Source organism: Streptomyces sp. NPDC059897 (genome assembly GCF_042730865.1).
Classification (GTDB): domain Bacteria; phylum Actinomycetota; class Actinomycetes; order Streptomycetales; family Streptomycetaceae; genus Streptomyces.
In genome coordinates this window covers 211,124-322,224 of the sequence record NZ_JBHWKQ010000003.1, presented here as the reverse complement: position 1 = coordinate 322,224, position 111,101 = coordinate 211,124, and the positions used below count along the sequence as shown (strand labels likewise).

General features: G+C 70.0%; 111 protein-coding genes, 1 tRNA gene and 1 riboswitch (1 of these 113 cut by a window edge). Of the genes, 26 read left to right on the top strand and 86 right to left on the bottom strand.

Annotation, left to right across the window (positions count from 1 at the left end):
• Positions 1-1,782: the 5' portion of a DNA helicase PcrA gene (gene pcrA / locus ACFV9W_RS06000; protein ID WP_385756006.1), read on the bottom strand. It extends 699 nt beyond the left edge of the window; 1,782 of the gene's 2,481 nt are visible here — the first part of the coding sequence; its start codon is at positions 1,780-1,782; its stop codon lies beyond the left edge, outside the window.
• A 186-nt stretch (positions 1,783-1,968) separates the two neighbouring features.
• A riboswitch (cyclic di-AMP (ydaO/yuaA leader) is annotated at positions 1,969-2,120 on the top strand.
• Positions 2,121-2,127: 7 nt separating this feature from the next.
• Here pcrA and ACFV9W_RS05995 point away from each other — a divergent pair.
• The gene (locus tag ACFV9W_RS05995) at positions 2,128-3,315 is read left to right on the top strand and encodes an NlpC/P60 family protein (RefSeq protein ID WP_385756004.1); all 1,188 of its coding nucleotides are present in this window, start codon (positions 2,128-2,130) and stop codon (positions 3,313-3,315) included.
• A 71-nt stretch (positions 3,316-3,386) separates the two neighbouring features.
• On the opposite strand, the gene ACFV9W_RS05990 is transcribed toward ACFV9W_RS05995, so the two are convergent.
• Positions 3,387-3,740 (bottom strand): hypothetical protein, encoded by a 354-nt coding sequence (locus tag ACFV9W_RS05990; protein WP_385756002.1) that lies wholly within the window; start codon positions 3,738-3,740, stop codon positions 3,387-3,389.
• 306 nt (positions 3,741-4,046) lie between these two features.
• Between ACFV9W_RS05990 and ACFV9W_RS05985 the strand changes: the two genes are divergently transcribed.
• Positions 4,047-5,087: an NlpC/P60 family protein gene (locus tag ACFV9W_RS05985; protein ID WP_385756001.1), complete on the top strand. Its 1,041-nt coding sequence runs from the start codon at positions 4,047-4,049 to the stop codon at positions 5,085-5,087.
• A gap of 13 nt (positions 5,088-5,100) precedes the next feature.
• Here ACFV9W_RS05985 and ACFV9W_RS05980 read toward each other — a convergent pair whose 3' ends face one another.
• The 4 genes from ACFV9W_RS05980 to ACFV9W_RS05965 all read right to left on the bottom strand — a co-directional run bounded on the left by ACFV9W_RS05980 (position 5,101) and on the right by ACFV9W_RS05965 (position 8,699).
• Entirely contained in the window at positions 5,101-6,000 is a 900-nt protein-coding gene (locus ACFV9W_RS05980; RefSeq protein ID WP_385755999.1) for an alpha/beta fold hydrolase, read from the bottom strand.
• Complete coding sequence (locus ACFV9W_RS05975; protein WP_385756053.1) at positions 6,000-6,647, bottom strand: LysE family translocator; 648 nt, start codon at positions 6,645-6,647, stop codon at positions 6,000-6,002. The genes ACFV9W_RS05980 and ACFV9W_RS05975 overlap by 1 nt, the downstream gene beginning before the upstream one ends.
• A gap of 64 nt (positions 6,648-6,711) precedes the next feature.
• Positions 6,712-7,395: a LuxR C-terminal-related transcriptional regulator gene (locus tag ACFV9W_RS05970; RefSeq protein ID WP_385755997.1), complete on the bottom strand. Its 684-nt coding sequence runs from the start codon at positions 7,393-7,395 to the stop codon at positions 6,712-6,714.
• Positions 7,392-8,699, bottom strand: a complete 1,308-nt coding sequence (locus ACFV9W_RS05965; RefSeq protein ID WP_385755995.1) for a PspC domain-containing protein — start codon at positions 8,697-8,699, stop codon at positions 7,392-7,394. The genes ACFV9W_RS05970 and ACFV9W_RS05965 overlap by 4 nt, the downstream gene beginning before the upstream one ends.
• 178 nt (positions 8,700-8,877) lie before the next feature.
• Between ACFV9W_RS05965 and ACFV9W_RS05960 the strand changes: the two genes are divergently transcribed.
• Positions 8,878-10,182, top strand: a complete 1,305-nt coding sequence (locus ACFV9W_RS05960; protein WP_385755993.1) for a PspC domain-containing protein — start codon at positions 8,878-8,880, stop codon at positions 10,180-10,182.
• On the top strand, positions 10,172-10,414 hold the full coding sequence (locus ACFV9W_RS05955) for a hypothetical protein (RefSeq protein WP_385755991.1): 243 nt from the start codon (positions 10,172-10,174) through the stop codon (positions 10,412-10,414). Before ACFV9W_RS05960 ends, ACFV9W_RS05955 begins: the two co-directional genes overlap by 11 nt.
• 103 nt (positions 10,415-10,517) lie before the next feature.
• On the opposite strand, the gene ACFV9W_RS05950 is transcribed toward ACFV9W_RS05955, so the two are convergent.
• Both ACFV9W_RS05950 and ACFV9W_RS05945 read right to left on the bottom strand, forming a co-directional pair.
• Positions 10,518-11,042: a DoxX family protein gene (locus tag ACFV9W_RS05950; RefSeq protein WP_385755989.1), complete on the bottom strand. Its 525-nt coding sequence runs from the start codon at positions 11,040-11,042 to the stop codon at positions 10,518-10,520.
• 91 nt (positions 11,043-11,133) lie between these two features.
• Positions 11,134-12,405, bottom strand: a complete 1,272-nt coding sequence (locus ACFV9W_RS05945) for a hypothetical protein (RefSeq protein ID WP_385755987.1) — start codon at positions 12,403-12,405, stop codon at positions 11,134-11,136.
• Positions 12,406-12,555: 150 nt separating this feature from the next.
• On the opposite strand from ACFV9W_RS05945, the gene ACFV9W_RS05940 reads away from it, so the two are divergent.
• Entirely contained in the window at positions 12,556-13,416 is an 861-nt protein-coding gene (locus ACFV9W_RS05940) for a DUF4429 domain-containing protein (protein ID WP_385755986.1), read from the top strand.
• A 63-nt stretch (positions 13,417-13,479) separates the two neighbouring features.
• Here ACFV9W_RS05940 and ACFV9W_RS05935 read toward each other — a convergent pair whose 3' ends face one another.
• Positions 13,480-14,271: a class II aldolase/adducin family protein gene (locus ACFV9W_RS05935; protein ID WP_385755984.1), complete on the bottom strand. Its 792-nt coding sequence runs from the start codon at positions 14,269-14,271 to the stop codon at positions 13,480-13,482.
• Between the two features lie 118 nt (positions 14,272-14,389).
• Between ACFV9W_RS05935 and ACFV9W_RS05930 the strand changes: the two genes are divergently transcribed.
• Positions 14,390-14,878 carry a pyridoxamine 5'-phosphate oxidase family protein gene (locus ACFV9W_RS05930; protein ID WP_385755983.1) on the top strand — a complete coding sequence of 163 codons (489 nt, stop codon included), beginning with the start codon at positions 14,390-14,392 and terminating at the stop codon, positions 14,876-14,878.
• Between the two features lie 58 nt (positions 14,879-14,936).
• On the opposite strand, the gene guaA is transcribed toward ACFV9W_RS05930, so the two are convergent.
• Positions 14,937-16,517, bottom strand: coding sequence for a glutamine-hydrolyzing GMP synthase (gene guaA, locus ACFV9W_RS05925; protein WP_385755982.1), 1,581 nt, complete (start codon positions 16,515-16,517; stop codon positions 14,937-14,939).
• Positions 16,518-16,829: 312 nt separating this feature from the next.
• Between guaA and ACFV9W_RS05920 the strand changes: the two genes are divergently transcribed.
• Both ACFV9W_RS05920 and ACFV9W_RS05915 read left to right on the top strand, forming a co-directional pair.
• Complete coding sequence (locus tag ACFV9W_RS05920) at positions 16,830-17,087, top strand: chorismate mutase (protein ID WP_385755980.1); 258 nt, start codon at positions 16,830-16,832, stop codon at positions 17,085-17,087.
• Positions 17,088-17,413: 326 nt separating this feature from the next.
• Positions 17,414-18,415, top strand: coding sequence for a peptidase (locus ACFV9W_RS05915; RefSeq protein WP_385755979.1), 1,002 nt, complete (start codon positions 17,414-17,416; stop codon positions 18,413-18,415).
• 79 nt (positions 18,416-18,494) lie between these two features.
• Here the strand turns inward: ACFV9W_RS05915 and ACFV9W_RS05910 are convergent, their stop codons facing one another.
• From ACFV9W_RS05910 to ACFV9W_RS05880, 7 genes are all read right to left on the bottom strand, one after another.
• Positions 18,495-20,288 (bottom strand): GMC family oxidoreductase N-terminal domain-containing protein, encoded by a 1,794-nt coding sequence (locus ACFV9W_RS05910; protein ID WP_385755977.1) that lies wholly within the window; start codon positions 20,286-20,288, stop codon positions 18,495-18,497.
• 44 nt (positions 20,289-20,332) lie between these two features.
• Entirely contained in the window at positions 20,333-21,961 is a 1,629-nt protein-coding gene (locus tag ACFV9W_RS05905; protein ID WP_385755975.1) for a succinic semialdehyde dehydrogenase, read from the bottom strand.
• 132 nt (positions 21,962-22,093) lie between these two features.
• Positions 22,094-23,752, bottom strand: coding sequence for a protein kinase (locus ACFV9W_RS05900; protein WP_385755973.1), 1,659 nt, complete (start codon positions 23,750-23,752; stop codon positions 22,094-22,096).
• Positions 23,753-23,830: 78 nt separating this feature from the next.
• Positions 23,831-25,420: a serine/threonine-protein kinase gene (locus ACFV9W_RS05895; RefSeq protein WP_385755971.1), complete on the bottom strand. Its 1,590-nt coding sequence runs from the start codon at positions 25,418-25,420 to the stop codon at positions 23,831-23,833.
• 66 nt (positions 25,421-25,486) lie between these two features.
• The gene (locus tag ACFV9W_RS05890) at positions 25,487-27,097 is read right to left on the bottom strand and encodes a serine/threonine-protein kinase (RefSeq protein ID WP_385756051.1); all 1,611 of its coding nucleotides are present in this window, start codon (positions 27,095-27,097) and stop codon (positions 25,487-25,489) included.
• A gap of 113 nt (positions 27,098-27,210) precedes the next feature.
• Positions 27,211-29,331: a protein kinase gene (locus ACFV9W_RS05885; protein ID WP_385755970.1), complete on the bottom strand. Its 2,121-nt coding sequence runs from the start codon at positions 29,329-29,331 to the stop codon at positions 27,211-27,213.
• An 86-nt stretch (positions 29,332-29,417) separates the two neighbouring features.
• Complete coding sequence (locus tag ACFV9W_RS05880; protein WP_385755968.1) at positions 29,418-31,421, bottom strand: serine/threonine-protein kinase; 2,004 nt, start codon at positions 31,419-31,421, stop codon at positions 29,418-29,420.
• A 140-nt stretch (positions 31,422-31,561) separates the two neighbouring features.
• Here ACFV9W_RS05880 and ACFV9W_RS05875 point away from each other — a divergent pair, with 140 nt between their 5' ends.
• The gene (locus tag ACFV9W_RS05875; RefSeq protein ID WP_385755966.1) at positions 31,562-32,581 is read left to right on the top strand and encodes a serine hydrolase domain-containing protein; all 1,020 of its coding nucleotides are present in this window, start codon (positions 31,562-31,564) and stop codon (positions 32,579-32,581) included.
• A gap of 59 nt (positions 32,582-32,640) precedes the next feature.
• Here ACFV9W_RS05875 and ACFV9W_RS05870 read toward each other — a convergent pair whose 3' ends face one another.
• On the bottom strand, positions 32,641-34,347 hold the full coding sequence (locus tag ACFV9W_RS05870) for a glycerol-3-phosphate dehydrogenase/oxidase (RefSeq protein WP_385755964.1): 1,707 nt from the start codon (positions 34,345-34,347) through the stop codon (positions 32,641-32,643).
• Positions 34,348-34,786: 439 nt separating this feature from the next.
• Here ACFV9W_RS05870 and ACFV9W_RS05865 point away from each other — a divergent pair, with 439 nt between their 5' ends.
• Both ACFV9W_RS05865 and ACFV9W_RS05860 read left to right on the top strand, forming a co-directional pair.
• A complete protein-coding gene (locus tag ACFV9W_RS05865; protein ID WP_385755963.1) occupies positions 34,787-36,040 on the top strand; it encodes a nucleotide sugar dehydrogenase in 1,254 nt (417 codons plus the stop codon).
• A 61-nt stretch (positions 36,041-36,101) separates the two neighbouring features.
• A complete protein-coding gene (locus ACFV9W_RS05860; protein WP_385755961.1) occupies positions 36,102-36,677 on the top strand; it encodes a hypothetical protein in 576 nt (191 codons plus the stop codon).
• Positions 36,678-36,747: 70 nt separating this feature from the next.
• Here ACFV9W_RS05860 and ACFV9W_RS05855 read toward each other — a convergent pair whose 3' ends face one another.
• From ACFV9W_RS05855 to ACFV9W_RS05840, 4 genes are all read right to left on the bottom strand, one after another.
• On the bottom strand, positions 36,748-37,872 hold the full coding sequence (locus ACFV9W_RS05855) for a GuaB3 family IMP dehydrogenase-related protein (protein ID WP_385755959.1): 1,125 nt from the start codon (positions 37,870-37,872) through the stop codon (positions 36,748-36,750).
• A gap of 128 nt (positions 37,873-38,000) precedes the next feature.
• Complete coding sequence (gene guaB / locus ACFV9W_RS05850) at positions 38,001-39,512, bottom strand: IMP dehydrogenase (RefSeq protein ID WP_385755958.1); 1,512 nt, start codon at positions 39,510-39,512, stop codon at positions 38,001-38,003.
• 128 nt (positions 39,513-39,640) lie between these two features.
• A complete protein-coding gene (locus ACFV9W_RS05845; protein WP_266713169.1) occupies positions 39,641-40,228 on the bottom strand; it encodes a sigma-70 family RNA polymerase sigma factor in 588 nt (195 codons plus the stop codon).
• Between the two features lie 275 nt (positions 40,229-40,503).
• On the bottom strand, positions 40,504-41,115 hold the full coding sequence (locus ACFV9W_RS05840; RefSeq protein ID WP_003948568.1) for a response regulator transcription factor: 612 nt from the start codon (positions 41,113-41,115) through the stop codon (positions 40,504-40,506).
• A gap of 392 nt (positions 41,116-41,507) precedes the next feature.
• Here ACFV9W_RS05840 and ACFV9W_RS05835 point away from each other — a divergent pair, with 392 nt between their 5' ends.
• Positions 41,508-41,849 (top strand): WhiB family transcriptional regulator, encoded by a 342-nt coding sequence (locus ACFV9W_RS05835; RefSeq protein ID WP_385755956.1) that lies wholly within the window; start codon positions 41,508-41,510, stop codon positions 41,847-41,849.
• A gap of 59 nt (positions 41,850-41,908) precedes the next feature.
• Here ACFV9W_RS05835 and ACFV9W_RS05830 read toward each other — a convergent pair whose 3' ends face one another.
• Positions 41,909-42,805, bottom strand: a complete 897-nt coding sequence (locus ACFV9W_RS05830) for a LysR family transcriptional regulator (RefSeq protein ID WP_385755954.1) — start codon at positions 42,803-42,805, stop codon at positions 41,909-41,911.
• Between the two features lie 81 nt (positions 42,806-42,886).
• Between ACFV9W_RS05830 and ACFV9W_RS05825 the strand changes: the two genes are divergently transcribed.
• Entirely contained in the window at positions 42,887-43,555 is a 669-nt protein-coding gene (locus ACFV9W_RS05825; protein ID WP_385755952.1) for an MOSC domain-containing protein, read from the top strand.
• Between the two features lie 1,429 nt (positions 43,556-44,984).
• Positions 44,985-45,758: an SDR family NAD(P)-dependent oxidoreductase gene (locus tag ACFV9W_RS05820; RefSeq protein WP_385755950.1), complete on the top strand. Its 774-nt coding sequence runs from the start codon at positions 44,985-44,987 to the stop codon at positions 45,756-45,758.
• A 125-nt stretch (positions 45,759-45,883) separates the two neighbouring features.
• On the opposite strand, the gene groL is transcribed toward ACFV9W_RS05820, so the two are convergent.
• From groL to ACFV9W_RS05800, 4 genes are all read right to left on the bottom strand, one after another.
• Entirely contained in the window at positions 45,884-47,509 is a 1,626-nt protein-coding gene (gene groL, locus ACFV9W_RS05815; protein WP_385755948.1) for a chaperonin GroEL, read from the bottom strand.
• Between the two features lie 122 nt (positions 47,510-47,631).
• Positions 47,632-47,940 carry a co-chaperone GroES gene (gene groES, locus ACFV9W_RS05810; RefSeq protein ID WP_306321012.1) on the bottom strand — a complete coding sequence of 103 codons (309 nt, stop codon included), beginning with the start codon at positions 47,938-47,940 and terminating at the stop codon, positions 47,632-47,634.
• Positions 47,941-48,151: 211 nt separating this feature from the next.
• A complete protein-coding gene (locus tag ACFV9W_RS05805; RefSeq protein ID WP_385755946.1) occupies positions 48,152-48,784 on the bottom strand; it encodes a polysaccharide deacetylase family protein in 633 nt (210 codons plus the stop codon).
• Positions 48,781-49,776, bottom strand: a complete 996-nt coding sequence (locus tag ACFV9W_RS05800) for a polysaccharide deacetylase family protein (RefSeq protein ID WP_385755944.1) — start codon at positions 49,774-49,776, stop codon at positions 48,781-48,783. The genes ACFV9W_RS05805 and ACFV9W_RS05800 overlap by 4 nt, the downstream gene beginning before the upstream one ends.
• An 82-nt stretch (positions 49,777-49,858) precedes the next feature.
• Between ACFV9W_RS05800 and ACFV9W_RS05795 the strand changes: the two genes are divergently transcribed.
• Positions 49,859-51,058 (top strand): methyltransferase domain-containing protein, encoded by a 1,200-nt coding sequence (locus tag ACFV9W_RS05795; protein WP_385756049.1) that lies wholly within the window; start codon positions 49,859-49,861, stop codon positions 51,056-51,058.
• 406 nt (positions 51,059-51,464) lie between these two features.
• Here ACFV9W_RS05795 and ACFV9W_RS05790 read toward each other — a convergent pair whose 3' ends face one another.
• The 4 genes from ACFV9W_RS05790 to tsaB all read right to left on the bottom strand — a co-directional run bounded on the left by ACFV9W_RS05790 (position 51,465) and on the right by tsaB (position 54,031).
• Positions 51,465-51,713, bottom strand: a complete 249-nt coding sequence (locus tag ACFV9W_RS05790; protein ID WP_385755942.1) for a hypothetical protein — start codon at positions 51,711-51,713, stop codon at positions 51,465-51,467.
• Positions 51,710-52,810: a tRNA (adenosine(37)-N6)-threonylcarbamoyltransferase complex transferase subunit TsaD gene (gene tsaD / locus ACFV9W_RS05785; RefSeq protein ID WP_385755940.1), complete on the bottom strand. Its 1,101-nt coding sequence runs from the start codon at positions 52,808-52,810 to the stop codon at positions 51,710-51,712. Before tsaD ends, ACFV9W_RS05790 begins: the two co-directional genes overlap by 4 nt.
• Positions 52,803-53,294 (bottom strand): ribosomal protein S18-alanine N-acetyltransferase, encoded by a 492-nt coding sequence (gene rimI / locus ACFV9W_RS05780; RefSeq protein ID WP_385756047.1) that lies wholly within the window; start codon positions 53,292-53,294, stop codon positions 52,803-52,805. The genes tsaD and rimI overlap by 8 nt, the downstream gene beginning before the upstream one ends.
• 80 nt (positions 53,295-53,374) lie before the next feature.
• A complete protein-coding gene (gene tsaB / locus ACFV9W_RS05775; protein WP_385755938.1) occupies positions 53,375-54,031 on the bottom strand; it encodes a tRNA (adenosine(37)-N6)-threonylcarbamoyltransferase complex dimerization subunit type 1 TsaB in 657 nt (218 codons plus the stop codon).
• A 116-nt stretch (positions 54,032-54,147) separates the two neighbouring features.
• Between tsaB and ACFV9W_RS05770 the strand changes: the two genes are divergently transcribed.
• Positions 54,148-54,702, top strand: a complete 555-nt coding sequence (locus tag ACFV9W_RS05770) for a hypothetical protein (protein ID WP_385755936.1) — start codon at positions 54,148-54,150, stop codon at positions 54,700-54,702.
• A 328-nt stretch (positions 54,703-55,030) separates the two neighbouring features.
• On the opposite strand, the gene tsaE is transcribed toward ACFV9W_RS05770, so the two are convergent.
• The 3 genes from tsaE to alr all read right to left on the bottom strand — a co-directional run bounded on the left by tsaE (position 55,031) and on the right by alr (position 58,059).
• Positions 55,031-55,567: a tRNA (adenosine(37)-N6)-threonylcarbamoyltransferase complex ATPase subunit type 1 TsaE gene (tsaE, locus tag ACFV9W_RS05765; RefSeq protein ID WP_385755934.1), complete on the bottom strand. Its 537-nt coding sequence runs from the start codon at positions 55,565-55,567 to the stop codon at positions 55,031-55,033.
• Positions 55,530-56,774, bottom strand: coding sequence for an alpha/beta fold hydrolase (locus tag ACFV9W_RS05760; protein WP_385755932.1), 1,245 nt, complete (start codon positions 56,772-56,774; stop codon positions 55,530-55,532). The genes tsaE and ACFV9W_RS05760 overlap by 38 nt, the downstream gene beginning before the upstream one ends.
• Positions 56,775-56,895: 121 nt before the next feature.
• Positions 56,896-58,059: an alanine racemase gene (alr, locus tag ACFV9W_RS05755; RefSeq protein WP_385755930.1), complete on the bottom strand. Its 1,164-nt coding sequence runs from the start codon at positions 58,057-58,059 to the stop codon at positions 56,896-56,898.
• 123 nt (positions 58,060-58,182) lie between these two features.
• Here alr and ACFV9W_RS05750 point away from each other — a divergent pair, with 123 nt between their 5' ends.
• From ACFV9W_RS05750 to infA (ACFV9W_RS05740), 3 genes are all read left to right on the top strand, one after another.
• Positions 58,183-59,628 carry an NAD(P)H-hydrate dehydratase gene (locus tag ACFV9W_RS05750; protein ID WP_385755928.1) on the top strand — a complete coding sequence of 482 codons (1,446 nt, stop codon included), beginning with the start codon at positions 58,183-58,185 and terminating at the stop codon, positions 59,626-59,628.
• A 183-nt stretch (positions 59,629-59,811) separates the two neighbouring features.
• Positions 59,812-60,606: a GNAT family N-acetyltransferase gene (locus tag ACFV9W_RS05745; protein WP_385755926.1), complete on the top strand. Its 795-nt coding sequence runs from the start codon at positions 59,812-59,814 to the stop codon at positions 60,604-60,606.
• A 17-nt stretch (positions 60,607-60,623) separates the two neighbouring features.
• Positions 60,624-60,851 (top strand): translation initiation factor IF-1, encoded by a 228-nt coding sequence (infA, locus tag ACFV9W_RS05740; RefSeq protein ID WP_385755924.1) that lies wholly within the window; start codon positions 60,624-60,626, stop codon positions 60,849-60,851.
• Between the two features lie 56 nt (positions 60,852-60,907).
• Here the strand turns inward: infA (ACFV9W_RS05740) and ACFV9W_RS05735 are convergent, their stop codons facing one another.
• Both ACFV9W_RS05735 and ACFV9W_RS05730 read right to left on the bottom strand, forming a co-directional pair.
• Positions 60,908-61,279, bottom strand: a complete 372-nt coding sequence (locus tag ACFV9W_RS05735; protein ID WP_385755922.1) for a holo-ACP synthase — start codon at positions 61,277-61,279, stop codon at positions 60,908-60,910.
• A gap of 45 nt (positions 61,280-61,324) precedes the next feature.
• On the bottom strand, positions 61,325-61,585 hold the full coding sequence (locus ACFV9W_RS05730) for a hypothetical protein (protein WP_385755920.1): 261 nt from the start codon (positions 61,583-61,585) through the stop codon (positions 61,325-61,327).
• A gap of 186 nt (positions 61,586-61,771) precedes the next feature.
• Here ACFV9W_RS05730 and coaA point away from each other — a divergent pair, with 186 nt between their 5' ends.
• Positions 61,772-62,785, top strand: coding sequence for a type I pantothenate kinase (gene coaA, locus ACFV9W_RS05725; protein ID WP_385755918.1), 1,014 nt, complete (start codon positions 61,772-61,774; stop codon positions 62,783-62,785).
• Positions 62,786-62,801: 16 nt separating this feature from the next.
• A complete protein-coding gene (locus tag ACFV9W_RS05720; protein ID WP_385755916.1) occupies positions 62,802-63,752 on the top strand; it encodes a DUF389 domain-containing protein in 951 nt (316 codons plus the stop codon).
• On the opposite strand, the gene glmM is transcribed toward ACFV9W_RS05720, so the two are convergent.
• The 3 genes from glmM to rplM form a co-directional block, all read right to left on the bottom strand.
• Positions 63,749-65,107 carry a phosphoglucosamine mutase gene (glmM, locus tag ACFV9W_RS05715; protein WP_385755914.1) on the bottom strand — a complete coding sequence of 453 codons (1,359 nt, stop codon included), beginning with the start codon at positions 65,105-65,107 and terminating at the stop codon, positions 63,749-63,751. The genes ACFV9W_RS05720 and glmM overlap by 4 nt on opposite strands.
• A 99-nt stretch (positions 65,108-65,206) precedes the next feature.
• The gene (gene rpsI / locus ACFV9W_RS05710; RefSeq protein ID WP_327661994.1) at positions 65,207-65,722 is read right to left on the bottom strand and encodes a 30S ribosomal protein S9; all 516 of its coding nucleotides are present in this window, start codon (positions 65,720-65,722) and stop codon (positions 65,207-65,209) included.
• 44 nt (positions 65,723-65,766) lie between these two features.
• Positions 65,767-66,210 carry a 50S ribosomal protein L13 gene (gene rplM / locus ACFV9W_RS05705; protein ID WP_385755911.1) on the bottom strand — a complete coding sequence of 148 codons (444 nt, stop codon included), beginning with the start codon at positions 66,208-66,210 and terminating at the stop codon, positions 65,767-65,769.
• A 358-nt stretch (positions 66,211-66,568) separates the two neighbouring features.
• Here rplM and ACFV9W_RS05700 point away from each other — a divergent pair, with 358 nt between their 5' ends.
• On the top strand, positions 66,569-67,417 hold the full coding sequence (locus ACFV9W_RS05700; protein ID WP_385755909.1) for a hypothetical protein: 849 nt from the start codon (positions 66,569-66,571) through the stop codon (positions 67,415-67,417).
• Positions 67,418-67,438: 21 nt separating this feature from the next.
• Here the strand turns inward: ACFV9W_RS05700 and truA are convergent, their stop codons facing one another.
• From truA to rpsJ, 31 genes are all read right to left on the bottom strand, one after another.
• Entirely contained in the window at positions 67,439-68,293 is an 855-nt protein-coding gene (gene truA / locus ACFV9W_RS05695; RefSeq protein WP_385755907.1) for a tRNA pseudouridine(38-40) synthase TruA, read from the bottom strand.
• A gap of 94 nt (positions 68,294-68,387) precedes the next feature.
• Positions 68,388-68,873 carry a 50S ribosomal protein L17 gene (gene rplQ / locus ACFV9W_RS05690; protein ID WP_385755905.1) on the bottom strand — a complete coding sequence of 162 codons (486 nt, stop codon included), beginning with the start codon at positions 68,871-68,873 and terminating at the stop codon, positions 68,388-68,390.
• A gap of 168 nt (positions 68,874-69,041) precedes the next feature.
• Positions 69,042-70,064 (bottom strand): DNA-directed RNA polymerase subunit alpha, encoded by a 1,023-nt coding sequence (locus ACFV9W_RS05685; RefSeq protein WP_003966937.1) that lies wholly within the window; start codon positions 70,062-70,064, stop codon positions 69,042-69,044.
• 143 nt (positions 70,065-70,207) lie between these two features.
• Positions 70,208-70,612, bottom strand: coding sequence for a 30S ribosomal protein S11 (gene rpsK, locus ACFV9W_RS05680; RefSeq protein ID WP_003948617.1), 405 nt, complete (start codon positions 70,610-70,612; stop codon positions 70,208-70,210).
• A gap of 65 nt (positions 70,613-70,677) precedes the next feature.
• The gene (rpsM, locus tag ACFV9W_RS05675; protein WP_385755903.1) at positions 70,678-71,058 is read right to left on the bottom strand and encodes a 30S ribosomal protein S13; all 381 of its coding nucleotides are present in this window, start codon (positions 71,056-71,058) and stop codon (positions 70,678-70,680) included.
• A 210-nt stretch (positions 71,059-71,268) separates the two neighbouring features.
• Positions 71,269-71,382, bottom strand: coding sequence for a 50S ribosomal protein L36 (gene rpmJ, locus ACFV9W_RS05670; protein ID WP_003974245.1), 114 nt, complete (start codon positions 71,380-71,382; stop codon positions 71,269-71,271).
• A 58-nt stretch (positions 71,383-71,440) separates the two neighbouring features.
• On the bottom strand, positions 71,441-71,662 hold the full coding sequence (gene infA / locus ACFV9W_RS05665; protein WP_003948620.1) for a translation initiation factor IF-1: 222 nt from the start codon (positions 71,660-71,662) through the stop codon (positions 71,441-71,443).
• 379 nt (positions 71,663-72,041) lie between these two features.
• Complete coding sequence (gene map, locus ACFV9W_RS05660) at positions 72,042-72,878, bottom strand: type I methionyl aminopeptidase (RefSeq protein WP_385755899.1); 837 nt, start codon at positions 72,876-72,878, stop codon at positions 72,042-72,044.
• A gap of 131 nt (positions 72,879-73,009) precedes the next feature.
• Positions 73,010-73,657: an adenylate kinase gene (locus ACFV9W_RS05655; RefSeq protein WP_385755897.1), complete on the bottom strand. Its 648-nt coding sequence runs from the start codon at positions 73,655-73,657 to the stop codon at positions 73,010-73,012.
• On the bottom strand, positions 73,657-74,970 hold the full coding sequence (secY, locus tag ACFV9W_RS05650; protein WP_385755895.1) for a preprotein translocase subunit SecY: 1,314 nt from the start codon (positions 74,968-74,970) through the stop codon (positions 73,657-73,659). The genes ACFV9W_RS05655 and secY overlap by 1 nt, the downstream gene beginning before the upstream one ends.
• A gap of 242 nt (positions 74,971-75,212) precedes the next feature.
• A complete protein-coding gene (gene rplO / locus ACFV9W_RS05645) occupies positions 75,213-75,668 on the bottom strand; it encodes a 50S ribosomal protein L15 (protein WP_385755893.1) in 456 nt (151 codons plus the stop codon).
• A 2-nt stretch (positions 75,669-75,670) separates the two neighbouring features.
• Positions 75,671-75,853 (bottom strand): 50S ribosomal protein L30, encoded by a 183-nt coding sequence (gene rpmD / locus ACFV9W_RS05640; RefSeq protein ID WP_030567278.1) that lies wholly within the window; start codon positions 75,851-75,853, stop codon positions 75,671-75,673.
• Positions 75,853-76,458, bottom strand: coding sequence for a 30S ribosomal protein S5 (rpsE, locus tag ACFV9W_RS05635; protein WP_266713097.1), 606 nt, complete (start codon positions 76,456-76,458; stop codon positions 75,853-75,855). Before rpsE ends, rpmD begins: the two co-directional genes overlap by 1 nt.
• Before the next feature lie 69 nt (positions 76,459-76,527).
• Complete coding sequence (rplR, locus tag ACFV9W_RS05630; RefSeq protein WP_326020847.1) at positions 76,528-76,911, bottom strand: 50S ribosomal protein L18; 384 nt, start codon at positions 76,909-76,911, stop codon at positions 76,528-76,530.
• A 3-nt stretch (positions 76,912-76,914) separates the two neighbouring features.
• Positions 76,915-77,454, bottom strand: a complete 540-nt coding sequence (gene rplF, locus ACFV9W_RS05625) for a 50S ribosomal protein L6 (protein ID WP_385755890.1) — start codon at positions 77,452-77,454, stop codon at positions 76,915-76,917.
• 24 nt (positions 77,455-77,478) lie between these two features.
• Entirely contained in the window at positions 77,479-77,877 is a 399-nt protein-coding gene (gene rpsH, locus ACFV9W_RS05620) for a 30S ribosomal protein S8 (RefSeq protein WP_158989430.1), read from the bottom strand.
• Positions 77,878-78,088: 211 nt separating this feature from the next.
• Positions 78,089-78,274 carry a type Z 30S ribosomal protein S14 gene (locus ACFV9W_RS05615; protein ID WP_003948630.1) on the bottom strand — a complete coding sequence of 62 codons (186 nt, stop codon included), beginning with the start codon at positions 78,272-78,274 and terminating at the stop codon, positions 78,089-78,091.
• 5 nt (positions 78,275-78,279) lie between these two features.
• Positions 78,280-78,837 (bottom strand): 50S ribosomal protein L5, encoded by a 558-nt coding sequence (gene rplE / locus ACFV9W_RS05610; RefSeq protein ID WP_306320972.1) that lies wholly within the window; start codon positions 78,835-78,837, stop codon positions 78,280-78,282.
• Positions 78,837-79,160, bottom strand: a complete 324-nt coding sequence (gene rplX / locus ACFV9W_RS05605; RefSeq protein WP_016645174.1) for a 50S ribosomal protein L24 — start codon at positions 79,158-79,160, stop codon at positions 78,837-78,839. Before rplX ends, rplE begins: the two co-directional genes overlap by 1 nt.
• Before the next feature lie 2 nt (positions 79,161-79,162).
• Entirely contained in the window at positions 79,163-79,531 is a 369-nt protein-coding gene (rplN, locus tag ACFV9W_RS05600; RefSeq protein WP_003974257.1) for a 50S ribosomal protein L14, read from the bottom strand.
• A 106-nt stretch (positions 79,532-79,637) separates the two neighbouring features.
• Positions 79,638-79,922 (bottom strand): 30S ribosomal protein S17, encoded by a 285-nt coding sequence (rpsQ, locus tag ACFV9W_RS05595; RefSeq protein WP_266713085.1) that lies wholly within the window; start codon positions 79,920-79,922, stop codon positions 79,638-79,640.
• Entirely contained in the window at positions 79,922-80,146 is a 225-nt protein-coding gene (gene rpmC / locus ACFV9W_RS05590; protein ID WP_017949657.1) for a 50S ribosomal protein L29, read from the bottom strand. Before rpmC ends, rpsQ begins: the two co-directional genes overlap by 1 nt.
• Positions 80,146-80,565 carry a 50S ribosomal protein L16 gene (rplP, locus tag ACFV9W_RS05585; protein ID WP_018528356.1) on the bottom strand — a complete coding sequence of 140 codons (420 nt, stop codon included), beginning with the start codon at positions 80,563-80,565 and terminating at the stop codon, positions 80,146-80,148. The genes rpmC and rplP overlap by 1 nt, the downstream gene beginning before the upstream one ends.
• Positions 80,566-80,570: 5 nt before the next feature.
• Positions 80,571-81,410 carry a 30S ribosomal protein S3 gene (gene rpsC / locus ACFV9W_RS05580; protein WP_055418365.1) on the bottom strand — a complete coding sequence of 280 codons (840 nt, stop codon included), beginning with the start codon at positions 81,408-81,410 and terminating at the stop codon, positions 80,571-80,573.
• Positions 81,410-81,757 carry a 50S ribosomal protein L22 gene (gene rplV, locus ACFV9W_RS05575; RefSeq protein ID WP_385755885.1) on the bottom strand — a complete coding sequence of 116 codons (348 nt, stop codon included), beginning with the start codon at positions 81,755-81,757 and terminating at the stop codon, positions 81,410-81,412. The genes rpsC and rplV overlap by 1 nt, the downstream gene beginning before the upstream one ends.
• Before the next feature lie 42 nt (positions 81,758-81,799).
• Positions 81,800-82,081: a 30S ribosomal protein S19 gene (gene rpsS, locus ACFV9W_RS05570; RefSeq protein ID WP_018528354.1), complete on the bottom strand. Its 282-nt coding sequence runs from the start codon at positions 82,079-82,081 to the stop codon at positions 81,800-81,802.
• A gap of 12 nt (positions 82,082-82,093) precedes the next feature.
• Positions 82,094-82,930, bottom strand: coding sequence for a 50S ribosomal protein L2 (gene rplB / locus ACFV9W_RS05565; protein WP_266713074.1), 837 nt, complete (start codon positions 82,928-82,930; stop codon positions 82,094-82,096).
• 38 nt (positions 82,931-82,968) lie between these two features.
• A complete protein-coding gene (rplW, locus tag ACFV9W_RS05560) occupies positions 82,969-83,388 on the bottom strand; it encodes a 50S ribosomal protein L23 (RefSeq protein WP_385755883.1) in 420 nt (139 codons plus the stop codon).
• Positions 83,388-84,041 carry a 50S ribosomal protein L4 gene (gene rplD, locus ACFV9W_RS05555; RefSeq protein ID WP_385755881.1) on the bottom strand — a complete coding sequence of 218 codons (654 nt, stop codon included), beginning with the start codon at positions 84,039-84,041 and terminating at the stop codon, positions 83,388-83,390. The genes rplW and rplD overlap by 1 nt, the downstream gene beginning before the upstream one ends.
• 8 nt (positions 84,042-84,049) lie before the next feature.
• Positions 84,050-84,694 (bottom strand): 50S ribosomal protein L3, encoded by a 645-nt coding sequence (gene rplC / locus ACFV9W_RS05550; RefSeq protein ID WP_385755879.1) that lies wholly within the window; start codon positions 84,692-84,694, stop codon positions 84,050-84,052.
• 17 nt (positions 84,695-84,711) lie between these two features.
• Positions 84,712-85,020, bottom strand: a complete 309-nt coding sequence (gene rpsJ / locus ACFV9W_RS05545) for a 30S ribosomal protein S10 (protein WP_003948644.1) — start codon at positions 85,018-85,020, stop codon at positions 84,712-84,714.
• Positions 85,021-85,535: 515 nt separating this feature from the next.
• Here rpsJ and ACFV9W_RS05540 point away from each other — a divergent pair.
• From ACFV9W_RS05540 to ACFV9W_RS05530, 3 genes are all read left to right on the top strand, one after another.
• Positions 85,536-86,456, top strand: coding sequence for a LysR family transcriptional regulator (locus ACFV9W_RS05540; RefSeq protein WP_385755877.1), 921 nt, complete (start codon positions 85,536-85,538; stop codon positions 86,454-86,456).
• A gap of 95 nt (positions 86,457-86,551) precedes the next feature.
• Positions 86,552-87,898: a carbohydrate-binding protein gene (locus ACFV9W_RS05535; protein WP_385755875.1), complete on the top strand. Its 1,347-nt coding sequence runs from the start codon at positions 86,552-86,554 to the stop codon at positions 87,896-87,898.
• Between the two features lie 207 nt (positions 87,899-88,105).
• On the top strand, positions 88,106-90,091 hold the full coding sequence (locus ACFV9W_RS05530; protein WP_385755873.1) for a PIG-L family deacetylase: 1,986 nt from the start codon (positions 88,106-88,108) through the stop codon (positions 90,089-90,091).
• 131 nt (positions 90,092-90,222) lie between these two features.
• Here ACFV9W_RS05530 and tuf read toward each other — a convergent pair whose 3' ends face one another.
• From tuf to ACFV9W_RS05450, 16 genes are all read right to left on the bottom strand, one after another.
• Positions 90,223-91,416 (bottom strand): elongation factor Tu, encoded by a 1,194-nt coding sequence (gene tuf / locus ACFV9W_RS05525; protein ID WP_385755871.1) that lies wholly within the window; start codon positions 91,414-91,416, stop codon positions 90,223-90,225.
• Between the two features lie 152 nt (positions 91,417-91,568).
• Positions 91,569-93,695 (bottom strand): elongation factor G, encoded by a 2,127-nt coding sequence (gene fusA, locus ACFV9W_RS05520; RefSeq protein WP_385755869.1) that lies wholly within the window; start codon positions 93,693-93,695, stop codon positions 91,569-91,571.
• Positions 93,696-93,734: 39 nt separating this feature from the next.
• The gene (gene rpsG, locus ACFV9W_RS05515; protein ID WP_266713060.1) at positions 93,735-94,205 is read right to left on the bottom strand and encodes a 30S ribosomal protein S7; all 471 of its coding nucleotides are present in this window, start codon (positions 94,203-94,205) and stop codon (positions 93,735-93,737) included.
• Between the two features lie 2 nt (positions 94,206-94,207).
• Positions 94,208-94,579 carry a 30S ribosomal protein S12 gene (gene rpsL / locus ACFV9W_RS05510; protein WP_003948652.1) on the bottom strand — a complete coding sequence of 124 codons (372 nt, stop codon included), beginning with the start codon at positions 94,577-94,579 and terminating at the stop codon, positions 94,208-94,210.
• Positions 94,580-94,841: 262 nt separating this feature from the next.
• Complete coding sequence (locus ACFV9W_RS05505; RefSeq protein ID WP_385755866.1) at positions 94,842-95,366, bottom strand: DUF1707 and DUF4190 domain-containing protein; 525 nt, start codon at positions 95,364-95,366, stop codon at positions 94,842-94,844.
• Positions 95,367-95,483: 117 nt separating this feature from the next.
• Complete coding sequence (locus ACFV9W_RS05500) at positions 95,484-99,383, bottom strand: DNA-directed RNA polymerase subunit beta' (RefSeq protein ID WP_385755864.1); 3,900 nt, start codon at positions 99,381-99,383, stop codon at positions 95,484-95,486.
• A 109-nt stretch (positions 99,384-99,492) separates the two neighbouring features.
• Positions 99,493-102,978 (bottom strand): DNA-directed RNA polymerase subunit beta, encoded by a 3,486-nt coding sequence (gene rpoB, locus ACFV9W_RS05495; RefSeq protein ID WP_385755862.1) that lies wholly within the window; start codon positions 102,976-102,978, stop codon positions 99,493-99,495.
• 584 nt (positions 102,979-103,562) lie between these two features.
• Positions 103,563-103,952 carry a 50S ribosomal protein L7/L12 gene (gene rplL, locus ACFV9W_RS05490; protein WP_385755860.1) on the bottom strand — a complete coding sequence of 130 codons (390 nt, stop codon included), beginning with the start codon at positions 103,950-103,952 and terminating at the stop codon, positions 103,563-103,565.
• Between the two features lie 144 nt (positions 103,953-104,096).
• Positions 104,097-104,627, bottom strand: a complete 531-nt coding sequence (rplJ, locus tag ACFV9W_RS05485; protein ID WP_385755858.1) for a 50S ribosomal protein L10 — start codon at positions 104,625-104,627, stop codon at positions 104,097-104,099.
• Positions 104,628-104,891: 264 nt separating this feature from the next.
• On the bottom strand, positions 104,892-105,842 hold the full coding sequence (locus ACFV9W_RS05480) for a hypothetical protein (RefSeq protein ID WP_385755857.1): 951 nt from the start codon (positions 105,840-105,842) through the stop codon (positions 104,892-104,894).
• 83 nt (positions 105,843-105,925) lie between these two features.
• Positions 105,926-106,615: a hypothetical protein gene (locus ACFV9W_RS05475; protein ID WP_385755855.1), complete on the bottom strand. Its 690-nt coding sequence runs from the start codon at positions 106,613-106,615 to the stop codon at positions 105,926-105,928.
• A gap of 132 nt (positions 106,616-106,747) precedes the next feature.
• A complete protein-coding gene (gene rplA / locus ACFV9W_RS05470) occupies positions 106,748-107,479 on the bottom strand; it encodes a 50S ribosomal protein L1 (protein ID WP_385755853.1) in 732 nt (243 codons plus the stop codon).
• 77 nt (positions 107,480-107,556) lie between these two features.
• A complete protein-coding gene (gene rplK / locus ACFV9W_RS05465) occupies positions 107,557-107,991 on the bottom strand; it encodes a 50S ribosomal protein L11 (protein WP_040252631.1) in 435 nt (144 codons plus the stop codon).
• Between the two features lie 193 nt (positions 107,992-108,184).
• On the bottom strand, positions 108,185-109,060 hold the full coding sequence (gene nusG / locus ACFV9W_RS05460) for a transcription termination/antitermination protein NusG (RefSeq protein WP_385755851.1): 876 nt from the start codon (positions 109,058-109,060) through the stop codon (positions 108,185-108,187).
• Between the two features lie 78 nt (positions 109,061-109,138).
• Entirely contained in the window at positions 109,139-109,417 is a 279-nt protein-coding gene (gene secE, locus ACFV9W_RS05455; protein WP_385755849.1) for a preprotein translocase subunit SecE, read from the bottom strand.
• A gap of 107 nt (positions 109,418-109,524) precedes the next feature.
• Positions 109,525-109,597 (bottom strand) — tRNA-Trp (locus tag ACFV9W_RS05450).
• Positions 109,598-109,810: 213 nt separating this feature from the next.
• Between ACFV9W_RS05450 and ACFV9W_RS05445 the strand changes: the two genes are divergently transcribed.
• A complete protein-coding gene (locus ACFV9W_RS05445) occupies positions 109,811-111,058 on the top strand; it encodes a pyridoxal phosphate-dependent aminotransferase (protein WP_385755847.1) in 1,248 nt (415 codons plus the stop codon).
• Positions 111,059-111,101 lie beyond the last annotated feature (43 nt).

The window sequence follows — 111,101 nt, the reverse complement described above, 5'->3', positions numbered from 1 at the left end:
GGCGGACTCCTGCTCGAACTCCAGGGCCACCGCGGCGAGTTCCTGAAGGTTCTCGATCCGGGTCTCGTCCTGCGGGTCGGTGGAGGCCTGCAGCTCGGCGAGGTACCCGGTGCGCTCCAGGATGGCCTCCAGCACCGTGGCCGGGCCCGCGCCCGACTCCACGATCGTGCGGAGGTCCTCCATCAGCGTGTTGAACCGCTTCACGGCGTTCGCCGAGCGGGCCGCCATTCCGTACGCCTCGTCGACGCGGCGCAGCGCCTGCGGGAAGGAGATCTTCTCGCGCTGGGAGAGCGCGTCGATCATCGCTTCGGCGCGGTCGCCGATGCCGCGCTTGGGCACGTTGAGGATGCGGCGCAGCGGCACCGAGTCCTCGGGGTTGGAGAGCACCCGCAGGTAGGCCAGGACGTCCCTGACCTCCTTGCGCTCGTAGAAGCGGACGCCGCCGACGACCTTGTAGGGCAGGCCGGTGCGGATGAAGATCTCTTCGAAGACACGGGACTGCGCGTTCGTCCGGTAGAAGACCGCGACGTCGCCCGCGAGCGCGTCGCCCGCGTCGGTGAGCCGGTCGATCTCGTCGGCGATGAACTGCGCCTCGTCGTGCTCGGTGTCCGCGACGTAGCCGGTGATCTGGGCGCCGGGGCCCTCGTTGGTCCACAGGTTCTTGGGGCGGCGCGACTCGTTCCGCTCGATCACCGCGTTCGCCGCGCTGAGGATCGTCTGCGTGGAGCGGTAGTTCTGCTCCAGCAGGATCGTCGTCGCGTTCGTGTAGTCCTCTTCGAACTGCAGGATGTTGCGGATCGTGGCGCCGCGGAACGCGTAGATCGACTGGTCCGCGTCACCCACGACGCAGAGCTCGGCCGGGTCCGCGCCCTCGCCTTCGGTGGGGCCGACCAGTTCCTTGACCAGCGCGTACTGGGCGTGGTTCGTGTCCTGGTACTCGTCGACCATGACGTGGCGGAAGCGGCGGCGGTAGTGCTCGGCGACGTCCGGGAACGCGCGCAGCAGGTTGACCGTCGTCATGATCAGGTCGTCGAAGTCCAGCGCGTTCGCCTCGCGGAGGCGGGCCTGGTACATCGCGTAGGCCTGGGCGAGGGTCTTCTCGAAGCCGTCGGCCGCGGTCGCGGCGAAGTCCTCCTCGTCGATCAGCTCGTTCTTGAGGTTGCTGATCTTGGCGCTGAAGGACTTCGGCGGGAACTTCTTCGGGTCGAGGTCGAGGTCGCGGCAGACGAGCGCCATGAGCCGCTTGCTGTCGGCGGCGTCGTAGATCGAGAAGGAGGACGTGAAGCCCAGCTTCTTGCTCTCGCGGCGCAGGATGCGGACGCAGGCGCTGTGGAACGTGGAGACCCACATCGCGTTGGCACGCGGGCCCACCAGGTCCTCGACGCGCTCCTTCATCTCGCCCGCGGCCTTGTTCGTGAACGTGATCGCGAGGATCTGGCCGGGGTGCACGCCGCGCTGGGCGAGCAGGTACGCGATGCGGTGCGTGAGGACGCGGGTCTTGCCGGAGCCGGCGCCGGCGACGATGAGCAGGGGGGAGCCGGCGTGCACCACGGCCGCGCGCTGGTTCTCGTTCAGTCCCTCCAGCAGGGAGGACGGGTCGAGGACGGGGCGCGGGGCGCCGTCCCGGTAGTGCGTGTCGCGCTCCGGGGGCACGCCGAACAGCCCGTCCGGCATCGGCTCCGGGGCCCCGTCGTCGTACTCGGGGTCCGGGGGCGGCGGCGGGGGTTCCTCCGCACCCTTCTGGAGGCCGGTCAGGAAGCTGTCGTCAAAGAGGCTGCTCATCGCTCTACGAGTCTAGGCCGCCCCACTGACAACCCGTGGCTGCCTTCAAAACTCCAAGGGCCTGCTGGAGGGCAGATCACGAAGATGTATCGGGCATATCGAACATCAACCTTCACAGCAGCCACACGAGTTGGCTACGGTGCAGCCGGGCAGTCCGTCCCCCCGTCCGCGAATGTCGCGGCGAGCGGGCAGCCCCCGCCGAGTTCCGTACGCCGTAAGGCAGGGAACCGGGGACCCACCGACCCTGGGGTGAATCGGTCAGCCGACCGTAGGGCAGCCTTCCGAGCACCACGCCCGAACCCGACAGCTAACCCGGTAGGCGGACGACGGAAGGAGTCGCCTGCCTTGGCGTCGCACCGCAAGCCCCGCAGCCGTTCCCGGATGACCGGCGGCCTTCGCACGACCCCCGCGGTCGGTATCACCACCGCCGCCCTCACCTCCGTGGCGCTGCTCTCGCAGACGGCGCAGGCCGCGCCCGCGCAGCCGTCGTCCAAGCCACGCCTCGAAGAGGTGCAGAAGAAGGTCGACACCCTGTACCGGCAGGCCGAGGTCGCCACCCAGAAGTACAACGGGGCGAAGGAACGGACCGACGCCAAGAAGCAGCAGGTCGACAAGCTCCTCGACGATGTCGCGCAGCGCACCGAGGAGATGAACACGGCCCGCCAGAAGCTCGGCAGGTACGCCGCCGAGCAGTACCGCTCGGGCAGTGTGAGCGACACGGCGACCATGTTCCTCGCGGACGACCCGGAGGACTACTTCTCGCAGCGCCAGCTGATGAGCCGGCTGACCGACGAGCAGAAGAAGTCGATCGACGACTATCAGAAGCAGACGCGCGAGACCGCGAAGAAGCGCACCGAGGCGCAGTCGAGCCTCGAGGACCTCACGGATTCGCAGACCGAGCTGAGGTCGACGAAGGAGACCGTGCAGTCGAAGCTCTCCGACGCGCGTCAGCTGCTGTCCGAGCTGACCGCCGAGGAGAAGGCGCGGCTCGCGGCGATCGAGAAGGCCAAGGAGGAGGCCGCCCGCAAGAAGGCGGCGGAGCTGGCCGCCAAGCAGAAGGCCGCGGAGGCGGCTGAGCGGAAGGCTGCCGAGGCGGCGAAGGAGCGGGAGCAGTCCTCCGGCTCGTCGTCCGGTTCCTCTTCCGGTTCCTCCGGTTCGTCGGACGCCTCGTACGCGACGAAGGCCGCGCAGGCGCTCGCGTTCGCCAAGGCGCAGGAGGGCAAGCCCTACGTGTGGGGCGCCACGGGGCCGGACTCGTACGACTGCTCGGGCCTGACGCAGGCGGCGTGGAAGTCCGCGGGGATCTCGCTGCCGCGGACGACCTGGGACCAGGTCGAGATCGGCAAGACGGTGCCGCTCTCCGACATCCAACCCGGTGACCTGGTGTTCTTCTATGACGACATCAGCCATGTGGGCCTGTACATGGGCGACGGCATGATGGTCCACGCGCCGAAGCCGGGAACGGTCGTGCGCGAGGAGTCGATCTACTACGACGGCACGTCGTCGATCCACAGCGTGGTGCGGCCGGCCTGACGTACGTACGCGAAAGGGCCCGGCAGGTGTGTCCTGCCGGGCCCTTTCGCGTGTGCGGCCTGCGCGGTCGCTCAGGTCCAGAGCACCGCGATGAAGATGTTGGCGACGGTGAGCGCGCCGACGGTGATGAAGAGGCCCTTCTCCGCCTTCTCCTCGTCCCGCTTCACGTAGACGATGCCGAGGATCACGATCAGGACCGCGAGCTTCACGCCGATCTTGATGTTGTTGACGGTGCTGCCGTCGGCCTGGTTGAGGCCGACCAGGGCGACGCCGGTCACCAGCATGGTCAGGGCGCCGTGCAGCATCGCCTTGTTGAAGCGGGCCGCGCCCTCCTTCATCGCCGACATCTGCGTGAGGAAGCCGCCGAGCAGCGAGGCGATGCCGATGATGTGCAGGCCGACGAAGAGGTGGATGAGTACGTCCATGGTTCGGAGCCTAACCGGGCGCCCGTGGGCCACTACGGGCACCCCTTTGCCACTCTGTTGTCACTCTGCGCCATCATCCATAACAAACGGACCAGTTGCGAACAATCCGGCACCAACCCGTTACGCAGAGGTTTAGCGTCCTTCCTCAGGTGACCGGCTCCCCACCGCCGCCCGGGCCAGGGGCGGCAGTCGGACACCACCGCCGAGAAAGGTCCGGCGGCGGCCCGCTCCCCCTGTGCGGGCCGCCGCCGGACGCGCGACCGGGGTCCGTGCGTTTCGGACGGGCGGCCCCCAGAGGAGGACCTTGTGCCGGCAGCACACCGCAAGCCCCGACCGCGTCCGCTCAGCGTCGGCAGGGCCCGCACCGCGGCCACCCTCGCCCTCGCCTCCGCGGCCGGCGTCACCGCCCTCGACGGCGGGGCGGCGCACGCGGAGCCCGAGCTCAGCCCCGCCCAGGTGAAGGCCAAGGTCGACAGGCTGTACCAGGAGGCGGAGGTCGCCACCCAGAAGTACAACGGCGCGAAGGAGGAGGCGGACGGCGCGCGGAAGAAGGTGGACGCCCTCCAGGACGAGGCGTCCCGGCGCACCGAGTCCCTCAACTCCGAGCGCGCGAAGCTGGGTTCGGTCGCGGCCTCCCAGTACCGCTCGGGAGGCGTGGACCCGTCGGTCCAGCTGCTCCTGTCCTCCTCCCCCGACGCCTACCTCGACAAGGCCTCCCTCACGGAGCGCGTCGGCGCGCGGCAGGCCGCATCGGTCGCCCGCGTACGGGGCGAACTCCGCGAGATCGACCAGCTGCGCGGCGACGCCGACGACACGCTCTCCCAACTCCGCGCCAAGAAGGCCGAGCTGGCGGACAACAAGAAGAAGGTGAAACGAAAACTCTCGGAGGCCCGCAGCCTCCTCGACCGCCTCACCCCTGAAGAGCGCACCCCCACCGCCGCACAGAGCGGGCACGCCTCACGCTCCGCGGAGCGCGCCGACCTCTCCCAGGCCCCCAACTCCCGCGCCAAGGAAGCGATCTCCTTCGCGTACGGCGCCCTCGGCAGCCCCTACGTATGGGGCGCCACCGGCCCCTCCGCCTTCGACTGCTCGGGCCTGACGCAGGCCGCGTACAAGGCCGCCGGGGTCTCGCTCCCCCGCACGACGTACTCCCAGATCGACGCGGGCCCCCGCATCCCGAAGTCCCAGCTCCAGCCGGGCGACCTGGTCTTCTTCTACTCCTCGATCAGCCACGTGGGCCTCTACATCGGCGGCGGCAAGATGATCCACGCCCCGAACCCGAGCGCCCCGGTCCGGGTGGCCCCGATCGACGAGATGCCGTTCGCGGGGGCGACGCGGGTGGCGTGAGCCGCCCCGAACGTCACGCCGATCCGTCGCCTCGGTCGGTGTGCGCCGCGAGGGCGCCGATGAGCTGGGGCCACAGCTGGCGCGGCCGGTCGTGGCCCATGTCGGGGAGCAGCAGAAGCTCCGCCTCCGGGACCAGTTCCGCGGTGCGGCGGCCACCGCTGGGGTCGATCAGAGTGTCGTCCAGGCCGTGGATCACCAGCGTCGGCACGTCGAGCTTGCTCAGGGCGTCCGCGCGGGAGCCGCTGAGGACCATGGCGCCGAGCTGTCGGCCGACGCCCGCCGGGTAGTAGGCACGGTCGTAGCCGCGCGCCGCCAGGTCGCGGAGGTACGCCGCGTCGCCGTAGCGCTTGGACGCCCAGAGCAGGGAGCGGTCCGCCGCCGCGACGTGGCCCTCCCGGTCGGCCGGCTTCGGGGCGAACAGCGCCGCCTGCGCCTGCGGCGACGACTGCCCGTACTCGGGCTCGCCCGTCGTCGACATCATCGAGGTCAGGGTCAGGACGCGCTCGGGACGGGAGATCGCCATCGTCTGGGCGATCATGCCGCCCATGGACGCGCCGACGACGTGCGCGCTCTTGATACCGAGCACGGTGAGCAGGCCGAAGGCGTCGTCGGCCATGTCCTGGAGGCGGTACGGGATCATCGCGAGGGCGGTGGGGATGTCCCCGGAGCTCACTACGGCGATGAACTCGCCCATGTCCACAGGGTGTGCGTCGAACTTCGTCGACAGTCCGCAGTCCCGGTTGTCGAAGCGGATCACGTACCGGCCGCGCCCCGCGAGCTGCGCGCAGAAGTCCTCGTCCCAGGCGATCAGTTGCGCGCCGAAGCCCATCACGAGCAGCACCGCCGGGTCCGCGGGGTCGCCGAAGGTGTCGTAGGCGAGAGAGATCCCGGGCGATACGTCGGCCGTCGGCATCACTCCGCCCTCCCCGTGAGCGCCACCGTCACGCCGAGGCCCACCATCGCGAGGCCGCCGGTGCCGCCGACCGCCGCGAGGCGGCGCGGGGAGCGGGCGAACCAGGTGCGGGCCGTGGCCGCGGCGAGGCCCCAGAGGCTGTCGGAGGCGATGGCAATGATGTTGAACACCAGGCCGAGGAGCAGCATTTGGAGCACCGTGTGCCCCGCCTCCCGGTCGACGAACTGGGGCAGCACGGCCGCGAAGAAGACGATCGTCTTGGGGTTGGCCACGCCCACCGCGAAGCCCTCCCAGAGGGTGCGCAGGGCGCTGCCGCCGCCCGCCGCTCCCCGCTCCTCCTCGAACACGGCCTTCAGCGACCGGCGCCCGCGGAACGCCTTCACGCCCAGGTAGACCAGATACGCCGCGCCGACCAGCTTCAGCGTCATGAAGATCGCCACCGAGCGCTCGACGAGCGAGCCGATGCCGAGGGCCACGGCGACCACGAGGACGTACGCCCCGAGCGTGTTGCCCGCGACCGTCGTCAGCGCGGCGCGGCGGCCCTGCGCGAGGGCGCGGCCGACGACGAAGATCACGCTCGGGCCGGGGATGATGATCAGCAGGAGGGACATCGCCGCGAAGGCGAGGAGACGGTCGGCGGACATCATGGGGTCCATTGAGGCACGGCGGACGCCGCCCGCCCAAACGGATTTCGCCCCGGCCGGCCCGCGCTCACACCAGCCTGCGCGCCGTCGCCCACCGGGTCAGCTCGTGCCGGTTGGAGAGCTGGAGCTTGCGGAGCACCGCGGAGACATGGGACTCGACCGTCTTGACGGAGATGAAGAGCTGCTTCGCGATCTCCTTGTACGCGTACCCGCGCGCGATGAGGCGCAGGACCTCCCGCTCGCGCTGGGTGAGACGGTCCAGGTCCTCGTCCACCGGCGGCGCGTCCGTCGAGGCGAAGGCGTCGAGGACGAATCCGGCGAGGCGCGGCGAGAACACCGCGTCGCCCTCCTGGACGCGGAAGATGGAGTTCACGAGGTCCGTGCCGGTGATCGTCTTCGTGACGTAGCCGCGGGCGCCGCCGCGGATCACGCCGATCACGTCCTCCGCCGCGTCCGAGACGGACAGGGCCAGGAAGCGCACCGGGTTCTCCGCGTCCGCCATCATCTGGGCGCTGCGGCGCAGCACTTCGACGCCGCCACCGCCGGGGAGGTGCACGTCGAGGAGGACGACCTCGGGGCGGGTCGCCGCGATCACCGTGATCGCCTGGTCCACGTCGGCGGCCTCGCCGACCACCTCGACGCCCGTCTCCTCGGTGCGGCCGATCTCCGCCTGGACGCCGGTGCGGAACATCCGGTGGTCGTCGACCAGGACCACTCGTACCCGTCGTGTCTGAGCTGCCTCGTCGGTCATGACGTCCCTTCCGCCCTCTTCATGGTCAGTTCGACCTCCGTGCCGCCGTCCGGGACCGCCCGCAGCCGGGCCGTCCCGCCGTTGCGCTCCATCCGGCCGATGATCGATTCTCTTACGCCCATGCGGTCGGGCGGGATGGACTCGAGGTCGAAGCCGGGGCCCCGGTCGCGGACGGAGACGAAGACCGTGTCCCCGTCGACGTCGCCCTCGACCTCCGCGTACACCTGGACGGCGCCGCCCACGCCACCGTACTTGGCGGCGTTCACCATCGCTTCCCTCGCGGCCTGCATCTGTGCCGACAGCTGCTCGTCGAGCGGGGTGTCGCCCACCACCACGACCTCCAGCGGGACGCCGTGCTTGTCCTCGACCTCCGCCGCGTTGCGCTTCACCGCCTCCGACACCGTCTCCGGCTCCTGCGGGTTCTCCGCGGCGGCCGGCTTGTAGAGCCACGCCCGCAGGTCGCGCTCCTGGGCGCGGGCGAGGCGGCGCACCTCGGCGGGGCTGTCCGCGTTGCGCTGGATCAGCGTCAGGGTGTGCAGCACCGAGTCGTGCACATGGGCCGCGACCTCCGCCCGCTCCTGCGCGCGGATGCGCATCAGGCGCTCCTCGGAGAGGTCCTGCGTCATCCGGATCAGGTAGGGGCCGGCAAGGAGCGCGATGCCCACGAGGACGGCGAGCGCCGCCTGGAGGATCGGGCCGATGTGCTCGGTGGCGCCCTGCGTGACGAATATGCCGGTGACGCCCACGCCGACGAGCAGCACCCCGGAGGCCGCGCGGGCCAGGCTCAGCGTGCGCCGGCGGCGGCCGACCTCCATCCAGCGGGCCCTGCGCGCGTTGTCCGCCTGCCGCCAGACGAGGGCGACGCCCGCCGCGACGAGGACGGTGGGGATCAGATACGCCTTGGTGTTGCCCGTCAGGTTCACGTTCTCCACGAAGATCATCGCTACGACGACCATCAGGAGCAGGGCGAGGATCTGGCCCTTGTCCGGCTTGCGCGTCACCAGCCTGCGGCGGCCGTCCGGAGACGTCTCCGTGCTGAGGACGGGCGGCCGGTCCGCGCCGACGCCGCCCACGCCCAGCGGCACGAAGAACCAGAACGCCGCGTACAGCAGCGCCCCAAGGCCGTCCGCCATGAACAGGCCCACGAAGACCAGGCGCACCCAGATCACCGGCAGCCCGAGATGCCCCGCGAGGCCCCGCGCCACTCCGCCCAGCCAGCGTCCGTCACTGCTGCGGTAGAGCTTGCGCGGCGGCCGCGGGTCGTCTCGGGTCTCGGCGAGAGGGGCGGGCGCTGCTTCCGGCATGCCACCGATCGTCACATGCGGTAGGGGGCCAGGCATCAGGGTCCGCCCCGGATACTTCCCTGATCTTCGGGTCGGGGGCCGCGGCGGCGGCCGGCCCGGGTGCCTCAGGGACGATCTCAGGGTTCGGCCAGGGTTGTCCCGACTGCCGTCGGCGGGCCCCGGCCGTCACGATGTACGTATGACGGAGCAGCCTCTCGACGCACCCCCTGAAGACGCCCGGTCGCCGCGGCCGCTGCGCGGCTTCCGCAGGGACCGGCGGTACAAGACGCTGGGCGGCGTGTGCGCGGGGCTCGGCCGGCACTGCGACATGGACCCGGTGATCTTCCGCATCGGCCTGTCGGTGCTCTCGGTGACCGGTGGCGTCGGGCTGATCTTCTACGGCTTCGCGTGGCTGTTCACGCCGTACGAGGACGAGGAGGAGAACGAGTTCCGCAAGCTCCTCACGGGCCGGGTGGACGGGCCGGGCCTCGCCGCGATCGTCACCGCGCTCGTCGGCTGCGGCGTCTTCCTCTCCATGCTCAACAACGGCGGGGCGCTGACATTCGCCGTCGTCCTCGCCCTGCTGCTCGCCGGGGCCGGTTACTGGTCTCAGGCGCGGCGCGCCACCGCCCCCGACCCGGTGGCGGCCCAGGCCGTCGCGGACGCGCCGCCTGAGGCGCAGGCGCCGCCGGTCGCGCGCCCGCCTTCCTGGTGGCGGGACCCGATCGTGAAGGACGGCACGCACGACGGCGGCACCGGCTATCTCTGGGGTCCGCCGGGCGCCGAGGAGCCCCCGGCCGCTGCCCGGCACGGCTCCTGGCGCGGCCCCGTCGCCGCCCGTCCGGCCGCGCCGCCGCAGCCGGCCGGGCCGCGCGGCATCGGCGCGCTGACGTTCCTCGGCGCCCTGGTCGCGGGCGGCATCGGCACCGGTGTGACGTGGGACGAGCGCACCCTCTCCGAGAGCCTGCAGACCGGACTCGCCTGCGCGCTGGCCGTGTTCGGCCTGGGCATCGCGGTGAGCGCCTTCCGGGGCCGCACCGGGGTCGGCTCGATATTCCTCGCGCTGATCACGGCGGGCCTGCTCACGGCGACCGCCGCGCTGCCCGCGAACATCAGCACGCAGTGGGCGCGCACCGACTGGACGCCGACGCGCGCCGCGGACGTGCGGCCGAACTACGAACTGGGCTCGGGCGTCGGCACGCTCGACCTGTCCAAGGTGTCGGTGGCCAAGGGCAGGACCCTCGCCACGCGGGTGGAGGTGGGCGCGGGCAAGGTGCGGATCGTGCTGCCCGCGGACGGGACGGCGCGGCTGCGCGCGGAGGTCGGCGTAGGGGACATCAGGCTGCCCGGCGACCCCAGCCGGGACGTGGACGTGCGCCCGGACCAGCAGCAGACCGTCACGCTGGCGCCGCGGGACGCCAAGGACGGCGACAAGGCCTCCGGCACGATCGAGTTGCACGTCGAGGTCGGACTCGGACAGGTGGAGGTGGACCGTGCGGCGTGAATTCCAATGGGGGCGGCTGGTCGCGGGCCTGGTGCTGATGACGACGGCGGTCGTCTACTTCGGCGACGCGGGGGACGCGTGGGACGCACCGTGGTTCGTGGGGATCCCGCTGGTGTGCGGAGGGCTGTGCCTGGCGGCGGTCGTCGGAATGGTGCGGCGCATGACGGGGTTGCGGTCCCGGGGCGCTGCCCCGGACCCCGCGGGTTCTCGTCCGAAGGCGGGGCTCAATTAGGTGACCCACATCAAGCCCCGCAGGGGGCACCTCCCAGCGATAGCTGGGGGAGATTGAGGCGCGGGGTCCGGGGCGGCGCCCCGCGGCCGCGACGCCGTCCGCCTCAATACTCGGACGACCTGAACCGTCGCCCCCGCCACCACGAATCCACCGACCACACCGCCGCCCCGGCCAGAACGAGTGGCAGCCACGCCATCAGGTACGCCAGGTCGTTCCCGAGGTAGTACGGCTCCACCGCCCAGCTCACCGTCAGCCACAGGCTCAGCGAGATCAGCGCCCCGCCGACCGCCGCGAGGCGCGCGAGGACACCGAGGAGCGTGCCGATGCCGACGGCCAGCTCACCGAAGGCGATCGCGTAGCCGAACCCGGCAGGCGACTTCAGGGCGAGGTCGACGAGCTCCGGGATCGCGGAGCTGTCCCGCACACCCCGCATCTGGTCGCCGATCGAGCCGCCCCCGCTGGCCTTGAAGAACGCGCTGTCGGTGAGCTTGTCGAAGGCGGCGTAGATGAATGTGACGCCGAGGAAGAGGCGCAGCGGCACGAGCGCGTACCGCTGGGCGGTCTCGCGCCAGCCTCCGGACGGGGGGCCGTAGTTCGTGGTCAGGTCGGATCGCATGCTGTGCGCCATAGCCGCTCCGCCGCCTCTCGCGCCTGGTGTCTTTACCTGACCATACGTACGAGAGCCCGCCGCGGCTCAGTACTGAGGCCGATCGGCGGCTTCAGTCGACCACGTCGATGCCGCACCGGTTCGTCTCGACGCCCGCCGCGGTGATCACCTGCACCTCGACCCGCCCCGGCTCCACGTCCACCGGAACCGGCACGGTGAGCAGCGCGTCCGTCGGGTTGGTGAAGCCGCCGGGGACCGGGACGAGCGGCACATGGACGTGGACCGGGCCGATGCGCACGGCGACCCGCGCGAGCTGGTCCACGGTGCCCGCGCCGGGCGGCACGAATCCGGAGCCGCGGATCTCGATGTCGTCGCCGGTGCGGATCGGCGCGTCCAGGTCGCCGGCCTCCCGCGCCCGCACCACGGAGAGGATCGCCGGCCTGCCGCCCTCCGCGTATTTGCCGGCGAGATACGTCGCCGCGGAGACGGCCACCAGCACGGCGAGGGACCACGGCAGGTCGGGCAGCTGGTCGGGGCGGCGGGCGAGGCGGACGACCGCCCAGACGACGGCGGCCGCGCCCACGGCGACGTACTGGATGTCGGTGAAGCTGCCGCGCCCGGAGTCGTCGGTGAGCAGGTCGGCGGCGCGCGGCCGGGGCGCCCGCAGCTTCTGCAGCCGCTGCCCGCCGACGCGGACCCCGACCACGCGGCGTACCAGGACGGCCACCGCGCACACCACCGCGAGGACCGTCAACAGGCCTGCCCCACGGGCGAGTTCGAGGCCGTCGATGAGCGCGTCGCGCCGCGCGGGCCCCGAGGCGAGCGCGAGTTGACCGGCGAGGACGAGGACCGCGTACAGGGTCGGCAGGAGCACGCCGCAGGCCACCGCGCGCGAGGTCGACAGGCGGTTGTCCTCGCCGATCAGCGGCGCGAGCAGGCCGCCGCGCGCCCGGTGCAGATATCCGGCCGCGGTGAGCAGCCCGGCCACCACCAGCGCGGCCACGAGCCCCGCCGTGCGGGCGGCGGTCCAGCCGGCGCCGATCGCGGTGAGCGACTGGCCGATCAGCAGCGCGGTCGCACCGCCCCAGACCACGTACAGCGTGCGCGGCCACAGCCGGGTCAGCCAGGCCACGCCCTCCTCGCGGCCGCGGTCGGCCATCGCCCGTGCGGACTGGGTGAGTTCGTCGGAGATCCACTGCCGCGACGCCCCGGCCGAGTGCGCGACGGCCGCGGGCAGGCCCTGGCCCGCCGCCAACTCGTCGCGCTTCGCGGCGAATCGGGCGACGGCCCTGCGGTGCCCCTCGCGCGCCCCCCGCGGACAGTCGCCGCAGGTGCACCCGCCGTCGTGCGCCGTCCGGTCGTTCCGCGCTTCCTGCACCGCCACCGCAGCCGCCCCACCCTCGTCAACTTCCGTGTCCTGATGGCGAATTGTGCCGCACGCCGGGGGCGTGACGCCGCACGGGCACACCTCTCCCGGGTGAATGGCTTTGACCTGCATTGACCGTAGTGTTGACGTCGCTGCGAGAATTTCCGTATGGCCGAGATCATCCAGCGTGACGGAACCTGGGCCTTCGACGGGACCACGGTCCGTATCACCCCAGGTCTGCACCGGTCGGTCGCCCTGCTGCGGCAGACGTACGGCGAGATCGACGTGCCGCTCACCGCCGTCCTGGGCGTCGCCTACGAACCCGAGCGCAAGCGCGGCCGCCTCCGCCTCACCCTGCGCGACGCCGCTGACCCGCTGCTCCAGGCCACCGGCGGCCGCCTCCCGGACACCGCCGACCCGTACCGGCTCACGGTCGACGCGGACCGTTCCGGCGTCGCCGAGTACGTCGCCGAGGAGATCCGCCAGGCCCTGCTGCTCGAACAACTCCCGCCGGGGCCCGCCGATTCGTACCTCGTCCCGGGCCCCGCCGTGCCGGTCTCGGTGCGCTCCAGCGACGGCCTCGTCTCCTTCGACGGGAGCCGGGTCCGCATCGACTGGAGCGAGACCTCGGACCGGGTGAAGCGCGCCACGGGCCCGCGCGTCATCGCGCTCGACGACCTCGACGAGGTGGAGTGGGTCCCCAACTCCGGCTACGAGGACGGGGTGCTGCGCTTCGTTCCCAAGGGCTCCCCGTACTCCAAGCTGCCGCCGGAGAAGGACCCGTACGCCCTCGACCTGTGGGGCAACGCCCGCAAGGATCTGCTGACCGCCCTCGTCGCCGCGGCGGTCACCGCCCGGCTGCCGCACCCCTCGGCGCCCCGCGGCACCCCGGCGCTGCCGCCCCGCCGGGCCGACCACGACGTGCTGCTGCGGCGCCTCAAGGAGCTGGGCGAGCTGCACCGCCAGGACGTGCTCACGGACGAGGAGTTCGCGATGACGAAGCGGGTGGTGCTGCGCGACTTCCGCTGAGCACCGGCCGCACGAGCGCCGACCGCCGAGCACCGGCCGCCGAGCACCGGCCGCCCGAGCGGGTCAGGACAGCAGATCGGGCTCGCTGCGCGTGATGTCCTGCCACAGGCTCTGGTAGTTGATCCAGGCCACGAGGTCGGCGCCGGTCTGCTCGCGGGTCGCCAGCGCCTGCCGCCGGTCGATCAGCACCGGACGGCCCGCCGAGCGCGCCGCCAACTGCACCTCGCAGGCCCGCTCCAGGGCGATGAACCACCAGGCCGCCGCGTCCACCGAGTCGCCCACCGTCAGCAGCCCGTGGTTGCGCAGCACGAGCGCCTTGTTCGAGCCGAGGGCGACCGCGATCCGCTTGCCCTCCTCCGGGTCCACGCCGACGCCCGTGTACTCGTCGAGCAGCGCGTGGTCCTCGTAGAACGCGCAGGCCTCCTGCGTGATCGGCTCGACCAGCTCGCCGAGCGCGGCCACGGCGCGGCCGTACGTGGAGTGGCAGTGCGCGACCGCGACCACCTCAGGACGGGCCCGGTGCACCGCGACGTGCGTGGTGAAGGCGGCCTGGTTGACGTGGAAGCGGCCCTCGACGACCTGCCCCTCCCCGTTGGCGAGGACGAGGTCGCTCACCGTGATGTGCTTGAAGGGCACGCCGAACGGGTTGACCCAGTAGCAGTCGTCGTACTCCGGGTCGCGGGCGGTGATGTGCCCGGAGACCCCTTCCTCGTAGCCGAACCGTCCGAAGACGCGCAGGGCGCCCGCCAGCCGCTCCTTGCGGTACCTGCGCTCGTCGGCGTGGCTCTGGTGCTGCGGCGGCATCGCGAACTGGAGCTGGTCGTGGGGTATCGGGGCGGGGTTCTGCGTCGACATGGTGCGGAAGGTACCTCCGTGACCCGCAAGGTGACAGAGCCGATGTGTGAAAAGAATGCGGCGAAACGCGCGGGGATACCGGACAGGAGACGTCGGGATTGCGCGCGAGACTTGCCCCATGACGTCGAGTGCGGCCACCTGGGCCACCTTCACCGAAGCCGAACCGGACCTCGCCAGGACCGTCGAGGACCGCTTCGGGCAGCACACCCACCACGTCCTGGCCACCCTGCGCAAGGACGGCTCGCCGCGCACCAGCGGCCTCGAAGTCCGGTTCCTGGGCGGGGAGTTCTGGCTCGGCATGATGCCCGGCTCGCTCAAGGCCCGCGACCTGCTGCGCGACCCGCGGTTCGCGATGCAGGCGAACCCCGGCGAGGGGCAGACGATGGGCGGCGGCGACGCCCGGATCAGCGGCCGGGCACACCTCGTCGAGGACGCCGCGACCGTCGCCCGCTACACGGACCAGGTCGAGGTGCCCGACCCGGACTCGTTCCACCTGTTCCGCACCGAGATCACCGAGGTCACCAGGACCTTCGTCGAGGACGACAAGTACCTGGTGGTGCAGGTCTGGACGCCGGGCGACGGCGTCCGGGTGATGAAGCGGACGTAAGCGAAAGTGCCGCCCACCCGAAGGCGGACGGCACTCTCACACGGTCACGGCGTGGGGACTACTCCCACTCGATGGTGCCCGGCGGCTTCGACGTCACGTCGAGCACGACCCGGTTGACGTCCTTGACCTCGTTCGTGATCCGCGTCGAGATCTTCGAGAGCACGTCGTACGGCATCCGCGTCCAGTCCGCCGTCATGGCGTCCTCGGAGGAGACGGGGCGCAGCACGATCGGGTGGCCGTACGTGCGGCCGTCGCCCTGGACGCCGACGCTGCGGACGTCCGCGAGCAGGACGACCGGGCACTGCCAGATCTCGCGGTCGAGGCCGGCCGTCGTCAGCTCCTCGCGGGCGATGGCGTCGGCCTCGCGGAGCAGGTCCAGGCGGTCCTTGGTGACCTCGCCGACGATGCGGATGCCGAGGCCGGGGCCCGGGAACGGCTGGCGCTGGACGATCTCGTCCGGCAGGCCCAGCTCGGCGCCGACGCTGCGGACCTCGTCCTTGAACAGCTGGCGCAGCGGCTCGACGAGCTCGAACTCGATGTCGTCGGGCAGCCCGCCGACGTTGTGGTGCGACTTGATGTTCGCCGTGCCGGTGCCGCCGCCGGACTCGACGACGTCCGGGTACAGGGTGCCCTGCACGAGGAACGCGACCTCGGGGCCGTCCTCCTGGAGGATCTCCAGCTGCGCCTGCTCGAAGACGCGGATGAACTCCCGGCCGATGATCTTGCGCTTCTCCTCGGGGTCGGAGACCCCGGCGAGCGCGCCGAGGAACCGCTCGGAGGCGTCGACGACCTTGAGGTTCGCGCCGGTCGCGGCGACGAAGTCCTTCTCGACCTGCTCGGTCTCGCCCTTGCGCATCAGGCCGTGGTCGACGTACACGCAGGTCAGCTGGGAGCCGATGGCCTTCTGCACGAGGGCCGCGGCGACCGCGGAGTCCACGCCGCCGGACAGACCGCAGATCGCGCGCTTGTCGCCGACCTGGGCGCGGATCGCGGCGACCTGCTCCTCGATGACGCTGCCGGTCGTCCAGCTCGGCTCGATGCCGGCGCCGCGGTACAGGAAGTGCTCCAGGACCTGCTGGCCGTGCGTCGAGTGCATGACCTCGGGGTGGTACTGGACCCCGTACAGCTTCTTCTCGTCGTTCTCGAAGGCGGCGACCGGTACGACGTCCGTGGACGCGGTGACGGTGAAGCCCTCGGGCGCCGCGGAGCAGGCGTCGCCGTGCGACATCCACACGGGCTGCTCGGTGGGCGTGCCCTCGAAGAGCGTCGAGTCGCCCTTCGACACGGTCAGCGGGGTGCGGCCGTACTCGCGGGCGCCGTTGTCGTCGACGGTGCCGCCGAGGGCCGTGGCCATCAGCTGGAAGCCGTAGCACATGCCGAAGACGGGGACGCCGGCCTCGAAGATCGCGCGGTCCAGGCGCGGGGCGCCCTCCGCGTAGACCGACGAGGGGCCGCCGGAGAGGATGATCGCCGCCGGGTTCTTGGAGAGCATCTCCTCGACCGGCATGGTCGACGGGACGATCTCGCTGTAGACCCGGGCCTCACGGACGCGGCGGGCGATGAGCTGGGCGTACTGCGCACCGAAGTCGACGACCAGGACGGTGTCGGGGGCGGCGGCAGCGGAAGTCGCTGATGACACGGGTTGCCTTCCGGCGGCTTAGCAGGGGGTCGTGTGGCCGATTCTACCGGGTACGTCACCCGTGGTCGGCGTCGCGGGGCTCCGCCCCGGACCCCGCCGCCCAATCGCCGCGGGGGCTATAGTGGCCGCATGTTCTCGCACACGACCTTCGTCTTTACCTATGGCAGCCGGCCCGCCGGGTGTCATGGTCGTGTTGCTTGAGTCACTGACAAGCGACTTCACCGGACGCCCCGGGCCGACAAGGCCCGGGGCGTCTGGCGTTCTCGGGGCTTGTCGCTCCGGGGCTCTCCCACCGCACCCGAGGAGCCCTTCATGACCACCACCGAAACCACCGACGTCATCTCCGGCGCCCGCGAGCGCATCGACGCGCTCGACGACCGGATCATCGGCCTCGTCCAGGAACGGATGGCCGTGTCCGCCGTCGTCCAGGAGGCGCGGATCGCCTCGGGCGGGCGGCGCGTGAACCTGTCGCGCGAGAACGAGGTCCTCGGACGCTACAGGGACGCGCTCGACAAGCCCGGCACCTCCCTCGCGATGACGCTGCTCGAACTGTGCCGGGGCCGGATCTGACCGGCGGGGGCACCTCAGTTCGGTTGCGTCCTCACCCATACGGCGCGTGACCCGTTGGCACAGGCTTCGTTGGTCCCGGTGTCCGTGCCAGCCAGGGGCGGGCCAACCGAACCACGCGTGGCTCCGCTGGAGCGTTGAGACGTATCGGTCATGCCGTACGTCGTGGGACCTCGCTCCAGACAAGTGACCGGACGGCAGGGGACAGCAGCCCGGTCACACCAGAGAACGGTCGGCCTCGGGGACGCCCGGGGCCGACCGGCCTCAGTACAACCCTTTTCCGCCATCGCGGGTCACTTCAGAGGAATCTCCCAGCCTCTGAGGACCCGATGAAACTTCGTCGCGCACTGGCGGCGGCGGCCGCGACCGCCGCGCTCGCCCCGCTCGCCCTGTTGTCCGCCCCGGCCGCGTTCGCGGACGGGGCACCCACGGACACCACGACCGCCACCGGGACCGCCTCGCCGAGCCCCTCGGTGAGCGCGTCGCCGAGCACCTCGCCGAGCCCGTCCGCGTCGGCCACCACCGCGTCGCCCGGCCCCACCACGTCGTCGCCCGAGGCGCCGCGGCCGAAGAAGGCGGACGACGCTCGGACCGGGAAGACCGAGCCGTCCGACGAGTGCACCGCGGGCGAGGACAGCCCCGGCACCCTCGCCGAGCTGCGCGGGCTCCCGTCGAAGATCGTCGCCGGTTCCGGTTGGCACGGCTTCACGTTCCGCGTCACGAACATGACCGACCAGGACTTCGCCTCGGCCCGGGCGCAGGTGTACGCGTTCTCCTTCGCGTACGAGGACGAGTCGGACACGAGCCGGTATCTGCGCCTGCAGTGGTTCGACGGGACCGCGTGGCGGGACCTCGACAACGACGTCGAGCACGACGCGTCGTTCCCGGCCTCGGGCCCCCTCGCCCGCGGCGCCCACTCCGACGTGCGGCTGCGGATCTCGGTCGACGCGAAGACCCCGGCAGGCGCCGGTGCCGGGCTCGCCCTCGCGGTGAGCGTGGACCCCGAGGGCGTCTGCGGCTTCAGCGTGCCCGAGGACGCGTACTGGGACTTCGACATCCTCGCCGCCGGTGCCTCGCCGGGCCAGGTGCCGCCGGCCGGCGGTCACACCGGCTCCCCGACCGGTTCGCCGAAGCCCTCGGCCACGGCCTCCGCGTCCGCGTCCAGCAAGCCGTCGCCGCAGGCGAGCAGCACCCCGGTCGGCGGTTCGCTCGCCTCGACCGGGGCCGGCTCCACGCTGCCGGTGTTCGGCGCGGCCGCCGGGATCGCCGTCGTGGCGGGCGGCGGGGTCCTGTACGCCGTGCGTCGCCGCAAGGTGAGCAACGAGGCGTAGCCGTCCGTACGTAGGAGAAGGACCCGCACCCGGAGGGGGAGTGCGGGTCCTTCTCGTATCGCTCGTGCCGCCGCGCGGGTCAGCCGGCCTGCAGCGGCTCCTTCTTCGGCGGCACCTCGGGCACCGCCAGGAGCGGGAGCTTCAGGGCGCCGAAGGCGTCCGCCGGGACCGCCGGGTTCTTCGGCTCGACGGGCGTGAGCCGCCGGTACGCCGAGCCGATCTCCGGGCGGGTGTCCTCCTCGCCCTTGTTCGGCCAGTACGACAGGGCCCGCTCGGCCTGCGCCGTGATCGTCAGGGACGGGTTCACGCCGAGGTTGGCGGTGACGGCGGCGCCGTCGACGACCGAGATGCCGGGGTGGCCGTAGACGCGGTGGTAGGCGTCGATCACGCCGGTCTCGGCCGAGTCGCCGATCGGGCAGCCGCCCAGGAAGTGGGCGGTGAGCGGGGTGCCCACCAGTTCACCGACGTTGGAGCCCGCGAAGCCGTTGATCTCGGCCGCGATGGCCGACGCGCCCTCCGTCGCCGCCTTGATCTGCTTCGGGTTGGGGGCGCCGTGGCCCTGCCGCGCGGTGAGCAGGCCCTTTCCGACGCCGCCCGGCTTCAGATGCGTCGTCAGCGAGTTGTCGAGGGACTGCATGACGAGACCGATGATGGTCTTCTCCGACCAGCGCCGGTTGGAGATCGAGCGGGCCAGCTGCGTGGGGTGCTTGACGGCGTTCGCCAGCCAGCCGGCCATCCGCGAGGAGCCCTCGGCGTACGGGACCTGGAGGATCGACAGGCCGCCCATCGAGTTCGAGCCCTTGCCGTAGCGGACCGGCTCGATGTGGGTGTTCTCGTCCGGGTGGATCGAGGACGTGATCGCGACGCCCTTGGTGAAGTCGGCCTTCGCGATGCCGTGCTTCTTCTTGTAGCGCCGGTTCGTGGTCTGCGCGCCGACCAGGGCCTCGGAGTTGGTGCGGGTCAGCTCGCCCAACCGGTCCGACAGGTGCGGCAGTTGGCCGTTCGCCTTCATGCGGTGCAGGAGGGTCTGGGTGCCGTACGTGCCCGCCGCGACGATCACCTTCGGTGCGGTGAAGGTGCGGCCCTTCGCCTTCTTGGCGTCCGTGGGCAGGGTCGCCACCGCGTAGCCGCCGCGCGAGTCGTCGGTCACCGAGACGACCGAGGTCAGCGGGTGGACGACCGCGCCCGCCTTTTCGGCGAGGTACAGGTAGTTCTCGTTGAGGGTGTTCTTCGCGCCGTGCCGGCAGCCCGTCATGCACTCGCCGCACTCGGTGCAGGCCTTGCGGGCGGGGCCCGCGCCGCCGAAGTACGGGTCCTCGACCTGCTGGCCGGGGGCCGCCTTGGACTCGCCCTCGGCGTCCTTGCCGTCGCCGAAGAAGACGCCGACCGGGGCCAGGTGGAAGGTGTCGCCGATGCCCATCGACTGGGCCGCCGCCTTCAGGTGCACGTCGGCGGGGCTCATCGTCGGGTTGATCCGGACGCCGAGCATGCGCTGGGCCTGGTCGTAGTACGGCTTCAGCTCGTCCTGCCAGTCCGTGATGTGCGCCCACTGCGGGTCGTCGAAGAACTGCTTCGGCGGCACGTAGAGGGTGTTGGCGTAGTTCAGGGAACCGCCGCCGACGCCCGCGCCTGCCAGGACCATGACATTTCCGAGCAGATGGATGCGCTGGATGCCGTACATCCCGAGCTTGGGCGCCCAGAGGTAGTTCTTCAGGTCCCAGGAGTTCTTGGGGAGGGTCTGAGGGGTGAAGCGGCGGCCCGCTTCGAGGACTCCGACCTTGTAACCCTTCTCGGCGAGGCGGAGGGCGGACACGGATCCGCCGAAGCCGGAGCCGATGATCACCACGTCGTAGTCGTAGCCGTCCTGCGTCACGTGTGCGTTCTCCTTTGAACTTTCAGTGGTGGGGCGGCCGTTGGCTACTTCAGGCGGAATTTCTTCATCACCGACAGGCTCACGCTCATGAACTTCGCGTACGCCTCGTCGTCCATGCCGAAGGACGGGGCCATCGGCATGACGCGCTGGTGGGCGACGGTCTGCGCCTCGGTGTACTTGAGGATGCCCTCGGAGCCGTGCCGGCGGCCGAGGCCCGACTCCTTCATGCCGCCCATGGGCGACTGGACGCTGCCGTACGCGGGGGCGTACCCCTCGTTGATGTTCACGGTGCCGGTGCGCAGGCGGGCCGCGACCTCGTGGCCCCGCTTGGCGTTCTTCGTCCAGACCGAGGAGTTCAGGCCGTACGGCGTGGAGTTGGCGAGCGAGACGGCCTCGTCCTCGTCGCCGAACCGGTAGATGGAGACGACGGGGCCGAAGGTCTCCTCGTTGCAGACCGCCATCGGGGCCTCGACGCCGTCGAGGATCGTCGGCTCGAAGAAGTACGGGCCGATGTCGGGGCGCGCGACGCCGCCCGCGACGAGCGTGGCGCCCTTCGCGACGGCCTCGTCGACGTGCCGCGTCACGGTCTCCAGCTGCCGCTCCCCGACGAGCGAGCCCATCTCCGCGCCGTACGCGAGGGAGCGGCCGAGCCGCATCCCCTTGGTGCGGGCGGCGAACCGGGCCACGAACTCGTCGGCGATCGACTCGTGCACGTACAACCGCTCGATGGAGATGCACAGTTGACCGGCCGAGGAGAAGCAGGCGCGGACGGCGCCCGCCGCGGCCTTCTCCACGTCGGCGTCCTCCAGGACGAGCATGGCGTTCTTGCCGCCGAGTTCGAGGGATACGCCGACCAGGCGGGCGGCGGCGCCCTGCGCGACCTCGCGTCCGGTACGGGTGGAGCCGGTGAACGAGACGTAGTCGGCGTGCTTGACCAGCTCGGGGCCGACGACCGGGCCCTCGCCGAGGACGACCTGGAAGACCTCGGACGGCAGGCCCGCCTCGATCAGCAGGTCGCGCGCCCACAGGGCGGTCAGGCAGGTCTCCGTGTCGGGCTTCATGACGACCGCGTTGCCCGCGACGAAGGCGGGGAGCGCGTCGCCGACCGACAGTTCGAGCGGGTAGTTCCACGGCGCGATCTGGCCGACGACGCCGCGCGGCTGGCGCAGCTCGGTGACCTTGGTCAGCGTCGGGACGGCGCCCGTGTGCCTCTTGGGCTTCAGGTACGCGGGGGCCTTGCGGCCGTAGTGCCGGGAGGCGACCGCGACGGCCTGCACCTCCTCGTGCGCGTGCAGGCGGGCCTTGCCGGTCTCCAGCTGGATCAGGTCGAGCACCTCGGCCTGGCGGGCCAGCACCAGGTCGTGGAAGCGCAGCAGCACCGCGGCGCGCCCCCGGACCGGGGTCTTCGCCCACACCTCCTGGGCGGCGCGGGCCCGCTCGAAGGCGGTGGCCACGTCCTGCGGTGTCGACTCCGGCAGGTCCGCGAGCTTCTCGCCGGTGAACGGCGTGTGGTTCGCCGTCCGCCCCGAGCCGACCACGTCCTTCGTGAGCCGGGCGACGAGGTCCGGCGTCACGACGTCGACGGCCGTGCGGGCGCCCTCGGGGGCGGCCGCGACCGGGTTCGTGCGGGTCTGCTCTGCTGCGTGCTCGGGGGTGGCCTGCGACTGCGTCATAACGGCGAGCGTAAGTCCGGGCATCCGCTTTCGGTACCCATCGGTAACAGGTTTCACCGAGTGCACACACCGCGCCAGTGATCGCTGGCAGCAAAGCCGCTGATCAGGGCTTTGCCGCCAACGAACGTGAGTTCAGAGCTTCTTGACGCTCAGGTTCGCGATGGCACCCTTGGCGACCTCGCGACCGCGCTCGGTGAAGTCGCCCTTGCCCGGATAGTCGACCCACAGCCGGTACATGTCGCCCGCCTTGGTCTTGTAGTAGAGCGCCTTCGCCTCGCGCGGCACGTCCTTGTCGAAGTCCGTCCCGATGCTCCGCACGCCGTACGTGATCGTGTTCAGCGCGGCGTCGCGTTCCTGGTACGTGACGTTGGTGTCCGTCCTGCTGGTGCTCTCGCTGTCGCTCGACATCGACACCCCGGCGCCGCTGAACGAGCCGCCCTTGATGTCCTCGGAGTCCTTGGAGGCCTCGGCGTCGGCCGTGCTCGCGATGTCGGACACCTCGTCCTTGTGGTCCCAGCGCGCCAGGTTCACGGTGATCGCGCCGCTCGGGTCCGCGTACGTCATCACCGACTTGTCGTCCTCGTCCGGGATCGGGACGTACGAGGCCGGAAGCCCGAGCGTCGAGTCCAGCGGCGCGCCCGCCTCGAACTCCTTCCAGCCGTCGGGCAGCGGCCCCGCGAACGGGTTCGCGACGACCAGGTACGCCGCGACGGCCGCCGCCACGACGCCCGCGCCGATGCCGAGCAGGGTCTTGCGGCCGAGCCGCAGGCCGCCCTGCGCCGAGCCGATCTGGACGACCTGGGTGGGCGCCTGCGCGGGCGGCTCGGCGGCCTTCTCCAGCAGGACGCGCACCTGCGCCGCGTTCGGCCTGCTCGCCGGGTCCTTCTGGAGCAGGCCGTTGATGGCGTCGGCCAGCGGGCCCCGCGCGGCGGCGGGCGCGGCCGGCGCCGCGTTGAGCACGGACTGGAGCGTGGCAGGGGTGTTGTTGCGGCGGAACGGGGAGACGCCCTCGGTCGCCGCGTACAGGACGACGCCGAGCGACCACAGGTCGGAGGCGGGCCCGGGGCGCTGCCCGAGGACCCGCTCCGGCGCGATGAACTCGGGCGAGCCGACGAAGCCGCCGGTGTCGGTCAGATTCGTCTCGCCCTCGATCTGGGCGATGCCGAAGTCGGTGAGGATCACGCGGTCGTGGCGGCCCAGCATCACGTTGTCCGGCTTCACGTCGCGGTGCAGGATCCCCGCCGCGTGCGCGGCCTCCAGGGCGCCGAGCACCTCCAGGCCGATGCGGGAGGCCTCGCGGACGCCGAGCGTGCCCTCCTGGAGGACGGCGCCGAGCGAGCGGCCCTGCACGAACTCCATGACGATCCACGGCCGGCCGTCCTCCACGGCCACGTCGTGCACGTTCACGACCGAAGGGTGGTCGAGCCGGGCCGCGGCGCGGGCCTCGCGGCGCATCCGCTCGAAGGCGTTGGCCCGCTCCCGTTCCGGCAGGTGGTCCGGCAGGCGCGGCTCCTTCACGGCGACCTCGCGGTCCACCGTCTCGTCCTTCGCCCGCCACACCGTGCCCATGCCGCCGTGGCCCAGCTTGCTCAGCAGGCGGTAGCGCCCGGCCACGAGCCGACCCGCGCCCGGGTCCTGCTGCTCAGGCACGACCTGCGTGGGCTGCGGCGGGGCCTGCGTGGGCTGGGCGTACGGGTTGCCCGGGTGCGGCACGTGCGCTTGCTGCGGCGGCTGCAGGGCAAAGCTGGTGGGATCGTTCGGGCCGTGTGCGGGTCCCCCGTTGTCACTCATGGGTCCATCAGTACCGCGCGGGGGACGTGTGGTTCCACTGGGGTCACGGAGTTGTGACCACGCTGATGCGAGCGCGCCCTACCGCCGGGGCACCACGAAGGTGTCGACCGCCGCGTCGAAGTGGGCTCGCGCCCGGGCGGTGTCGCCGACGGGGGCCGACACCCACACGTCGTACATCCGGCCGGCCTCCTTCCAGCACAGGTCGACGGTGTGCCGGGCGCCCTCGGCGGTGCTGAACCCGTCCCAGGTGAACTCCCACAGCGCGGCGTCGTGTCCGTTGTGCGAGGTGTCGGTGACCTTGGCGTCGCGGTAGCCCGGGTTGTTCCGCGGCCCGGCGGCGTCAGAGCGGCGCTGCACGGCGCCCGGGCCGCCGTCGCCCGCGGCGCCCGCCTTGATCCCGATGCGGTAGGTCCCGCCGGGCGACGTGTAGAAGATCCGCGGCCCGTCCACGGAGCGCGTGAACCCCTCGGGCACGGCGAGCCGGAAGCCCTCGGGGTCCGCGACGGTGCGATAGCCCTGCGGGGTCCCGGCGTCCGGCGTGGGGCTGCCCGGCCGGGTCACGGTGACGGTCGAGGTCGGCGAGGCGGAGGGCGACGGCGTACGGGTCGAGACGGAGACGGTGGTCGTCGGCGGCGCGGGCGTCTTGCCGTTGTCCCCGGCCAGCAGCACGGCGGTGGCGATCCCGGCGCCCGCGAGCGCGGCCACGAGCGCCGCCGCGACGAGCAGCGCCCGGGTCGACACGACCCGTCTGCGCCGCTCCGTCGGCACGTTCAGCTCCGTCGGGGTGTAGAGCACCCGCGGCACGAGCGGGAGGGGCGGGGCGGGCTGCGGCGTCGCCCCGGTGGCGATGTAGGCGCGCAGCAGCCGCTCCGCCTCGTCCAGGTCCATCCGGCGCACGGGGTCCCGCTCCAGCAGGCCGCGGACCACCGGGAGCAGCGGCTCGGCCTCCTCGGGCGGTCTGATCTCCTCGTAGACGACGGCGTGCAGGATGCCGCCCAACGAGTCCCGGCGGAACGGGGATTCACCGCTCATCGCCGCGCAGAGCAGCGCCCCGAGCGACCACAGGTCGGCCCCGGCCCCGGCCCGCTCCCCCGCCATCCGCTCCGGCGCCGTGTACTCCGGCGAGCCGACGAAGCCGCCGGTCTCGGTGAGCGTGGTGGCGCCCTCGACCTGCGCGATCCCGAAGTCGGTGAGGACGACGCGGCCCGTCGAGCTCTCCAGGAGTACGTTCGCGGGCTTCAGGTCCCGGTGCAGCACGCCCGCGGCGTGGGCGACCCGCAGCGCACCGAGCAGCGCGAGCCCGATCCGCGCGGCCTCCAGCGGCTCGACGGGGCCTTCCCTGGCGATCCGGTCGGCGAGCGAGTCCCCGTTGACCAGGTCCATCACTATGTACGGGTGCCCCTCGTACAGCACCACGTCGTGCACGACGATCACGTTCGCGTGCCGCAACTGGGCCACGGCCCGCGCCTCGCGCAGCATCCGCTCCCGCTGCTGCTCCGCCTCGCCCTCGGAGAGGGTCTCGTCGACGGCGAGCTCCTTGACGGCGACCTGCCGCCCGAGCAAGGTGTCGGAGGACCGCCAGACAACACCCATGCCCCCACGGCCAATCCTGGCCTCCAGCCGGTAACGCCCGGCGATCACCCGGGTGTTGTCCCCCTCGGTCCCCATGCGCCCCATCATGCCGCACGCTTGTTCACCGGGACTGCACGGTTCCGGCCAGGGGACATCACACCGTCAGCTCTGCGGGGGCCGCCACCCGCGCAGTATCGCGTCGAACTGCTGTCGCGCACCCGGCCAGTTCGCCGCCGGCACGGACAGATAGATGGCGTACTCCGTGCCGTCGTGTGCCCGGTAGGTCTGCTCGATGGCGTGCCGCGGCCCGGACGTCGTGTCCTGCGTCCCGGCGGTCCAGGTGAACTCCCACAGCGAACCGGGCTGGTCCCGGAAGGTGTTCGACTGCAGCAGCACCCGCTGGTAGTCCGGCAGCTTGGGCCGCAGCCCCTTCTCCAGGTCCAGCTGGTGCTGGTACGAGTCCTGCCAGTCGGAGTCCTTGTCGATGGCGATGCGGACGAACCGCTGCCCGCCGTCGGGCGTGTAGTCGATCTGCGAGCCCTCCTGCTGCCGCTGCCAGTTGGGCGGCAGCATCAGGCTGAACCCCTCGACATCGTGCCGCCGCACCCAGTTGTCGGGGATCGCACCGTCCTTGGGGGCGGTCCGGTCCTTACCGCCGCTTCCGTCCTGGCTCCCGGAGTTCTGGCCCCGCCCCGCGTCGCTGGTCTCGGCGCCACGCTGATCGGCGTAGTACATGGCGCCGAGCGTCCCTCCGCCGCCGACGAGCACGGCGGCGAGGACCACGGCGAGCACCTTCGGCCAGCGGCGCGGCCCCGCGGCGGCCACGGGAGCGGGCGTCGGGGGAACCAGGTTGGTGGTGTCCGCCGTGCTCATCGGTGTCGGTGGTGGAGGGGTGAAGCCGGTTGGCTGGGCGGGGATGTGGACCTGGGTCGGGACGTAGGCCTGGGCCGCGTTCGCGCGGCGGCCCTCCGCCGCCTCGGCGAGCATCGCCTCCGCCGCGTCGGCGTCCGGGCGCGCGGCCGGGTCCTTGCTGAGCAGGGCGGATATGACGGGCCCGATCGCCCCGGCGTTCTCCAGGGCCTCCGGCTCGTCCTCCACGACCGCCTGCATCGTGGCGATCGGCGACGTGCGCCGGAACGGGGAGAGCCCCTCCACGGCGGTGTAGAGCGTCGCCCCCAGCGCCCACAGGTCCGCGGCGGGCCCGAAGTCGGACCCGCGCACCCGCTCGGGCGCGAGGTAGTCCACGGAGCCGACTATCTCGCCGGTCCGCGTGATGGTGGTGTCGCCCTCGACCTGCGCGATCCCGAAGTCCGTCAGCTTGACCTGGCCGTTGCTCGCGAGGAGTACGTTGCCCGGCTTCACGTCCCGGTGCAGCACACCCGCGGTGTGCGCGGCCCGCAGCGCCCGCAGCGTCCACAGGCCGATCCGGGCGGCCTCGGCGGGGGCGACGCGCCCGTCCTCCTTGACCGCGTCGGCGAGCGAGCGCCCCTCCACCAGCTCCATGACGATCCACGGCCGGTCGTCGTGCTCCAGCACGTCGTGCACGGTGACGACGGCGGGGTGGTTGATCCGGGCGGCGGCGCGCGCCTCCGTCTGCGTACGGGCCAGCAGGACGGCCCGGTCCGCCTCGGCCACCCACTGGGCGGCCGTCAGCTCCTTCACGGCGACGGCGCGGTGCAGCACCTCGTCGTGGGCGCGCCACACCCGGCCCATGCCGCCGCGCCCTATGGATTCACCGAGCCGATACCGGCCGGCGAGGACCTCGCCCTGCATCTGATTCACGTTTCCCCGCTAATGTGTCGACCCGGTTCACACTAGGGATCTGTTGCCACGCACGGAACAGCCGGGGTGCCACAGAGACCGCACTGTGACGCTTTGTCGCGGGCTCAACCACCGTGGCGATAGGTCGAGTACGCCTGCTGGTACAGCCGCGTGACCTCGTCCCGCTCGGCCTCCGGACCGCGCACCTGCACCACGTGGTACTTGCCGCCGATCACCATCGCGAGATTGCGCACGTACATCTCGCGCCCGTCGGAGCCCTGCCAGGTGAACTGCCCCTCGGCCATGGCCCGTCCGCCGACGTCGATGCTCTTCATGCCGCTCGACGTGGCCCAGGTCGAGTCCCGGAACGGCTGCAACTCCCGCTCGTGCTCCCGCTGGTACTTCATCGGGTCCTTGCCGTACGTGGCCGTGGAGTCGCGCCCGGGGACGACGATCAGCTCGAAGGCGCCGTGCGCGTACACGACCTGACCCCGCCCGTTCTTCCCCGTCCGCTGCCACCCCTTGGCGACGGCCACCTCGAACCCCGCGTCGTCCTCACGGAGCACGAAACCGGGGGCCACGTCGGACTGCGGCTCGGTGGAGGATGGCGTCGAACTGCGCTTGCCACCGGGCGACTCGGCGGGCTTCGACGGCTCCCGCGACGGCTCGCCGCGCTGCTCGGACGAGGGCGGGGACGAGGACGAGGCGGAGGGCGCGGCACCCGCCGCGTTCTCCTGCCGGGCGCCCGCCGCCCCGGTGCCCGTGCCCTGCCCCGCCTTCGGCATGAACACCATCGCGTACGCCACCGCGCCGACGAGCCCGAGCAGGATCAGCACCAGCAGCCAGCGCCCGAGCGATCTGGGCCGCCGCTCACGGGGAGCGCGCGCGGGACGCGGCGCCCGCTGCACGGCCCGCCCCCGCTTGTGCCGGCCGTGCTGCCCCGAAGTGGCCGGAACCCGCACCCGGCGCTTGCGGACGAGCTCTCCCCTGCGGCGTACGACGGGCAGCCGGCCGGCGTCGAAGGCGGGCGCGGGGATGACGTTCGCCCCGGCCTCCGGCTCCGGCGCGGAACGCACCAACGACCGCAGCCAGCCCCGCAGTTCCTCGATGTCGAGGCGCTCGGTGGGGTCCTGGCGCAGCAGCGACTCGACGACCGGCCGCACGGGCCCGCACTCCTCGGCGAACGCGGGCGGCTCGGCGCACACCATCTGCACCAGCTCGGGCGTGGACTCCTCCGGGTACGGCGCGTGCCCCTGCACGGCGCGGAACAGCAGCGCGCCAAGGGCCCACAGATCGGTGGCGGGGCCTACGGGCGCCGCCAACTGCCAGTTCTCCTGCACCGGATGCGCCTGCTCGGGCGCCCATCGCTCGGTGACGGGCCCGACGACGGTCATCCGCACCTGCCGGGACCGCTCGGCGGATACGGTGCCGCCAAATCCAGCCCCGCCGGCGTTTGAGGCGTGGGGTCCGGGGCGGAGCCCCGTGTCGTCAGCCCCGGATATGAGCTCGCTCCAACGGGCAGCCGGCACCCCGGCCTTACCGGCGACCGCCCCCGCCCGATACGCGGCAACCGCTCCGGCCCGCGCCGCCCGATAATCCCCCGCCTCCGGCACGGCCTCCGCTTCCTCGACGAAGTCGTCCACCTCGTCCGGAAAGGCCGGCACCACGTCGTACCCGCACAACGCCTCTTCCGCCGCCCCGACGGCGAGCCCGGTCAGCATGACCCGCCCGTCGTCGCAGACGAGCACGGTCCGCGCCGTGACGTTCCGGTGCACCCACCCGTGCGCGTGCAGCGCCCGCAACGCCGTGAGCACGTCGGCGGCGACCTCGGCGGCCCGGTAGGGACTGAGCGGCCCGCGGGCGAGCAGCGCCGACAGGGGCCGCGCCGCGACCAGTTCGCTCACGATCCACAGCGAGCCGCCCTCGGCGAACACGTCGAAGACCTGGTCGAGGCCGGGGTGGTCGGGTATGCGCGCGGCGGCCTGCACGGCCTCGACGGCACGCACGACAGACGGTTCGGCGGCCTCCCGCCCCGTGTCACCGCCGGGCCGGAACCCCTCCGGCAGCCCGTCGGCGTCGAGCACCTCCGCCTCGACGACCTCGGGCAACGGCACCTGCCGCACGAGGACTTCCTGCCCGCTGTACGTGTCGAAGGCCCGCGTCTCGGCCGAGGACTCGTACGCGTCGTAGGAGAGGACCGGCAGCCGGTACCGGCCGGCGAGCACCCGCCCCGCGTACTCGTCCACGACGCCTCCCCCTGTTCCACCGGCTCTGCCGAGCGACTGCGCACGGTCCGCAAGGATTCACGATACGTGCCGCACGGCTCACTGGTTCAGGACTTGGGCTTGAACGTCTGTGTGAATGTCTTCCAGGTCGACTTGCGCTGCTTCCCGCCCCAGTCGGAGTCCTTGGCGGTGTACATCAGCCCGTATCCCAGCGAGCCGTTGACGACGGCCCCGCGGTCTATCGCGTGCCACTTCGTGCCGCCGTCGGCGTACGTGAACTCCCAGTCGGCCGTGTTCCAGCCGCGATAGTCCACCGCCGCTATGCGCACCCGGTCGTACTGGGGGCGGACCATGCTCCGCTCCTGGTTGCGCCAGTCCGCGACCGGGTCGGACTTCGGCTGGTTCGTCCAGCCGATCAGCAGCCGCTGCCCGTCGGGCCCGGTGAAGCGCGCTCCCGCCCGCTCCGTCGAGACGTACTTCCAGCCCTTGGGCAGCCCGATCGAGAAGCCCTGGGAGTGCTTGTACGTCTCCTTGGCGGCCACGCCCGGCTTGTCCTCGGCATCACCGCTCGGCGAGGAGCTCGCGCTCTCGGAGGGGGACGCGGAGTCGCTCGCCGAGGCGCTGACGGAGGGCTTCTTGTCGTCGCCGGAGCCCTTGTCCCCGTCGGCGTCCTTGTCGCCGCCCGCGTTCTTGTCGTCCTCGCCTGCCGTGGCGCCGGACGAGGCGTTCCTGTCGCCGCCGTTCTTCGCGTCCGCGCCGTCGCCGTTGTTCAGGACGAGGGCCAGGATGCCGGCGAGCACGACGAGCGCGACGACGAGCGAGCCGATGACGAGGAAGCGGCCCCGCAGCGCGTCCGCGAGCACGGCCGCGCCGCCGGGGCGCGCACCGCCCGCCGCCGGGCCCGCGGGCGCGGTCGCCGCGGGCTCCTCCGACTTCCCCTTCGGGGCCGTCGCGGCGGCCGCCGCCTTGCGGACGTTCGTCAGGGCGCCGCGCATCTTCTCCGCGGCCTCTCCGCTCCTGGCGGCGACACCCGCCGCGGCGGAGGCGGCAGCGGCCTTGGCGGCGGCGGACCTGGCAGCCGCCGAAGCGCCCTTGTCCTTGCGCTCCTTGGGCTCCTTGCGCTTCTTCGGCGCGGGAGCGGGCGGCAGCGGCACCACCTTCGTGGCCTCGACCGGCTCAGGCTCGGGGGCCGGCTTCGGCTCCGGGGCGTGGATGACGTCGTTGAGCATCGCCCGCGCGGCCGCGTCGTCGAGCCGGTGGTCGGGGTCCTTCTCCAGCAGCCCGTAGATCACCGGCTCCAGGAGCCCGGCGTTCTTCGGCGGGTCCACCGGCTCGGTCATGACGGCGGTCAGCGTGGCGATCGCCGACCCCTTGTCGTACGGCGGGACGCCCTCCACGGCCGCGTACAGCAGACCGCCGAGCGACCACATGTCGGCCGCGGGGCCCGGCTTGTGGCCGCGGGCGCGCTCCGGCGAGATGTACGAGGGGGCGCCGACCAGCATGCCGGTCGAGGTGATCGACGGGTCGCCCTCGACCTGCGCGATGCCGAAGTCGGTGAGGACGACCCGGCCGTCCTCGGAGATCAGCACGTTGGAGGGCTTCACGTCGCGGTGCAGGATGCCCTCGCGGTGCGCGGAGCGCAGCACGTCGAGCACGGCGAGCCCGACCTCGGCGGCCCGCCGGGGTTCGAGCAACCCGTCCTCGCGGATGGCCTCGGCGAGGGACATGCCCTCGACCAGCTCCATGACGATCCACGGCCGGTCGTCCTCGTCGACCACGTCGTAGACCGTCACCGCGCCGTTGTTGCGGATCCGCGCGATCGCCTTCGCCTCGCGCAGCGTGCGCGTGATCAGGCGGCGCTTCTCGTCCTCGTCGATGGCGTTCGGGAAGCGCAGCTCCTTCACCGCCACCGTGCGCCCGAGCGTCTCGTCCTTGGCCCGCCACACGGTGCCCATGCCGCCCCGGCCGAGCACGTCTCCGAGCCGGTACCGGCCGGCGAGCAGCCGGCCCTCGGGGGCCGTCGCCGACGCCCCTTCGGCGTCCCGACCGGACGAATCCTGACGAGTGCCCTTGTCTTCACGGGCCTCGCCCGCCCGCTCCGCCTCCGACATGCGTCCCCTCTAGCAACCCGCCCTGACAGAGCCTTCATTGTCCCATCACTGGACCACCACTCCGCGCGCCGGGTCACCCCCACCCGACACGCACAGGAACGTCCCACAATGGTGGCCCGCACCGCCGAAAGGGACCGTCGTTGCCCGCCTTCCGGACGCTCCTGGCCATACCGCTGACCATGGCCGTACTGTGCCTGACCCAGAGCAGCGCGCCGGGCCCGAAGGCACCCGCGGACGACACTCTTCCGCTGCTCGTGACGCGAGGCAAGGCCCCATCGGCGGCGCTCCTGGCAACCGAGGGCTCCACGGGCCACTTCACCACCACCAGCCCCAGCCTCACCCGCTCCGACCATGTGCGCGCGGGCAGCATCACCAAGACCTTCATCGCGACGGTGGTCCTTCAACTAGCCGCGGAGAAACGCCTGACACTCTCCGCACGCGTCTCCTCCTACCTCCCCTCCCTCACGGCCACCCGCAGACTCACGGTCCGCTCCCTGCTCACCCAGACCAGCGGCCTCTACGACTTCACGGCCGCCACCCGCGGCCGCGTCGCACTGGAGCCGACGGCGGTGGCGGCCCTGTCCCTGTCGGAGCCCCGGACGACCCCGCGCGGCACCTGGTCGTACTCCAACACCAACTACGTACTCCTGGGCATGATCATCCATCAGGTCACGGGCCACTCCTACGCCACGGAGGCCCGCCGCCGCATCATCGCCCCGCTGCGCCTCACCGGCACCTCGTTCCCCGGCGCCCGCACCACGGTGCCGCGCCCGCACGGCCCCGACGCGGTCCGCCTCGACCCGCGCACGGCCGGGGCCTCCGGCGAACTGATCTCCACGCTCCCCGACCTGAACCGCTTCTACGCGGCGCTCCTGGAGGGCCGCCTGCTCCCGCGACAGGCCCTCCGTACGATGCTCAACACCGGCCCCGCGGACGGCCATTACGGCATGGGCCTCTACCCGGAGAAACTGCCCTGCGGCACCACGGTCTGGGGCCACAACGGACGCATAGCCCACACCTATGTCCGCGCGGCGGCGACGAGGGACGGCTCACAGGTCGTCACCTACCGCACGACAAAGGCGACTTTGTCGGGAAGCGGCTCCCCCGAGCGTCAGCTACTCACAGCAGAGTTCTGCAATTCAAGCCCCGCCGGCGATTGAGGAGCGGGGTCCGGGGCAGAGCCCCGCGACCGCAACCCCGGCCCACCGCAACAGGACGGTCAGAGCGGAACAATGTCCGGCGCACCGAGCCGCGCCGCGTCCGCCGTGAGGTCGTCCGGCTGCCGCTGCGACTCCCGCTCCGCCTCCACCCGCTTCTCGTAGTGCTCGACCTCCCGCTCCACCTGGTCCTTGTCCCAGCCGAGGACGGGCGCCATGAGCTCCGCCGCCTCCCGCGCGCACCGCGCGCCCCGGTCGAACGTCTCGATGGAGATCCGGGTGCGCCGCGTCAGCACGTCGTCGAGGTGCCGCGCCCCTTCGTGCGAGGCCGCGTACACCACCTCGGCCCGCAGATAGTCGTCCGCGCCTCCCAGCGGCGCACCCAACCCCGGGTCGGTCGAGACCAGTTCGAGGACCTCCTCGGCCAGCGCCCCGTACCGGTTGAGCAGGTGCTCGACCCGCACCACATGCAATCCGGTACGCGCGGCGATGCGCGCCCGCGCGTTCCACAGCGCCCGGTACCCCTCGGCACCCACCAGCGGCACCTCCTCCGTCACGCACTCGGCGACCCGCTGGTCGAGCCCGTGCACCGCCTCGTCGACGGCGTCCTTGGCCATGACCCGGTACGTCGTGTACTTGCCGCCCGCCACCACGACGAGGCCCGGCGCGGGGTGCGCGACGGTGTGCTCGCGCGACAGTTTGCTGGTGGCGTCGGACTCCCCGGCGAGCAGCGGCCGCAGGCCGGCGTAGACGCCCTGCACGTCATCACGCGAAAGCGGGACACCGAGCACCGAGTTGACGTGTTCGAGCAGGTAGTCGATGTCGGCGCTGGACGCGGCGGGGTGCGCCTTGTCGAGGTCCCAGTCGGTGTCGGTCGTGCCGATGATCCAGTGCCGCCCCCAGGGGATGACGAACAGCACGCTCTTCTCGGTACGCAGGATCAGCCCGGTCGTCGAATTGATCCGGTCCTTCGGCACCACCAGGTGGATGCCCTTGGACGCCCGCACGTGGAACTGCCCGCGCTCGCCGACCATGGCCTGCGTGTCGTCGGTCCACACCCCCGTCGCGTTCACGACCTGCTTGGCGCGGATCTCGTACTCGCCGCCGCCCTCGACGTCCTCCACCCGCGCGCCGACGACCCGCTCGCCCTCCCGCAGGAACCCGGTGACCCGCGCGCGGTTGGCGGCCTTGGCGCCGTACATGGCGGCGGTGCGCACGAGGGTCGCCACGTACCGGGCGTCGTCCATCTGTGCGTCGTAGTACTGGAGCGCGCCGGTCAGCGCGTCCTTCTTCAGGCAGGGGGCGACCCGCAGCGCGTGCTTGCGCGTCAGATGCCGGTGCATCGGCAGACCGCGCCCGTGCCCACGCGCCATCGACATCGCGTCGTACAGCGCGACACCCGACCCGGCGTACACCCGCTCCCATGCCTTGTGCTGCAACGGATAGAGGAACGGCACCGGCTTCACGAGGTGCGGCGCCAGCCGTTCGAGCAGCAGCCCGCGCTCCTTCAGCGCCTCGCGGACGAGCGCGAAGTCCAGCATCTCCAGATACCTGAGCCCGCCGTGGATCAGCTTGCTGGAACGGCTCGACGTGCCGGAGGCCCAGTCCCGCGCCTCGACGATCCCGGTGGACAGGCCGCGGGTGACCGCGTCGAGCGCCGTGCCCGCACCGACCACTCCGGCGCCCACCACGAGGATGTCCAGCTCGCGCTCGGCCATGGCCGCCAGGTCCTGTGCGCGCTGCTCGGGTCCCAGTGTCGCTGCCTTCACTGCTGCCTCCCGCTGTCGTCGGCGTGGCTCACGCGTGTGGTGTGCCCGGCCTCAGGTACCGCGAAGCACGGGCCGCACTCTTCCTACATGCCCCGATTCTTCACCCGCTGCCCGATTCGGGCCAGTAGGGCCCTGCTGACGGATCCTGCTGGAGTCGCGGGCCCTGGCACGCACCAGACCCCGCTCACCGGCACCGCCCATGATGGCCCCCCGGGTCCAGCCTGATCCGTCAGCAGGACCCAGCGGGCGTGCACCTGTGGACAACCTGCGGAGACTCGCGGCGCAACACTCGCAAATCCATCTCCGGGCAATGCCGCATATCGGTCATATTTACTCCTAGTCTGACAGTGCGCTCGCTCATCCTGTCCACAGGGCTTGCGCCCTCGTCCCGCTCCGGCTAATGACCGGGTCCGCTCCTCGGGAAAGGACGGCAACCGCCATGCCCGCAGACCTCGCCGTCATCGGCCTCGGCCATCTCGGCCTGCCCCTCGCCCAGGCCGCCGTGGCGGCCGGGATCGCGACCATCGGCCACGATCCGGCCCGCGCCCGGGACCTCGCCGCGGGCCGGCTGCCCGGCGGCGGCGACGCGGCGGCCCTCACCGCCGCCGACCTCCGCCGCATGCTCTCCGCGGGCTTCCGCCCCACGGCCAACCCTGCCGAGCTCGCCCGCGTCCGCACCGCCGTGATCTGCGCCCCCACCCCGCAGGGCCCCGACGGGGCGCCGATGCTCACCCCGGTCGTCGAGGCGACCCGCACCCTCGCCGCGCGGCTCCGCCCGCACACCACGGTGATCATCGAGTCGCCGGTGCCGCCGGGCACCACGCAGACGCTCCTCCTCCCCGTCCTCGAAGAGGGCTCGGGCCTGCGCGCGGGCCGCGACTTCCACCTCGCGCACGCCCCCGGCCGCGTCGACCCCGGCAACCGCCGGCACCCCTACACCTCGACCCCCAAGGTGATCGGCGGCCACACCCCCGCCTGCACCGAGTCGGCGGCCACCTTCTACAGCCGGCTCACCGACAAGGTCGTACGCGCGCGTGGCCCGCGCGAGGCGGAGACCGTGCACCTCCTGGAGACCAACTACCGGCACGTCAACATCGCCCTGGTCAACGAAATGGCGGTGCTCTGCCACGAGTTGGGCGTGGACCTGTGGGACGTCATCCGCTGCGCGGAGACGAAGCCCTTCGGCTTCCAGGCCTTCCGCCCCGGCCCCGGCGTCGGCGGCCACGCCATCGCCCAGGACCTCTCGGGCCCGCACCTGCCCACCCGCCCCCTGCGGATGGTCGAACTGGCCCGCCAGGTCAACCACCACATGCCGAGCTACGTGGTCCAGCGCGCGGCCACCCTCCTCAACGAGCACGGCAAGTCCGCCCGCGGCGCCCGCATCCTCCTCCTCGGCATCACCTACAAGCCCGACCTCGCCGACCAGCAGGCCGCCCCTGCCGAGGAGATCGCCACCCGCCTCATGCAGCTCGGCGCCGCCGTCAGCTACCACGACCCGTACGTCCCGTCCTGGAACGTCCTGGACCGCCCGGTCCCGCGCGCCGACTCCCTCTACGAGGCCGCGGCCGACGCCGACCTGACGATCCTGCTGCAACAGCACCGCACGTACGACCTCCAGGGCCTCGCGGTGAAGGCCCAGCTCCTCCTGGACACAAGGGGAGCCACTCCGGCGGGGGCCGCACACCGCCTCTGACTGCTACTGTGCGGCAACTCTGCGCACACCGGTGTCAGGGCTCACATCCCAGGGGGACCGCATGACCCAGCCGCCGCACATACCCGACGGCAACCCGTACGCCAATCAGCCTCCGCAGCCGCCGCAGGCCCCGTACGGCTCCCCGCAGCAGCAGCCGTACGCCCCGTTCCCCCAGCAGCAGGGCATGCCCGGCATGCAGGGCGGTTTCCAGCCGGTGCCGCCGCCCGCGCCGGCCCGCGGCAACGCGGGACTCGGCGTCCTCGCCGCCTTCGTGGCCATGCTGGTCGGCGCCGGCGCCTACGGCGGCCTCATCGGCGCCACCGAGCACGAGATCGGCTACGCGGCCGTGGCCGTCGGCCTGCTGATCGGATTCGCGGCCGGCAAGGTCGGCGGCAACAACCCGGTGGCCCTCGTCGCCGGCCCGGTCCTGTCACTGCTCGGCGTCTACCTCGGCCAGCTGCTCGGCAACGCGATCATCGGTTCCAAGCAGTCCCCGTGGTCCGTGCCGGAACTGTTCTTCGAGCACTTCGGCCTGCTCAACGAGGTCTGGAAGGCCGAATCGGACTTCCTCACCTTCGTCTTCTTCGCCGTCGCCGCCTTCGCCTCCTTCGGCGCGGCGAAGAGGGCATCCGCCTAGACAAAAAACGGGTTGGGCCCCACCTTTCGGTGGGGCCCAACCCGTTTTCGGCTACGTCACAGCGACAGCGTCACCGCTTGTGCGTCGCGTCCGCCACCGTGACCTCGACCCGCTGGAACTCCTTGAGCTCGCTGTAGCCGGTCGTCGCCATGGCCCGCTTCAGCGCGCCGAAGAAGTTCATCGACCCGTCGGGCGTGTGCGAGGGGCCGGTCAGGACCTCCTCGGTCGTGCCGACCGTGCCGAGGTCGACCTTCTTGCCGCGCGGCACGTCCTCGTGGACGGCCTCCATGCCCCAGTGGTGACCGCGGCCGGGCGCGTCCGTGGCGCGCGCCAGCGGCGAGCCCATCATCACGGAGTCGGCGCCGCAGGCGATGGCCTTGGGCAGGTCGCCGGACCAGCCCACGCCGCCGTCGGCGATGACGTGCACGTAGCGGCCGCCGGACTCGTCCATGTAGTCGCGGCGCGCGGCGGCGACATCGGCCACGGCGGTGGCCATCGGCACCTGGATGCCCAGCACGTTCCGCGTGGTGTGCGCTGCACCGCCACCGAACCCGACCAGCACACCCGCGGCGCCGGTCCGCATGAGGTGCAGCGCCGCGGTGTACGTGGCGCAGCCGCCGACGATGACCGGGACGTCCAGCTCGTAGATGAACTGCTTCAGGTTCAGCGGCTCGGCGGCGCCGGAGACGTGCTCGGCGGAGACCGTGGTCCCGCGGATCACGAAGATGTCGACGCCCGCGTCCACGACCGCCTTGGAGAACTCGGCGGTGCGCTGCGGGGAGAGCGCGGCGGCGGTGACGACACCGGAGTCGCGCACCTCCTTGATGCGCTGCCCGATCAGGTCGGCCTGGATGGGCGCGGAGTAGATCTCCTGGAGGCGGCGGGTCGCGGCCTCGGGCGTCAGCTCGGCGATCTCGTCGAGCAGCGACTGCGGGTCCTCGTACCGGGTCCACAGGCCCTCGAGGTTGAGGACGCCGAGGCCGCCCAGCTCACCGATGCGGATCGCGGTCTGCGGCGAGACGACGGAGTCCATGGGGGCGGCCAGGAACGGCAGCTCGAAGCGGTAGGCATCGATCTGCCAGGCGATCGAGACCTCCTTCGGGTCGCGGGTGCGCCGACTCGGTACGACGGCGATGTCGTCGAAGGCGTACGCGCGGCGGCCGCGCTTGCCGCGCCCGATCTCGATCTCAGTCACGTTGGGGGGCGCCTTTCACATCTGGGTCCCACTTGGGCCTTGCCTGTCCAGTATCCCTGACACACGCGTGTGGGGCGGCCCCGGTGATCCCGGAGCCGCCCCATCACGGCTGACCTGCTGTTATTCGCCTACTTGCCGTTGCGGCTGTAGTTCGGCGCCTCGACCGTCATCTGGATGTCGTGCGGGTGGCTCTCCTTGAGGCCCGCCGAGGTGATCCGGACGAACCGGCCGTTGCTCTGCAGCTCCGGAACCGTGCGCCCGCCGACGTAGAACATCGACTGGCGAAGGCCACCGGTGAGCTGGTGCACGACGGCCGACAGCGGGCCGCGGTAGGGCACCTGGCCCTCGATGCCCTCGGGCACGAGCTTCTCGTCGGAGGCGACGCCCTCCTGGAAGTACCGGTCCTTGGAGAAGGACTTCTGGTCGCCGCGCGTCTGCATCGCGCCGAGCGAGCCCATGCCGCGGTACGACTTGAACTGCTTGCCGTTGATGAACATCAGCTCACCCGGCGACTCCTCGCAGCCCGCGAGCAGCGAGCCGAGCATCACGGTGTCGGCGCCGGCGACGAGCGCCTTGGCGATGTCACCGGAGTACTGCAGGCCGCCGTCGCCGATGACCGGGACGCCGGCCTCCTTGGCGGCGAGCGAGGCCTCGTAGATGGCGGTGACCTGCGGGACGCCGATACCGGCGACGACGCGCGTGGTGCAGATGGAGCCCGGTCCTACACCGACCTTGATGCCGTCGACACCGGAGTCGATGAGCGCCTTGGCGCCGTCACGCGTGGCGATGTTGCCGCCGATGACGTCGACGTTGCCCGCGTTCGACTTGATCTTGGCGACCATGTCGCCGACGAGGCGCGAGTGGCCGTGCGCGGTGTCGACGACGATGAAGTCGGCGCCCGCCTCGATCAGGGCCTGCGCCCGCTCGTAGGAGTCACCGGCGACGCCGACCGCGGCACCGACGAGCAGCCGGCCCTCGGAGTCCTTCGCCGCGTTCGGGTACTGCTCGGCCTTCTTGAAGTCCTTGACCGTGATGAGGCCCTTGAGGATGCCCGCATCGTCGACCAGCGGAAGCTTCTCGATCTTGTGGCGGCGCAGCAGCTCCATGGCGTCGACGCCGGAGATGCCGACCTTGCCCGTGACGAGCGGCATCGGCGTCATGACCTCGCGGACCTGACGGCTGCGGTCGTTCTCGAACGCGATGTCGCGGTTGGTGACGATGCCGAGCAGCTTGCCGCCGCCGTCGGTCACCGGGACGCCGGAGATGCGGAACTTGGCGCAGATCGCGTCGGCCTCGGCGAGCGTCGCGTCCGGGTGCACCGTGATCGGGTCGGTGACCATGCCGGACTCGGAGCGCTTGACGAGGTCCACCTGGTTCGCCTGGTCGGCGATCGACAGGTTGCGGTGCAGGACACCCACGCCACCCTGCCGCGCCATGGCGATCGCCATGCGGGACTCGGTGACCTTGTCCATCGCGGCGGACAGCAGCGGGATGTTCACCCGCACGTTCTTCGAGACGTGCGAGGCGGTGTCGATCTGGTCGGGCGCCATGTCCGACGCGCCCGGCAGCAGCAGCACGTCGTCGTAGGTCAGCCCGAGTGTCGCGAATTTCTCGGGCACTCCGTCGACGTTTGCAGTCATGACACCTTCCCCAAATGGCCTTGATCGGTGCGGATGTCCATGCTAACGGCCCGCAGGGGCGTCTCATTCCACGATCAAGATCATCGGCGTTCTTTGGACGTTCACACGTGCGTGGCCGACGTCTCGTGCTACTGCTCGGCGAGCGCGCGGAGCCGACTCAGGGCCCGGTGCTGCGCGACGCGTACGGCGCCGGGTGACATGCCCAACATCTGCCCGGTCTCCTCGGCGGTGAGCCCGACGGCGATGCGCAGCAGGAGCAGTTCCCGCTGGTTCTGCGGAAGGTTGGCGAGCAGCTTCTTGGCCCACGCGGCATCGCTGTTGAGCAGCGCCCGCTCCTCGGGGCCGAGCGAGTCGTCGGGCCGCTCCGGCATCTCGTCGGAGGGCACGGCCGTGGAACCGGGGCCGCGCATGGCGGCCCGCTGCAGGTCGGCGACCTTGTGCGCGGCGATGGCGAAGACGAAGGCCTCGAAGGGCCGCCCGGTGTCCTTGTAGCGCGGCAGCGCGAGCAGCACCGCGACGCAGACCTCCTGGGCGAGATCCTCCACGAAGTGCCGCGCGTCCCCCGGAAGTCGGGAAAGACGCGTGCGGCAGTAGCGGATCGCGAGGGGGTGGACGTGTGCGAGCAGGTCGTGCGTGGCCTGCTCGTCGCCGTCCACGGCGCGGCCGACGAGCGTACCGATGACCCCCTGGGGAGTCGCTGCCTCGTCGTCACGCATCGGTCCATGGTGCCCCGACGCCTTTCGGTCCGTGACACCGTGCCCGTAGTTGTGCACCGAAGCGTTATGAGCAGGTGCGCCGGAACTCATCTCCTGCGCCCTCCCCTCTCGCTGACCCTGCTCGCCCGACTCGTCCCCGAGGAACTCCACACCCCCAAGGATGCGGCATCGCGCGCGAAGCGTCGAAAAGCGCGGCGCGACGGGCCGGAGCGGCGTCCCTCACGGCGGGTCCACCGCGCCCCGGAGGGCGCGGGGGTGTGCCGATCAGCGGCTCGTCAGCGAACCAGGCCCCAGCGGAACCCGAGCGCCACCGCGTGCGCGCGGTCCGAGGCGCCGAGCTTCTTGAACAGGCGACGCGCGTGCGTCTTGACCGTGTCCTCGGAGAGGAACAGCTCACGCCCGATCTCGGCGTTGGACCGTCCGTGGCTCATGCCCTCGAGCACCTGGATCTCCCGCGCGGTGAGCGTGGGGGCGGCCCCCATCTCGGCCGAGCGCAGTCTGCGCGGGGCGAGTCGCCAGGTCGGGTCGGCGAGCGCCTGCGTCACCGTGGCCCGCAGTTCGGCGCGCGAGGCGTCCTTGTGCAGATAGCCCCGGGCGCCGGCGGCGACCGCGAGGGCCACGCCGTCCAGGTCCTCGGCCACGGTGAGCATGATGATGCGCGCACCGGGATCGGCGGAGAGCAGCCGCCGTACTGTCTCGACGCCGCCCAGACCGGGCATGCGTACGTCCATCAGAATCAGGTCCGAGCGGTCCGCACCCCAGCGGCGGAGGACTTCCTCGCCGTTGGCCGCGGTCGTCACGCGCTCGACGCCGGGGACGGTCGCAACCGCCCGACGGAGCGCCTCTCGGGCAAGCGGGGAGTCGTCGCAGACGAGGACGGATGTCATGACCGCCCTCCGCAGCTGATGCGCGTCACCTTGAGCCTCCAGGCTGTGTACGAATCGTCACCTGTGCGGTCGACACTCAACAAGGCAATCGGACACATGCCCGAGCGCTTGTTCATTCAACCGCCTCCGCACTCTCAACGACGGTCACTCGAAAGAGTTACGGGTCCGACGGCCTCCTTCGGCACTCTACGTGAGGGCGCGAACACGGTGCGGACAGCGCGACGGACCCACAAGGTTTCATCACAAGCTATGCCCCATTTGGAAGGTTTTCCTTCCTTTTGCTGGTGTCTGTAGCTAGATTCGCAATGAGTCATATTTTCATCTCCTTAGACAGTAGATGTACGGTCATGGGCACCGTATCCGCGTCTGAACGGCTACAAGGGGACACAGCAATGGCAGATTTCTCCCGCCTTCCCGGACCGAACGCCGATCTGTGGGACTGGCAGCTCCTCGCGGCCTGCCGCGGGGTGGACAGCTCGCTCTTCTTCCACCCGGAGGGCGAGCGTGGGGCGGCACGCAGCGCCCGTGAGAACTCGGCCAAGGAGGTCTGCATGAGGTGCCCGGTGCGCGCGGAGTGCGCTGCTCACGCCCTACAGGTGCGTGAGCCGTACGGCGTGTGGGGCGGCCTCACCGAGGACGAGCGCGAAGAGCTCATGGGACGGGCCAGGAACAGGCTTGTCACGGCATCGGCCCCGAGTGGAGGACATGCCGCCACAAGCGGCGCACGCAACTGAAGGAACGTTTCTGCAAGGACCGTGGACGTGGGCGCGCCGAGGTGCGCCCACCTCCGGTTTCAGCGTGTCGCGGCCTTCGCCAGGTGCTCGAGGGTCGCGCCGACCGCGGGCACCTGCGCCAGGTCGGGCAGCGTGAGCGCGACGATCTCGCGGCGCACCGGGGGCTCGACGGTCACTGTGCGTGCACCCTTGGGGCGAACGGACTCGATGGCCAGTTCGGGGAGGACCGCCACGCCGAGACCGGCGCTGACGAGCCCGACGACCGCCGGATAGTCGTCCGTCGCGAAGTCGATCCGGGGGGCGAACCCGGCGCCCCTGCACACCTCGACCAGCTGGCGGCGGCAGCGCGGGCAGCCCGCGATCCACGGCTCGTCCGCGAACGCGTCGATGGTGACCGAGCCCGCGCCGGCCAGCGGGTGCCCCTCGGGGACGAGCCCGACGAGCCGGTCCGCGAACAGCGTCCGTACGACGAGGTCGTCCCAGTCCTCGGCGGCGTGCGCCCCCTCGTAGCGGAAGGCGAGCGCGACGTCGCAGTCGCCCTCGCGCAGCATCTCGACGGAGCGCGGAGGCTCCGCCTCCACCAGCGACACGCGCGTGCCGGGGTGTTCGGCGCGCAGGGCGGCGAGGGCGGTGGGGACGAGCGTCGAACTGCCACTGGGGAAGGACACGAGCCGAACGCGCCCCGCCCTCAGTCCCGCGATCGCGGCGATCTCCTCCTCGGCGGCGGTGAGCCCGGCGAGGATGCCCGACGCGTGCCGCACGAGGGCCTCGCCGGCCTGCGTCAGCCGCATCTCGCGCCCGGTGCGGATGAGCAGCGGCGTACCCGCCGACGACTCCAGTGCCTTCATCTGCTGGCTCACGGCGGGCTGGGTGCAGCCCAGCTCGCGTGCCGCCGCGGAGAAGGAGCCGGTGGCGGCGACGGCGCGCAGGACACGGAGATGACGGGCCTCGATCACCCCTCAAGCATAAGCGAAACTTGGAGAATGTGCCGGATAATGCGTGGCGGCTTTGGGTGGCGGTCCCGTAGCGTTCCGCGCATGAAGCTTCTGTCGCTCAACCTCGGCCGACCCAAGACCGTCGATTACACGGACCAGCCCGAGGGTGTCACGGGCATCGACAAGCGCCCGGTCACCGGCCCCGTACGGGTGGCGGCGCCCGGCACCAAGGGGACCGGCGCGAGCGGGCTCGCGGGGGACGCGGTGTGCGACCTGCGGCACCACGGCGGGGACCACCAGGCGGTGTACGCGTACGCGCGTGAGGACCTGGACGCGTGGAGCAAGGAGCTCGGCCGTCCGCTGGCCGGCGGCGCGTTCGGCGAGAATCTCACGACGGAGGGGGTCGACGTGTCGGGCGCGAAGATCGGCGAGCGCTGGCGGATCGGGGCGGAGCTGGTCCTTGAGGTGACGTCCGGGCGGATCCCGTGCCGGACCTTCCAGGGGCATCTGGGTGAGCGGGGATGGGTCAAGCGGTTCACGCAGGAGGGGGCGCCGGGGGCGTACCTGCGGGTGATCGAACCGGGCGAGATCCGTGCGGGCGACGCCATCGAGGTCGTGCATCGGCCGGAGCACGAGGTGACGGTGGCGGTGCAGTTCCGGGCGGTGACGCTCGACCGGAAGCTGCTTCCTCAGCTGTTGGCCGCGGGTGATGCGCTGCATCCCGAGGCGAGGCGCTCCGCGCGGGAGTACGTCGAGAAGTACGGCTCGTAGGCACGGTCGCGGCCGACCGTTCCTACGCCACGGGGCTCCGCGCCCAATCGTCGGCGGGGCTGATTCTGCGGCACCGGCGTTACGGCCTCGGGGTTGTGCACTGGACCCGGTACCGGCGTTACGGCCACGGGGCTGTGCCCCGGACCCCGCGCCTCAATCGCCGGCGGGGCTGAATTCGCCGAACCGGCGTTACGCCTGCGGGGCTACGCCCCGGCCCCGGCCCCGGTGTGTCTCCTCCCGGAGCGGGGCTTGATTCGCCCCGCGCGCCCGCAGGCGACGGCCCTGCCGGTGCCCTCGCCTGTCTCCGCCGCCCATCTCCCACCCACCCGCCCCCTCCAGGGGCGTCGGCCCCACGGGGTTTCACCCTCGCCTGCGGCGACCCGCTGCCGGGCCGCCCGGTTCCCCGCCTGTTGCGGTCGGACGCACCCGACTTGCACACTCCCCCACCAGGTACCGACGCCCCGCCCGTGGCCGTCGACGCTGTCCCCGTCTTGGGCAATCTGCCGCGGGCCAGCTTCCCTGCCCGTTGCGTCGGGTGCACCCGACTTGGGCAACCACCGCCGGGACGCCTCCCCGCCCCTTGCGGACGACCACGCCCACCTTGAGCAACCACCGCCAGATCCGCCTCCCCACCCGATGCGCCTGGCCGCAACCGCCTTGGGCAATCTGCCGCCAGGTCCACCTCCCCACCCGTCACGGCCGACCGCACCCACGTTGGGCACCCGCCGCCAGCCCGCCTCCCACCCGATGCGCTCGACCGCGCCCACCTTGGCCAAACGCCGCCCGCCCGCCTCCCCACCCGTTACAGGCGACCGCACCCGACTTGGGCAACCGCCGCCCGGCCCGCTTCCCCACCCGATGCGCTCGACCGCCACCGCCTTGGGCAATCTGCCGCCTGGGGCGGCAGGGTGGGCAAGGCGGCCCCCGGTGCCGCGCAACGTAGAAGTCGGCCGCGGCCCCGGTACACCCGGCACCCGGTGCCGCGTAACAAGTCCGAACCTCGGCGCCACGTGACGGACACGGCGAGCCCCGCCCCGGCACGGCCCCGGGGCCACGGGGGCCGAAGCCCCCGGAGGGGGCGGGCGGGTGGGAGATGAGCGGGGACCGGGGCAATAGGCCGTGCCGCGGAAACCTCACGACAGGCGTCACCCCGGCAAGCGACACCCCGGTCCCGCGAAACCCTCACGGCGGGCGTCGACTCCGGGAAGCGCCACCCCGGTTCCCCGTACCCCTCACGACAGCCGCCACCCCAGCAAGGCACCACCCCGGCCCCCCGCAACCCTCACCACAGCCACCACCCCGGCAAAGCACCCCCGGCCCCGCGCACCCCTCACCACAACCGCCACCCCGGCCCCCCGAAAAGGGAACCGTGGCCTCCGCCCCCGGGGGTGTGATCACGGGCACCGGTCCGTGCTCATAACCTTGGCCCATGACTACCGCCCTGATCACCGGATCCACCGCGGGCATCGGCGCCGCCTTCGCACGACGGCTCGCCACCGACGGCCACAACCTGGTGCTCGTCGCGCGCGACACCAAGCGGCTGCACGAGCAGGCGACCGAGCTGCACGACGCGCACGGCATCGAGGCCGAGGTGCTCACCGCCGACCTGGCCACGGAGGACGGAATCGCGGCGGTCGAGGCCCGGCTGACGGACCGTAAGGCGGCGGTCGATCTGCTCGTGAACAACGCCGGGTTCGGCAACAAGGGCCAGTACCTGGAAGTCCCGATGGCCGACGAGCTGACGATGCTGAAGGTGCACTGCGAGGCGGTGCTGCGGCTGACGTCGGCGGCCGCGGGGGCGATGCGCGAGCGCGGCCGCGGCGGCGTCGTGAACGTGGCGTCCGTGGCGGCCTTCGTGCCCCGCGGCACCTACGGCGCGTCGAAGGCGTGGGTCGTGCAGTTCACGCAGGGCGCGGCGAAGGACCTCGCGGGCAGCGGGGTCCGGCTGATGGCGCTGTGCCCGGGATTCGTGCGTACGGAGTTCCACGAGCGCGCCGGAATGGGCACGGGGAACATCCCGAAGTGGATGTGGCTCGACGCGGACAAGCTGGTGGCGGCGGCGCTGGCGGATCTCGCGCGCGGCAAGTCGCTGTCGATCCCGGATCCGCGGTACAAGGCGCTGATGGGTGTCGTGAAGGTGGCGCCGCGCTCCCTGCTCGGCGGGATCACCTCGCGGACGGGCCGCAAGTACGGCCCCCAGTAAGGGAGTTGCCCCTTCGCCACGGGGCGGAGAGATAGAGAAGAGACAGAGATACGGAAACGGCCGAGGCCCGGCCCCGTGCGATACGGGGTCCGGGCCTCGGTCTGCGTCAGCCGGAGCGGCGTGCCTCAGTGGGCGTGGCCGTGCCCGTGGCCACCGGCCTCGGGCTCCTCCTCAGCCGGCTTCTCGACGACCAGGGTCTCGGTCGTGAGCAGCAGGGAGGCGATGGAGGCGGCGTTCTCCAGGGCGGAGCGGGTGACCTTGACCGGGTCGATGACGCCGGCCTTGACCAGGTCGACGTACTCGCCGGTCGCGGCGTTGTAGCCGTTGCCCTTGTCGAGGTCCTTGACCTTGGAGACGATCACGTAGCCCTCCTGGCCGGCGTTCTCGCCGATCCAGCGGAGCGGCTCGACGACGGCGCGGCGGACCACGGCGACACCGGTGGCCTCGTCGCCCTGCTTGCCGAGGGAGTCGTCGAGGACCTTGGAGGCGTGCACCAGGGCGGAGCCACCACCGGAGACGATGCCCTCCTCGACCGCGGCGCGGGTCGCGGAGATGGCGTCCTCCAGACGGTGCTTCTTCTCCTTGAGCTCGACCTCGGTCGCGGCACCGACGCGGATGACGCAGACGCCGCCGGCCAGCTTGGCCAGGCGCTCCTGCAGCTTCTCGCGGTCCCAGTCCGAGTCCGTGTTCTCGATCTCGGCCTTGATCTGCGCGACGCGGCCCTGGACGTCCTCGGACTTGCCGCCACCGTCGACGATGGTGGTGTCGTCCTTGGTGATGGTCACGCGGCGCGCGGTGCCGAGCACCTCGAGACCGGCCTGGTCGAGCTTGAGGCCGACCTCCTCGGCGATGACCGTGGCACCGGTGAGGGTGGCCATGTCCTGCAGCATCGCCTTGCGGCGGTCGCCGAAGCCGGGGGCCTTGACCGCGACGGCGTTGAACGTGCCGCGGATCTTGTTCACGACCAGGGTCGACAGGGCCTCGCCCTCGACGTCCTCGGCGATGATCAGGAGCGGCTTGGAGCCACCGTTCTGGATGACCTTCTCCAGGAGCGGGAGCATGTCCTGGATCGAGCCGATCTTGCCCTGGTGGATCAGGATGTACGGGTCGTCGAGGACGGCCTCCATACGCTCCTGGTCGGTGACGAAGTACGGGGACAGGTAGCCCTTGTCGAAGGCCATGCCCTCGGTGAAGTCGAGCTCCAGGCCGAAGGTGTTGGACTCCTCGACGGTGATGACACCGTCCTTGCCGACCTTGTCCATCGCCTCGGCGATGAGCTCGCCGACCTGGTTGTCCTGGGCGGACAGACCGGCGACGGCGGCGATGTCGGACTTCTCGTCGATCGGGCGGGCGGTCGCGAGGAGGTCCTCGGACACGGCCTTGACCGCGGCGTCGATGCCCTTCTTCAGGGCGGCCGGGGAGGCGCCGGCGGCAACGTTGCGCAGGCCTTCCTTGACCAGGGCCTGGGCGAGCACGGTGGCGGTGGTCGTACCGTCACCCGCGATGTCGTTGGTCTTGGTCGCCACCTCCTTCACCAGCTGCGCGCCGAGGTTCTCGTACGGGTCCTCGACCTCGACCTCACGGGCGATCGTGACGCCGTCGTTGGTGATGGTGGGGGCGCCGAACTTCTTGTCGATGACGACGTTGCGGCCCTTGGGGCCGATCGTCACCTTGACCGTGTCGGCAAGCTTGTTGACGCCGCGCTCGAGGGCGCGACGGGCGTCCTCGTCGAACTTCAGGATCTTCGCCATGGAGCTGAGTCAGTCCTCTCGAAAAAGGCGAACCGCGCCCCTCGCACCCGGCAATATCAGCGGGGGCCAGGGGCGCGGTTCAAAGCATTCTGCTTCAGTGAAGCTGGGAAAGCTCGGGTGAATTACTTCTCGACGATCGCGAGCACGTCGCGAGCCGAGAGGACGAGGTACTCGTCGCCGTTGTACTTCACCTCGGTGCCGCCGTACTTGCTGTACAGCACGACGTCGCCGACCTTGACGTCGAGCGGAAGGCGCTCGCCGTTCTCGAAGCGGCCGGGACCCACGGCGAGGACGGCGCCCTCCTGGGGCTTCTCCTTCGCGGTGTCCGGAATGACCAGGCCAGAGGCCGTGGTCTGCTCGGCGTCGAGCGGCTGGACCACAATGCGGTCCTCGAGCGGCTTGATGGCAACCTTGGAGCTGGAGGTCGTCACGATCCGGTCTCCCCCTTCGGAGATCTCACGGGGTTAACAGTCTGGGGTGGCGACCAGGTGGATCCGTCGTCGCGGGTGCCGGACCTGCCCGTCGCTGTTGGCACTCTCCACTGGTGAGTGCCAGAGCCGAGACTATGACCGCGATTAGCACTCGGTCAAGCGGACTGCTAATCGACGCCAGATCTTCGCTCCGGTTCGGCTTCGCTCCGGCTCACAGGTAGTCCTCCAGGGCCGCCACCTCGTACCCCTCGGCCTCGATGCGGCGCAGCAGGCGCGGGGTCGTCTCCGGCCGGGCCCGGAGGATGTCCCCGGCCCGCAGCGGGCCGTCCTCCGGACCGCGCCACAGGACGATGGCGTCGACGCCGCACTCGGCCGCCGCCTGGAGCGTGTTCCCGTCGTACGCGCCCCGGGGCGGGTGCAGCAGTCGCGGCGCCGCCCCGAAGCGGGCCCGCACGCGGTCGCGCTGCCCGCAGATCTCGGCGTGCTGCTCGACGTAACCGAGTCCCGGCAGCAGAGGCCGGGTGAGGGTGCGGTTCTGCACCCGGGCGCCCAGTGCGCTCAGTTCGCCGAGGCCGGTCCCGCCGGGGCCCGCGAGGAACAGCGAGACCGGGAGGCGCCGGTCCCGGACCAGGTCGGCGAGACGGGAGCCCCGCCCGGCCTCGTCCTCGTACGCGAGGAAGACCACCTTGTCGTGGGTGGGGACGCGGGAGACGACCGGTGGGACCGCCGCACCGGCGCCCGGCGCGGGCCGTGGGGGCGGGGCGGCCTCCCGCGCGCATCCGGCGAGCAGCACGACAGCCAGGGCGCAGCCGGACAGCCGCGCCCACACCCCGCGCGGTGTCACAGGTAGTCCTCCAGGCGCGCCACCGCGTACCCCCTGTCGGTGAGGTACTTCATGAGGTTGCGGATCATGTCGGGCATCGTGCCCTTCCAGTCCTTGCGGCCCCTGAAGTGCGTGAGCAGGATGTCGCCCGGGTGGATGCTGCGGTCCCACTCGCGGTAGTCCATGCGGTCCACGAACGCCTCGGCGTTCCAGATCGGGGCGTACTCGATGCCGCAGGCCTTGGCGGCGCGCAGGGTGTCCCGGTTGTAGTCGCCGAACGGCGGGCGGAAGACCGTGGGCCGCTTGCCGTACTTCTTCTCGATGACGTCCTGCATCCCGCAGATCTCCTGCTTCTGCCGCGCGTACGACAGGCCGGGCAGGAACGGGTGGTGGAGCGTGTGGTTGTTGAGGGTGACGCCGCGGGCCTGCATCTGCTTGAAGTAGCCGTACCGCGGCCTGACCTCGGCGTCGGTCAGGAAGGCCGTGTACGGGATGCGCAGTTCGCTCATCATCTTCAGGAACCGCGGGTCCTTCTCGGCCCCGTCGTCGATGGTGAGGAAGACGACCTTGTCCTTGGTCGGGATCGTCGTGAACACGGGCGGCAGGCCGAGCTTCTTCTGGCCCTCGACCTCGAAGCCCTTGCGTGTCTCGATGACCGGCTTCCTCGCGGGCGGGGGCGGCGCGGTCAGCGGCACGTCGGCGAGGCCCCAGCGCTTGCTCGCCGCGACGAGGGCGGCCCGCTGGTCGCGCAGCTTCGTCGCGTACGCGTCGAGGGCGCGGGCGGGGGCGCCCTGGAGGCCGTTGTGCGCCTGCTGGCCGGGGGCCGGTTCCGCCGGCCGGGTGTCGCCGCCGGTGGAGCAGCCCGCGGCGAGGGCGGAGGCGGCGAGCAGCGCGCCGAGGAAGCGGACGCCAAGGGCCCTGCCAGGGCTTCCGCGCCTCCTTCCGCATCTCCTTCCGCGTCTCCTCCTGACCAACTTTCGGGCGGTTTCTTCGTTTTGTCGTACTAGTTGCATGGCGCCGGATCCTGGCAGCTCGCGGGCCCGTTCCCGGGCCGACACCGCGGCCTGGCGCGCACCGTCGCCCGCCTGGCCCACAATGGACCGGGTGAGCTCCTCCCCTTCGCCCGCCGACTTCTCCGCCCTCCTGTCCCCCGAGGGCCTGGCCCTGCTCGACGAACTCCGCGATCACGATCCGGCCCAGGAGCTCGCCCTCGCCACGAAACTGCGCCGCGAGCACCCGGCCGAGCTCGTTTCCGCCGCGCTCGCCCAGGCGCGGCTGCGGCAGCGGGCGGTGGCGAAGTTCGGGGCCGAGGACGCGGGGCGGATGTTCTTCACGCCGAACGGGGTGGAGCAGGCGACGCGGACGAGCGTGGCGGCGTACCGGGCCGGCGCCTTCGCGCGGCTCGGCGTGCGCTCCGTGGCCGACCTGTGCTGCGGCATCGGCGGCGACGCGATCGCGCTCGCCCGCGCGGGCATCCGCGTTCTCGCGGTCGACCGGGACCCGCTGACGTGCGCGGTGGCGCGGGCGAACGCGGAGGCGCTCGGGCTCGCGGAGCTGATCGAGGTGCGCGAGGCGGACGTCACCGAGGTGGACACGGCCGCATACGACGCGGTGTTCGTGGATCCGGCGCGGCGGGGCGGCCGTGGGCGGATCTTCGACCCCGAGGCCTACTCACCGCCCCTCTCCTGGGCCGTCTCCGCCGCGCTCAAGGCGCCGCGCGCCGCGCTGAAGATCGCGCCGGGCATCCCGCACGAGGCGATCCCGGCGGAGGCCGACGCCGAGTGGATCTCGGACGGCGGCGACGTGAAGGAGGCCGTGCTCTGGTTCGGGACCGCGCCCGGGCGGATGCGGGCGACACTGCTGCCGGGGCCGCGGGAGCTGGTGGGCAGGGGGCTTCCCGATCCCGAAGTGCGTTCTGTCGGGCGGTACTTGTACGAGCCCGATGGCGCGGTCATCCGGGCGCACCTGGTCGCCGAGGTCGCGGAGGAGGTCGGCGGCGGGCTCGTCGACGAGACGATCGCGTACGTGACGGCCGACGAGCTGCACCCCACGCCGTACGCCGCCGCGTACGAGATCACGGACCAACTCCCTTTCAATGTGAAGAAGTTGAAGGCGCTGCTACGGGAGCGGGAGGTCGGCGTACTGACGGTGAAGAAGCGGGGGTCGGCGGTCGAGCCGGAGGAACTGCGACGCAAGGCAATGCCGAAGCCCTTCGGAAAGCGGGCGGCGACGGTGTTCCTGACCCGCGTCGCGGACGCCCCCACGATGCTCATCGGCGGCCCCGCCACGGGTTGACGCCACGGGGCACGTACCTCGCCTTGGGCGGCAGGGTGGGCAAGGCGGCCCGGCGCGGCCAGCGCCCTCGGCAGGGCCCGCCCCCGGAACCCGTGCCCGACGCCACGGGGCTCCGCCCCGGCCCCCGCGCCTCAATCGCCGGCGGGGCTTGATTTGCCCACCCGTCGCACGGGCCTGCTTCACTGCACCGGCACTACGCCCCCGCGCCCCCGCCCATCTCCCACCCACCCACCCCCTCCGGGGGCGTCGGCCACACGGGGCGCCGGAAGCCGTCACCGAAGCCCCCGGTACGACAGCCGGAGATGCGACTCCCAGAGATCCGCCGGGAGGCCGCACGTCTCCTGCCCGGCAGTGAGGTGCGGCAGCTGCTGTTCTGGCGTTACTTGTTGACGTACAAGAAGGAGGACTAGGCGGACTCGAAGCGCCAGCGGTGGACCGTGCGGGTCACCAACTCGTCGGACGGTTCCGGGAGTTCGGGGACGGCCGCGTCGTAATCCGCGTCCCACCACGTGATGACGAGGACCCGGTCCCGCGGCGCGCGGAACGTCTCGCGGCGTTCCGGCTCCCGGGCCAGGACCTGCGCCTTCGCCCAGGCGAGGAGTTCCTCGCCGCGCCCCTCGACGGCGCGGGCCTCCCACATCAGCGCGACCGTCATGAGTACAGGTTCTCCTTGCTGACCTCGTGGACGTGGTCGTGATGGTGCTCCCCGTGGCCCGGGACGTGCGGTTCCGTCACCGGGAGCGAGGAGTCCGCCGGGAGGTCCCAGGAGGACGGCGTCCGGTTGCGGGCCACCATTTCCGCGCCGAGCGCGGCGACCATCGCACCGTTGTCCGTGCACAGCTTGGGGCGCGGCACGCGAAGGCGGATCCCGGCCTTCTCGCAGCGCTCCTCGGCGAGGGCGCGCAGCCGCGAGTTGGCCGCGACGCCGCCGCCGATCATGAGGTGGTCGACGCCCTGGTCCTTGCAGGCCCGCACGGCCTTGCGCGTCAGGACGTCCACGACGGCCTCCTGGAAGGACGCCGACACGTCGCGCACCGGCACGTCCTCCCCCGCCGCCCGCTTCGCCTCGATCCACCGGGCCACGGCGGTCTTCAGGCCGGAGAAGGAGAAGTCGTACGCCGGGTCGCGCGGGCCGGTCAGTCCGCGCGGGAAGGAGATCGCGTTCGGGTCGCCCTCCTTCGCGTACCGGTCGATGACGGGGCCGCCCGGGAAGCCGAGGTTCAGCACCCGCGCGATCTTGTCGAAGGCCTCGCCCGCCGCGTCGTCGATGGTCGCGCCCAGGGGACGTACGTCCGAGGTGATGTCCGTGGACAGCAGGAGCGAGGAGTGGCCGCCCGAGACCAGCAGCGCCATCGTCGGCTCCGGCAGCGTGCCGTGCTCCAGCTGGTCGACGCAGATGTGCGAGGCGAGGTGGTTGACGCCGTAGAGCGGCTTGTCGAGCGCGTACGCGTACGCCTTGGCAGCCGAAACGCCGACCAGCAGGGCACCCGCGAGGCCGGGCCCGGCCGTGACGGAGATGCCGTCGAGGTCCTTCGCCGTGACGCCCGCGTCCTTCAGGGCGCGCTGGATCGTGGGGACCATCGCCTCCAGGTGCGCGCGGGAGGCGACCTCGGGGACGACACCGCCGAAACGGGCGTGTTCGTCGACGCTGGAGGCGACGGCGTCGGCGAGCAGGGTCGTGCCGCGGACGATGCCGACGCCGGTCTCGTCGCAGGAGGTCTCGATGCCGAGGACGAGCGGTTCGTCAGCCATGGTTCTTCTCTTCGTTCACAGTGTCGTTCGCGGTGTCGTTCACGGTCGTGGTGGTGAAGCGCATGACGAGCGCGTCGATGTTGCCCGGCTGGTAGTAGCCGCGCCGGAAGCCGATCGGTTCGAAGCCGAAGCGCTCGTACAGCTTCTGCGCCCGCGTGTTGTCGACGCGCACCTCGAGCATCACCTGGTCGACCTCGAAGGCCGTGGCGTGCCGCAGGAGTTCCGTGAGCAGCCGGGCGCCGAGCCCGGTGCCCCATTGGTCGCGGGCGGCGGCGATGGTCTGGATGTCGGCGAGGTCCCCGGAGGCGGCCACGCCCCCGTACCCGACGAGCCTCTCGCCCTCGTACGCGACCACGTAGCGCCGCGTGGAACCGATCCCGCGGGCGTGCGCGAGCTCGGACCAGAACATGCCGCGCGACCAGGCGTCGTCCGGGAAGAGCTCCTTCTCCAGGGCGAGCACGGGGTCGATGTCCCACCAGCGCATCTCGCGCAGCGATACCGAGTGGGAGGTGCCGCCGCGCAGCGGTGTCGTTGAGGGGCGGTGGTCGGGTGACGGGTGGGCTGTCACTTGGGGGTGACCACCTTGTAGTTCTTGGGGACCTGCGCGTCGGGGCGGCGCAGGTAGAGCGGGCGCGGTTCGAGGAGCTCCTCGCCCGCGGCCAGCTTCTCCGCGGCGAGGGCGGCGAGCGCGGCGGCCGACACGTTCTCGGGCCCGCGCGCGTCCGGGAAGGTGTCCGGGTAGAGCCGGGCGCCGGCGCCGACGGCGGGCAGGTCCTGCACCAGCGGGGCGATGTCGGCGGGCCGGTCGACGGCGGCCTCGGTGACCCGGGTCCGCGCGTTGTCGTAGCGCGCCCAGTACACCTCCTTGCGCCGCGCGTCGGTGGCGACGACGAAGGGGCCCTCGACGTCCCGGGCCTCGTACGCGAGCCCGTCCAGCGTGCAGACGCCGTGCACCGGCACGCCGAGCGCGAGGCCGAACGTGTCGGCGGTCATCAGGCCGACACGCAGCCCCGTGTACGGCCCCGGGCCCACGCCCACGACGATTCCGGTGACGGCGTCGAGCCGCAGTCCGGCCTCGGTGAGCACCCGGTCGACGGCGGGCAGGAGCAGTTCGCCGTGTCTGCGGGCGTCCACCTGACTCGACTCGGCTACGACGGAGGTCCCGTCGTGCAGGGCGACGGTGACGGCGGGGGTGGCGGTATCCAGAGCGAGCAACAGCACGCGAACAGCCTACGACCACCTGAAGGCGGACACGTCCGTACTTCCCGCAAGGCCGGGCCGCGGGGCCTCGACTGCTACCGTCACCCTGAGGTTCGTACTTGAGAGGCAGGCACCTGGTGGCACGGAGCAGCACCGGATTCGTGACCGCGCTCACGGCGGGATCACTCGTCGTGGTCGGCTTCCTCGCCTACCAGGCGTCGGCGAGCGCGCCCTCCGACCTCGCCGAGAAGAAGGAGGGCTCCTCGCCCTCCGCCTCGGCGTCGAAGACACCCAAGAAGAAGACGGACCCGAAGGCGCTGCCCGCGGGCTCCGGCAAGGGCGAGCGTGTCGTGTACGCGCTGGGCGGCGACCGGGTGTGGCTGGTCGGCGCGGGCAACAAGACAAAGTCGACGTTCCGGGTGACGCCCGGCACGGTGGACCCGGCGCCCGGCTCGTACTCGGTGACCTCCCGATCCGGCTCCGTCACCGGCACGGACGGCGTGCCGATCGAGCACGTGGTCCGCTTCGCGAACACGAACGGCGTGGCGATCGGCTTCAGCGCGGCGGTCGACGGTTCGACGGCCGCCCCCGACCCGGGCAAGCAGACCGGCGGCATCCGCGAGTCCCGCGAGGACGCCAACGCCATGTGGCAGTTCGCGACGATCGGCGCGAAGGTCGTCGTCGTCAAGTAGCGCCTGCGGCGCCGCTCACGGATGTGCCGACGGGCGCCACTCGCGCCGCGGCGGCTCGCTGCTCGGCTGGGCCGGACGCCCGCGCGGGGCCGGCGGGACCGACACCGCCCGCGCCGCCGCACACGATGCCAAAAGATCCCGCATCGACACTGCGCGCGCACCTTCACGTTCCGAAGTCGACATGATGCCTCCCGGCGGCGGTCGAGGGGACGTGGTTAGGTAGACCTAACCAGCACCGGCCTCCATGTGAACACGCCGGAGCCGCGCCGCGCAAGAATTTGCCGACGCGTTGTCGGGATGCGTCCGGGATACGGGCGGGACACGGGGGTCAGCCCGCGAGCGACCCCAGGTCCGCCTCGGTCCACCGCTCGCCGATGCCGTTGAGCGTCACGACCCGCACCTCGTCGGTGGTGTCGCCCGTGGCCCGGTCGATGATCACGTGCAGTCGGTCCTCGGACAGCTCCTCGACCTTGCCGTCGCCCCATTCCACGACCACCACGGAGTCCGGCAGGGACACGTCGAGGTCGAGGTCCTCCATCTCGTCGAGCCCGCCCCCGAGCCGGTACGCGTCGACGTGCACCAGGGCCGGGCCCTCGCCGAGCGGCGGATGCACCCGGGCGATCACGAAGGTCGGCGAGGTCACCGCGCCGCGCACGCCCAGGCCCGCACCGAGCCCGCGGGTCAGCGTCGTCTTGCCCGCGCCCAGCTCGCCGGTGAGCATGACGAGGTCGCCGGGGCGCAGCTGTTTGGCCAGGGCGAGCCCCAACTCCCGCATCTCGTCAGGGGAGTTGACGGTGACGCTGACCGTGCTGAGCGGGGTGGCGGGCTCAGCCGCCGGGCTGTGCGGTGTTGCCGGTGTCTCCATAAATCCCCACGGTAGCGGCTGTCGGCACGGCTCCCGCACGCACCAAAAGGTCCGCGAGGCGGTCGGTGACGACCTCGGGGTGCTCCAGCATCACGAGGTGCCCGGCGTCCGGCACGAGCACGTACTCGGCGTCCGGCAGCAGCGCCGCGATCGCCTCGCTGTGGTCGCTCGGCGTGACCAGGTCGTGCTCCCCGGCGAGGACGAGCGCGGGCAGGTCCGCGAAGCACGCCAGGGCGTCCGCCTTGTCGTGGTCCTCGAACGCCGGGTAGAACTCCGCGACCACGTCGATCGGCGTCCCCTCGATCATCCGCTCCGCGAACCGGGCGACCGCCGGGTCGACGTCCCGCGAGGCGAACGAGTACCGCTTGATGATCCCGGCGAACAGGTCGGCCGTCGCGCGGCGCCCCTTCTCCACCAGGTCGGCACGCTGCCCCAGCGCCTTCAGGACGCCGGGCAGCACCCGCCGCACCGCGTTCACCCCGGCCACCGGGAGCCCGTAGTTGACCTCGCCGAGCTTCCCCGACGACGTACCGACGAGGGCGACGCCCACGACCCGGTCGCGGATCAGCTCGGGACACCGGTCGGCGAACGCCATCACGGTCATGCCGCCCATGGAGTGGCCGACGAGGACGAGCGGCCCCTCGGGCGCGGCCGCTTCGACGACGGCCGACAGGTCGCCGCCGAGCCGGTCGATGGAGACCGGCACCCCGTCCTCGACCTGCTCGGCGCCGCGCCCCGAACGGCCGTGGCTGCGCTGGTCCCAGTACACGCAGCGGACGACGCCGCGCAGGGCCGCGCGCTGGAAGTGCCAGGAGTCCTGGCTCAGGCAGTAGCCGTGGCTGAAGACGACGGTGACCGGTGCCGGGTTCTTGCGGCCGAACAGGCGGCGTCTGCGCGGCGTCGTGCCACCGGCCTCCGGGTCCGCCTCGTCGACCTCGTAGTACAGCTCCGTGCCGTCCTCCGCGTACGCCTTCCCGGGCACGCCGCGCAGCGATCCGTAGGGCCCCGACGCGTCGAGGGCGAGCCGCGCCTTCTTGCGCATGCCGCGGCCCACGGTCAGCCGCTCGATGGCGACGCCCGCCGCGGCCCCGGCCGCGACCACACCTATGGCGGCGCCCGCGAGGCCGGCCCGCCGCCAGTTCCCCGAGGCGGCCCTTTCCGCCGCTTCGACGACCGCCGCCGTGGCCGGTGCGCTGCTCTCGCTCACGTGCCGCTCCCCTGCTCCGCGTCCTGCCTGTCGTCCGGTGTCGGGTTACCCGTTCCGTTGCCGCTTCACATGGTGGCGGCTCGGACGGCCGTGTCGGTGGACCTTCAACCCGTGACGCCGGTCACGCGCGCGTGGCGCCCTCTTCGTCCACGTAGACGCGCGGCACGCGGGAACCGATGCGCGTCACGATCTCGTACGCGATGGTGCCCGCCGCGACCGCCCAGTCCTCGGCGGTCGGCTCGCCGCCGTCACCAGGCCCGAAGAGCACCGCCTCGTCGCCCGCGGCCGGCTCGTCGCCGCCGAGGTCGACGACGAACTGGTCCATGGCCACGCGGCCCGCGATCGTGCGCCGCTTGCCGCCGATCAGGACCGGGGCCGTGCCGGACGCGTGTCGCGGGATGCCGTCCGCGTAGCCGAGCGGGACGAGGCCGAGCGTCGTCTCGCCCGGTGTGACGTAGTGATGCCCGTAACTGACGCCGAGTCCACCCGGCGCGTGCTTCACGAGCGCGAGATTCGCCTTCAGCGTCATCACGGGACGCAGGCCGAAGTCGCCGGGAGCGCCCACCTCGGCGCTCGGCGAGATCCCGTACATCGCGATGCCGGGGCGGACGAGGTCGAAGTGCGTCTCGGGCAGCGTCAGCGTCCCCGGCGAGTTGGCGATGTGCCGGACCTCGGGGGTGACGCCCGCGGCCTCCGCGTGCGCGACCATCTCCCGGAAGGCGGTCAGCTGGGCGGCGATGGAGGGGTGCCCCGGCTCGTCGGCGCACGCGAAGTGCGACCAGAGCCCCGTGACGTTCACGAACCCGTCCCGCTGCGCCTTCAGCGCCTCGCGCACGAGCTCCGGCCAGTCGCCGGGCAGGCATCCGTTCCGCCCGAGCCCGGTGTCGGCCTTGAGCTGGATACGGGCGGTCCGGCCCGTCGCGCGCGCGGCGTCGACGACCTCGCGCAGCGCCCACATGCCGCTCACCGACATGTCGAGATCGGCCTCGATGCCCTCGCGCCAGGGGCCGCCCGGCACCCACAGCCAGCACAGGATCCGCCCAGGCAGCCCCGCCGCCCGCAGCTCAAGGGCCTCCTCGGCGGTGGCGGCCCCCAGCCACTCGGCGCCCGCCTCCTTGGCGGCGCGGGCGACCGGGAGCATCCCGTGCCCGTACGCGTCCGCCTTCACGACGGCCATGAACGCGGCCCCCGGCGCGTGCGCGCGCAGGGTCCTCACGTTGGCCTTGAGCGCGGCCAGATCGATCTCGGCGCGGGCGCGGAGCGGGGCAGTCACGTTCTCGTTCATGGTGAGGTCAGTGTCTCAGAGGGCAGTGACACACAATCCGTTGGCCAATCCGGCACAAATCACTTCGACCGGGACGGCGGCTCGCCTCGGCCGAGTCCTCGTCCCTGAGGGACACTCGATGGCATGCGACTCGCCCACGACGTAGAGACGGTCAGGTCCGCCGAGCGCGCCCTCATGGCGCGGCTGCCCGAGGGCGCGCTGATGCAGCGCGCGGCGGCCGGTCTCGCCACCGCCTGCGCCGACCTCCTCGGCAAGGTGTACGGCGCCCGCGTCACCCTCCTCGTCGGCTCGGGGGACAACGGCGGCGACGCCCTGTACGCGGGCGCCCGCCTGGCCCGGCGCGGCGCGGGCGTCACGGCGCTGCTGCTCTCCCCCGACCGGGCGCACCCCGGCGGCCTCGCGGCGCTGCGCGCGGCGGGCGGCACGGTCCTCGACGCGCAGGACGAGCGCGCCACGGAACGCGTGGGCCGCGCCGACCTCGTCGTCGACGGCATCGTGGGCATCGGCGGCAAGGGCGGCCTGCGCCCCCGCGCGGCCGAACTGGCCGACGCGGCACGCGGTACCGTCGTCGCCGTCGACCTCCCGAGCGGCGTGGACGCCGACACCGGCGAGGTGCGCGGCGAAGCCGTCCGCGCCGACGCGACCGTCACCTTCGGAACGTACAAGCCGGGCCTGCTCGTCGACCCGGCGCGGGAGTACGCGGGCGCGCTCCGCCTCGTCGACATCGGCCTCGAACTCGCCCCCGCCGACACGGGGTTGGAGGCGCTCCAGTACGCGGACGTGGCGGCACTGCTCCCCCGGCCGACCGGCGAGAGCGACAAGTACCGGCGCGGCGTCGTCGGCATCGTCGCGGGCTCCGCGCGCTACCCCGGCGCGGCGGTCCTGGCGGTGGCGGGCGCGCTGCACGGCGGGGCCGGGGCGGTGCGGTACGTGGGGCCTGCCGCGGACGCGGTGCTCGCCCGTTTCCCGGAGACGCTCGTCTCGGCCGGGCCGCCCGCGAAGGCGGGCCGGGTCCAGGCGTGGGTGATCGGCCCCGGCCTCGGCGACGACGCCTCGGGCCTGCACGACGTCCTGGACTCGGACGTCCCGGTCCTGATCGACGCGGACGGGCTGCGCCTCGCCGACCCGGCGACGGTCCGCGAGCGCACGGCGCCCACCGTCCTCACCCCGCACGCCGGGGAGGCGGCCGCGCTCCTCGGTGTGACGCGCGACGCGGTGGAGGCCGAACGCCTCGCATCCGTACGGGAACTGGCGGCCCGCTACGACGCCACGGTCCTCCTCAAGGGCTCCACGACCCTGGTGGCGCCGCCGGACGAAGCCCGCCCGGCCCGCGTGAACCCCACCGGCACCCCGTGGCTCGCCACGGCCGGCAGCGGCGACGTCCTCTCCGGCCTGACCGGCTCCCTGCTCGCGGCGGGCCTCGCCCCGCTGGACGCGGCCTCGGTCGGCGCCCATCTGCACGGGCTCGCGGCACGGCACGCGGCGGACGGGGCGCCGGTCTCCGCACAGGACGTGGCGGGGGCGCTGCGCAGCGCCTGGCGGGACGTCGCGGAAAACCGCTTTGCCTGACGCCCGCCCCTTGCTACCTTCATCGACGACCGTGCAAGGCACAGCTGGGAGGTGAGACCCGTGAACGCAGTCACCCATGGGTGCTCCCTCAGCTCGTCACGGTCCGGCGGCTGACAGCAGGTGTCGCCGGGAGCGCCCCGAAGATCTCACGATCGATCGAGCGCCTCCCGAGAGGAGACACCGATGAACACTGAACGCACCCGCCCCACAGCCCCACCACCGCTCGTCGTCACCCGCGTGGCCGACCATCAATGGCACGCCCTGGAGAACGACGAGGTGATCGGCCGCGGCCACGCCTCGCACCGGCCCGACGGCCGCCTCTTCATCAGCGTCGACGCCTGGCACGACACCGCGTTCGCGGCCCTGGCCGGGACGCTGCTCACGGACCTGCCGGGCCCGCTGCACACCGTCGTCGACGCGAGCGACACCGAACTGACGTCGAAATGGCGGGAGTTCGGCTTCTCGGTCGGCCGCGGCGAGTGGGAGTACGCGGTCCCCACCGACCCCGCCGTCACGGGACTCGGCGCGGCGCGCCCGCCCGCGGACGTCACCGTCGTCCCGTACGGCGCGGCGGACGAGACCCGGCTGCGCGCCCTCGACCGCACCGTCAGGGACGAGGTCGAGGCCACGGTCGGCTGGCGCACCATGCCCGCCGAGGTGCGGCCACTGCCGCCAGGGGTCACGGTCGTCGACCCCACGAAGTACGCCGCGGCCGAGGCCCCGGACGGCTCCTACCTGGGCCTCCTGCGCCTGGCCACGGCCACCCGGCGCCCCCGTATCGGCCTGCTCGCGGTCCGTACCGACGCGCGGCGCCGCGGCATCGCGCGGGCCCTCCTCGCCGACGTACTGCACACCCTGCACCGCTGCGGCGTACAGGAGGCGTCGGCCGAGGTGGACGAGGCGAACGAAGCGGCGAAGGCCCTCTTCGAGGGCATCGGCGCGCGGCGCGTGAACCGCGCACTGGAGCTGGTCCGATGAGTGAGGCGAGGAGGGGCGTGAAGAACGCCGGAGGCGGCGGCGTACACGCCGAGGGCACCGTCGTCGAGTGCCTGCGCAGCGCCATGTTCACCGTGGAGCTCGACAACGGGCACCGGGTGCTCGCGCACGTCAGCGGCAAGATCCGCAAGAACTACATCAAGATCCTGCTGGCGGACCGGGTCCAGGTGGAGATCACTCCGTACGACCTGAACCGGGGCCGCATCGTGTTCCGCCACCGGGCATAGGGCCCACCGGCCGAGGGGCGGGGGCTCGGGCAGCGGCGCAGGTCCCTGCCCCACCCCTACCCCTCGGCCACCACCACCGCGGACGCGACGCCCGCGTCGTGGCTCAGCGAGACGTGGAACCCCCGCACACCCAGCTCCGCCGCCCGCGCGGCCACCGTCCCCGACACCCGGAGCCGGGGCTGCCCGCTCTCCTCGACCCACACCTCGGCGTCGGTCCAGCGCAGCCCGGCGGGTGCGCCGAGCGCCTTGGCGACGGCCTCCTTGGCCGCGAACCGGGCGGCCAGCGAGGCGATCCCGCGCCGCTCCCCGCTGGGCAGCAGCAGCTCGTCGTCCAGGAAGAGGCGCCCGGCCATGCCCGGCGTGCGCTCCAGCGACGCGGCGAACCGCTCGATCTCGGCCACGTCGATACCGACCCCGATGATGCTCATGCACCAGACCTTAGAGCCTGGGTCCGAGCACCCGCCGGGACGGCCTCAGGCCGGCCACCCCTGGTCGATCCGGTCCCGCGCGTCCCGCACGAGCGCGAGGTACTCGATCTCCTCGCAGCGCGGCTTGCTGCCGAGCCGGTAGAAGTCGAGGCAGTCGTCCAGGTCCTCGACGATGTCCTCGTCGGGCAGTTCGAGCGCGAGTTCGCTGTGGACCCGGCTCGCCCAGTCGTCCATGGCCCAGTCGTCCTCGGAGCGGCCGTCCGCATGCCTGCGGCGGACGAATTTCGGCACACGAAGCGCGGTCATCACGGTTCCCCTCCCGCCCCGCCGACAGCGTTCCGTCCCACGGGTGCACGGAATGTATCGCCACCTCCACGCGGGGGCCATACCTGCCCACAGCTGTGGCGAACCTGTGACGAACGGGTTTCCCGCATCCCCCGGCGTGACACACCCCACCTGCCGCCGCGGGCCACACTGCCGTAACAATGGACTGTGATCTCTCCGGTCTCCGAGTCCAAGGCACAAGCGACCTCCCGGAGCACCCACCGGCAGAAGCCGGAGGTGACTCCCTACGTCGACCTCACCCGCACCGAATGGAGCGCACTGCGCGACAAGACGCCACTGCCGCTGACCGCGGAAGAGCTGGAGCGGCTGCGCGGCCTCGGTGACGTGATCGACCTGGACGAGGTCCGCGACATCTATCTGCCGCTCTCCCGCCTGCTGAACCTGTACGTGGGCGCGACCGACGGCCTGCGCGGGGCGCTCAACACGTTCCTCGGCGAGACCAACAAGAAGGCCGCCCAGTCCGGCACGCCCTTCGTCATAGGGGTCGCCGGCTCCGTCGCGGTCGGCAAGTCGACCGTCGCGCGCCTCCTGCAGGCCCTGCTCTCCCGCTGGCCCGAGCACCCGCGCGTCGAGCGCGTCACCACCGACGGGTTCCTGCTCCCCACCAAGGAGCTCCAGGCCCGCGGCCTGATGTCCCGCAAGGGCTTCCCCGAGTCGTACGACCGCCGGGCCCTGACCCGCTTCGTCGCCGACATCAAGGCGGGCAAGGACGAGGTGACCGCCCCCGTCTACTCGCACCTGATCTACGACATCGTGCCCGGCGAGAAGCTCGTCGTGCGCCGCCCCGACATCCTCATCGTCGAGGGCCTGAACGTGCTGCAGCCCGCCCTGCCCGGCAAGGACGGCCGCACCCGCGTCGGCCTCGCCGACTACTTCGACTTCAGCGTGTACGTCGACGCCCGCGCCGAGGACATCGAGGCCTGGTACCTGAACCGCTTCCGCAAGCTGCGCGCGACGGCCTTCCAGGACCCGTCCTCGTACTTCAGGAAGTACACCCAGGTCTCCGAGGAGGAGGCCCTCGACTACGCGCGCACCACCTGGCGCACCATCAACAAGGTGAACCTGCTGGAGAACGTGGCCCCGACGCGCGGCCGCGCGGGCCTCGTCATCCGCAAGGGCCCCGACCACAAGGTGCAACGACTGCGGCTGCGCAAGCTGTAGCTGCTAGAAAGGCGCCATGCTGCATCTGCGCCTGATCACGCCGTCCGACACCACGGGCGACGTGGTGCGCCTCATCGAGGGGACGACCGGCACCACGCACCTCGTGGTGCTGCCGGACTGCGCCCGCAACCCGTCGGGCGATGTCGTCATGTGCGACGTCGCCCGCGAGGCCGGGGACGAACTCATCGGCGGACTGCGGAAGTTGGGGCTCGACAAATCGGGCTCCATCTCCGTCGAGAACATCGACCTGTCGCTGTCGCTGCGCGCCGACAGGGCCGAGGAGGACGCGCCGGGCGAGGGCGCGGACGCGGTCCTGTGGGAGCAGCTCTCGGACGCCACGCACGAGGAGTCCACGCTCACCATCACGTACGTGGCGTTCCTGGTCATCGCGACGATGATCGCGGCCTGCGGTGTCGTGCTCGACAACGCGATCCTGATCGTGGGCGCCATGGCGGTCGGCCCGGAGTTCGGCCCGCTCGCCGGATTCTGCACGGCATTGGTGCGGCGCTCGCCGCGCCTCGCGTGGCGTTCCCTGGTCGCCCTGCTCGTCGGCTTCGCGGTGGCGATGGCGGTGACGGTGGGCTTCAGCTACTTCATGGACGCCGTGAACCTGTTCAGCGAGGGCCAGTTGGAGGGCGACCGCCCCAACACCGGGTTCGTCTACGCGCCCGACTGGTTCTCGTTCGTGGTGGCCGTGCTCGCGGGCGCGGCCGGCACCCTCTCGCTCACGTCGGCGAAGTCCGGCGCGCTCGTGGGCGTCGCCATCTCGGTCACCACGGTCCCGGCGGCGGCCAACGCCGCGGTGGCGCTCAGCTACGGGGACATGGGCCAGATGTGGGGCTCGACCCAGCAGCTCCTGCTGAACCTGCTGGGGATCGTGCTCGCCGGTACGTCCACGCTCCTCGCCCAGAAGTACCTCTGGGCCAAGCAGCGCGAACGTACCGCGGCCAAACTTGCCGGGAGCTAGCCCAGCGCCGACTTCACGACGTCGGCCAGGCGCTCCGCGACGGACCGGGCCTGCGCGATGTCCGCGGCCTCGACCATCACCCGCACCAGCGGCTCGGTCCCGGAGGAGCGCAGCAACACCCGCCCGGTCGCGCCGAGTTCACGCTCCGCGTCCGCCACGGCCGACTGCAGCTCCGCGGACGTGGCGACGCGGGACTTGTCCACGTCCGGCACATTGATGAGCACCTGCGGCAGCCGCTCCATGACGCTCGCCAGGTCCTTCAGCGTCCGCCCGGTCTGCGCGACGCGCGCCGCGAGCAGCAGGCCCGTCAGCGTGCCGTCGCCGGTCGTCGCGTGGTCGAGGACGATGACGTGGCCGGACTGCTCGCCGCCGAGCGCGAACCCGTTCTCCTTCATGTTCTCCAGGACGTACCGGTCGCCGACGGCGGTCTGCACGAGGTTGATGCCCTCGCGCTCCATCGCCAGCTTCAGTCCCAGGTTCGACATGACGGTCGCGACCAGCGTGTCGTCGCGCAGCACGCCGCGCGCCTTCATGTCGAGCGCGAGGACGGCCATGATCTGGTCGCCGTCGACCTCGGACCCGGTGTGGTCCACGGCCAGGCAGCGGTCGGCGTCCCCGTCGTGCGCGATGCCGAAGTCGGCCCCGTGCTCGACGACGGCGGCCTTCAGCAGGTCCAGGTGGGTCGACCCGCACCCGTCGTTGATGTTCAGCCCGTCCGGGTCCGCGCCGATCGTGATGATCTCGGCGCCGACGCGGGTGAAGGCCTCCGGGGAGACCCGCGAGGCCGCGCCGTGCGCCTCGTCGAGGACGATCTTCAGGCCCTCGAGCCGGTTCGGCAGCACGCCCGCGAGGTGCGCGATGTACTGGTCGAGGCCCTCGCCGTACGACTTCACGCGGCCGACGCCCGCGCCCGTCGGGCGGTTCCACGGGGCGCCGGTGCTGTGCTCCTCGTAGATCGCCTCGATGCGGTCCTCGAGCGCGTCGTCCAGCTTGTGGCCGCCGCGGGCGAGGAACTTGATGCCGTTGTCCGGCATGGCGTTGTGGCTCGCGGAGAGCATCACACCGAGGTCGGCGCCGAGAGCACCCGTCAGGTACGCGACCGCGGGCGTGGGCAGCACGCCCACGCGCAGCACGTCGACTCCGGCGCTGGCCAGGCCCGCGACGACCGCGGCCTCCAGGAACTCGCCCGAGGCACGCGGATCACGGCCGACCACGGCCACCGGGCGATGGCCCTCAAAACTGCCCGCCTCGCCCAGAACATGTGCCGCCGCCACCGACAGACCGAGCGCGAGCTCCGCCGTCAGATCCGCGTTGGCGACGCCGCGCACGCCGTCCGTGCCGAAGAGTCGTCCCACCTTGATGTCCTCCGAACCTTCACATCGTCATAAGCCGAACGCCCCGGCGGCACGATACGTGCCGCCGGGGCGAACGGAAGTACAAGCAGGCAGCGAAATTTAGCGCTTGCTGTACTGCGGGGCCTTGCGGGCCTTCTTGAGACCGGCCTTCTTGCGCTCGACCGCACGGTCGTCGCGGCGGAGGTAGCCGGCCTTCTTGAGGGCGCCGCGGTTGTTGTCCACGTCGGCCTCGTTCAGCGCGCGGGCCACGCCGAGGCGCAGGGCGCCGGCCTGACCGGAGACGCCGCCACCCGAGATGCGGGCGATGACGTCGTAGCGGCCGTCGAGCTCGAGCACCTTGAAGGGCTCGTTGACTTCCTGCTGGTGCACCTTGTTCGGGAAGTAGTCCTCGAGCGTGCGCCCGTTGACCTTCCACTTGCCGGTGCCGGGCACGATGCGAACGCGCGCGATGGCGTTCTTGCGGCGGCCCAGGCCGGCGGCCGGCTGCGGGTCACCGAAGCGCGCCGGGTTGGACTCCGAGGTGTACTCGCCCTCGACGGGGGCGTCGGACTCGGTGGTGTAGCTCTCGACGTCGGCGATCTCTTCGACCGGCGTCTCGGCAGTGGTCTCGGCCACGATTCTCCTCAGATTCTTTTCTGTCTTAGGGGGTGTGGCCGGAACTACTGCGCGACCTGGGTGATCTCGAACGGCACCGGCTGCTGGGCAGCGTGCGGGTGCGTGTCGCCCGAGTAGACCTTCAGCTTCGAGAGCATCTGACGGCCGAGCGTGTTCTTGGGAAGCATGCCCTTGATGGCCTTCTCGACGGCCTTCTCCGGGTTCTTCTCCAGAAGCTCGTCGTAGCGCACGGAGCGCAGACCGCCCGGGTAGCCGGAGTGGCGGTACGCCATCTTCTGGGTCTTCTTGTTGCCGGACAGGTGCACCTTGTCGGCGTTGATGATGACGACGAAGTCGCCAGCGTCGACGTGCGGCGCGTAGATCGGCTTGTGCTTGCCACGCAGAAGGGTGGCAGCGGTGGTCGCCAGACGGCCCAGGACAACGTCCTGAGCGTCAATGACGTGCCACTGGCGAGTGATGTCGCCGGGCTTGGGGCTGTACGTACGCACGGTCGTATGCCTTCGCTTCTTCAGTGAATGGGGTCCTGACACACGGCACCACTGAAGCGATCATGCAGCTGGGGCTCACAAAGGCCGGGGACGCTAACCCGTATGCGAGCCACTGGTAACTGCTCCAGGGAACCTACGTAAGGGCCCTTCGCGTGAGAACGACCAAGCCAATACGTATAACAAATGCCGAGGATACCCGCGCCGCCCTGTACGGGTCAAAACGCGTGGGCCCCGGTGAACCGGAGGCCCTGTATCCCACTGTGCCGTGTGCCTTCACGGTAACGCGCCGGAACCCCTCACACCTCCACCACGGGACGAGGTCAATGCCACACAGGGCCGTACCTCTAAGATGCGCCCCATGAGTTTCGGGCAAGGGGGATCCCCGTGGGGGCCCAATGACGGCGGGTCGACCCCGGACTGGGCGTCGCTCGCGGAGGCATCAGAGGCACGCGCGCGCAAGAAGCGGTGGATGGTGATCGGCGGCGCGATCGTCGCCACGCTCGCCGTCGGCTCGGCGGTCGCGTGGGGCATCGTCTCGACGAACAACAAGAACGACGCCGCCAACAAACCGGCCGAACAGCTGCCGAGCACGGCCGCCATCCCCAGCGAGGGCAAGTCGGGAGGGCCGTCCTTCGACGCGACGACCCCGCCGCCCCCGCTCAACCCGAACGACTTCATCAACAGCGCCGCGAAGGACAAGGCCCCGCTCAGCGCGGACAGCCTCTTCCCCGGCAAGCAGTTCACCGCCGGTGACCGCGTGTACACGAAGGGCGCCACGGCCCGCACCACCAACTGCTCCTCGGCCGCGCAGAAGGGCCTGTCCGGGATCCTGAAGAGCAACAACTGCCAGCAGCTGATCCGCGCCACGTACTACAAGGGCAACTCCGCGGTCACCATCGGTGTCGCCGTCTTCAAGACGAAGGCGGAGGCGAACAAGGCCAAGGAGCAGTACGACTTCGACGGCACGGTCGCCTCGCTGCCGGGCTCCGGGGTGCCCACGTTCTGCCGCACCACGGTGTGCCGCCAGACCGCCAACTCGGTGGGCCGCTACACGTACTTCACCAACGGCGGCCTCACCAACGGCCAGGACGCCACGAAGAAGGACACCATGGTGTTCTCCCTCGGCGACGACCTCCAGGAGTTCGCCTTCCAGCAGATCAAGCGGCGCGGCGAGGTCCAGGCCTCCGCGGCGGCGGCCTCGGGCTGACCGCCGCCCCGGGCGCCGCTCTCAGCAGCAGCCGGCGCCCGGGAGCGTCCGCTTGTTGCGGGCTTCCTTGTTGCGCGCGGCGAGCAGCTCGTCGGCCGGGTAGCCGACCTCTTCCAGGGTCAGCCCGTGCGGCCGCACCACGTGCACGGCGGAGTCCCGCACACCGGCGGCGAGCACCTTGCCGGGCCAGTCGGCCGGCCGGTGCCCGTCCCCCACGAACAGCAGCGCCCCGATCAGGGACCGCACCATGTTGTGGCAGAAGGCGTCGGCCCGCACGGTCGCGGTGACGATCCCGTCCGCGTCGCGCACGAGGCTCAGCTCCTGCAGCGTACGAATGGTGGTCGCGCCCTCGCGCTTCTTGCAGTAGGCCGCGAAGTCGTGCTCACCGAGCAGCCGCTCGGCGGCCTCGTTCATGGCGTCGACGTCCAGCGGCCAGTCGTGCCACAGCACGTGCCCGCGCAGCAGCGGGTCGACGCCGCCGGGGTGATCGGTCACCCGGTACGCGTACCGCCGCCAGATCGCCGAGAAACGGGCGTTGAAGCCGCTCGGCGCCTCGGCCACCGACCACACCCGTACGTCCTTCGGCAGCCGCCCCGCGAGCCGCTTCAGCAGCTTCTCCCGGTGCTCGCCCCACACGTCCAGCGGCAGGTCCACGTGCGCGACCTGGCCCCGCGCGTGCACCCCCGCGTCGGTCCGCCCGGCGACCGTCAGGTCGTACGTCTGCTCGGACCGCGTCACCGTACGGAGCGCGTCCTCGATCTCGCCCTGCACGGTCCGCCGCCCGGAGGCCTGCTTGGCCCAGCCGGAGAAGTCCTTGCCGGCGTAGCTCACGTCGAGCCGCAGCCGCACGAACCCCTCGGCCACCTCATCACTCACAACAAAAATCCTTCACGGGAAACGGGAAGCGGGAGAAACGTAAGAGCGGGCCCGCCCCGAAAGGGCGGACCCGCTCATACACAAGGCGTCAGCCTCAGGCGTCCTTCGACTCCTCGGCGGCAGCCTCGGCCGGAGCCTCGGTCTGCGCCTCGGCGGCCTCGGCGTCCTTGGCGGCACGCTTGGTGGCGGCCTCGGCCTCACCGGTGGCCTGCTGCTGGACCGTCAGGGCCTCGACCAGCTCGATGACAGCCATGGGCGCGTTGTCGCCACGGCGGTTACCGATCTTGGTGATACGGGTGTAACCACCCGGACGGTTCTCGTAGCGCGGGGCGATCTCGGTGAAGAGCGTGTGGACGACGCCCTTGTCCGTGATGACCTGGAGCACCTGACGGCGGTTGTGAAGGTCGCCCTTCTTCGCCTTGGTGACCAGACGCTCCGCGTACGGACGCAGACGACGGGCCTTGGCCTCGGTCGTCGTGATCTTGCCGTGCTCGAAGAGCGACTTCGCGAGGTTCGCGAGAAGCAGCTTCTCGTGCGCGGCGCTGCCGCCCAGACGGGCACCCTTGGCGGGCTTCGGCATGATGTTTCTCCTAGGTGTCTGCCCCGGCCGTACTAGGTACCAGGGTCAGTATTCGAGCGAGCGGGATTGCCCGTCGAAGACCCCGAGCCCCCGATAGGGGGCGCGGGGAACTGCGCAACCGCAACCACGGCCCCGCAGCAGGTGATCCGTCCGCCGAAGCGGAGCGACTCAGTACTGCTCGGTCTCCACGAAGCCCGCGTCCGCGTCGTCGTCGGCGCCGAAGGCGTCGGCGGCGGCGGTCGGGTCGAACCCGGGAGGCGAGTCCTTGAGCGCCAGGCCCATGCCCGCGAGCTTGGCCTTGACCTCGTCGATCGACTTCGCACCGAAGTTGCGGATGTCGAGCAGGTCGGCCTCGGAGCGGGCGACGAGCTCACCCACGGAGTGGATGCCCTCGCGCTTGAGGCAGTTGTACGACCGAACGGTGAGCTCGAGCTCCTCGATCGGCAGCGCCAGATCGGCGGCGAGCGCGGCGTCCGTCGGGGACGGACCCATGTCGATGCCCTCGGCGTCGATGTTCAGCTCGCGAGCGAGACCGAACAGCTCGACCAGCGTCTTACCGGCGGACGCCATGGCGTCACGCGGACGCATGGCCTGCTTGGTCTCGACGTCGACGATCAGCTTGTCGAAGTCGGTGCGCTGCTCGACACGCGTGGCCTCGACCTTGTACGTGACCTTCAGAACCGGCGAGTAGATCGAGTCGACCGGGATGCGCCCGATCTCCTGACCGACCTGCTTGTTCTGGACGGCGGAGACGTAGCCGCGACCGCGCTCGACGGTCAGCTCCATCTCCAGCTTGCCCTTGCCGTTGAGCGTGGCGAGGACGAGGTCGGGGTTGTGCACCTCGACACCGGCCGGGGGCGCGATGTCGGCGGCGGTGACCAGACCCGGGCCCTGCTTGCGCAGGTACATCACGACCGGCTCGTCGTGCTCCGAGGAGACGACCAGCTGCTTGATGTTCAGGATGAGGTCGGTGACGTCCTCCTTGACGCCCGGCACGGTGGTGAACTCGTGCAGGACACCGTCGATGCGGATGCTGGTGACAGCAGCGCCGGGGATCGACGAGAGGAGGGTGCGGCGGAGGGAGTTGCCGAGGGTGTAGCCGAAGCCCGGCTCCAGCGGCTCGATCACGAACCGGGAGCGGAATTCGTCGACGACCTCTTCGGTCAACGAGGGACGCTGAGCGATCAGCATGAAGTGATTCCTTCAGTCATGGGCACCCACTATTTGATGCCCGACTAGTACTGCAATGGTACGGGCGGCACGACCTCGTACAAGAGACGAGAGCCGTACCGCCCGAAAACCTCAGACCAAGCGGCCTGCGCTACTGACCGAAATCAGACGCGGCGACGCTTGGGGGGACGGCAGCCGTTGTGCGGCGTCGGCGTGACGTCCTGGATCGAGCCGACCTCGAGGCCGGTCGCCTGCAGGGAGCGGATGGCGGTCTCGCGACCGGAACCCGGGCCCTTGACGAAGACGTCGACCTTGCGCATGCCGTGCTCCTGCGCGCGACGGGCAGCCGACTCGGCGGCCATCTGCGCGGCGAACGGCGTGGACTTGCGGGAGCCCTTGAAGCCGACGTGGCCGGCGGAGGCCCACGAGATCACGTTGCCGGTCGGGTCCGTGATGGACACGATCGTGTTGTTGAACGTGCTCTTGATGTGCGCGTGGCCGTGAGCGACGTTCTTCTTTTCCTTGCGGCGCACCTTCTTGGCAGCGCCCTGACGACCCTTGGGGGGCATGTCGTTCTCCTACAGGGAGGTGGTCGGTCCTACAGCGAAGACCGCTGGTGAGCGTCCGCTGAGGACTACTTCTTGCCCGGCTTCTTCTTACCGGCGATGGCGCGACGCGGGCCCTTGCGGGTACGAGCGTTCGTGCTGGTGCGCTGGCCGTGGACCGGCAGGCCGCGACGGTGGCGCAGACCCTGGTAGCAGCCGATCTCGACCTTGCGGCGGATGTCGGCCTGAATCTCGCGACGGAGGTCACCCTCGGTCTGGAAGTTCTGGTCCACGTACTCACGGATCTTCACGAGGTCGTCCTCGGAGATGTCGCGAACGCGGATGTTGCGGTCGACACCGATCGCGTCCAGCGTCTGCTGGGCGCGCGTGCGGCCGATGCCGAACACGTAGGTGAGGGCGACCTCGATGCGCTTCTCGCGCGGGAGGTCAACACCTTCAACGCGTGCCATTCATGGCTCCTGTTGATTCTTCGGAGGTCTGCAGCAGAACCACTCCCAGCCGCCGTCCCCTTTGTTCCAAAGGGTTGGTACGAACCGAGTCCCCGGCCTCCGACCGAAGGTGTCGCCACGACGGGATCCGTCGCCGGCGGGCTCTGCATATGTACTTAATGTGCTGCGTCGCGCGAGATCTACGAACGAACTGCAGTGAACGGGTCTGCGTCAGCCCTGGCGCTGCTTGTGGCGCGGGTTGTCGCAGATCACCATGACCCGACCGTGACGGCGGATCACCCTGCACTTGTCGCAGATCTTCTTGACGCTCGGCTTGACCTTCATGGGTGAGGTTCTCCGGGTCAGTTGCCGGCGGCCCGCCGAGGCGGGACTAGGGCAAGATCTACTTGTACCGGTAGACGATCCGGCCACGCGTGAGGTCGTACGGAGAAAGCTCCACCACGACCCGGTCGTCAGGGAGGATGCGGATGTAGTGCATGCGCATCTTGCCGCTGATGTGTGCCAGGACCTGGTGGCCGTTCTGGAGCTCGACCTTGAACATGGCGTTCGGCAGAGACTCAACGACAGTGCCCTCGATCTCGATGGCACCTTGCTTCTTGGCCACGCTTCGCCCTTCGAATCGACTACCTTGATCGACTTCCGTGCCCGCATGGAGACATGCGCATACACGAGAGCCGACGAGTCAGTCTACGTCAGTACCCCCGGAAAGACGAATCTCGTGATTCTGCCCCACCCCGGAGATCAATAAGCCCCACTGCACCGCCTTGGGCAATCTGCCGCCAGGGGCGGCAGGGCGGCACCCCGCCGCGGGGCGAGCGCACGTCCAGCCCCGCCCCGGCCATCAGCCCAGCGGATCCGGCGCCGCCGACCGATTCCTCAACGCCGCCCTCGCGGGCTCGGCGCCAGGGCGCCTCACAAGCTTCGAGCGGCTGCGCCGGCCTCCGACCGACGGCCACACCCCTGGCTCAGACCCGACCCCCAGTTCAGCCCAGCGGATCCGGCGCCGCCGTGACACCCAGCTCCGCGAGCTTCGCCTTGCCGCCGTCGGGGGATGTGAGGACCAGGGGGCCGTCCTCCGTGAGCGCGACCGAGTGCTCCCAGTGGGAGGACCAGGTGCCGTCCGTCGTGATGACCGTCCAGTCGTCCGAGAGCGTCTCCGTCTTCGGCGTACCGAGGGAGACCATCGGCTCGATGGCGAGGCAGAAGCCGGGGACGAGCTTCGGGCCCTTGCCGCGGCGGCGCTCGACGTAGTTCAGCAGGTGCGGGTCCATGTGCATCTCGGTGCCGATGCCGTGGCCGCCGTAGTCCTCGACGATCCCGTACTTGCCGCCGCCGGGCTTCGGCTGGCGGCGGATGTACGACTCGATGGCCCGGGAGATGTCGACCAGCCGGTTGCCCTGCTTCATCGCCGCGAGCCCGGCCCACATGGACTCCTCGGTGACCCGGGAGAGCTCGACCAGCTCCGGAGCGTGACCGGAGCCCACGAAGGCCGTGTACGCCGCGTCGCCGTGCCAGCCGTCCACGATGGCGCCCGCGTCGATCGAGATGATGTCGCCGTCCTCGAGGACGACCTCGTCGCTCGGGATGCCGTGCACCACGACCTCGTTCTTCGAGGTGCAGATGGTCGCGGGGAACCCTCCGTACCCGAGGAAGTTCGACTTCGCGCCGTGCTCGGCGAGCACCTTGCGGGCGACCTCGTCCAGATCCTTCGTCGTCGCGCCCGGCACGGCCGCCTCACGGGTCGCCGCGTGGATCGCCGCGACGACAAGCCCCGCCTCCCGCATCTTGCGAATCTGGTCGGGGGTCTTGATCTGCACCATGGGGGCCTGCGCTCTCCGTCATCCGGTACGAGGTACGAGGGTTACGTACGTCCAGTACCCACCAACACTAAGGCCGCGGCCCCCTCGACGGGGAACCGCGGCCTCAGGCACGTACAGCGGGCAGAACGCGACTAGCGCTCCAGGGCCTCCATGGCCCGGCCCGTGACTTCCTCGACCTTGCCCAGGGCGGAGATCGTCACGACGAGCCCCTGCTCCCGGTAGTAGTCGATGATCGGCTCGGTCTGCGTGTGGTAGACCTCGAGCCGCTTGCGCACGGTCTCTTCCTTGTCGTCGTCGCGCTGGTACAGCTCGCCGCCGCAGGTGTCGCAGACACCCTCGGTCTCGGGCTGCTTGTACGCGACGTGGAAGACGTGTGCCGAGTCGTTACGGCAGATGCGGCGGCCGGCGATGCGCTTGACCACCTCGTCCTCGGGGACCTCCAGATCGAGAACCGCGTCCAGCGTGACGTCGTCCGCCTTGAGGGCGACGTCGAGCGCCTCGGCCTGCGAGACGTTGCGCGGGAAGCCGTCGAGCAGGAAGCCGTTCACGGCGTCCGCCTGCTCCATGCGGTCCTTCGCCATCCCGATGGTGACCTCGTCCGGAACCAGCTGGCCGGCGTCCATGTAGGACTTGGCCTTCTTGCCCAGCTCCGTGCCCTGGCTGATGTTGGCACGGAAGAGGTCGCCCGTGGAGATGTGCGGAATCGACAGGTTCTTGGCCAGGAACGCGGCCTGCGTTCCCTTGCCAGCACCGGGCGGCCCGACGAGGACGATTCGCATCAGCGGAGGAACCCTTCGTAATTGCGCTGCTGGAGCTGGCTCTCGATCTGCTTCACCGTCTCCAGGCCGACACCCACGATGATCAGGATGCTCGTGCCACCGAACGGGAAGTTCTGGTTTGCCCCGAAACCAACCAACGCCATCGTCGGCACGAGAGCGATCAGGCCCAAGTACAGCGAACCCGGCCAGGTGATCCGGTTGAGCACGTACGAAAGGTACTCAGCGGTCGGTCGGCCAGCCCGGATGCCCGGGATGAAGCCACCATACTTCTTCATGTTGTCGGCGACTTCCTCGGGGTTGAACGAGATCGCCACGTAGAAGAACGCGAAGAAAACGATCAGGAGGAAGTACGTGACGATGTAAATCGGGTGATTTCCCTTGGTCAGGTGGTCGTCGATCCACACCTTCCACTGCGAATCTCCACCGGCGAACTGGGCGACCAGGGCCGGAATGTAGAGCAGCGAGGAGGCGAAGATGACAGGGATCACACCCGCCTGGTTCACCTTGAGCGGGATGTACGTGGACGTTCCGCCGTAGGAACGGCGGCCGATCATGCGCTTCGCGTACTGCACCGGAATACGGCGCTGGGCCTGCTCGACGAAGACCACCAGGGCGACCATGACCAAGCCGACCAGGATGACGGTGCCGAACTCGATCCAGCCGTCGGCCAGCGAGCCCTGCTTCTTGATGGCCCACAGGGCGGACGGGAAGGTGGCGGCGATCGAGATGAACATCAGGATCGACATGCCGTTGCCGATGCCCTTGTCGGTGACCAGCTCGCCGAGCCACATCATCACGCAGGTACCGGCGGTCATCGTGATGACCATCGTGATCGTGATGAAGATCGACTGGTCCGGGACGATCTCGCTGGCGACCGGGCAGCCCTGGAAGAGCGCGCCGGTACGGGCGGTGGCGACGAGGCCGGTGCCCTGAAGGATGGCAAGCGCCACGGTCAGATAACGCGTGTACTGAGTGATCTTCGCCGTGCCGGCCTGGCCCTCCTTCTTGAGGGCTTCGAGCCGCGGGATCACCACGGTGAGCAGCTGCAGAATGATGCTCGCGGTGATGTACGGCATGATGCCGAGCGCGAAGACCGTGATCTGCAACAGCGCGCCACCGCTGAACATGTTGACCAGACCGAACAGGCCGGAGCTGGAGTTGGCCTGGTTCATGCACGTTTGAACGTTCTGGTAATCCACGCCGGGGATCGGGATGTGCGCCCCGAGCCGGTAGATCACGATGATGCCCAGCGTGAAGAGCAGCTTCTTGCGCAGGTCGGGCGTCTTGAACGCCCGGGCGAACGCGGTGAGCACGGTGCCTCCTGCGACCCCCGCGCGCGTGCGTCAGAGGTGACGGTCTTGAGGATTCGACAAATACGTAAACGGTCTAACGGCCAAGACCCGGGATTGGTGCCGGGGGCACACAAAGCCCGGAACTTAACAGCGGACGCCACCTTACCGGCGTAACTGCCCCCCTTGGAACGACCAACCGGGGATGCCCCATATGTGGGGCATCCCCGGTAGGGACGTTCACGTCATCAAGACGCCTGATTGGCTCAGACGAGCTCGGTGACCGTACCGCCCGCGGCGGTGATCTTCTCCTTGGCGGAGCCGGAGACGGAGTCGACCGTCACCTGCAGCGCCACGGAGATCTCGCCCTGGCCCAGGACCTTGACGAGGCTGTTCTTGCGCACGGCACCCTTGGCCACCAGACCCTCGACCGTGACCTCGCCACCCTCGGGGTAGAGCGAAGCCAGCTTGTCCAGGTTCACGACCTGGAACTCGGTCTTGAACGGGTTCTTGAAGCCCTTGAGCTTCGGGAGACGCATGTGGAGGGGCATCTGGCCACCCTCGAAGCGCTCCGGAACCTGGTAACGGGCCTTGGTGCCCTTGGTACCACGACCGGCCGTCTTACCCTTCGACGCCTCACCACGACCGACACGGGTCTTCGCGGTCTTGGCACCGGGGGCCGGACGGAGGTTGTGGATCTTGAGCGGGTTCTGCTCACCCATGATCAGTCGACCTCCTCGACCGTCACGAGGTGGCGGACGGTCTGCACCATGCCGCGGAACTCGGGACGATCCTCCTTGACGACCTGCGTGTTGATGCCCTTGAGACCAAGGGAACGCAGGGTGTCACGGTGGTTCTGCTTGCTGCCGATGTACGACTTCGTCTGCGTGATCTTGAGCTGTGCCATTACGCAGCACCAGCCCCGGCACGCGCACGCAGCAGGGCCGCGGGAGCGACGTCCTCGAGCGGCAGACCACGGCGAGCCGCGATCTCCTCGGGACGCTGCAGACCACGCAGGGCCTCCACCGTGGCGTGCACGATGTTGATCGCGTTCGACGAACCGAGCGACTTCGACAGGATGTCGTGCACGCCCGCGCACTCGAGCACGGCACGCACCGGGCCACCGGCGATAACACCGGTACCGGGGGAAGCAGGCTTGAGCAGGACGACGCCCGCAGCCTTCTCGCCCGTGATCGGGTGCGGGATGGTGCCCTGGATACGGGGGACCTTGAAGAAGTGCTTCTTGGCCTCCTCAACACCCTTGGCGATGGCGGCCGGCACCTCCTTGGCCTTGCCGTAACCGACACCCACGGTGCCGTCACCGTCGCCCACTACGACGAGCGCAGTGAAGCTGAAGCGACGACCACCCTTCACAACCTTGGCGACGCGGTTGATCGCGACAACGCGCTCAACGTACGCGGTCTTCTCGGCGGCGTTGCCACCGTCGCGACCCTTCCGGTCCCGCCGCTCGCCGCCACCGGCACCGCCACCGCGGCGCTGGGGTCCAGCCATTGGAATTACCTCTCTCTGTTTCCGCTAGCTACGCAGCATCAATGAAGTCACTGCGCGAACGGGCAAGACTCAGAACTTGAGTCCGGCTTCGCGGGCGGCGTCCGCCAGGGCAGCGATGCGCCCGGCGTACTGGTTACCACCACGGTCGAACACGACGGCCTCGACACCGGCGGCCTTGGCGCGCTCGGCGACCAGGGCGCCGACCGACTTGGCCTGCGCGGACTTGTCGCCCTCGCCGCCGCGGATCGACGTGTCCAGGGTCGACGCCGACGCGAGGGTGTGACCCTTAACGTCGTCGATGACCTGCGCCACGATGTTCCGGTTCGAGCGCGTCACGACCAGGCGCGGACGCTCGGCCGTACCCGACATGTTCTTGCGGATACGGATGTGGCGGCGCTTGATGGCCGCACGCTTGTAAGCGTCGCCCTTAGCGATCTTCTGACCGTATGCCATGGCTTACTTACCCGCCTTTCCGACCTTGCGGCGGATGACTTCGCCTTCGTACTTGACGCCCTTGGCCTTGTACGGGTCGGGCTTGCGCAGCTTGCGGATGTTGGCCGCAACCTCGCCGACCTTCTGCTTGTCGATGCCCTCGACCGAGAACTTGGTCGCCGATTCGACCTTGAACGAGATGCCCTCGGGCGCCTCGACCAGGATCGGGTGGCTGTAGCCGAGCGAGAACTCCAGGTTGGAGCCCTTCGCCAGGACGCGGTAACCGACACCGCTGATTTCGAGCTTCTTCACGTAACCCGTGGTCACGCCGGTGATCATGTTCGCCACCAGCGTGCGGGACAGGCCGTGGAGGGCCTTGTTCTGACGCTCGTCGTTCGGGCGGGTGACGGCCAGAACGCCGTCCTCACCCTTGGCGATCTCGATCGGCGCCGCAACGGTGTGGCTCAGGGAACCCTTGGGGCCCTTCACCGCGACCGTCTGGCCGTCGATGGTGACGTCCACGCCGGCGGGAACCGTGATGGGGAGCTTGCCAATACGCGACATAGCTGTTTCCTCCGATTCCTTCCGCTACCAGACGTAGGCGAGGACTTCCCCACCCACGCCCTTCTTGCCTGCCTGCTGGCCGGTCAGGAGACCGTGCGACGTGGAGATGATCGCCACGCCGAGGCCACCGAGAACCTTCGGCAGGTTGGTGGACTTCGCGTAAACACGCAGACCGGGCTTGGAGATGCGCTTGATGCCGGCGATCGAACGCTCACGGTTCGGGCCGAACTTCAGCTCCAGGACGAGGTTCTTGCCGACCTCGGCGTCCTCGACCTTCCAGCCGGTGATGAAACCCTCCTGCTGGAGGATCTCCGCGATGTGCGACTTGATCTTGCTGTGCGGCATCGACACGGAGTCGTGGTATGCCGAGTTCGCGTTCCGCAGACGCGTAAGCATGTCTGCGATCGGATCAGTCATGGTCATGAATTGGCCTTCGGCCTCTCTCGCCGGGGTTTCCTGTATGCGCCATCCCTCTCCCCACACAGGGGCGGGACGGGTGCGGCGCGGGGACCTACGGCGTAGTAAGTCGGTCAGGGCGGCAGAAGCGCCCAACCCTCCTAGCGTAAGCCATGAGAGCTGGGGCCTCTGCCGACCCTCTACTTACCGAGAGATCCGGGCAATCCCAATTAAGGGACTACCAGGAGCTCTTGGTCACGCCCGGCAGCTCGCCACGGTGAGCCATCTCACGAAGGCACACGCGGCAGAGGCCGAACTTGCGGTACACGGAGTGCGGACGGCCGCAGCGCTGGCAGCGCGTGTAGCCGCGGACACCGAACTTCGGCTTACGAGCAGCCTTGGCAATAAGAGCCTTCTTCGCCATCTCGCTTACGCCTCCTTGAACGGGAAGCCGAGGTGACGCAGAAGGGCACGGCCCTCGTCGTCGTTGGTCGCCGTGGTGACCACGGTGATGTCCATACCCCGGACGCGGTCGATCTTGTCCTGGTCGATCTCGTGGAACATGACCTGCTCCGTGAGACCGAAGGTGTAGTTGCCACGGCCGTCGAACTGCTTGGGGGACAGACCACGGAAGTCGCGGATGCGCGGCAGCGCGAGCGACAGGGTGCGGTCCAGGAACTCCCACATGCGGTCGCCACGGAGCGTGACGTGGGCACCGATCGGCTGACCCTCACGCAGCTTGAACTGCGCGATGGACTTGCGAGCCTTGGTGATGGCCGGCTTCTGGCCGGTGATCGTCGTGAGGTCACGGACGGCACCGTCCATGAGCTTCGAGTCACGGGCGGCGTCGCCGACACCCATGTTCACGACGACCTTGACGAGACCGGGGATCTGCATGACGTTCTCGTACGAGAACTCGTCCTGCAGCTTCGCCGTGATCTCCTCGCGGTACTTCGTCTTGAGACGCGGAGTGGTGGTGGTCGTCATCAGATGTCCTCACCCGTCCGCTTGGCAACGCGGATCTTGTTGCCCTCGTCGTCGAAGCGGTAACCGACGCGCGTGACAACCTTGTTGCCGTCCTTCTCCACGACCAGCTGGACGTTGGAGACGTGGACGGGGGCCTCGGTGGTCACGATGCCGCCGGCCTGCGAGCCGCTGGCGGTCGGGCCGGCCTTCGTGTGCTTCTTGACCCGGTTGACACCCTCGACCAGGACGCGCTCGTCGCGCGGGTAAGCGGCAATGACCTTGCCCTGCTTGCCCTTGTCCTTACCGGTGATGACCTGGACCAGGTCGCCCTTCTTGATCTTCATGCTTACAGCACCTCCGGCGCGAGCGAGATGATCTTCATGAACTTCTTCTCGCGCAGCTCACGGCCGACCGGGCCGAAGATACGGGTGCCGCGGGGGTCGCCGTCGTTCTTCAGAATGACGGCGGCGTTCTCGTCGAAGCGGATGTACGAGCCATCCGGACGGCGACGCTCCTTGACGGTGCGAACGATGACCGCCTTGACGACGTCACCCTTCTTCACGTTGCCACCGGGGATCGCGTCCTTCACGGTGGCGACGATGACGTCACCGATGCCCGCGTAGCGGCGACCCGAGCCACCGAGAACACGGATGGTGAGAATTTCCTTCGCACCCGTGTTGTCGGCGACGCGCAGTCGCGACTCCTGCTGGATCACGTCTATCTCCTGTTTGTCTGCCGGTTCCCGGCAGGGGCCGCTCTCTTACGAGAGGGAAGCCCCTGCCGAGCCTGGCGGAACGAACTCTGAGGGATGCCTCAGAGAATTACTTGGCCTTCTCGAGGATCTCGACGATGCGCCAGCGCTTGCTCGCCGACAGCGGACGCGTCTCCATCAGGAGGACGCGGTCGCCGACACCGGCAGCGTTCTGCTCGTCGTGCGCCTTGAGCTTGTTCGTACGGCGGATGACCTTGCCGTACAGGGCGTGCTTGACGCGGTCCTCGACAGCGACGACGACGGTCTTGTCCATCTTGTCGCTGACAACAAGGCCCTCACGGGTCTTGCGGAAGCCGCGGGCGGCGGTCTCTTCAGTCACAGTCTTCTCGCTCATCAGGCGCTCTCCACCGTCTCGATGCCCAGCTCGCGCTCGCGCATGAGGGTGTAGATCCGCGCGATGTCCTTGCGGACGGCCTTGAGCCGGCCGTGGTTCTCGAGCTGACCCGTCGCCGCCTGGAAGCGGAGGTTGAACAGCTCTTCCTTGGCCTCGCGGAGCTTGGCGACAAGCTCCTCGTTGCCCAGCTCGCGCAGCTCAGACGCCTTGGTTCCGGCCGACATCACGCTTCACCTGCCTCGCGCTTGACGATCTTGCACTTCATCGGCAGCTTGTGCGCTGCACGAGTCAGCGCCTCGCGCGCGGTCTTCTCGTTGGGGTACGACAGCTCGAACATGACACGTCCGGGCTTGACGTTGGCGACCCACCACTCCGGGGAACCCTTACCGGAACCCATGCGGGTCTCGGCAGGCTTCTTGGTGAGGGGGCGGTCCGGGTAGATGTTGATCCAGACCTTGCCGCCACGCTTGATGTGACGCGTCATGGCGATACGAGCGGCCTCGATCTGACGGTTCGTCACGTACGCCGGGGTGAGGGCCTGAATGCCGTACTCACCGAACGCAACCTGCGTGCCACCCTTGGACATACCGCTGCGCTTCGGGTGGTGCTGCTTGCGGTGCTTGACCCTACGGGGGATCAGCATTTCGGTCAGGCCTCCGTTCCGGTGCTCTCAGCCGGAGCGGCAGCTGCGGCGGGAGCGTCGGCCTTGGGGGCCTCCGCAGCCGGCGCGGACTGCTGCTGCGGCTTGCGACCGCGACCGCCACGCTCGCCACCACGGCCACCACGGGCCGGGCGGTCGTTACCGCCACGGGCCGGACGGTTGCCGGCGCGGGCTGCGGCGTTCTCGGCGCGAACCTCGGCGATGTTCTTGACGTCGCCCTTGTAGATCCAGACCTTCACGCCGATGCGGCCGAAGGTCGTCTTGGCCTCGAAGAAGCCGTAGTCCACGTTGGCGCGGAGCGTGTGCAGGGGCACGCGGCCCTCGCGGTAGAACTCCGAACGGGACATCTCGGCACCGCCGAGACGACCGCCACACTGGATCTTGATGCCCTTGGCGCCGGCCTTCATCGTGCCCTGCATGCTCTTGCGCATGGCACGACGGAAGGAGACGCGGGAGGACAGCTGCTCGGCAACAGCCTGAGCAACCAGCTGAGCGTCGGTCTCGGGGCTCTTGACCTCGAGGATGTTCAGCTGGACCTGCTTGCCCGTGAGCTTCTCGAGGTCACCGCGGATGCGGTCGGCCTCGGCGCCACGACGGCCGATGACGATGCCGGGACGAGCGGTGTGGATGTCCACACGCACGCGGTCACGGGTGCGCTCGATCTCAACCTTCGAGATGCCGGCGCGCTCCATGCCGGACGTCATCATCCGACGGATGGCGACGTCTTCCTTGACGTAGTCCTTGTACAGCTTGTCGGCGTACCAACGCGACTTGAAGTCGGTCGTGACACCGAGCCGGAACCCGTGCGGGTTTACCTTCTGGCCCATTACCGGGTTCCTTCCTTGCTGCTGACGACCACGGTGATGTGGCTGGTCCGCTTACGGATCCGGTAGGCACGGCCCTGAGCACGCGGACGGAACCGCTTCAGGGTCGGGCCCTCGTCCACGTACGCCTCGCTGATGAACAGCGAAGACGCGTCAGGGTGGTCGTAGTTGTGCGCGGCGTTGGCGATGGCGCTGTCGAGCACCTTGCCCACCGGCTGGCTAGCGGCCTGCGGGGCGAATCGCAGGACCGCCTGAGCCTCCGTGGCATCCATGCCACGGATGAGGTCCACCACGCGGCGGGCCTTCATGGGCGTGACGCGGATGTACCGCGCCTGGGCCCTGGCTTCCATGGTTGTCCCTTCGGTGTTAGTCATAGTCGATTCCACCCCGCCTTAGCGGCGCTTCGACTTCCGGTCGTCCTTGACGTGACCCCGGAAGGTGCGCGTCGGCGAGAACTCGCCGAGCTTGTGGCCGACCATCGACTCGGTGACGAACACCGGGATGTGGGTCTTGCCGTTGTGCACCGCGATCGTGTGACCCAGCATGCTGGGAATGATCATCGAGCGGCGGGACCAGGTCTTGATGACGTTCTTGGAACCGGCTTCGTTCTGAGCGTCCACCTTCTTCACGAGGTGGCCGTCGACGAAGGGTCCCTTCTTGAGACTGCGCGGCATCTAAACCCGCTCCTAGCGCTTCTTGTTCGACTTGCGGCGGCGGACGATGTACTTGTTGCTCGCCTTGTTGCGATCACGAGTACGACCCTCCTTCTGGCCCCACGGCGAGACCGGGTGGCGACCACCGGAGGTCTTGCCTTCACCACCACCGTGCGGGTGGTCAACCGGGTTCATGACGACACCACGCACGGTCGGGCGGACGCCCTTCCAGCGCATGCGGCCGGCCTTGCCCCAGTTGATGTTGCTCTGCTCGGCGTTGCCGACCTCGCCGACGGTGGCGCGGCAGCGCACGTCGACCAGGCGGATCTCGCCGGAGGGCATACGAAGGTGGGCCATCGAGCCCTCCTTCGCGAGCAGCTGCACGGAGGCACCCGCGGAGCGGGCGAACTTGGCGCCACCACCGGGACGGAGCTCGATCGCGTGGATCGTGGTACCGACCGGGATGTTGCGGAGCGCCAGGTTGTTACCGGGCTTGATGTCGGCAGCGGGGCCGTTCTCCACCTTGGCGCCCTGCGCGAGACCGCGCGGAGCCAGGATGTAGCGCTTCTCGCCGTCCGCGTAGTGCAGGAGCGCGATGCGCGCAGTGCGGTTCGGGTCGTACTCGATGTGAGCGACCTTCGCCGGCACGCCGTCCTTGTCGTGACGACGGAAGTCGATCACTCGGAAGGCGCGCTTGTGTCCGCCACCCTGGTGGCGAACGGTGATCCGACCGGCGTTGTTACGGCCGCCCTTGCTGTGCAGCGGGCGGACCAGCGACTTCTCCGGCGTGGACCGCGTTACCTCGACGAAGTCGGCGACGCTGGAGCCACGACGGCCCGGCGTAGTCGGCTTGTACTTGCGGATTCCCATTTCTCAGTCCTCGTCCGATATTCGGACCAGGGTCTCCGTTAGGAGGCCTGGCCGAAGATGTCGATACGGTCGCCCTCAGCGAGGGTCACGATGGCGCGCTTGGTGTCGGCACGCTTGCCGAAACCGGTGCGCGTACGCTTCCGCTTGCCCTGACGGTTGATCGTGTTGACGCCGGTGACCTTGACCGAGAAGACCGCCTCGACGGCCTGCTTGATCTGGGTCTTGTTGGCGCCAGGGGCCACGACGAACGTGTACTTGCCCTCGTCGAGCAGCGCGTACGACTTCTCGGAGACGACCGGCTTGACGAGGACGTCGCGCGGGTCCGAGAAGGACTTGCTCAGCGGGGTCGGCTCAACGGCGACCTTGCCCTCGGTCGCGATGCGCTTCGCCTTGGCGACGCGCGCGGCCTTGGCGGCCTTGGCGGCCTTGGGCGCAATGCTCGGGTGACGCGTAGCCATCAGGCCTCGCTCCCTTCGGTGTCAGCGGCCTTGGGGCCAGACACGAAGGACTCGAAAGCGGCCTTGGTGAAGACCACGTCGTCCGAGACGAGAACGTCGTACGTGTTCAGCTGGCCCGGCTCCAGGATGTGGACCTGGGGCAGGTTGCGGGCGGAGAGCCACGCGGCCTCGTCGGCGCGGTCGACGACCAGGAGCAGGTTCTTGCGCTCCGAGACCTTGCCGAACAGCGTCTTCGCGGCCTTCGTGGAGACCTCGCCCTCGACCACGCCGGAAACGACGTGGATACGAGCGTTGCGGGCCCGGTCGGTGAGGGCGTGACGCAGCGCGGCAGCCTTCATCTTCTTCGGGGTCCGCTGCGAGTAGTCACGCGGCACGGGGCCGTGGACAACGCCACCGCCGGCGAACTGCGGCGCACGGGTCGAACCCTGGCGCGCGCGGCCGGTGCCCTTCTGGCGGTAGGGCTTCTTGCCACCACCGCGGACTTCGCCGCGGCGCTTGGTCTTGTGCGTGCCCTGACGGGCAGCGGCCAGCTGAGCGACGACGACCTGGTGAAGCAGCGGAACGCTGATCTTCTCTACGTCGAAGATCTCCGCGGGGAGCTCGACGGTCCCGGTCTTGTCGCCAGCAGGCGAAAGGATGTCAACAGTGCTCATCGGTTACCTCAGGCCCCCTTGGTCGCGGTACGGACCAGGACGAGGCCGCCGTTCGGACCAGGAACCGCGCCCTTGATGAGCAGCAGACCCTTCTCCGCGTCAACGGCGTGGACGGTCAGGTTCTGGGTGGTGACCCGCTCGTTGCCCATGCGGCCCGCCATGCGGGTGCCCTTGAACACACGGCCGGGGGTGGCGCAGCCGCCAATGGAGCCCGGCTTGCGGTGGATGCGGTGGGCACCGTGGGAGGCCTTGCCGCCCTTGAAGTTGTGCCGCTTCATGCCACCGGCGAAGCCCTTGCCCTTGCTCTGGCCGGTCACGTCGACCTTGACGCCACCGTCGAAGACCTCGGCGGTGACTTCCTGGCCGAGGGTGTACTCGGACGCGTCCGGCGTACGAATCTCGACGAGGTGGCGACGGGGGGTGACATCGGCCTTGGCGAAGTGGCCCTTGAGGGGCTTGTTCACCTTGCGCGGGTCGATCTCGCCGAAGGCGAGCTGGACGGAGTCGTAACCGTCGACGTCGTTGGTACGAACCTGGGTGATCACGTTCGGACCGGCCTTGACGACGGTGACCGGAACAACACGGTTGTTCTCGTCCCACACCTGCGTCATGCCGAGCTTCTCGCCCAGGATGCCCTTGATCTGCTTAGTCATCTTCAGATCACCGGCCCTCAGAGCTTGATCTCGATGTCGACACCGGCCGGGAGGTCGAGTCGCATCAGGGAGTCAACGGTCTTCGGAGTCGGGTCGAGGATGTCGATGAGGCGCTTGTGCGTGCGCATCTCGAAGTGCTCGCGAGAATCCTTGTACTTGTGCGGCGACTTGATGACGCAGTACACGTTCTTCTCGGTAGGCAGCGGCACCGGGCCCGCGACCGACGCACCAGTGCGGGTCACCGTCTCGACGATCTTCTTCGCCGAGGAGTCGATGACCTCGTGGTCGTAGGCCTTGAGCCGGATGCGGATCTTCTGTCCCGCCATGGCTACTTAGTAGTCCTGTCTCTCGTAACGCTCTGGAGCTCGGGGGCCCTGTTTCACACTTCCTCCGCCCCACGCGGTCGGGCGTGTCGCAGTCCCGCTGACAGAAATATCCGCATGGATGTCCCTGCTAAGGGGTCTGCGGCCAAGACCGCATGTACACGGGGGAAGAAACCCACCGAGCGCCTGGTCGGGGAACCGCGCTGAGCTTCCCGGAAGATTCCCGTACGTCCGGCCGATTGCTACCCCGAGGGATAGATACAGCCGACGAGTACTGTGGGACTCGCTTCCGGTCCTCCCGGCGGGAGGCGCGCAGCATCGGCACTCAACCGAGCAACCCCGACAGTCTGCCACACAGGGCACGTCGGGGGCCAATCGAGCCGAAGAGAGTACCCCCTCAGTGACGAAGGTCAAACCAGGGGTGTCCGTGTCGCGCTGCCGCCGCCCCTCACCGTACGCCCCGCATTGGTCTGCACCACCCCCTTGCTCCTGCCGCCCGCACGCCTCAAGCTCCCTTCATGGAGCTGGAGTTGCGGCATCTCAGGGTGGTCCGGACGATCTCCGATGCGGGCAGCCTCACGAGGGCGGCGACCGTCCTGGGCCTCGCACAGCCCGCACTGAGCGCCCAGCTCAGGCGTATCGAACGAATACTCGGCGGAGAACTGTTCGAGCGCGGACGGCACGGGGTGCGGGCCACCGCGCTCGGCGAGCTGGTCCTGGAGCGGGCCCGGATCGTGCTCCCCGCCGTGTCCGGGCTCCAGCAGGAGGCGACCCGGTTCGCCCGCACCCGGCGGGCCCGTGAGCAGCTGCGGCTCGGCGGCACGCACGGACCGCTGCTCGGCGCCCTGGTCGACCGGCTCGCCGAGGAACTGCCGGACACCGCCGTCACCACCCGTGCCTCCTGGTCCGAGCGGGAGCTCGCGGACCACGTGGACCAGGGCCTGCTCGACTTCGCCCTGCTCGGCACCTGCGGCGCCGCTCCCCCACCGGGCCCGGCCCACCTGGAGTGGCGGGAGATCGCCCTGGACCCCGTCTGCGTGATGCTGCCCGAGGGGCATCCGGCGGCGCACAGCGGCGCGGTCGACCTGGCCGCGCTCGCCGCCGAGGCCTGGGCCTGCGTGCCGGGCGACGGCTGCTTCGCAGACTGCTTCACGGCGGCGTGCGCCCGCGCCGGCTTCACCCCGCGCCGCATGTACGAGACGGACACGGCGTCCTGCGCGCACCTGGTCCGGGTCGGCCGGGCGGTGGGCCTGTGCCGGGCCACGTTCCCGCCGACGCCCGGCATCACGGTGCGCCCGCTCACCGGGGCCCCGCTGCTGTGGCGGCATCTGCTGGGCCTGCACCCCGGCGCCCAGCACCCGGACATCGTCGCGCTCCTGTTCGCGCAGGCCCGGGCCGCGCACGCGGACGCCGCGCGCACGGCCGCGGGGCTTCCATAACACCGGCCCCCGGGGTCGGCTGACGTCTTATGCGGCCCGGCCCCGCCTCCTACGGTTTCGGCACCTCCCCACCCGACCGAAACCGAGGAGACGCCATGCTCCACAGACGCACCAGGGCCGTGTGCGCGGCCCTGACGACGTCGGCCGCGCTGATCGTCGCGGGGCTCGGCAGTTCCGCGACGGCCGCGCCCACGCCCCCGGCCGCCGAGACCCTCCGTACCGACGAGGCCCCGCCCGCCCTGCTGAACGCCATGCAGCGGGACCTCGGCCTCGACCGCGCGCAGGCCCGCACGCGGCTCGCCAATGAGGCCGACGCCGGCGCCACCGCCGGAAAGCTGCGGCTCGCCCTCGGCCGGGACTTCGCGGGCGCCTGGGTGCGCGGCGCCGAGTCCGAGCGGCTGACCGTCGCCACGACCGACGCCGCCGACGTCCCCCGCATCGAGGCGGCGGGCGCCCGGGCCACCGTCGTGACCCACACGCTGTCGACGCTCGACGCCGCCAAGGCCCGCGTCGACCGGACCGCGAAGAGCCACGACACCACGAAGACACCCGTCTGGTACGTCGACGTGGCCTCCAACTCCCTTGTGGTGGAGGCGAGTCGGCGCACCGCCGCGACCGCGCTGCTGAAGGCCGCGGGCGTCGACACCGACCTCGTACGGATCGCATCCTCGGCAGAGCAGCCGCGCCCGCTGTACGACCTGCGGGGCGGCGACGCGTACTACATGAACAACAGCGGCCGCTGCTCCATCGGCTTCCCGATCACCCGCGGCACCCAGCAGGGCTTCGCGACGGCCGGGCACTGCGGCCGGGCGGGCACGCCCACCAGCGGGTCGAACCGGGTCGCGCAGGGCACCTTCCAGGCGTCGACCTTCCCGGGCCGTGACATGGCGTGGGTGGCCACCAACTCGTCCTGGACCGCGACCCCGTACGTGAACGGGTCGAGCGTCCAGGTCGCCGGTTCCACCCAGGCGCCGGTCGGCTCCTCCGTGTGCCGCTCGGGCTCCACGACCGGCTGGCACTGCGGCACCGTCCAGCAGCACAACACCAGCGTCACCTACCCCGAGGGCACGATCACGGGCGTGACCCGCACCTCGGTGTGCGCCGAACCGGGCGACTCCGGCGGCTCGTACATCTCCGGCAGCCAGGCCCAGGGCGTCACCTCGGGCGGCTCCGGGAACTGCACCAGCGGCGGCACCACGTACTTCCAGCCGATCAACCCGCTGCTGCAGAGCTACGGCCTGACGCTGAAGACCACGGGCGGCGGCGACCCCGGAGACCCCGGCGATCCGGGCGACCCCGGCGGCACCTGGGCCGCGGGCACCGTCTACCAGGCGGGCGCCACGGTGACGTACGGCGGAGCCACCTACCGCTGCCTCCAGGCCCACCAGGCCCAGTCCGGCTGGGAGCCCCCGAACGTGCCCGCCCTCTGGCAGCGCGCATGACCGCGGCCTGAGGACGCTCCTCGCCGTCGGCGCCACGGGGGCCGACGGCGAGGCACGCGCAGGAGCGTCCGGCAAGGCCCGGTACAGAGACCGAGGTCACCGGAACCCGCGCATCCTGTTGGCCCTCTGTTGAGGTGAACCACCTGAACAGAGGCGAGCGCACCACCCCCGAACGCTGCCTCGGCAGCGAACGGAGTGAGCGCCCCCGTGCGGGACAGACCTGCAACACCCCATCCGTACATACCAGTTGGGCGCGGCCCCGCCCGCCGGAGCACCCTCGTCGGCGGAGCCGCGCTCGCCGCGGCGGGCGCCCTCTCCGCCTGTTCCCGCACCACCTCCGCGCCGCCCCGCGCCGACGCCCCCTCCCCCGCCACCGGCCGCGCCGCCGCACAGGCCGAGCGCGCCCTGCTGCTCCAGGTCCTCGCCCACCCCGACGACGACCTGTACTTCATGAACCCGGACACCCGGCACGTCCTCGACGCGGGCACCCCGGTCGTCTGCGTGTACGTCACCGCGGGCGAGGCCGACGGCCGCAACAAGACACCGGCCGACCGGACCCCCGCGCCCGACAAGGCCGCCTACTCCTCGGCCCGCCACCAGGGCCTGCGCCAGTCCTACGCGACCCAACTCGGCCTGCCCGTCTTCACCCGCTGGACCACGAGCGCCGTACGGCTTCCCGGCGGCTTCACGGTCGAGGTCGACTCGCTCCAACACCGGGGCCGCAGCGTCGAGTTGGTGCACCTGAACCTCGGCATGCACACCCCCGAGGGCCACATGGGCGTCCCCGCCCTCTGGCGCGAACCGGGCCTGCTGCTGCGCACCCTCGTCCCCGTGGGCTCCCCGCTGCGCGCCGTGCAGACGTACGACCGCGAGGCCCTGGTCGACGTGCTCGTCGCGCTCTTCGAGCGGTACCGGCCCACCCTCGTGCACACGCTCGACCCGGACCCCGACATCCAGCACAGCGACCGGCTCACCCGGATCCGCGACAGCGAACAGCCGGGCTACTCCGACCACGCGGACCACACGGCCGTCGCCTGCTTCAGCTGGGCCGCGCTGATCCGCTGGTCGCAGCGGGCCAGGGGCGGGCCGCCCGCGTTCGCCGCCACCGCCTTTCGCGGCTACTACAACAACCACTGGCCGAAGAACCTGCCGCCGCGCGTCCTGAAGGAGAAGGCCGCCCAGCTCGTCCCGTACGGCGCCGCCCCGGACTGGAACTGCGGCAACCCGTCGGGCTGCGGCGACTACAACGTCGGCGGCGACCGCCCCCTCACCAACCGCAAGGGCTGGGTCCGCGCCACCCACTACCGGTATCCCGGGCCCCGGCTCGCCCTCGTCCCGGGCGCCGGCGGACGGCTCACCGCGTACGGGGTGCTCGGCCTGCGCGCCGTCCGCTACACCGAGAAGGACGGGGCGTTCGGGGACCCGGCCGACCTGGGCGGCGGCCCCCTCGCCCCGGCCCTGACCGCCGTGGCACTCCCCGACGGGCGCCACCTCGTCCTCGGCCTGCGCCTCGCCTCCGTCGAGCACGGCTCCGACGTGCGCGAGATCGTGGCCCTGGAACGGCAGGCGTGGAAGGGCCTCGGCAACCCGGAGCGCGATCCCGACCGGGGCAGGCGCATCGGTGTCCCGGTGGCCGTCGCCGCCCCGGACGGCCGCGTCCACCTCTTCGTACGCACTGCTGGGCAGGGCATCAGCACGCGCGTGCGGGACCGGTCCGGGGCCTGGTCCCCGTGGCGCGACCTCGGCGGCGGCCCGGTCCAGGACGGGCTCACGGCGGTCGTCCACGACGGGCAGGTGCACGTCTACGCCCCCGGGCACGACACCGTCCACCACTGGACCCCGGACGGGCCCGCGCCGCTGCCGGGGCTGCCCGCCCCCGCCGACGCCGTCGCCGCGTCCGGCGGCCTGCTCCACTACCGCCGTCCCGCGTCCGCCGAGCTGCTGTCCGTCGGCGGCCCGCCCGTCGACCTCCCCGGGTACGGGCCGGTGGCGGCGGCGGGCGGACACCTCCTCGGCCGTGACACCGAGGGCAACGTCCGGCTGCACCACGCGGGCCGCACCATCCGCCCGACCACGGCCCCGGTCACCCTGGACGGCCCCGCCCTGGCCCTGACGTCCCGCGGCCCGGCCGCGGCAGGCCTGTCCCCCGACGCCCGGCCGTGGCTGTGGCGGCCGACGCAGGCAAAGGCCTGACCCCCGTACCCGAACAGCAGAAAGGGCCCGTACGACCGAAGTCGTACGGGCCCTCTCAGGTGCTCCAGGAGCAGGTGCTCTATGAGCTACCAGGCATCAAGCCCCGAAGGGACTCAACAGGTAAGCGATGCTTACTTGTTGATCTTGGTGACCTGGCCGGCGCCCACGGTCCGGCCACCCTCACGGATGGCGAACTTCAGGCCCTCTTCCATGGCCACGGGCTGGATCAGCGAGACGGACATCTCGGTGTTGTCGCCCGGCATGACCATCTCGGTGCCCTCGGGGAGGGTCACAACGCCCGTCACGTCCGTCGTACGGAAGTAGAACTGCGGACGGTAGTTGTTGAAGAACGGCGTGTGGCGGCCACCCTCGTCCTTGGACAGGATGTAGGCCTGGGCCTCGAACTCGGTGTGCGGCGTGACCGAACCGGGCTTGATGATGACCTGGCCGCGCTCGACGTCCTCGCGCTTGATGCCACGGAGGAGGAGACCGACGTTCTCACCGGCCTGGCCCTCGTCGAGCAGCTTGCGGAACATCTCGATGCCGGTGACCGTGGTGGTGGTCTTCTCGGTCTTGATGCCGATGATGTCGACGGTCTCGTTGACCTTGAGGACACCACGCTCGATACGACCGGTGACGACCGTGCCACGACCGGTGATCGTGAAGACGTCCTCGATCGGCATCAGGAACGGCTTGTCGACGTCGCGCTCCGGGGCCGGGATGGCCTCGTCGACGGCGTGCATGAGCTTGAGGACGGAGTCGCCCCACTCCTTGTCGCCCTCGAGCGCCTTGAGCGCCGAGACCTTGACGACCGGAACGTCGTCGCCCGGGAACTCGTACTCGGAGAGGAGCTCACGGACCTCGAGCTCGACGAGCTCCAGGATCTCCTCGTCGTCCACCATGTCGGCCTTGTTCAGGGCGACGACGATGTACGGAACGCCGACCTGGCGGGCCAGGAGCACGTGCTCCTTGGTCTGCGGCATCGGGCCGTCGGTGGCGGCGACCACGAGGATGGCGCCGTCCATCTGCGCGGCACCCGTGATCATGTTCTTGATGTAGTCCGCGTGACCGGGGCAGTCGACGTGGGCGTAGTGACGCGCCTCGGTCTGGTACTCGACGTGCGCGATGGAGATCGTGATACCGCGCTGGCGCTCCTCAGGAGCCTTGTCGATCTGGTCGAAGGCCGAGGCCTCGTTCAGGTCGGGGTACGCGTCGTGCAGCACCTTGGTAATGGCGGCCGTGAGGGTCGTCTTACCGTGGTCAATGTGACCGATGGTGCCGATGTTGACGTGCGGCTTAGTCCGCTCGAACTTCGCCTTCGCCACTGGGTCCTCCTGTGGAGTGGTTCTGTACGCCTTGCTTCATCGGCGCCAGGTGATCTTTGCTGGATAGCCGGGACCCCGGGGCATTTCGCGGCTGTTGCCGGGAAATGCCCCAAGAGCTCCGGAGTCAAGCCTAAAGCGTGAACTCGAGTGAGTTACTCGCCCTTGGCCTTCGCGATGATCTCCTCGGCGACGTTCCGCGGAACCTCGGCGTAGGAGTCGAACTGCATCGAGTAGCTCGCGCGACCCGACGTCTTGCTGCGGAGGTCGCCGACGTAGCCGAACATCTCCGAAAGCGGGACCAGGCCCTTGACGAGGCGGGCGCCCATCCGCTCCTCCATGGCCTGAACCTGGCCACGACGGGAGTTGATGTCACCGATGACCTCGCCCATGTAGTCCTCGGGCGTGGTGACCTCGACGGCCATCATCGGCTCGAGGAGCACGGGACCAGCCTTGCGCGCACCCTCCTTGAACGCCTGCGAACCGGCGATCTTGAAGGCGAGCTCGGAGGAGTCGACCTCGTGGAAGGCACCGTCGAGCAGCGTGATGCGGACACCGGTCATCTCGTAACCGGCGAGGATGCCGAACTGCATGGCCTCCTGGCAGCCGGCGTCGACCGAAGGGATGTACTCCTTCGGGATACGACCACCGGTGACCTTGTTCACGAACTCGTACGAGGCGTCGCCGCCCTCGATCGGCTCGATCGCAATCTGCACCTTCGCGAACTGGCCGGTACCACCAGTCTGCTTCTTGTGCGTGAAGTCGACACGCTCGACCGTCTTGCGGATGGTCTCGCGGTAGGCGACCTGCGGCTTGCCGACGTTGGCCTCGACCTTGAACTCGCGGCGCATGCGGTCGACGAGGACGTCGAGGTGGAGCTCGCCCATACCACCGATGATGGTCTGGCCGGTCTCCTCGTCCGAGTGCACCTGGAAGGAGGGGTCCTCCTCCGCGAGACGCTGGATGGCGACACCCAGCTTCTCCTGGTCACCCTTGGACTTGGGCTCGATGGCGACCTGAATGACCGGCGCCGGGAAGTCCATGGACTCCAGGATGACCGGGTTCTTGTCGTCGGACAGCGTCTCACCGGTGGTGGTCTGCTTCAGGCCCATGACGGCGACGATGTCACCGGCGCCCACCGACGCGATCTCCTCACGCTTGTTCGCGTGCATGCGGTAGATCTTGCCGATGCGCTCCTTCTTGCCCTTGACGGAGTTCAGCACCGCGGTGCCGGCCTCCAGGCGACCCGAGTAAACCCGGATGAAGGTGAGCTTGCCCAGGTGCGGGTCGCTCGCGATCTTGAACGCGAGGGCCGCGAGCGGCTCGTCCTCGGACGGCTTGCGCGCGACGACCTTCTCCGGGTCCTTCACGTCGTGACCCTCGATGGAGTCGACGTCAAGGGGGGTCGGCAGGTAGCGCACGACCGCGTCGAGCAGGGGCTGAACGCCCTTGTTCTTGAACGCGGTACCGCAGAACACCGGGGTGACCGTGGTGTCGGCGGACTTGCCGGACGCGATGGTGATGCGACGGATCGCGGCGTACAGCTGCTCCACGGTGGGCTCGGTGCCCTCCAGGTACAGCTCCATCATGTCCTCGTCGTTCTCCGCGACGGCCTCAAGGAGCTTGCCGCGGTACTCGTCCGCAGCCTCCTTGTGCGTGTCGGGGATCTCGACGGTGTCGTAGGCCTCGCCCTTGGCGGCCTCGGCCGACCAGACGTACGCCTTCATCGTGACGAGGTCGACGACACCCTGGAAGTCGGCCTCGGCCCCGATGGGGAGCTGCATGACGAGCGGCTGGGCGCCCAGGCGGTCCGAGATCATGTCCACGCAGCGGTGGAACTCGGCGCCGGTACGGTCCAGCTTGTTGACGAAGCAGATGCGCGGCACGCCGTAACGGTCGGCCTGACGCCACACCGTCTCGGACTGCGGCTCAACGCCGGCGACGCCGTCGAACACGGTCACGGCACCATCGAGCACACGCAGGGAGCGCTCCACCTCAACGGTGAAGTCGACGTGCCCGGGGGTGTCGATGATGTTGATCGTGTAGTCGTCGTTCTCGAGCGGCCAGTGACAGGTGGTGGCAGCAGAGGTGATCGTGATGCCACGCTCCTGCTCCTGCTCCATCCAGTCCATCGTGGCGGCGCCGTCGTGGACCTCACCGATCTTGTACGACACGCCCGTGTAGAACAGGATCCGCTCGGTCGTCGTCGTCTTGCCCGCGTCGATGTGGGCCATGATCCCGATATTGCGGACCTTGGCCAGGTCAAGTGAAGTGGTAGCCATAAGGCTTCAGTCTTCTCTCGGTCTCGATGTGGGTAGCGACTACCAGCGGTAGTGCGCGAAGGCCTTGTTGGACTCGGCCATCTTGTGCGTGTCCTCGCGCTTCTTGACGGCAGCACCGAGGCCGTTCGAGGCGTCGAGCAGCTCGTTCGTCAGACGCTCGGTCATCGTCTTCTCGCGACGGGCGCGGGAGTAGCCGACGAGCCAGCGGAGCGCGAGGGTGTTGGCGCGACCGGGCTTGACCTCGATCGGCACCTGGTAGGTCGCGCCACCGACACGGCGGGACTTGACCTCGAGGGTCGGCTTGATGTTCTCAAGCGCGCGCTTCAGGGTGATGACCGGGTCGTTGCTGGTCTTCTCGCGCAGGCCCTCCATGGCGCCGTACACGATGCGCTCGGCGGTGGAGCGCTTGCCGTTCAGCAGCACCTTGTTGATGAGGGAGGTCACCAGAGGAGAACCGTAGACCGGGTCGATGATGACCGGGCGCTTCGGGGCGGGGCCCTTACGAGGCATTCTTACTTCTCCTTCTTGGCGCCGTAGCGGCTGCGGGCCTGCTTGCGGTTCTTGACACCCTGGGTGTCAAGCGAACCGCGGATGATCTTGTAACGAACACCGGGCAGGTCCTTCACACGGCCGCCGCGCACGAGCACGATGGAGTGCTCCTGCAGGTTGTGTCCCTCACCCGGAATGTAGGCCGTGACCTCGATGCCGCTGGTCAGACGCACACGCGCGACCTTACGGAGGGCCGAGTTCGGCTTCTTCGGGGTGGTCGTGAACACACGCGTGCAGACGCCACGGCGCTGGGGCGAACCCTCGAGTGCGGGCGTCTTGTTCTTCTCGACCTTGTCCTGCCGGCCCTTCCGGACCAGCTGCTGGATCGTAGGCACTACTTCTCCGGTTTCTGTGTGCCGAGTAGTAAAGCTAACCTGGAACGTTTCCCGACCCACGCGGTCGGGTGTGTCGAATACTGCAGACCCCCGCCGAAGGCGGGAAAACGGCAGATTGCGGTGGCCCTGATCGGACTCGCCGTGCGGCTGATGACACGCACACGAGCCCAGGCACACCCCAGGCACAAGGTCTGAGCGTACCTATCTCATACGCTGTGGTCAAAACAAATACCCCGGAGCCAGGACACGCCGGGCGCGGCGGCTACGAACCGGCGGCCGCCGACACCACGGCCGCGACGATGATCAGGGTCCAGAAGGCCACACCCAGCCAGCCCAGCACCAGCCCGGCCACCGCCATACCGTCACCGGTCTCGCCCCGCTCGCGGATCTCCTTGCGCGCCATGTGGCCCAGGACCACCGCGGGGATACTGGAGGCCCCGGCGCTGAAGATCGTGCCCACACCGCACACCAGGGCCCCGATCGCCTTGCCGTTGGTGGCAGGCGGGGGCGGCGGCAGGAACGTCCGCGGCACGCCCATCATCTGCTGCTGTTGCGGCGCCGGCCCCTGCGGCAGGTCGGCGACCAGCATGGTCAGCTCCCCCACCGTGCGCGCCTGATAGGCCCGCTCGATCCGCCGCTCGTACTCGGGCTGCTGCAGCCGCCCCTCGGCGAACCCGGCACGCAGCACATCGACGGCGCGCTCCCGGTCCGCGTGCGCGGCCAGCATCGACGGCTGGTGACCCTGCTGGCCCGGCCACGGGACCGGCTGCCACGACGGATTCGACACGAGACCACTCCCCCGGGACCCGGACATGTTGTGGCGTCCATCATGCGTCAAAACGCCGCAGGGCGGCCACCCCGGTTACCCGGAGTGGCCGCCCTGCGGTTTCAAGCGGCTGCTCGCCTACTGGTTGTACGGACCGTAGTCGTAGTCCTCCAGCGGGACGGCCTGGCCGGAGCCGGTGCCGAACGGCGAGTAGTCGATGTCGTCGTAACCGACGGCCGAGTACATCGCGGCCTTGGCCTCCTCGGTGGGCTCCACCCGGATGTTGCGGTAGCGGGACAGACCCGTACCGGCCGGGATGAGCTTACCGATGATGACGTTCTCCTTGAGGCCGATGAGGCTGTCGGACTTGGCGTTGATCGCCGCATCCGTCAGGACTCGGGTCGTCTCCTGGAAGGAGGCGGCCGACAGCCAGGACTCCGTCGCCAGCGAGGCCTTGGTGATACCCATCAGCTGCGGACGGCCGGAGGCGGGGTGACCGCCCTCGGTGACCACACGACGGTTCTCGCCCTCGAACTTCGAGCGCTCGACCAGCTCGCCGGGCAGCAGCTCGGCGTCGCCGGACTCGATGATCGTCACGCGGCGCAGCATCTGCCGGATGATGATCTCGATGTGCTTGTCGTGGATCGACACACCCTGCGAGTTGTAGACCTTCTGGACCTCGCCGACCAGGTGCACCTGCACCGCACGCTGGCCGAGGATGCGCAGCACGTCGTGCGGGTTGGTGGCACCCACGGTCAGCTTCTGGCCGACCTCGACGTGGTCGCCCTCGCCCACCAGGAGACGGGCACGCTTCGAGATCGGGAACGCCGTCTCGTCGCTGCCGTCGTCCGGGGTGACGACGAGCTTCTTGGTCTTCTCGGTCTCCTCGATGCGGACACGGCCCGCGGCCTCGGAGATCGGGGCGACACCCTTCGGCGTACGAGCCTCGAAGAGCTCGACGACACGGGGCAGACCCTGGGTGATGTCGTCACCGGCCACACCACCGGTGTGGAAGGTACGCATCGTCAGCTGGGTACCGGGCTCACCGATGGACTGGGCGGCGATGATGCCGACCGCCTCACCGATGTCGACCAGCTTGCCGGTGGCCAGCGAGCGGCCGTAGCAGAAGGCACAGGTGCCGACCGCGGACTCACAGGTGAGCACCGAGCGGGTCTTGACGATCTCGACGCCGTGGGCGACGAGGGCGTCGATGAGCACGTCACCGAGGTCGACGTTGGCCGGCGCGATGACCTTGCCGTCGACGACGATGTCCTCGGCGAGCATGCGGGCGTAGACGCTGGTCTCGACGTCCTCGGTCTTGCGCAGCACGCCGTCGGCGCCCCGCTCCGCGATCTGGAGCTTGAGGCCACGGTCGGTGCCGCAGTCCTCCTCGCGAATGATGACGTCCTGCGAGACGTCCACCAGACGACGGGTCAGGTAACCCGAGTCGGCGGTACGCAGGGCGGTGTCAGCCAGACCCTTACGAGCACCGTGGGTCGAGATGAAGTACTCCAGCACCGACAGGCCCTCACGGAAGGAGGCCTTAATCGGACGCGGGATCGTCTCGTTCTTGGCGTTCGACACCAGACCACGCATACCCGCGATCTGACGCATCTGCATCATGTTTCCTCGGGCACCCGAGTCAACCATCATGAAGATGGGGTTGGTCTTCGGGAAGTTCGCGTTCATCGCCTCGGAGACCTCGTTGGTCGCCTTGGTCCAGATCGCGATGAGCTCCTGAGTGCGCTCTTCCTTCGTGATGAGACCGCGCTCGTACTGCTTCTGGACCTTCTCGTCCTGAGCCTCGTACCCGGCGACGATCTCCTTCTTCGCCTCGGGAACGACGACGTCGGAGATGGCCACGGTGACGCCGGAGCGCGTGCCCCAGTAGAAGCCGGCCGCCTTCAGGTTGTCGAGCGTCGCCGCCACGATGACCTTGGGGTAGCGCTCCGCGAGGTCGTTGACGATCTCGCCGAGCTGCTTCTTGCCGACCGAGTAGTCGACGAACGGGTAGTCCTCGGGCAGCAGCTCGTTGAAGAGCGCGCGGCCCAGGGTCGTCCGCAGCCGGAAGCTGTCACCCGGCTGGTACTCGGGCTCACCCTCCTCGACGGGCGGCGGCGTCCAGCCACGCGGCGGCATGGTGCCCACCGGGAAGCGGATGTCGACGGCCGACTGGAGCGCCAGCTCGCCGGCGTCGAACGCCATGGTCGCCTCGGCCGTGGAGCCGAACGCGCGGCCCTCGCCCTTGACGTCACGGAGCTCACCGTCGGTGGTGAGGAAGAACAGACCGAGGACCATGTCCTGGGTCGGCATCGTCACCGGACGGCCGTCGGCGGGCTTGAGGATGTTGTTCGAGGACAGCATCAGGATGCGGGCCTCGGCCTGCGCCTCCGCGGAGAGCGGCAGGTGCACGGCCATCTGGTCACCGTCGAAGTCCGCGTTGAACGCGGTGCAGACGAGCGGGTGGATCTGAATGGCCTTGCCCTCGACCAGCTGCGGCTCGAAGGCCTGGATGCCGAGGCGGTGCAGGGTGGGAGCACGGTTCAGCAGAACCGGGTGCTCGGCGATGACCTCTTCGAGGACGTCGTACACGACCGTGCGGCCGCGCTCCACCATGCGCTTGGCGCTCTTGATGTTCTGCGCGTGGTTCAGGTCGACCAGACGCTTCATCACGAACGGCTTGAAGAGCTCCAGCGCCATGGCCTTCGGCAGACCGCACTGGTGCAGCTTCAGCTGCGGACCGACGACGATCACGGAACGCGCGGAGTAGTCCACACGCTTACCGAGAAGGTTCTGACGGAAACGACCCTGCTTGCCCTTGAGCATGTCGCTCAGGGACTTCAGCGGGCGGTTGCCGGGACCGGTCACCGGGCGACCACGACGACCGTTGTCGAAGAGGGCGTCCACGGCCTCCTGGAGCATGCGCTTCTCGTTGTTCACGATGATCTCGGGCGCACCGAGGTCGAGAAGGCGCTTCAGGCGGTTGTTGCGGTTGATGACGCGGCGGTACAGGTCGTTCAGGTCGGAGGTCGCGAAGCGGCCACCGTCCAGCTGCACCATCGGACGCAGGTCCGGCGGGATGACCGGCACGCAGTCGAGCACCATGCCCTTGGGGCTGTTGCTGGTCTGCAGGAACGCGGAGACGACCTTGAGGCGCTTGAGCGCACGGGTCTTCTTCTGGCCCTTGCCGGTACGGATGATCTCGCGGAGGCGCTCGGCCTCCTCCTCGAGGTCGAAGGTCTCCAGGCGCTTCTGCAGCGCCGCGGCACCCATCGAACCGTCGAAGTACGTGCCGAAGCGGTCACGGAGCTCGCGGTAGAGCAGCTCGTCGCCCTCGAGGTCCTGGACCTTGAGGTTCTTGAAGCGCGACCAGACCTCGTCCAGACGGTCGATCTCGCGCTGCGCACGGTCGCGCAGCTGCTTCATCTCGCGCTCGGCACCCTCGCGCACCTTGCGGCGCACGTCGGCCTTGGCACCCTCGGCCTCGAGCTCGGCCAGGTCGGTCTCGAGCTTCTTGGCGCGGGCCTCGAGGTCCGAGTCGCGACGGTTCTCGATCTGCTGACGCTCGACCTGGACGTGCGCCTCGAGGGAGGGCAGGTCGCGGGTACGACGCTCCTCGTCGACGAACGTGATCATGTACGCCGCGAAGTAGATGACCTTCTCGAGGTCCTTCGGGGCGAGGTCGAGCAGGTAGCCCAGACGCGACGGGACGCCCTTGAAGTACCAGATGTGCGTGACGGGAGCGGCAAGCTCGATGTGGCCCATCCGCTCACGGCGCACCTTGGCGCGCGTGACCTCGACGCCACAGCGCTCGCAGATGATGCCCTTGAAGCGGACACGCTTGTACTTGCCGCAGTAGCACTCCCAGTCCCGGGTCGGACCGAAGATCTTCTCGCAGAAGAGCCCGTCCTTTTCCGGCTTGAGCGTGCGGTAGTTGATGGTCTCGGGCTTCTTGACCTCGCCATGGCTCCACTGACGGATGTCGTCAGCGGTGGCCAGACCGATCCGGAGCTCATCGAAGAAGTTGACGTCGAGCACTATGCGTCAATCCCTCTCAGGGTTGTAAGTCTGTGGTCTGAAACGGGGGTCGAGGGGTGCCGGCCGGGGGCCTCTCGGTGAGGAGAGGGCCCCTGGCCGACGACTCCCGTCAGACCTCTTCGACGCTGCTCGGCTCGCGCCGGGACAGGTCGATGCCGAGCTCCTCCGCTGCGCGGAAGACGTCCTCGTCGGTGTCGCGCATCTCGATGGACATGCCGTCCGAGGACAGCACCTCCACGTTGAGGCACAGGGACTGCATTTCCTTGATGAGCACCTTGAAGGACTCGGGAATGCCGGGCTCGGGGATGTTCTCGCCCTTGACGATGGCCTCGTAGACCTTCACGCGGCCGGTGACGTCGTCGGACTTGATCGTCAGCAGCTCCTGGAGGGCGTAGGCGGCGCCGTATGCCTCGAGCGCCCACACCTCCATCTCACCGAAGCGCTGGCCACCGAACTGAGCCTTACCACCCAGCGGCTGCTGGGTGATCATCGAGTACGGACCGGTCGAACGCGCGTGCAGCTTGTCGTCGACCAGGTGGTGCAGCTTGAGGATGTACATGTACCCGACCGAGATCGGGTCCGGGAACGGCTCACCGGAGCGGCCGTCGAACAGCCGCGCCTTGCCGGACGGGAGGACCATGCGGTCGCCGTCGCGGTTCGGCCGGGCGTTCTCGAGCAGGCCCGCGAGCTCGTCCTCACGCGCACCGTCGAAGACCGGGGTCGCGACGTTCGTACGCGGCTCGACCTGGTCGGCGCCGATCGACTGCAGGCTCTTGGCCCACTGGTCGCTCAGACCGGAGACGTCCCAGCCCTGGCTGGCGAGCCAGCCGAGGTGGATCTCCAGAACCTGTCCCGGGTTCATTCGGGACGGCACACCCAGCGGGTTGAGGATGATGTCGACCGGGGTGCCGTCCTCCAGGAACGGCATGTCCTCGATCGGGTTGATCTTCGAGATGACGCCCTTGTTGCCGTGACGGCCGGCGAGCTTGTCACCATCGGTGATCTTGCGCTTCTGGGCCACGTAGACACGGACCAGCTGGTTCACGCCCGGCGGCAGCTCGTCGCCCTCTTCGCGGTCGAAGACGCGGACGCCGATGACCTTGCCGATCTCACCGTGCGGCACCTTCAGCGAGGTGTCGCGCACCTCGCGCGCCTTCTCACCGAAGATCGCGCGGAGCAGGCGCTCCTCCGGCGTCAGCTCGGTCTCACCCTTGGGCGTGACCTTGCCGACGAGGATGTCGCCGGCGACGACCTCGGCACCGATCCGGATGATGCCGCGCTCGTCGAGGTCGGCGAGGACCTCCTCGGAGACGTTCGGGATGTCCCGGGTGATCTCCTCCGGGCCGAGCTTGGTGTCACGGGCGTCGACCTCGTGCTCCTCGATGTGGATCGAGGAGAGGACGTCGTCCTGCACGAGGCGCTGCGACAGGATGATCGCGTCCTCGTAGTTGTGACCCTCCCACGGCATGAACGCCACGAGCAGGTTCTTGCCGAGGGCCATCTCGCCCTCTTCGGTCGCGGGACCGTCGGCCAGGACCTGGCCGGTGATGATCCGCGCGCCCTCGTCCACGACGACCTTCTGGTTGACAGAGGTGCCCTGGTTCGAGCGGGAGAACTTGTGCAGGCGGTACGTGCTGTACGTGCCGTCGTCGTTGGCGGTGGTGATGTAGTCCGCGGAGACCTCCTGGACCACACCGTCCTTGTCGGCCTTGAGCACGTCGCCGGCGTCGGTGGCGCAGCGGTACTCCATGCCGGTGCCGACGAGCGGCGCCTCGGACTTAATCAGCGGCACGGCCTGACGCATCATGTTCGCGCCCATGAGGGCACGGTTGGCGTCGTCGTGCTCGAGGAACGGGATCATCGCGGTCGCGACCGACACCATCTGGCGCGGCGAGACGTCCATGTAGTCGACGTCGTCACCGGGGACGTAGTCGACCTCTCCGCCACGGCGGCGGACCAGGACGCGGGCCTCGGCGAACTGGAGCTCGTCCGTCAGCGGCGCGTTGGCCTGCGCGATGACGAAGCGGTCCTCCTCGTCGGCCGTCAGGTAGTCGACGTCGTCGGTGACGACGCCCTCGACGACCTTGCGGTACGGCGTCTCGATGAAGCCGAAGGGGTTGATCCGGCCGTACGAGGCGAGCGAGCCGATGAGACCAATGTTGGGACCTTCAGGGGTCTCAATCGGGCACATGCGGCCGTAGTGCGAGGGGTGCACGTCTCGGACCTCGAAGCCCGCCCGCTCACGGGACAGACCACCCGGGCCGAGGGCGTTCAGACGACGCTTGTGCGTCAGCCCCGACAGCGGGTTGTTCTGGTCCATGAACTGGGACAGCTGCGAGGTACCGAAGAACTCCTTGATCGACGCCACGACCGGGCGAATGTTGATCAGGGTCTGCGGCGTGATCGCCTCGACGTCCTGGGTCGTCATGCGCTCGCGCACGACGCGCTCCATACGGGCGAGACCCGTACGGACCTGGTTCTGGATCAGCTCGCCGACGTTACGGATACGACGGTTGCCGAAGTGGTCGATGTCGTCGGTCTCGACGACGATCTCCCGGCCCGACTCGCCCACCGTCTCCGTCTCGCCCGCGTGCAGCTTCACGAGGTACTTGATGGAGGCGATGATGTCGTCGGTCGTGAGCACGCCGGCGTCCAGCGGCTCCTCGGCACCGAGCTTCTTGTTCACCTTGTAGCGGCCGACCTTCGCGAGGTCGTAGCGCTTCGGGTTGAAGTAGAGGTTCTCGAGCAGCGTCTGCGCGGCCTCACGCGTGGGCGGCTCGCCCGGACGCAGCTTGCGGTAGATGTCGAGCAGCGCGTCGTCCTGGCCCTGGGTGTGGTCCTTCTCCAGGGTGGCGCGCATGGACTCGTACTCGCCGAACTCCTCGAGGATCTGCTCGGTCGTCCAACCGAGAGCCTTCAGGAGAACGGTGACGGACTGCTTGCGCTTGCGGTCGATGCGCACACCGACCATGTCGCGCTTGTCGATCTCCATCTCCAGCCAGGCACCCCGGGACGGGATGATCTTGGCGGAGAAGATGTCCTTGTCGGACGTCTTGTCGATGGAGGAGTCGAAGTAGACACCCGGCGAGCGGACCAGCTGGGAGACAACGACACGCTCGGTGCCGTTGATGACGAAGGTGCCCTTGTTGGTCATGAGCGGGAAGTCGCCCATGAAGACCGTCTGGGACTTGATCTCGCCGGTCTCGTTGTTGGTGAATTCGGCGGTGACGAAGAGCGGAGCCGCGTACGTGAAGTCGCGCTCCTTGCACTCGTCGATGGAGTTCTTCGGCGGTTCGAAGCGGTGGTCGCGGAAGGTCAGGGACATCGACCCGGAGAAGTCCTCGATCGGGGAGATCTCCTCGAAGATCTCCTCCAGACCGGACTTCGTGGGGACGTCGTGACCCGACTCCAGAGCCTCCTCGACCCGACTCTGCCAAGCGGTGTTGCCGAGCAGCCAGTCAAAGCTCTCGGTCTGCAGCGCGAGCAGGTTCGGAACCTCGAGAGGCTCCTTGATCTTTGCAAAGGAGATGCGCAGCGGGGCGGTGCTGGCGCCGTTGTTCGTATTCGCGATCGAGGCGTTGCGCGAGGCGGCCAAGAGGGGGTCCTTCCGAGGGCTCGGACTCACTACGCGCGTACCGGTCCCAAGCCATACACGGGACAGAGCCCCTGATCTGGCATATGGCCAGGTCAGAGCCGGTTCAATCCACGGTGCTGAGGCGAGGGCATGCCCCTGGTGACGGGCAGGGAGCAGCTAACAGGCAGCGCAAAGGGACAGTGTAGCCAGAAGGCCCACTGATGTCCAGTGCGGGTTTTTTGAGACCCTCGTTGTTCTCAACCGTTCACCGTCTGCGGCGTTCCCTGTGCGCTGAGCGCACATCCTTACTGCCCTCTTCGCCGTCGATCCATGCCTCGGATCCGGATCGTTGTGACGACGCGTCCTGAGAATTGCGCGCTGCGTGCTGTTCGTCAAGGCCCCCTCTTGGCCGAACAGGGGTGGCGCCAGGCACAACGAAGATCACCATACTCTGCACGCCCGACAGCGCAAGGCACCCTCGGCCAGCGATCCGGACAACGCCGAAGGGCGACCACCCAACTGGGTGATCGCCCTTCGGTACCTCGGCGTTACAGCTCCCGGGGGAGCAGTTTCACCGGAGAGGATTCGACAGAGTCGAAGAGGTCTTACTTGACCTCGACGGCCGCGCCGGCGCCCTCGAGCTGCTCCTTGGCCTTCTCGGCAGCGTCCTTGGCGACCTTCTCGAGGACCGGCTTCGGGGTGCCGTCGACGAGGTCCTTGGCCTCCTTGAGGCCCAGGGAGGTGAGCTCGCGCACGACCTTGATGACCTGGATCTTCTTGTCGCCGGCGCCGGTGAGGATGACGTCGAACTCGTCCTGCTCCTCGGCGGCCTCGGCGGCGGCGCCACCAGCGGCACCACCGGCGACGACGACCGGGGCGGCAGCCGCGGCCTCGACGTCGAACTTGTCCTCGAAGGCCTTCACGAACTCGGAGAGCTCGATGAGGGTCATCTCCTCGAACTGCGCAAGCAGCTCGTCCTGGGTGAGCTTCGCCATGATGGCGGTCCTTCCACTAAATCGGCAGGTGCCGGATGTACTGGGTGAGGCGGGCGTATGCCTTTCGGCATTACGTCGTAGACGTGCGGCCCGCTGCGATCCCTGCCGCCGTCTCAGACGGCGGGGATCAAAAAGCGAGCCGAGTTACTCGGCACCGCCCTGCTCGTCCTGCTTGGCACGGAGCGCGTCCACGGTGCGGACGAGCTTCGTCGGCAGCGCGTTGAAGACGGAGGCAGCCTGCGACTGCTTCGCCTTGAAGGCACCGGCCAGCTTGGACAGCAGAACCTCGCGGGACTCGAGGTCCGCAAGCTTCTTGATCTCGTCGGCGGACAGCGCCTTGCCGTCAAGGACACCGCCCTTGATGACGAGGTTCGGGTTGTCCTTGGCGAAGTCACGAAGACCCTTCGCCGACTCCACCGGGTCACCGGTGACGAAGGCAACCGCCGTCGGACCGTTGAACAGGTCGTCGAGCGTGTTGATCCCGGCCTCGTTGGCCGCGATCTTGGTCAGCGTGTTCTTCACCACGGCGTACTCGGAGTTCTCACCGAGCGAACGGCGCAGCTGCTTGAGCTGGGCCACGGTGAGACCCCGGTACTCGGTCAGCACGGCGGCGCTCGAGCTGCGGAACTTGTCCGTGAGCTCGGCTACGGCGGCAGCCTTGTCGGGCGTCGGCATAGAGCGTCAGCCTCCTTCCGGGTGATGAGGACCGCTCGCAAGGAGGCTGGGAAAACGAAACGCCCCGGCGCAGGCGCACGGGGCGTGAGCTCGACCGGATCCCCGAGGGGTTCCAGGAGCACTTCCACAGTCACCTGCGCGGGTCGTCCGCAGTTTCAGCGGATCCTTCGGCCACCGAACTCTCTTGCGAGTGGACGGCAACGACCAGCGGTCTTTGGCTTCTGTGGAAGGTTACGTGAAGGAGAGCGTGTCGAGCAAATCCGCTCAGACGCCGCTGTCAATACCGGAGGAACCGGCGCTGCTCCCGGCGCCGGAGGCCCCGCCGAGCTCCTTGAGCATCTGCATCATGTCGAAGGTCTGGCTGGCGGGCGGCACATCGGCCTTCACCGCGGCGCCGTAGTCCGAGAACTTCTCCGACATCTGGATGGCGCCCTGCGAGCTGTCCATCGTGACGTCGAGCTTGACCGGCAGATCGTCCTTGTTGATCCACAGCTCGGTGTCGTACGTCTTGATGCCGGCCTTCTTGACGTTCTTGAGCAGCTGGTCGCGGTCGGACTTGCTGAGGACCTTCAGCGAGTCGTTCTTCGCCAGCATCTCGTCGACCGTCAGCTTGCCCTTGTAGTGCTCCGTCTCGGTGCCGTCCACCGTGGCCGAGCCGAGGTGCTTCAGGTTCGGCGAGTCCAGGAGGACGGCGATCTGCTGGGCCGGGTCCTGGTTCATGCTGTCCAGGCTGCCGGTCATCTGGCGCGCCATCTTCTCGTCGCCGGACTTCTTCGCCATGGCGGCGAGGTCCATCTTCATCCAGCGCTTGCCGTCCATGGTCTTGGCGGCATTGGCGCCCATGTCCATGTACATCACGTTGTCCTGCATGAGCATGCGGATGCTCTTGGGCGCGTCGGGACCGCCGGCCGAGAACGCGGAGCCCGACATCGTCATGTCCATGACGCTCGGGTCCCAGCCCATGGTGCCGGACATCTTCATGTCGCCACCGCCCTGGGCGGCCGTCGGCATCTTCATGGTCATGTCGACCTTGGCGGACTTGGCCGCGGAGGTCTTCTCGTACGCGGCCGTGACGGCCTGCGCGACCGACTGGGAGCCCGACCCGGAGGCCTTCTTCCCGCCCTTGTCGTCCCCGCCACCACAGGCGGCGACGGCCGAACACAGCAGCGCGGTGGCAGCGGCGGCGCCGACCACTCGTCGTACGGAAACAGTCATCTTGAATCCCACCCCTTGGTGCATCTTGATCTGCCCGCACGATAGCGGACGCCTCTGACAGCCCGCCCACAGCTTTGTCCGGCTCATCCGGCGCCCGTGACCTCCGCGAAGTCGACGGTGTCGCGTGCTGCCGGGCGTTCCGCCGCGGCCGGGGCGCCGTAGCCGCGGTAGTGGACGGTCACCGTGAAGTCGCCCACGTGCTGGGTGCGCCGCACCAGACGCTGCCGGGCATCGAGCCATACGTCGATGTGCCCGCGGCCCGCACTCCCCCGGTAATGGGTGGCCCGTGTCCCGCGCACGGTCTGGCGCCCCACCCTGTGGACGTCCTCGGCCCCGATGAGCGCCTTGAGCGAGTCGGCCGGGGTGAGGTCGCCGCGGGTGTCGTACGGGCGGCGGATCCAGTGGCGGCCGCCCTGGAGCTCGGCGAACCGGTCGCTCATGCGGGTGTACTGGGCGTCCGGGAGGAACCGCGTCTGCGACGGGTCACCGCCCAACGCGCGCGTGGAGGCGGCCAGTTCACCGCCGGTGACCCGCACGGTCAGGGTGCCCTCGACACCGTCCGCCCAGCTGAGCGCGCCCGTGCTGCGCGAGGTCAGCCGCTTGCCGGTGGTCATCGTGGCGTCGACGCGCGCCGAGCCCGCCGCGAGAACCTGCTGCCTGGCGGTGCGCAGCGCCTCGCGCGCCTCGCCGGCCCCGTGCTCCGGTGTCCCCCCGCAGGCGGCCAGCAGGACCCCCACGGCGGCCAGCGTCACCACGCGCGCGTACTTCGGCATCCGCTCCCGCTCCCCCGGTCGGTCACCGTGAAGCTAGCGCAGCCACGACCGCGTGCGGACCGGAAAAGCGGAACGGGCCCCGCACCTCGAAAGGTGCGGGGCCCGTAGCGACTACAGCGAGCCTGGAAGGGCTCAGACCGCGGCCGGGTCCTCCTCGACGAGGAGGTTCCGGGTGCGGTTGGAGTCGAGCTGAATGCCGGGGCCCATCGTGGTGCTGATGGCGGCCTTCTTGATGTAGCGACCCTTGGCGGCGGACGGCTTCAGACGGAGGATCTCCTCCAGGGCCGCGCCGTAGTTCTCCACCAGCTTGGCGTCGTCGAAGGACACCTTGCCGATGATGAAGTGCAGGTTCGCGTGCTTGTCGACGCGGAACTCGATCTTGCCGCCCTTGATCTCGGTCACGGCCTTGGCCACGTCCGGGGTCACGGTGCCGGTCTTCGGGTTCGGCATGAGGCCACGCGGACCGAGCACGCGGCCGAGGCGACCGACCTTGCCCATGAGGTCCGGGGTGGCGACAACGGCGTCGAACTCGTTCAGCCGGTCGCCCTTGGCGATCTCGGCGATGAGCTCGTCGGAGCCGACGATGTCGGCGCCCGCGGCTTCCGCGGCCGCAGCACGGTCACCGGTCGCGAAGACCAGGACCCGGGCGGTCTTGCCGGTGCCGTGCGGCAGGTTCACGGTGCCACGGACCATCTGGTCGGCCTTGCGCGGGTCAACGCCCAGGCGGAAGGCGACCTCGACGGTGCCGTCGAACTTCGACGTGGAGGTCTCCTTGGCGAGACGGACGGCCTCGAGCGGGGCGTAGAGCTTGGCCCCGTCGACCTTGGCGTCCGCAGCGCGGAGAGACTTGCTGCGCTTGCTCACTTGCTTCTCCTGAGTTCTAGAGGAGTCGTGGTGCGGGCCGAGCAGGCCCTGCCACGGATGGATCTGCGAGGTGGAGGTCAGCCCTCGACCGTGACGCCCATGGAACGGGCGGTGCCGGCGATGATCTTGGACGCGGCGTCCAGGTCATTGGCGTTGAGGTCGGGCATCTTGGTGGTGGCGATCTCGCGGACCTGCGCCTCGGTGATCTTGGCGACCTTGGTCTTGTGCGGCTCGCCGGAGCCCTTCTCGACACCAGCGGCCTTGAGGATCATCTTCGCGGCCGGCGGGGTCTTGGTGATGAAGGTGAAGGAACGGTCTTCGTAGACCGTGATCTCCACCGGGATGACCCAACCGCGCTGCGACTCGGTCGCGGCGTTGTAGGCCTTGCAGAACTCCATGATGTTCACGCCGTGCTGGCCCAGCGCGGGGCCGACAGGCGGGGCCGGGTTGGCGGCGCCGGCCTGGATCTGGAGCTTGATGAGCCCCGTGACCTTCTTCTTCTTGGGAGGCATGTGCTCTCTCTCCGGGTCTTAGTGAGAGTGTTCAGCCACCATCCTCATGAATGATCGTTGGGATCATCCGGATGGAGGCATACCGCACAACGATAACGGGTATCCATGTGCGGCTAAAAACCGAGCAGGTCAGACAGGCTTTGCAGCCCGTCTGACCTGTTCGGAAGCGTGTGCCCAGAAGGCGCCGGAAGGGCTAGTTCTTCTGGATCTGGTCGAAGCTCAGCTCGACCGGGGTCTCGCGACCGAAGATCTCGACGAGGCCCTTGACCTTCTTCGAGTCGGCGTTGATCTCGTTGATCGTCGCCTGCAGCGTCGCGAACGGGCCGTCGGTGACGGTGACCGAGTCGCCGACCTCGAAGTCCAGGACCTCGACGGTGACCTTGCGGGCCGGAGCCGGCTTGCCCTCGGCCTCGGCGGCCTCCTTGGCGGCCTTCTCCTCGGCCTCCGGGGCGAGCATCTTGACGATCTCGTCCAGGGTCAGCGGGTACGGGTCGTAGGCGTTGCCCACGAAGCCGGTGACGCCGGGCGTGTTGCGGACGACGCCCCAGGACTCGTTCGTCAGGTCCATGCGGACGAGCACGTAACCGGGCAGCTTGTTCTGCCGGACGTTCTTGCGCTCGCCGTTCTTGATCTGGACGATCTCTTCCTCGGGGACTTCAGCCTGGTAGATGAATTCCTCGACGTTGAGCGAGACGGCGCGCTGCTCCAGGTTCGCCTTCACGCGCTTCTCGTAGCCCGCGTAGGTGTGGATGACGTACCAGTCACCGGGCAGGAACCGCAGCTCGTCGCGGAGCGCGGCGATCGGGTCGACCGGCTCCTCCTCGACGGCCTCGACCGCCTCGGCGGCTTCCTCGGCCTCGGCCGGGGCGTCCTCCGCCTGGGCCTCATCGGCCTCGGCGTCGGCGTCCACCACGGTCTCGACCGCGGCTTCCTCGGCGGGCTCGCCGGCGGCGATGTCGGCAGCCTCGGCCTGGTCCGGGTCCTCGGCGTCCGCCGCCTCGACGATGTCGAGCTCGTCCTCAGCGGACTCGACCGGCTCGATCGCCTCGTTCAGGTTCGGGTCAGACACTGTGGCTGCTTCTTCCTGGATACATAGGGGTGGAACGCGCGAAAGGGGCGCCGGACACGGCGCCCTCCGCTTTTCGGCTCAGCCGAATACGTACTTGACAAGGTGGTTGAAGCCATAGTCAATCACGGTGACAAGACCGATCATGATGACGACGAACACAATCACCACTGTGGTGTACGTCGAGAGCTGACTGCGAGACGGCCAGACGACCTTGCGGAGCTCCGCGACGATCTGGCGGTAGAAGAGCGCGAGACGGCCGAAGGGGCCCTTCTTGCCGCGCTTTCCGCCCTTGCGGGCCTTCTTGGACTCCAGCGCCTCGGCATCAGGCTTGTCGATGGAGCCCACGGCGTCCGTCACTCGTCCTCACCTGATTCCGGGTCGTGGCCGTGCCGCGCCCGGTGGAGCCGCACGGCGGTGCAATGCAGTACGTACATGCGCACACATCCTGGCGAAGGAGTGTGTAGCAGGGCCGGAGGGACTTGAACCCCCAACCGCTGGTTTTGGAGACCAGTGCTCTACCAATTGAGCTACGACCCTTTGTCTCCCCCAACGTACCGCATCCGCCCGGACGCACGGAGTGCGGTCGGAAGGCGCGGCCGTTGAAGGCCAACGAGCAGTGAGTGTACGTGTTCCTGAGCCCTCCGTCGAACGAGCAACATCCGCAAGTGGATCAAGAAGTGGATCAAGAGCGGTTTCTCGCTCTTCGAAACCCGTGTGCCCGGCGGCTTTCCGGTCTGGAACGATGGGGCCATGAGCGCTGCAACTCCTTCTCCGTCCGCAGGTTCCTCTCCCACCGAGCGCCGGGTGTCGGCCCGGGTCGGCTCGATCTCCGAGTCCGCGACCCTCGCCGTCGACGCCAAGGCCAAGGCCCTCAAGGCCGCCGGGCGCCCGGTGATCGGCTTCGGCGCCGGTGAGCCCGACTTCCCGACGCCGGACTACGTGGTCGAGGCGGCCATCGAGGCCTGCAAGAACCCGAAGTTCCACCGCTACACCCCGGCCGGCGGTCTGCCCGAGCTGAAGGCCGCGATCGCCGCGAAGACGCTGCGCGACTCCGGCTACGAGGTCGACGCCTCGCAGATCCTGGTGACGAACGGCGGCAAGCAGGCCATCTACGAGGCGTTCGCCGCGATCCTCGACCCGGGCGACGAAGTCATCGTCCCGGCCCCGTACTGGACCACGTACCCGGAGTCGATCCGCCTCGCGGGCGGCGTGCCGGTGGAGGTCGTCGCCGACGAGACGACCGGTTACCGCGTCTCCGTGGAGCAGCTGGAGGCCGCGCGCACCGAGCGCACCAAGGTCGTGCTGTTCGTGTCGCCCTCGAACCCGACGGGCGCCGTGTACAGCGAGGCCGACGCGGAGGCCATCGGCCGCTGGGCCGTGGAGCACGGCCTGTGGGTGATGACGGACGAGATCTACGAGCACCTCGTCTACGGGGACGCGAAGTTCACGTCGCTGCCGGCGCTGCTCCCGGAGCTGCGCGACAAGTGCATCGTGGTCAACGGTGTGGCGAAGACGTACGCGATGACCGGCTGGCGCGTCGGGTGGATCATCGGCCCGAAGGACGTCGTGAAGGCCGCGACGAACCTGCAGTCGCACGCCACGTCGAACGTCTCCAACGTGGCGCAGGCGGCCGCGCTCGCCGCCGTGTCCGGGGACCTGACGGCCGTGGAGAAGATGCGCGAGGCCTTCGACCGGCGCCGTAAGACGATCGTGCGGATGCTCAACGAGATCGACGGCTTCGTGTGCCCGGAGCCCGAGGGCGCGTTCTACGCGTACCCGTCGGTGAAGGGCCTGCTCGGCAAGGAGATCCGCGGCAAGCGCCCGCAGAGCTCCGTCGAGCTCGCCGCGCTCATCCTGGAGGAGGCCGAGGTCGCGGTGGTGCCGGGCGAGGCCTTCGGTACGCCGGGCTACCTGCGCCTTTCGTACGCGCTCGGTGACGAGGACCTCGTCGAGGGCGTCTCCCGCATCCAGAAGCTGCTCGCCGAGGCGCGCGACTGAGCTTCCTGAATGTCTCGCGAGCGGGCCGCCTCCTTAAGGACTG

What these genes read in the sequence shown, in the direction of transcription:
- ACFV9W_RS05990 (WP_385756002.1), bottom strand. Translation starts at nt 3,740, where the DNA reads ATGGACGTACTCATCCACCTCTTCGTCGGCCTGCACATCATCGGCATC.
- ACFV9W_RS05980 (WP_385755999.1), bottom strand. Translation starts at nt 6,000, where the DNA reads ATGCCGACGGCCGACGTATCGCCCGGGATCTCTCTCGCCTACGACACC.
- ACFV9W_RS05975 (WP_385756053.1), bottom strand. Translation starts at nt 6,647, where the DNA reads ATGATGTCCGCCGACCGTCTCCTCGCCTTCGCGGCGATGTCCCTCCTG.
- ACFV9W_RS05970 (WP_385755997.1), bottom strand. Translation starts at nt 7,395, where the DNA reads ATGACCGACGAGGCAGCTCAGACACGACGGGTACGAGTGGTCCTGGTC.
- ACFV9W_RS05965 (WP_385755995.1), bottom strand. Translation starts at nt 8,699, where the DNA reads ATGCCGGAAGCAGCGCCCGCCCCTCTCGCCGAGACCCGAGACGACCCG.
- ACFV9W_RS05960 (WP_385755993.1), top strand. Translation starts at nt 8,878, where the DNA reads ATGACGGAGCAGCCTCTCGACGCACCCCCTGAAGACGCCCGGTCGCCG.
- ACFV9W_RS05950 (WP_385755989.1), bottom strand. Translation starts at nt 11,042, where the DNA reads ATGGCGCACAGCATGCGATCCGACCTGACCACGAACTACGGCCCCCCG.
- ACFV9W_RS05940 (WP_385755986.1), top strand. Translation starts at nt 12,556, where the DNA reads ATGGCCGAGATCATCCAGCGTGACGGAACCTGGGCCTTCGACGGGACC.
- ACFV9W_RS05935 (WP_385755984.1), bottom strand. Translation starts at nt 14,271, where the DNA reads ATGTCGACGCAGAACCCCGCCCCGATACCCCACGACCAGCTCCAGTTC.
- ACFV9W_RS05930 (WP_385755983.1), top strand. Translation starts at nt 14,390, where the DNA reads ATGACGTCGAGTGCGGCCACCTGGGCCACCTTCACCGAAGCCGAACCG.
- ACFV9W_RS05920 (WP_385755980.1), top strand. Translation starts at nt 16,830, where the DNA reads ATGACCACCACCGAAACCACCGACGTCATCTCCGGCGCCCGCGAGCGC.
- ACFV9W_RS05915 (WP_385755979.1), top strand. Translation starts at nt 17,414, where the DNA reads ATGAAACTTCGTCGCGCACTGGCGGCGGCGGCCGCGACCGCCGCGCTC.
- ACFV9W_RS05905 (WP_385755975.1), bottom strand. Translation starts at nt 21,961, where the DNA reads ATGACGCAGTCGCAGGCCACCCCCGAGCACGCAGCAGAGCAGACCCGC.
- ACFV9W_RS05900 (WP_385755973.1), bottom strand. Translation starts at nt 23,752, where the DNA reads ATGAGTGACAACGGGGGACCCGCACACGGCCCGAACGATCCCACCAGC.
- ACFV9W_RS05895 (WP_385755971.1), bottom strand. Translation starts at nt 25,420, where the DNA reads ATGGGGACCGAGGGGGACAACACCCGGGTGATCGCCGGGCGTTACCGG.
- ACFV9W_RS05890 (WP_385756051.1), bottom strand. Translation starts at nt 27,097, where the DNA reads ATGCAGGGCGAGGTCCTCGCCGGCCGGTATCGGCTCGGTGAATCCATA.
- ACFV9W_RS05880 (WP_385755968.1), bottom strand. Translation starts at nt 31,421, where the DNA reads ATGTCGGAGGCGGAGCGGGCGGGCGAGGCCCGTGAAGACAAGGGCACT.
- ACFV9W_RS05865 (WP_385755963.1), top strand. Translation starts at nt 34,787, where the DNA reads ATGCCCGCAGACCTCGCCGTCATCGGCCTCGGCCATCTCGGCCTGCCC.
- ACFV9W_RS05860 (WP_385755961.1), top strand. Translation starts at nt 36,102, where the DNA reads ATGACCCAGCCGCCGCACATACCCGACGGCAACCCGTACGCCAATCAG.
- guaB (WP_385755958.1), bottom strand. Translation starts at nt 39,512, where the DNA reads ATGACTGCAAACGTCGACGGAGTGCCCGAGAAATTCGCGACACTCGGG.
- ACFV9W_RS05845 (WP_266713169.1), bottom strand. Translation starts at nt 40,228, where the DNA reads ATGCGTGACGACGAGGCAGCGACTCCCCAGGGGGTCATCGGTACGCTC.
- ACFV9W_RS05840 (WP_003948568.1), bottom strand. Translation starts at nt 41,115, where the DNA reads ATGACATCCGTCCTCGTCTGCGACGACTCCCCGCTTGCCCGAGAGGCG.
- ACFV9W_RS05835 (WP_385755956.1), top strand. Translation starts at nt 41,508, where the DNA reads ATGGCAGATTTCTCCCGCCTTCCCGGACCGAACGCCGATCTGTGGGAC.
- ACFV9W_RS05825 (WP_385755952.1), top strand. Translation starts at nt 42,887, where the DNA reads ATGAAGCTTCTGTCGCTCAACCTCGGCCGACCCAAGACCGTCGATTAC.
- ACFV9W_RS05820 (WP_385755950.1), top strand. Translation starts at nt 44,985, where the DNA reads ATGACTACCGCCCTGATCACCGGATCCACCGCGGGCATCGGCGCCGCC.
- groL (WP_385755948.1), bottom strand. Translation starts at nt 47,509, where the DNA reads ATGGCGAAGATCCTGAAGTTCGACGAGGACGCCCGTCGCGCCCTCGAG.
- ACFV9W_RS05800 (WP_385755944.1), bottom strand. Translation starts at nt 49,776, where the DNA reads ATGCAACTAGTACGACAAAACGAAGAAACCGCCCGAAAGTTGGTCAGG.
- ACFV9W_RS05795 (WP_385756049.1), top strand. Translation starts at nt 49,859, where the DNA reads ATGGACCGGGTGAGCTCCTCCCCTTCGCCCGCCGACTTCTCCGCCCTC.
- ACFV9W_RS05790 (WP_385755942.1), bottom strand. Translation starts at nt 51,713, where the DNA reads ATGACGGTCGCGCTGATGTGGGAGGCCCGCGCCGTCGAGGGGCGCGGC.
- tsaD (WP_385755940.1), bottom strand. Translation starts at nt 52,810, where the DNA reads ATGGCTGACGAACCGCTCGTCCTCGGCATCGAGACCTCCTGCGACGAG.
- rimI (WP_385756047.1), bottom strand. Translation starts at nt 53,294, where the DNA reads ATGCGCTGGTGGGACATCGACCCCGTGCTCGCCCTGGAGAAGGAGCTC.
- tsaE (WP_385755934.1), bottom strand. Translation starts at nt 55,567, where the DNA reads ATGGAGACACCGGCAACACCGCACAGCCCGGCGGCTGAGCCCGCCACC.
- alr (WP_385755930.1), bottom strand. Translation starts at nt 58,059, where the DNA reads ATGAACGAGAACGTGACTGCCCCGCTCCGCGCCCGCGCCGAGATCGAT.
- ACFV9W_RS05750 (WP_385755928.1), top strand. Translation starts at nt 58,183, where the DNA reads ATGCGACTCGCCCACGACGTAGAGACGGTCAGGTCCGCCGAGCGCGCC.
- ACFV9W_RS05745 (WP_385755926.1), top strand. Translation starts at nt 59,812, where the DNA reads ATGAACACTGAACGCACCCGCCCCACAGCCCCACCACCGCTCGTCGTC.
- ACFV9W_RS05735 (WP_385755922.1), bottom strand. Translation starts at nt 61,279, where the DNA reads ATGAGCATCATCGGGGTCGGTATCGACGTGGCCGAGATCGAGCGGTTC.
- ACFV9W_RS05730 (WP_385755920.1), bottom strand. Translation starts at nt 61,585, where the DNA reads ATGACCGCGCTTCGTGTGCCGAAATTCGTCCGCCGCAGGCATGCGGAC.
- ACFV9W_RS05720 (WP_385755916.1), top strand. Translation starts at nt 62,802, where the DNA reads ATGCTGCATCTGCGCCTGATCACGCCGTCCGACACCACGGGCGACGTG.
- ACFV9W_RS05700 (WP_385755909.1), top strand. Translation starts at nt 66,569, where the DNA reads ATGAGTTTCGGGCAAGGGGGATCCCCGTGGGGGCCCAATGACGGCGGG.
- rplQ (WP_385755905.1), bottom strand. Translation starts at nt 68,873, where the DNA reads ATGCCGAAGCCCGCCAAGGGTGCCCGTCTGGGCGGCAGCGCCGCGCAC.
- ACFV9W_RS05685 (WP_003966937.1), bottom strand. Translation starts at nt 70,064, where the DNA reads ATGCTGATCGCTCAGCGTCCCTCGTTGACCGAAGAGGTCGTCGACGAA.
- rpsK (WP_003948617.1), bottom strand. Translation starts at nt 70,612, where the DNA reads ATGCCCCCCAAGGGTCGTCAGGGCGCTGCCAAGAAGGTGCGCCGCAAG.
- rpsM (WP_385755903.1), bottom strand. Translation starts at nt 71,058, where the DNA reads ATGGCACGCGTTGAAGGTGTTGACCTCCCGCGCGAGAAGCGCATCGAG.
- rpmJ (WP_003974245.1), bottom strand. Translation starts at nt 71,382, where the DNA reads ATGAAGGTCAAGCCGAGCGTCAAGAAGATCTGCGACAAGTGCAGGGTG.
- map (WP_385755899.1), bottom strand. Translation starts at nt 72,878, where the DNA reads ATGGTGCAGATCAAGACCCCCGACCAGATTCGCAAGATGCGGGAGGCG.
- ACFV9W_RS05655 (WP_385755897.1), bottom strand. Translation starts at nt 73,657, where the DNA reads ATGCGAATCGTCCTCGTCGGGCCGCCCGGTGCTGGCAAGGGAACGCAG.
- rplO (WP_385755893.1), bottom strand. Translation starts at nt 75,668, where the DNA reads ATGGGTGAGCAGAACCCGCTCAAGATCCACAACCTCCGTCCGGCCCCC.
- rpmD (WP_030567278.1), bottom strand. Translation starts at nt 75,853, where the DNA reads ATGGCACAGCTCAAGATCACGCAGACGAAGTCGTACATCGGCAGCAAG.
- rpsE (WP_266713097.1), bottom strand. Translation starts at nt 76,458, where the DNA reads ATGGCTGGACCCCAGCGCCGCGGTGGCGGTGCCGGTGGCGGCGAGCGG.
- rplR (WP_326020847.1), bottom strand. Translation starts at nt 76,911, where the DNA reads ATGGCATACGGTCAGAAGATCGCTAAGGGCGACGCTTACAAGCGTGCG.
- rplF (WP_385755890.1), bottom strand. Translation starts at nt 77,454, where the DNA reads ATGTCGCGTATTGGCAAGCTCCCCATCACGGTTCCCGCCGGCGTGGAC.
- rpsH (WP_158989430.1), bottom strand. Translation starts at nt 77,877, where the DNA reads ATGACCATGACTGATCCGATCGCAGACATGCTTACGCGTCTGCGGAAC.
- ACFV9W_RS05615 (WP_003948630.1), bottom strand. Translation starts at nt 78,274, where the DNA reads ATGGCGAAGAAGGCTCTTATTGCCAAGGCTGCTCGTAAGCCGAAGTTC.
- rplE (WP_306320972.1), bottom strand. Translation starts at nt 78,837, where the DNA reads ATGACGACCACCACCACTCCGCGTCTCAAGACGAAGTACCGCGAGGAG.
- rplX (WP_016645174.1), bottom strand. Translation starts at nt 79,160, where the DNA reads ATGAAGATCAAGAAGGGCGACCTGGTCCAGGTCATCACCGGTAAGGAC.
- rpsQ (WP_266713085.1), bottom strand. Translation starts at nt 79,922, where the DNA reads ATGAGCGAGAAGACTGTGACTGAAGAGACCGCCGCCCGCGGCTTCCGC.
- rpmC (WP_017949657.1), bottom strand. Translation starts at nt 80,146, where the DNA reads ATGTCGGCCGGAACCAAGGCGTCTGAGCTGCGCGAGCTGGGCAACGAG.
- rplP (WP_018528356.1), bottom strand. Translation starts at nt 80,565, where the DNA reads ATGCTGATCCCCCGTAGGGTCAAGCACCGCAAGCAGCACCACCCGAAG.
- rpsC (WP_055418365.1), bottom strand. Translation starts at nt 81,410, where the DNA reads ATGGGCCAGAAGGTAAACCCGCACGGGTTCCGGCTCGGTGTCACGACC.
- rplV (WP_385755885.1), bottom strand. Translation starts at nt 81,757, where the DNA reads ATGGAAGCCAGGGCCCAGGCGCGGTACATCCGCGTCACGCCCATGAAG.
- rpsS (WP_018528354.1), bottom strand. Translation starts at nt 82,081, where the DNA reads ATGCCGCGCAGTCTCAAGAAGGGACCCTTCGTCGACGGCCACCTCGTG.
- rplB (WP_266713074.1), bottom strand. Translation starts at nt 82,930, where the DNA reads ATGGGAATCCGCAAGTACAAGCCGACTACGCCGGGCCGTCGTGGCTCC.
- rplW (WP_385755883.1), bottom strand. Translation starts at nt 83,388, where the DNA reads ATGGCTACGCGTCACCCGAGCATTGCGCCCAAGGCCGCCAAGGCCGCC.
- rplD (WP_385755881.1), bottom strand. Translation starts at nt 84,041, where the DNA reads ATGAGCACTGTTGACATCCTTTCGCCTGCTGGCGACAAGACCGGGACC.
- rplC (WP_385755879.1), bottom strand. Translation starts at nt 84,694, where the DNA reads ATGACTAAGCAGATCAAGGGCATCCTGGGCGAGAAGCTCGGCATGACG.
- rpsJ (WP_003948644.1), bottom strand. Translation starts at nt 85,020, where the DNA reads ATGGCGGGACAGAAGATCCGCATCCGGCTCAAGGCCTACGACCACGAG.
- ACFV9W_RS05540 (WP_385755877.1), top strand. Translation starts at nt 85,536, where the DNA reads ATGGAGCTGGAGTTGCGGCATCTCAGGGTGGTCCGGACGATCTCCGAT.
- ACFV9W_RS05535 (WP_385755875.1), top strand. Translation starts at nt 86,552, where the DNA reads ATGCTCCACAGACGCACCAGGGCCGTGTGCGCGGCCCTGACGACGTCG.
- fusA (WP_385755869.1), bottom strand. Translation starts at nt 93,695, where the DNA reads ATGGCTACCACTTCACTTGACCTGGCCAAGGTCCGCAATATCGGGATC.
- rpsG (WP_266713060.1), bottom strand. Translation starts at nt 94,205, where the DNA reads ATGCCTCGTAAGGGCCCCGCCCCGAAGCGCCCGGTCATCATCGACCCG.
- rplL (WP_385755860.1), bottom strand. Translation starts at nt 103,952, where the DNA reads ATGGCGAAGCTCACCCAGGACGAGCTGCTTGCGCAGTTCGAGGAGATG.
- rplJ (WP_385755858.1), bottom strand. Translation starts at nt 104,627, where the DNA reads ATGCCGACGCCCGACAAGGCTGCCGCCGTAGCCGAGCTCACGGACAAG.
- ACFV9W_RS05480 (WP_385755857.1), bottom strand. Translation starts at nt 105,842, where the DNA reads ATGACTGTTTCCGTACGACGAGTGGTCGGCGCCGCCGCTGCCACCGCG.
- ACFV9W_RS05475 (WP_385755855.1), bottom strand. Translation starts at nt 106,615, where the DNA reads ATGCCGAAGTACGCGCGCGTGGTGACGCTGGCCGCCGTGGGGGTCCTG.
- rplK (WP_040252631.1), bottom strand. Translation starts at nt 107,991, where the DNA reads ATGCCTCCCAAGAAGAAGAAGGTCACGGGGCTCATCAAGCTCCAGATC.
- ACFV9W_RS05445 (WP_385755847.1), top strand. Translation starts at nt 109,811, where the DNA reads ATGAGCGCTGCAACTCCTTCTCCGTCCGCAGGTTCCTCTCCCACCGAG.